The following is an 84,427-nucleotide window of genomic DNA, read 5'->3' on the forward strand; positions in this document are numbered from 1 at the left end:
CACCACGAAGACCAACGAGGACCACGGAAGATGGATACGGGCCGGTGGCAGCGGCGATCCACGAAAAGGAACATGTGCCAGCCCCAGATCGCTGGACCAGGACCTTCACCGACCCCCGGCTTTGCGCTGCCATCGTCGACCGCCTCACCTTCAACGGCACCATCATCGAGACCGGCAACCGAGTCCTACCGCCCCGCGCAGACCAAAGCCAGGCAGCAGGCGAGGAAATAGTCAGACGGCCGTGCGGCTGCGTCGGTAGTCTCCGCGGGTGTCGTTGACTCAGTACGTCTACTTTGCGATCTCCAGCGTGGGCACCACTGCCGACGAGATTACCCAGCTGCTTGGCGTGGAACCGGACGACGTCACGGTGCGCGGGAGTCTGACCACCTCACCTCACGCCGTCCCGTTTTTTCACTGCTGGAAGGTTGTCTGCTGCGAGCCCGGCCTACCGGTCGATGAGCAGATCAACCAGGTCCTCGGCAGGCTCCGGCCCCGCATGGAGGCGCTCAGCAATCTGACAACCCGTCTCGCAACCGAGGAGGGCCCCGGGGGCGCGATTCTGCAGGTCCACCGCTACTTCAACCGGCATGACAAGCAGCCCTCCGGCTCGCCGGACGCCACGAACCGCTTCGGCTGGCACCTTGACCGCGCGGTGGTGGACTTCCTCGCCGCAACCGGCGCAGATCTGGATGTCGGCGAATACGACATGACGCCCAGGAACGACTGACACCGCCCCCGTAACGCGGGGCCACTACAGACCGGAAGCGGGGCCACTCTGGGCCGGAACACACAAGGGCCCGTCGCAGCAAGCCGGGGCCAGTCCTCCCCGTACGTGCGGAGGTGGTCTGTTCCGTACCAGGTAGCAGTTGGGGTGGTCTGGGCCTGATGGGGGTCCCCCGTTCGGGGCTGTCCCGGCTATCGTGGCGGGTATGACGTACCGCGTGCAGTACACCGTCGAGGCGAAGACGACCATCGACGCCCTGCCTGCCGAGCGCCGTGATCTTCTGGAACGGGCGCTGGGAGTTCTCGCCCGCGACCCCTACCACAAGACCGCGACGGCACCGATCGGCCCGGACGAACACCTGCGGAAGGCCTACGCGGCGCCTGGCGTCGTGGTGGAGTTCATGGTCGCCGACCACGTCCTGGTCGTCGTCGTGCTCCAGGTCTTCGACGAGCTCCAGTACCTGATCGACGAAGCCGACGCACGCTGAACCGCTGCGAAGACCCGGCCCGTCGGGCACAGGAGGGTTCCAGCGTTCGGCCCGCACCGACGTGAACCGTCGGTGACAACCAGTACGGCATCGCGGGCCCGCCCGCTCTGTCCGCAGGCAGGAGCGCTCGGCCAACGCGAAGGTGACCCGGCTCCTCGACTCTACCGTCCGCCGCCGGCGTCGTCCGCTCCGCCCCGCGCGGGGGTCAGCCGATGGCCCGCGAGTAGTCGGGGGTCTGGAGCACGTCCTCCCCGCACCTACCGGGTCAGCCGTCCAGCACGCCGCCGACTTGTCGTTTAACTATCGGCGCGGCCTGCGGGGCCATCCTGCTGCTGTTGGCCGGCGGCTTCAGCTTGTGTCAGTGCCCAGCGCATTTGATCGGCATGTTCACGGGTCATGTCCCGGAGAGTGGGTGACTCGGCTGTTCGCTGGGCGGCGGCTTCGGCTGATTCGGTCCAGGCGCGGAGGAATTCGAGGGGGCGCTGGTGTCCGCATCCCAGTTCGGAGCCTGACTGGTCCGTGACCACGGCCTCATAGCCGATGTTCACATAGAGACTGACGCCTTGGTCGTGGAAGACGACTTCGAAGGGCGCTTCGTCGGAGTGCACGCCCTCGGGGGTCTCGGTGGTGATTGTGAACTGTTCCTTGGGGTTCATCCAGTAGTCCTCGCCCCATGGTTCGACCCAGATCCCGAGGATCTTCTCGTTGTCGTTATTCAACCTGATCTTCGGCATGGCCGCAGCGTAGCCATCTCGTGTGGCCTGCACTGCCGCTACCTGTAGTGGCTCAGCTGGTCGCCTAACTGTTCGTAGCGGCTCGTCATGGTTTGGTGCCTTTCTGGTGGTGGGCGGGCCGGGCGTACGCCTCGCCAGTGGCCAGGACTCTTCCCACCTCGTGGCGGGCGGCAGGCCGCTGATTCTTCGAGCCGGGCGGCTGGCCCGGGCCGGGGCGGGTGGGTTGTCCTCCCCGTGCGAGCGGGGGGCAGCCGTACTGCCGGTACTGCTCGCTCGCGAACCGCAGGTCCTCCCCGTGCGAGCGGGGGTCAGCCGAGGGCTCTACCGTCCGGACGATCGTCTCGCGGGTCTTCCCCGCACCTGCGGGGGTCAGCCGGACACCCGCCGCGAGGCCATCGAGGCCGCCATGTCCTCCCCGCACCTGCGGGGGTCAGCCGTCCAGGCAGGCTTCTGGACGTCGGAGCCGGACGTCCTCCCCGCACTCGCAGTGTTCGGCCGGAGCCGGAGGGGGTCGCGACCACCGGGTGTCTGCGACGGTCTCCAGCGGCCCCACCAGAACGGTGAGAAGTGGCTCCGCCAGGTGTTCGACCGCCGGGCCCGTAGATGGTCGGGGCACAAGCGCAGCCAGCGAGAAGGGGTCCGCGACGGCGAGCTGAGCCGTCGTCTGCCCGTTCGAGAGGTGGGGCCACTTTCCGCCGTTCGCCCGGGTCCAGCGGAAGCCATTCAAGACAACCGGGCGCCCGTAGCCGGTCCCCTCCCCCCTACGCTCACAGAACCAGCAGGCCCAGCGTCGGTGGCCTCTGTCACCATGGCAGTTGCTCCTTGACACCTCAACAGACCACCACGGCCCCGAACACCGACACCCAAGCTATGGGTTCCGCGCGCTGGTCAAGAAATCACAAAGGCGTTATTCCGTCGCAGGTCAGGAAGGGTCCTCCCCGTGCGAGCGGGGGTCAGCCGATTTTGGGCCCGTCGCCCCCCGTGCCACCGCAGTCCTCCCCGTGCGAGCGGGGGTCAGCCGGCGTACCGCAGGTTCATGCCGACGATCGGCACGTCCTCCCCGCCCTCGCAGTGTCCGGCCGGAGCCGGAGGGGGTCACGACCACCCGGCGCCCGTAGCCGATCCCCTCCCTCTGCGCTCACAGAACCAGCAGGCCCAGCGTCGGTGGCCTCTGCCACCATGGCAGCTGCTCCTTGACACCTCAACAGACCACCACGGCCCCGAGCGCCGACACCCGAGTTGTGGGTTCTGCGTGCTGGTCAAGAAACGGCAATGCCGTTCTTCCGTCGCAGGTCAGGAAGGGTCCTCCCCGTACCCGCGGGGGTCAGCCGACACTACGGGAAAGAACTCTCGGATACAAGTAGTCCTCCCCGTACCCGCGGGGGTCAGCCGGTCACGAGGCTGCACTCTTTCGGGTGGCGGCTGTCCTCCCCGCACCCGCGGGGGTCAGCCGCTCAGCCAGCTCAACCCCGCCAACATCGACATGTCCTCCCCGCGCGAGCGGGGGTCAGCCGGGTGCACACCAGAACGCGTCAGTGCGCACTTGGTCCTCCCCGTGCGAGCGGGGGTCAGCCGCACTGCCAGGACGGCCAGCGCCTGCACCGCCAGTCCTCCCCGTACCTGCGGGGGTCAGCCGGGGCAGAACTCCTCGAAGATGGTCCTGGGCGAGTCCTCCCCGTACGTGCGGAGGTGGTCTGTTCCGTACCAGGTAGCAGTTGGGGTGGTCTGGGCCTGATGGGGGTCCCCCGTTCGGGGCTGTCCCGGCTATCGTGGCGGGTATGACGTACCGCGTGCAGTACACCGTCGAGGCGAAGACGACCATCGACGCTCTGCCTGCCGAGCGCCCGACTACACCAACCTCGGCAACGTCCTGTTCGTGGACCGGTACGCGACCGTGCAGGTGCGTACGGCGGACGGGGCCTGGCGGACGCTGGACAAGGTGGCCGGAATCGCGCCCGACGACCCGGACGGCGTGTACCTCCAGGGGCGTGACTCCAGCCTCCGGTCGGGCGGCAAGGCCGTCGCCCGGGTGCGGGTGTCGTACGACGCGAAGACTCCGGCGGGCGCCACCACGCTCGGCCCGTGCGTGTTCGTCAACGAGGGCGAGCCGTTCCGGGGAACCACGAACTGCGGTACCCGCTCGACGATTCAGATCCTGCCCGCCGCCACGAAGGCGCCCGAGCCGAGCCCGTCCTCCTCCTCCTCGGCGCCGGAGGCCCCGGTGTCCTCGGCCCCGTCGGCCCCGGCCGGCGCCGCCGTGCCGGTCTCCGCGTCCTCCCCGAGCGCCCCGAGCGCCTCGGCTCCGGCGGACCCGTCCACCACCTCCACCGCGCCGTCCATCCAGCAGGCCCGCGTCGCCGACGTCGCGCAGCCTGCCGCGCCGTCGTCCGTCCAGCTCGCCTCCACCGGGGCCGACCACACCGCGGGCCTCGCCTTCGGCGGCCTCGCCCTGACGGCCGCCGGGGCCGGCGCCCTCTGGCTGCGCCGGGTGCTGCGCCGGGCCTGAGCGCGCACGGGGAAACCGAACGCGAAGGAGCCCGCCATCCTCCCCGGGGGGGCGGGCTCCAGCCGCGGGCGGCACGTCGGGCGCGCGGCGTCGGCGCCGGCCAGGCACGGTCCTCGTCCGCCCCACGCCTCGTCCGCCCGCGTCCTCGTCCGCCCCACACCCGCTACCCGCATCCCCGGAAATCCGGTGGGAGGTACCCGTCGTGGCAGGTCAGAATGGTCGCATGCCGCACGAAGTCGAACAGTTGCTCGCCGACCTCGACCTGCGCCCTCACCCGGAGCGTCAGCGGCTCGTCGCCCGCAGGGCCCGGGAGCTCGCCGTCGACGGCGAGCTCCCGGGCCTGCTGCTCGACCTGGAGCGCTCTGGTCTGTACGGTCGGCGGCTGGCCGCGCTCGCCGCGTCGGCCGGCTGCGCCACCGACTACCTCTCCGAGCGGCTGACCGACCCCGACCCGGTGGTCCGGGGGTACGCCCTGCGCGCCGCCCGCACCCAGGGCGTCCCGGACGAGGCGATCGAGGCGGCCTTCACCGGCGCCTCCTGCACCCTGCGCCGGCAGTTGGCCCGGGTCGTCCGGCACGGCCGCCGGCACCGGCTGGCCGAGCGACTGGTGGGCCGCCTGCGCGCCGAGTGGGGCGATGCCGAGGCCGCCCGGCTGCTCTCCGCCTGCAGCCCCGCCTTCGTCGAGCGGACCCTGCCCGACCTCGCGCACGCCGTACCGCTCGCCCCCCTCGCCGCGCGTTTCCCGGACGAGGTCCTGGCCCACCTGGAGCGGCTCCTCGCCGAGCACCCCGAGACGCTGAGGCTCGGGCAGTGGCCCGCCCTCGCCGACGCCCTCGGCGCCACCGTGCGAGCCCGCCCCGAACGGGTCCTCGACCTGCTGGAGCGGTTCGGGCCCGATATCCCGCTGCGCCGCGACCATCTGCCACCGCTGGCCGCCACGGACGCCGAACGCACCGTCCGGCTCCTCGCCGACCCGCGGCGCGGCGCGGTCGGGCCGTACACCACGCCGCCGACGAGCGGCACGCTGCGCCGGCTGGTGCGCGCCGACCCGCTCTCGCTCGCCGCCCTGGGCCGCCACTGGCTGGCCGCACCCCGCTGCTTCGCCGCCCTGTTGCGTGCTCTCCCTCCGGGCCGGCGCGGCGCGTTCCTCGACCTCGTGTACGCCGGAGCCCTCCCACGGGAGGCCGAACTCTCTCTCCTGCTGCCGCTGTTCCCGCACGCCCGCCGCCACGCCGAGGCGCGGCGGCAGGTCGCCGCGCGCCGCGCGGAGGGCCGCCCCTGGGCCCAGATCGCCCTCGTCTTGGCGTATCTGCCCACCGAGGAGGCCCAGCCGGAGCTGCGGGCCGCTCTCTCCCGCCCGGACGCCGACGACCGGTCCGCCGCCTGGACGGCCCTGTTCGCCAACGCCGCCGCTTCGGACGACGGGGCCGCCGTCCAGGACGCGCTCGGTCTGCTGCCGCGGCTGCGCAACGAGCAGGACCCGGTGCGCTGCGCGGCGCTGACCGCACTCGTCCAGGTGCCCGCCCGGCTGCTGACCCGGGCGGCGGTGCCCCTCCTCGACGCCGGCGTCCAGGACGCGGTCGACGCCCGTGACTGCTCGTACGCCACCCGCGCCGCCCTGCAGCGGCTGGTCGCCGAGGTCCTGCGCGAGCACGCCGTCGCCGACGGCGCCGAGCTGGTCGAGTGGGCGCTGCGGAGCCTGCGCAGGATCGCCGGGCAGACCGGCACGGTCGAACTCGGCCGACTGGAGCACCGGCTGCGGCGAGGCCAGGAGCACGCGGTGTTCGCGACCTTGCGGCCGTGGCTGGACACCATGGCCGACACCGCGGAGTACTGGCTGCTGTTCACCCTGGCCCGCTCGCTCGGCCGACGGGCCCACAACATCCCCGAGCTGCAGGAACTCCTCCTGCACGCCCTCCAGTTCGGGTCGGACGGCGCGTTCACCACGGCCGCCGCCCTGTGGCTGGACGACCCGCGCACCCGCGGCACCCGGGTCGCCGAGATCCTCGAACTCGAGCCCTCCGCCGCCGTCCTGCCACCGGTGCAGGGCGTGTTGGTCGAGCGGCGCACCGACCTGCTCGACCCGCTGCTCGCCCCCCTGCCGCCGTACGGGCGGTTCCTCAGGCGGTCGCAGCGGGCGACCCTGCCGCCCACCTGCTCGGCGAGCCGCTGGACACCGCGCCAGTGGCAGGCCGCCGCCCGCCTCGCCGCCACGGCGGCGAGCGACCCCACGGTGCCGCTGCACGGGCGGGCCGCGGCCGTCCACGCCGCTGCCGCGATCCCGCAGTACGGCGAGGCGGTCGTCCGCGCCCAGCTGGACTCCGCCGAGGTGGTGCTCGCCGAGGCGGCGCTCGCCGCGCTGGCCTGGACGGACCGGCCCGCCGACGCGCTGCGCGATCTGCTGGCCCACGCGGGCGGCGATCGCGCCCGGGTCGCGGTGTACGCGGCCACCCGGGCGGCCCGGTTCGTCCCGCCGGGCGAGCTCGCCGAGCGGCTCGGCGAGCTGCTGTCCCGGACGCGGGGCAGCAAGGTGACCAGCCGCAAGGAAGCCGTGCGGCTGGCCGCCGAGCACCTGCCGCCGTCGGCCGCCGCCGACCTGCTCGTCGCCGCGTACCGTGCCGAAGGCCAGCACCACGACGTGCGCGCCGCGGCGGTCGCCTTCGCGACCGGCCTGCTGGACGCCGAACCCGTCTGGGAACTGCTCGCCGACGCCGCCGGGCAGGCTCCGCCGTCCGTGCGCCGCGCCGTACTACGGGCCGACCCGGGGCATCTGCCCGAGACCCACCGGGCCCGCTACGCCAGGCTGGTGGCCTCCGTCGCCGCCGCGCCGGAGCCGGAAGTCGCCGCACCCGCCCTCGCCGCGCTGCCGCGGTGGGCGGCCTGGGCCCCGGAGACCGCGGACACGGCGCGGCGGGCCGTCACCGACCCGGCCAACCGGGGCGGCTGGCAGGAGGCGGCGGGCGCCGTCCGTGCGCTCGCCGCCTCCGGGCTGCCGCACCCGCTCGGCGGCGCCGCCCCTGGCAGCCTGCTGCACCGCACCCTCGCCGAACTCGCCGCCGCCGCACGGACGGACGACCTCGACGCCGGGGGCGACCGGGACCTTCCGGCCCGCCGGAGGCTGGCGCACCTCACCGATCTCCCCGCCGACGACCGCCACCGGCCGCTGCTGGCCGGCGCCGCCGACCTGCTCGCGGACGAACCCGACCTGGCGGGCATCAGGGCCGCCGCGCTGCGCCGACTGGTGGACCCCACGGCCGGGCCGCAGGCGCTGGCGGCCGCGCTCGGCGTGCTCGCCGACGCCCACCGAGGCCGGCCGGCGGCGGCCGCGCTCACCGCGCTGGCGCTGTTGCGGGAACACGCCTCGGGCCCGCTGCCGCCGCCCGGGACGATCGATGTGCTGGCCCGGACGGCCCGCCGGGACGGGGACACCGGCCCGGCTGCCGGACTGTTCGCCACGGCGCTGACGGAGGCCTTCGGGGACCGCCTCGGCTGGCCCCAGGAGTGGCGGGCCCTGTTGCGCGGGCTGCGCGGCCACCCCTCGGCGGACGTCCGCGAGCGCGCCCTCGCGGTCGTCACGCACCGGGAGTGACCTGCTGCACGCACCGGGAGTGACCTGCGGCCGGGCCGTCCGGCGCGCGGCGCCTCGACGAAGCGGGCGGCCCCTGGAAACCGCCATGCGAACGGGGCCGCCCGGGGAGCCGGTCGGCGTCAGTCGCAGTGCGGCAGGGACTCCTGGCTGCTGTCGTAGCTTCCGTTGGAGAAGTTCCACGTGACGGTCTGACCGTTGCAGTTGTGGCCGCCGGCGGTGAAGTTCCAGTTGCCGTGGTAGAGACGGGTGTTCGACACGCCGGTCACCGGAATGAATCCGGAGTCCCACCACCACGAGCCGACGTTCGGCTGGGGCGAGCCCGTGTTCGAGTTGTGGTTCGAGCTGGACTTCACGTCGATCAGGCCGCCGTGCCAGTTGCCGTTGACGTAGTTGGTGTTCCACAGGTTGATCTCGGTGTAGGCCTGCTTGCTGCAGGAGTTCCACGCGAGGTAGGCCCGACCGATCGACTGGCCCCCGGCCACGATGGTGCGGGCGGGTCCGAGCACCTGGCCGCAGTCGGCCGCGCCGGCGGTTCCCGCTCCGACCGTGGCGAACGTGAGGCTGCCCGCAATGACGGTGAGCACGGCCGAGGCGGCGCGCAATCGCGTGCTGATCCGCATGACTCTCCTTGGGAAGAGCTTCGAGGTGACTGTGGGTCACCCGTTGGCACCAATGCTTCCACCGGACGTGCACACGGTCCATAGGAAGGACGTCAAGGGTCCGCCGGGAGGGGTTCACCCGGACGCTGCGACGAGGATGGCGCCGGGCCGGGGCGCCGGGACGCAGAGTAGATAGTCCGATAATCATGGCGCGAAAGGGACGTGGCAGTGTGCGCGAGAGCCGGAGCGGGACTCAGGCTGGGATCCGTCCTGGGCGGCCTGATGCTGACGGCGTGTTCGACCCCCGCCCCGCAGGCCGTGGACGGCAGCGGCGGAGAGCCTCGCGGCAGCGCGGTGGTCATCGCGGCTGATCAGGCGCCCGGGCAGGCAGCCGTGCCGGGTGATGCGTCGGGTGATGCGGCCGACCCGGGGTCCGGGCAGGCCGGCGTTCGGGGCAGTGCGTTGATCGTCGCGGTCGATCAGGCGTCCCGGCAGGTTCTCGTCCTGGACGGCGAGACGGCGCGGGAGGCCGGACCCGAGGCCGGACCCGAGGCCGGACCCGAGGCCGACCAGTTACCGGTGGTGTGGTCGTGGACCGCTGACGGCGACGACCGGCTGGCCGACCTGGAGCCGGCCCGCAGCTGGGCCAGGCCCACCGAGGCCAGGGACGTGGTGCTCGACGGTGAAGGCTCCCTCCTGGTCACCGCCTCGGGTGGCCTGGCAGCCCTGGTCGACACGGCGACCGGCACGCCGATCTGGGCCACCGACCTCGGCACCTCCGCCAACCCCCACAGCGCGGAGCTCCTACCGGACGGCAACGTCGCCGTGGTCGCCAGCACCGGCGGCTGGGTGCGGCTGTACGCGGCCTCGGAGGGGCCCCGCAGCACCACCTACACCGAGCAGGAACTCGACGGGGCCCACGCCGTGCAGTGGGACGAGAGCGCGCAGCTGCTCTGGGTGCTCGGGGACGACACCCTGCTGGCCCTTCGGGTCGGTGGCACGCCCGACATCCCGTCCCTCACCCCCGAACGCAGCATCCCCCTTCCGGAAGTCGGGGGACACGACCTCGCACCCGTGCGCTCCGCGCCGGGGACGTTCTGGCTCAGCACCGGCGACCGCCTGTGGCGCTACGACTCACACCTCGACCGCTTCGAGGCCGTCGGGCTGGGCGCGGAGGACTCGGCCCGCGGGATCAAGAGCGTGGGCAGTGAGCCCGCCACCGGTCGCCTGCTCACCATCACGCCCGATCACGCGGGGACCTGCTCCTGGTGCACCTCCGCCGTCACCTTCCACCACCCCGACGGGACGCTCGCCCTGACCGGAACCGAGCTGTACAAGGCCCGCTGGTGGACCACACCGCTGCCAGGTCCGGGCCCGACGGACCGACCCCGGTAGCGCGGTCCTCCGGCAGCCGCGGGCCACGCTCGACGCCGGGGCGGGGCCTGCGGCATCCTCGCCGCCACTGCCGCCGCCGGCCACGCCGAGTGGCAGCGCATCAGCGACCACAACCGGCCCCGCCCCGGCCTGCCGCGCCTCGCCCGTGTCAGCGTGGGAGAAGGGACTGCACCAGGTCGTTCGCCGAAATGAGCCCCAGCCCCGGGACGGCGTCCCGCAGCACCTTCACGGCCCGGACCGGGTCCAGCGCGGGGTCGACGTCCGCCGCGGACAGGATCCGGCCTGCCCACCGGCTGACACGCTCCTCGTCCGCCACGATCACCTGGCGATCCACCACGCGCAGGGCCGCTTCCAACCCGGGCCGCTCCGCCGCGCCCGCCGTCCGTATTTCCGCCAGGAGCTCGGCACGGACGTCGTCCAGGTCGTGCAGGACCACGACGGGGTGTGTGGTGTTGGTGAACATACGAGTTCTCCGATCAGGGCACGAAGCAGAGCACGAAACAGGGCACGAAGCAGAGCACGAAGCAGGGCAGGAAGCGGGCGACCACGTGGTCGGCTCTCGTGTACGACCTGTCGCCGGCTCCCGCCGATTCCAACCTAGACCACCATGCGAACCTCCCGCTGCCGCGCCAGTGGCAGGCTCCCCCGCCACGGAAACGGCCGGATCATCCGCACCACCGCGACGCCGTTCCCGTCGAACTGATGGTCCCTCAGCCGACAAGTCCCCTATCCTCGCGTTCGGGGGGAGGCCAACGGACCGTCATGACCTCCTCCCACCTGCGCATACCGCCGCCGACACCTCCGTCGACCACGTGGCCGACGTCCTGGGCGAGTCCTTCACCAGCGATGAGCCCGCGCCCCGGATGCCGCCGCGCTGTCGCCCGGGCGCCTCGCCGAGCTGCTGCGACCACCATGGACTGGAGATTCCGATGCCCGCCCCCGGACCGACGACCAACGCCCCGCCGGTGAACGGGATACCGCCCGGGCGTCCGTTCTCGTGGCGATTCACCACCCCGTTGTTCGTCGGTTCGGCGCTCAACCCGATCAACAGCTCGCTGATCGCCACGGCTCTCGTACCGATCGCCCACGGACTCGGTGTGTCGATCGGGCAGACCGCCGCGCTGGTCACGGCCCTGTACCTGGCCAGCGCGATCGCCCTGCCCACCGCGGGCAAGGCCGCCGAGGTGTTCGGCCCACGACGGGTGTTCCTGGCCGGAATCGGACTCGTCATCGTCGGAGGACTCGTGGGCGGCGCCGCCGACAGCCTTCCGACCCTCCTGATCAGCCGAGTACTGATCGGGTCGGGCACCTCGTGCGCCTATCCGACGGCCATGCTGCTGATCCGCCGCCGCGCCGAGGACGCCGGTCTGGACAAGCCGCCGGGCGGAGTGCTGGGCGGCCTGCAGATCGCCGGCATCGCCACCGCCTCCCTCGGGCTGCCCCTGGGCGGTGTCCTGGTGGCCGCGCTGGGCTGGCGATCCGTGTTCCTCGTCAACGTTCCGGTCGCACTCGTCGCGCTGGTCACGACAGTGGCCTGGGTCCCACCCGACAGCCCACCACGCAGCCCATCCGACAGCCCGTCCGGCAGCCCACCGAACCGCAGCCGACGCGCCCGTGACGTCGCGGCCGCCCTCGATGTCGTCGGCATCGCCGGGTTCGCCGCCGCGATGATCGCGCTGCTGCTGTTCCTGTTCGCCCTGCCCGACGCCCACTGGTACCTGCTGGCGATCTCCACCGTGCTGTGGATCGCCCTGGTGCTGTGGGAGCTGCGAGCCGCCACCCCGTTCCTCGACCTGCGCCTGCTCGCCGGCAACCGGGCCCTGACCAGCACCTATCTTCGCTACGGCCTGGTCCTGGTCTGCGCGTACGTAGTGCTCTACGGCGTCACCCAGTGGGCCCAGAGCGTCCGGGGACTGTCCGAGACCGAAGCCGGACTGCTCCTGTTGCCCATGACGCTGATGTCCGGCCTGGTGATCTCGCTCATCTCCCGGCGCAACACGGTGCGCGGACCGGTCACAGCGGCGGCCCTGGCCTGCCTCGTCGGTTCCGCCGGCGTACTGCTGCTCAGCACCTCGGGCTGGATCGGATGGGTCGTGGTGGTCACGCTCGTCTTCGGCGTCGCCATGGGCACGTCCGGCGCGGGCAACCAGACCGCCCTCTACGAACACGCCCCCACCGAACAACTCGGCACCGCCTCCGGCCTGCTGCGCACCATCGGCTACCTCGGCTCGATCGCCGCTTCCGCGATCACCGGCATCGTCTTCCGCACCCACGTCTCCGACCGCGGCATGCACCTCGTCGCCTGGATCATGGTCGGCGTCGGCGTCGTCCTGCTCCTGACGACCCTCGCCGACCGCACCCTGCGTACCCGGCCCGCCTCCTGAGCAGGTATCTGCGGGGAGGGCGTCGTCGACCCGGTCACCTGCGAATGTGAACGGGGGAGTGGGGTCGACGCCTCTTTGCTGCGGGGGTGTTTCGTTCCCATGTACATATGCCCGGATCACTGGCGTCGCGCACCAGTCGTACACAGACTCGTATCTGCACGATCGTGCACTCGACTCCCACCCCCAGAAGGTCCCTACCGGCATGTGCACCTCCTCCAGACCCGACGTTCCCCAGGCGCTCCCGCCGCACCTGGTGGGGAGGTGCCGTCCGTGCTCCGGTACGTGACACGCAGGGCGGCGGGCTGGCTCCTGGTGATCGCCATGGCCACCAACGCCACGTACTTCCTCGCCAGTTGGTTCCTCGACCCGCGCTCGAACTTCAAGGAACTGCGTCCGGTCCGCACCGAGGAGCAGATATCCCGGGCCCTGGCCCCCTACAACCTCGACCCGCACGAGCCGCTGCTCCACCGCTGGTGGGACTGGCTGACCAGCGTGGTCCTGCACTTCGACTGGGGCCGCTCCCCGGTCGGGGTCCACGTGAACGGGGAGATCGGCTACCGCTCCCTCGTCAGCGCCGAGCTGGTGAGCGGCGCGACGGTCCTGTCGGTCGTCGTCGGTGTCGCCCTCGCGGTCCACACCGCCTCGCGCCAGTACGGCTGGAGGGACCGGGCCGCCCAGGCCGTCTCCATGGCGCTGTTCAACGTGCCGGTGTCCATCGCCGCCCTTGCCGTGGTGCTGCTGGCCATCTGGCTGAACGAGCAGGCCGGTTGGCACTTCCTGTACGTCGCGGGGGAGAACTCGCCCGGCGTGGAAGGGTTCTGGGCGACGGTCGGTGACCGGCTGCTGCACCTGATCCTGCCGACGCTGACGCTCACCCTGACGGGGTACGTGGGCTACCACCTCACCCAGCGCTCCCTGCTGCTGGACGTCATCGGCTCCGACTTCGTGCGCACCGCCCGGGCCACCGGGCTCACACGTGCCCAGGCGATCCGCCGGCACGCCCTGCGCACCGCCCTGATCCCCACCGCGCAGTCCGTGGCCTTCAGCATCCCGGCCGTCTTCACCGGCGCGGTCCTCACCGAGACGATCTTCGGCTGGAACGGCATGGGCCAGTACTTCATCCAGACCATCGGCAAGAACGACGTGCACGGCACCGTGGCGGTCGCCGCCTTCGCCGCCGCCCTGACCGCGATCGGCGCGATCCTCGCGGACATCGCCACCGTTCTCCTCGACCCGAGAGTGCGGGTGAGCTGAGATGGGCACCCCTGTGAGTCCCGACGGGAGCTCCGAAGGCGCACTCGCCATCGCACCCGCGCGAGCCGCCGATCCGCCGCCCACCGGGCAGGCCGGGCCCACCGTGCATGACGTGCCTGATGGGCACGACGGGCGCGACGGGCGCGACGGGCGCGACGGGCACTACCTGGGCCGGCGCCGTCTCTACCTGCGGCGCTTCCTGCGCAACCGGATCGCCGTCGCCGGCGTGGTGATCTTCCTGCTGCTCGTGCTGTTCAGCGCGCTCGGCGACCTGTTCACCCCGTACGGCTACGCGGACGCCGACTTCTCGGCACTGACCCAGGCCCCCGGCGCCGAGCACTGGTTCGGCACCAACCAGGGCGGCAACGACGTCTATGCCGCCGCCGTGCACGGCCTCCAGCGCTCGCTGGTGATCGCGGTGAGCGTGTCCGTGCTGACCGTCGCCATCGCCGCGGTCGTGGGCGCGGGCGCGGCCTACTTCGGGGGCCGGGTGGAGAAGGCCACCCTCGCCGTCATCCACTTCCTGCTGATCGTGCCCTCCTTCCTCATCCTCGCCCTGGTCTCGCACCGGCTGGCGGGCGACTGGCGGGTCCTCATCCTCGTGCTGACGGTGTTCGGCTGGATGTCCACCGCGCGCGTGGTCTGGTCGGTGTCCACGTCCCTGCGTGAGCGCGACTACGTGCGCGCCGCGGAGTACATGGGCGTGCGCCCCCTGCGCATCGTGATGCGCCACATCATCCCGAACCTGGGCTCCCTGCTCATCGTCAACCTCACCCTGGGCGTGGTCTCCACCGTGCTCAGCGAGACCGCCCTGTCCATCCTGGGCTTCGGCGTGCAGACCCCGGACGTGTCCCTGGGCACGATGCTCGCCGACGGCGTGGGCACCATCACCAGCGCCCCATGGCTCTTCGCCTTCCCCGCCGGGCTGACCGTCCTGCTCACCGTCTCGATGACCTTCGTCGGCGACGGCCTGCGCGACGCCCTCGACCCCACGTCCACCACCGGCGCGGCAGGAGGCCGACGATGACCCTCGCACCCGCCCGCCGCACCGGGCCCGTGGCCGGCTCCCCGGCCGGGACCACCGAGCCCGCACCCGTCCTGTCCGTACGCGACCTGAGTGTCTCCTTTCCCTCCGAGGCCGGACCGGTGGAGGCCGTGCGCGGCATCGGCTTCGACCTGCTGCCCGGGCGCACCCTGGGCATCGTCGGCGAGTCCGGCTCCGGCAAGTCCGCCACCGCCCTCGCCGTCATGGGCCTGCTGCCGCCCACCGCGCGCCTCGGCGGCCGGATCCTCCTGGGTGGCCGCGACCTGGCGGCGATGGACGACAAGGGCCTCTCCCAGGTGCGCGGCAAGGACATCGGCATGGTCTTCCAGGACCCGATGTCCGCGCTCACGCCCATCTTCAGCGTCGGCCGGCTGCTCTCCCAGGCCCTGCGCGTGCACCGGGAACTGTCGAAGAAGGACGCGTGGGAGCAGGCGGTGGAACTGCTCGACCTGGTCGGCATCCCCGATCCGCGCGAACGCGCCAAGTCGTTCCCGCACGAGTTCTCCGGCGGCATGCGCCAACGCGTCGTCATCGCCCTGGCCATCGCCAACAAGCCCTCGGTCCTCGTCGCCGACGAGCCCACCACGGCGCTCGACGTCACCGTCCAGGCGCAGATCCTCGACGTGCTGCGCCTGGCCCAGCGCGAGACCGGCGCCGGCCTCGTCCTGATCACCCACGACCTGGGCGTGGTGGCGGGCCACGCCGACGAGGTCGCCGTCATGTACGCCGGGCGGATCGTCGAGCACGCGAGCGTCGACGAGCTCTTCCGCCGCCCCACGATGCCCTACACCGCCCGGCTGCTGGCCAGCGTCCCCACCGTGGACAGCGGCGTCGAACGGCCCCTGATCCCGGTCGGCGGCGAGCCGCCCTCCCTGGTCGGCCTGCCCGGCGGCTGCCCCTTCGCGCCCCGCTGCGCGGTGGCCCTGGACGTGTGCCGGACCACCGAACCGGACCTGACCGCACCGGACTTGGCCGAGCGGGGCCTGACCGAACCGGACCTGACCGCACCGGACTTGGCCGAGCGGGGCCTGACCGAACCGGACCTGACCGCACCGGACCTGACCGAGCGGGACCTGACCGTACCGGACTTGACCGCACCGGGCGGGCAGCACGGCCGCGTCGCCTGCCACCGCGCGCAGGAGATCGCCGACGGAACCCTCGACCCGGCCGGGCGCGCCGATGCCGTGCCACCGTCCCGCGCCGGAGCCCGGACCGCCGGCGAGGTGGTCCTGCGCGTGGAGGACCTGGTCAAGACCTTCCCCGTCACCAAGGGGGCCCTCCTCAAGCGGCGGGTGGGAACCCTGCACGCGGTCAACCACGTCAGCTTCGAACTGCGCGCGGGCGAGACCCTGGGCCTGGTGGGGGAGTCCGGCAGCGGCAAGACCACCACGCTGCGCGAGGTGCTGCGGCTGCGCGCCCCCGAGGGCGGCCGCATCGAAGTGGCCGGCACCGACGTCGCCACGCTGCGGTCGGCGGCCCAGGTGCGCGAGCTGCGGCGCGACGTCCAGATCGTCCTCCAGGACCCGACGGACGCCCTGGACCCCCGCCTGACCGTCTTCGACCTGCTGGCCGAACCGCTCCAGGCCGCCGGTGTCGACCGGACGGCCATCCGGTCCAGGGTCACCCGTCTTCTGGACCTGGTGGGCCTGGACCGCGCCATGGGCGACCGCTTCCCCGCCGCCCTGTCCGGCGGCCAGCGCCAGCGGGTCGGCATCGCCCGCGCCCTGGCCCGCGAGCCGAAACTCCTGGTCCTGGACGAACCGCTGTCCGCGCTGGACGTCTCCGTGCAGGCCGAGATCATCAACCTGCTCGCCCGGCTGAAGCACGAACTGGGCCTGGCGTACCTGGTGGTGGCCCACGACCTGGCCGTGGTGCGCTACGTCTCCGACCGCATCGCGGTGATGTACCTCGGGCACATCGTCGAGTCCGGTGCCACCGAGGAGATCTTCGCCCGGCCCCGGCACCCGTACACCCAGGCCCTGCTGTCGGCGATTCCGGTGCCCGACCCGGAGCGCGAGCGCCACCGCGAGCGCATCGTCCTCGCGGGCGAGCAGCCCAGTGCCACCCGGCTGCCGGAAGGCTGCGTGTTCGTCGACCGCTGCCCGCTGTACCGGGAGGCCGACGAGAGCGTACGGACCCGCTGCCGCACCGAGCGGCCGGCGACCGTTGCCGCCCCGGACGGCTCCGACCACCAGTACGCCTGCCACGCGGCCTGACACCCGTCCCGTCCCACCCCCGTCCCACCCCCTTCTCGCCGATTCCCACCAAGGACATCCCATGCGTCGGAAGCTCGCCCCGCCCCTCGCGCTCGCCGCGGCCGTCCTGGTCGCCGCCACCGCGTGCTCCTCCTCGACCTCCTCATCGTCGTCCTCCGCCGGTGGGTCCTCCGGGCCGAACGCCGAGAACGCCGCCAAGGCCGCGTCCTCGGTCACCGACTACAACCCCCAGCCGTACGAGAACATCAAGGACGGCGGCACCTACACCACCGCGGGCACCTTCGACGAGCAGGGCAACCCCTTCAACGTCAACGGCACCCTGAACGCCTCGCGGATCTGGTCCTGGTACAACGCCCACGCCATCACCTACTCGCCCACCGGCGAGGTCCAGTACAACCCGGACTACTACAGCGATGTGAAGGTCTCGGTCGAGGGCGGCGACCAGAAGGTCGTCATCACCCTCAACCCCAAGGCCGTCTTCAACGACGGCACCCCCATCGACTGGCGGGCCATCGAGGCGACCTGGAAGGCCGACAACGGCTCGGACAAGGACTACGCGGCCGCCTCCACCGACGGCTACGACCGCATCACCTCCGTCACCCGGGGCGCCGACGACAAGCAGGCGGTCATCGCCTTCAAGGGCGTCAACGCCGCCTGGTCCGCGCTGTTCACCACCTTCCTGCACCCCCAGGCCGCCACCGTCGACAACTTCAACAAGGCGTACGTCAAGACGGCCCACCCCGAATGGGGCACCGGACCGTACACCGTGGGCACCTGGGACGAGCACTCCGGCAACATCACCTTCGTGCGCAACCCCAACTGGTGGGGCCGGCCTGGCAAGTTGGACAAGCGCGGCTACGTCAACCTGGAGAACACCGCCTCGGTCAACGCCTTCAAGAACGGCGAACTCGACTACGCCCCCGTTGGGACCGCGGAGAACCTCAAGCAGGTGAAGACGGTCAAGGACGCCGAGATCCGCAGCGGCGGCAGCCCCTTCGAGTACGCGCTGTACCTCAATGCCAAGTCCCCGTTCCTCGGTGACGTCCAGGTCCGCAAGGCGGTGCAGGAGAGCATCGACCGTCCGCAGATAGCGAAGATCCGGTTCCAGGGCCTCGACTACACGGAGCCGCTGCCCGGCTCGGCGGTGCTCTACAGCTTCCAGCAGGGCTACCAGGACAACGTCGCCGCTGTCCTGAAGTACGACCCGCAGGAGGCGCGGAAGACCCTGGACGCGGCCGGCTGGAAGCCCGGAGCCGACGGCATCCGCGCCAAGGACGGCAAGCAACTCGAGCTCGGCTACACCATGCTCGGCGACGAGCCCATCGAGAAGGCCATCGCCGGAGCGCTCACCGCGATGCTCAAGGGCGTCGGCGTGAAGGTGAACGTCAACAAGGTCTCCGAGAACGACTTCTCCAAGGTGCTCAGCGACCGCCGCTTCGACCTGTTCATCTCCGGCAACCGCTCGGCGGACCCCTTCGGCGCGCGGTACCTGTGCGACTTCTACTGCTCGGACCGTGACTCCAACATCACCGGAACCGGCACTCCCGAGCTGGACAAGGAGATCCGCGCCACCGGCGAGATCGCCGACCTCGGGCAGCAGATCGAGGCCGTCAACAAGGTCGAGCAGAAGGCCCTCCAGCAGTACGCCCTCCTGCCGCTCTACAGCGGTCCCTCCACCTACGGCATCAGGAAGGGCCTCGCCAACGTCGGTGCCGCCATCTTCTACAGCCCGCTGCCCGAGACCATCGGCTGGCAGAAGTAGCACCGGTGTTCCGGCGGCCTCGTCGGGGGCCCGCGCGTGAGCGGCACCACCTGACGAGCAGGGCCGAGGACGCCGCGGCCCAGCAGCTCGGCGCCGCCGTCGGCCCCGCGTGTGGAGGGAGCGCTCCGCCGGCCGGCGTGAGGTGTGGGCCGGCCGGCGGAGGAGGGTGATCAGGCCTGCGAGCGGCGGCGGGAGGCGACGACCGCGCCGGCGCCCAGCACGACGGCCGCGCCGGCGGCGGCGCCGAGCTGCCCGAGCGGGGCGGTCGTGCCGGTGGCGGCCAGCGAGCCGCCGGCGGCGCTCCGGCCGTCCGTGGTGGCGGTGGTCGTCGTCGCGGTGGTCGTCGTGCCGCCGGCGGCCGAGGCGGGGGCGACCGTGGCGTCGGAGGCCACGGTGGTGACCGCCTGGGTGGTGCCGGAGCCGCCCCGCGAGGTGTCCTTGGCGGTCTCGGCAGTGGTCTTCGCGGCGGCCTCGTCCTTGGCCCGGGCGGTGAACTGGCCCTCCTTCAGGAAGGCCCGGACGTCCGCGATGCCGCCGTCGAGCGCGGCGAGGCCGGCCTTGCGGACCTCGGGCCCCCCGGCCTCGACGAGCTGCGAGACGTGGATCCGGTCATCGCTCGCCCGCAGCGGCTCCAGCTGCGTCTTCAGGAAGTTCTCGACGTCCGCCGCGCTGCCGGCGAGCGCCTTCTCGGCCGCCTCCCGGACGTGGCGGCCGGTGCCCGCGTCGGCGAGGACGTCCTGGACCTTGGCGCGGTTCTCGTCCTCCGCCCGGGCGACGTACTGGCCGGTCTTCAGGAAGGCGCGGACGTCCTGGATGGTGCCGGACATCGCGGCGTTGGCGGCCTTCTTCACCGCGGGGCCGCCGCGGGACATGATCTGGCTGAGCAGGACCCGGTCGTCGTGCTCGGCGGCCGTCTTCAGCCCCGTGTCGAGGAAGCGCTCGACCTCCGCGGCGGTTCCCGCCAGTGCCGCCTGGGCGCCCTCGCGCACACCCGGTCCGGTGTTCGGGTCGTCGAGGAGCTGCTGCAGCTTGGCGCGGTTCTCGTCCTCGGCCCGGGCCGTGTACTGGCCGATGTTCAGGTAGGCGCGGAACACGTCGAGGTCGTTCGAGCCGAACGCGGTGTTGGCGGCCTTCTTGACGGCCGGGCCGGCGGCGTTCATGGTCCGCAGGATCGCGATCCGCGCGTCGTCCCGGCGGATCCTGTCCGCCTCCACCGCGAGGAAGCGCGCCCGGTCCGCGGGGGTGCCGGCGAGGGCCTGGCCCGCGTGCTCGCGCAGGTAGTCGCTCGGAGCCGTGAGCAGGTAGTCGTTCGGGTAGACGAGCAGCCTCTCGATCGCTGCCCGGTTCTCCTCGTCCGCCTTGGTCTCGGCCGGGTCGGTCTGCTCCTGCCCCGTCGGGACGGTGTCGGCGAACGCCGGGGCGGCGCCCACGGCGACGGGCGCGGCGGCCGCGGCGAGGAGGACGGCAGCGAGCGAATGACGGATCTTCAACGGTACCCCGGGATCTGAAACACGGATGAGCTCGTCGCGGCTTCGCGACGGTCGGCCGGGTGATCGTATAGCAACGGTACCCCCCGCTGGCGAACACATTTCCGTCACGTCCCACGCTTCGGCTTCGTCGCGTATTGCCTGGTCACACCAGCCGGGAGAACTGTCCGATCGGCACGGTCGGTGCGGCCGGGGCCGGCGGGTTCTCAGTGCAGTCGGCCGAACCAGCGCACGATGGCGGCGGTGCCGGCGACGTTGGAGCCGAGGTGTCTGGAACCCGCGAAGTCGGGGGTGCCGAGGTCGACGACCGCCGCGTTCACGCCGTGCGATCGCAGCGTGGCCTCGCAGTGGTCGGTGTTGGCATTGGCCGCCTGCTCGTCCGCGTCGGCCGTGTACAGGCGGACCGGGACGCGTGGTGCCCAGTCGCAGGTGCTGTCGGCCACCCGAAGTGCCCTGGCCAGTCGGCCGGTTGGGTGGCGCAGCAGCTCGAAGCCGGGTGGGGTGAGCAGTGCGTCGATGGTGTCGGGTGTGCCGGCGAAGAGTTGCGGGCCGGTGTGTGAACCGTCGAACAGCGCCTCGACCGTGCTGTCGTACGGGGCCTGGAAGACCTCGTCGGGGGAGTCGTAGAGATGGTGCAGCCGGTTCCAGGCGACGAGGAGGTATGCCGAGTACAGCACACCTGATTTCCGGTCGAGAGAGCCGTCGAGCAGCGCCGGCAGCTCGGCACGCCGGAAGTCGTAGGCGCCGCTGACCGGCGCGACGGCTTGGAGCCGGAACCACCGGTCGTCGCCGGCCTGGAGCGCCCGTGCGAGCCCCATCGCCGCCGAGGCGCCCTGGGAGAACCCGGTGACCAGCACGTCGTGTCCCAGTACCCGGCCCGCACGCGGGACGAAGGCGCGGGCTGCCCGGAGCATGTCCAGCGAGGCGGTGGCCTCCGACGGCACGTCCATCCAGGGGTGGAGCCCGGGGCCGGAGCCCAGACCGATGTAGTCCGGGGCGACGGCGGCGAACCCGGCGGACGCGTACGTGATGGCGGGTGAGGACGCGAACCCGGTCTTGGTCGTGGAGGACGGGGCGTCGTACCGGTAACTGGTCGTGCCGTGGGTGAACGACACCGCCCGCAACTCGTGTTCGCCGCCACGGGGCAGCACCAGCAGCCCGCTGGCGCTGATCGGCCGGCCGCCGGGGTCCACGGTGCGGTACACCAGCCGGTAGGCGTCCACTCCGAACCGGACTGTACCCACGTCGTACCCGGCGGCCGCCAGCGCCGCGGCGACGTCCTCCTTCGCGGCCAGGGTGGTCGTCCGCTGAACGGAAACCAGCCGCCCGCGATCGCTTCGCTGCCCCGTGTCCGCCGAGGCGGCTCCCGTCGACACGGTCGCGGCAGCCAGGACGGCCAGGACCGTCCCGACGCTCAGCCGGCGAAGCCCGGTCCGTAACATGCCCGCGACGTAGGTGGATTTCATGCCGCCGACGCTACGCACGCTCACCCCCGTGCCACAGCCCGGCCAGCAGGCGTATCCGTCCTGTGGCTAGCCCCACCGCGACACCGAAGAGCTCGACCGCGAGGCCCGCGCCCTCTTCGACCGCCCCTGCGACGAACTCGTCGGACCGAACGGTGCCGGACCGGACGGTGCCGGACCGGACGGAATTCCCCGGACACCGCTCGACGGGCCGACGGCGAAGCGGGGGCGCCGGCAGCGGGTGGAAGCCGATCCTCCCGCCCGCTGACTCCGCTCACCCGGAAGGGGGAGGCGCCGTCAACCTCGCTTGCCAGGATCGGCGGCGAGGCGGCCGAGCATCGCCATCACGGTGATCCGCGCGTCCTTGTCGTTCGTCACCGTGCAGTGGGCGTCGACGCCTCGCGCGTCCGGTGCTTCATCCGGGTCGGTCAGGCCGATCCGGATCAGGTCGACAGCGTACTCGCGGCACTGGGAGTAGTCCTCTGCGGCGCGGACCGCCTCGACGTGGTCGATGTGGCCGGGGTCCGCGGCGCGCAGCAGGGCCGGGGTGGGCAGCGGGCCCAGTGCCTCTCCGATCCATTCCGAGACGGTCTCCCGAGGGCAGTCCCGTTCCAACCGCGACGCGCTCGCCGCAGTGAGCGCCAGGTGAATGAGGAGCGTCCCGAACCAGTTGGCGGCCTCGGCCGGAGAAGTGTCCGTGCCCGTCGGCGGCATCACGGCGCGGTACAGCGCAGCGGGGTCATCGGCATGTGCGGCGGCGGCGACCGCCTTCACGGCGCTGCCGAGGGCAGCCTGGTCGATGGTCACGTCGGTGCTTCTTTCCCTAGTCGGCAGCCGTCAACTTACCGCTCCGGCACGGTCGAAGGACCCGTTAACGGACATTCTGTGGGATCAGCTCCGTCGAGCCCTGGTCGTCATCCGGTGGCTGTCGCGATCCGCCGTGTGGCTGCTGCTCCTGCAGCGGCCTTCGGCCCGGGCCCTGGCCGAAGGCCGCCGAGTGCTGATGGGCGTTACCGGGGCAGGTGCGGCCGGTCGCCGGGCTCCTGGGTGGGGAACCGTTGGCCCGCGCCCGGAAGGGCGGGCGCCGGATAGTTCGACACCTCGTACTTGGCCAGTTCGAGCTGCTCGGCGGTCGGGGGCAGCGCCGGGGCCCTGCTCACGCCGCCGTTGAACTGGAAGGCCGAGGTCAGGTCCCCGAAGGTGTTGCGCCGCCAGTCGGTGACGGTGGCCGACCGGACTCCGGTGAACCGTTCCAGGAACTGCAGCACCGAGGTGTGGTCGAAGGCCTCGCCGGCGGCCCAGCCGCCCGTCGTCCAGGGCGAGATGATGATGCACGGCACTCGGAAGCCGCCGCCGATCGGCAGGCCGCCGACGAACTCGCCCGGCGTGCCGGCCGGGGGCACCGGTGGCGGCACGTGGTCGAACAGCCCGTCGTTCTCGTCGTAGTTGAGGATGAACACCGTCTTCGCCCAGACCTCGGGGTTCGACGCGACGGCCTCGATCTTGGAGGCGACGTAGTCGGCACCGGCGGCGGGCAGGTAGTCCGGGTGCTCGGACTGGTAGCTGGTCGGCAGGATCCAGGAGACGGCGGGCAGCCGGTTGTTGCGCGCGTCGTCCTCGAAGGTGCCGGCCGGCCGGGCCGTCATGCCCTTGCGGTGCAGTGCGCTGCCGGGCGCGGCCTGCTGGAAGTTCTTGAAGAGCGAGAGCATGTTGGTGCCGTAGTTGTCGGCTTCCTGGTAGACCTGCCAGCTGACGCCGGCCGCCTCCAGCTGTTCGGGGTAGGTCTTCCAGGTCAGCGGCGCGGGCGCCGAGTTCTTGATGATCGGGCCGCCCTGGCCACCGTCGGCTCCGATCGAACCCGTCATCCAGTACAGCCGGTTGGGCCAGGTCGGTCCCTGGACCGAGCAGAAGTAGTTGTCGCAGATGGTGAACGACTCGGCCAGGGCGAACTGGAAGGGGATGTCCTCCCGGGTGTAGTACCCCATCACGTACGGGCCGTTGACGCCGTCGGCGGACCGGTGCGCGGGCAGCCACCGGTCCATCTTCCCGCCGTTCCAGGCCCGGTGCTGCACCGACCAGGAGTGGCTGGTGGACGGGATCGCCTGCGCGCTCGTGGTGCGGGTGTCCAGGTGGAACGGCAGCAGGTAGCCGTCCGGGTTGACGCTGTCGGGCTGGTAGAACACCGAGCGCCCGTTGTCCAGCCGCAACGCGTTCGGGTCCGCGAAGCCGCGGACACCGGCCAGCGTGCCGAAGTAGTGGTCGAAGGACCGGTTCTCCTGCATCAGCAGGACCACGTGCTCGACGTCCCGCAGCGAACCGGCCTTCGGCACGCCCGTCGCTACCGCTCGCTGGACACTCGGTGGCAGCAGGCTCATCGCCGCTGCCGCTCCCATCGCGCCGGCCGCCGATCCCAGCAGCCTCCGTCGGGTTGTTCCGGACATCAGCCCTACCCTCTCCGTCGCGCCGGTGCGCGTGCGGGATGTCACCGCACCGGACCACCTGAGGCCTTCCCTGAAGAGCTTCGGGGCAGTGGAGATGACGGATGAACAGTCAGGGAATGTCAGGTACCCGCCAGACGATGCAGCCGCGTGACGCTGCAGCTCGGGCAACCGGTCAACGGGGGTGGGGGACCGCCGCTCCTCCGACCTTCGTCCAGAGGCCGGCACAGTCGGGTGGTGGCCGCAGATTCCTGATCGTTCTCACGTTGTTCGGGAACGACGTGCACCACCGCTCACCTGGGTGCAGAGGCCCTGGTGCGCGGGGTGGCGGCCGGGCAGGCTAGTTTGTCCGGGTGAGTCTCCTCGATGATGTGGCCAAGCGCGACGGCTGGCGATGCTGGGTGTGCGACGAACCGGTCGACCCCGACAAGTCGGTGAACGATCCCAGGGGGCCCAGCGTCGACAGCCGGACCGCCGACCGGAAGGCCAAGGTCGCCGAGCGGCTCGCGCACCGCGGGTGCAACAGCCGCAAGGGCGCGGTCAAGGTGGTCATCGCCTGGCCGGACCGCCTGTACGTGGCCGAACCCGCGCCGCTGATCACCGTTGCCGCGAGGCTGGAGCGCAAGGGCGGCCGCGAGATGGTGGGCCGTTGTCCGACCAGGCAGGACGCCCGGGAAGCGGCGGACTGGCTGGTGGACCGGTTCTCCCGACTGGCGCCGGGGCTGCCGGTGACCGCCGACATCGAGGCGGGCGGCGGCCAGTTTCTCGTCATCCTGGCCACCGGCCGCCGCTGACCGGGGACCACCAGCGCACACTCGCGTCGAGCTGGACCGCCGGACCACATCGACCCGCCCTGACGAAGGCTGACCCACGGGCGCGTGACGGGCTGCGACTCTCCGACCTGGCGCATCCTCACCGAACTCAGTACGAGCCCCGCCCGCGCCACCAGCCTGCTCCGCGCCCTGCCCGTCCTGGCGAACCTCGAACTCGACCGCTGACAGGCGATCAAGACCGAAGACGGCCGCCCACGACCAGCACGACCAGCACGAGCACCCGCGAACCCCGCCGCACCGGCGGAGATCAGGATGGTGGATCTTCAGCGAGGATCCGACCGGACCTCGGTCAGTCGATGCCTTCGACGATGCGGAAGTCGCGCTCGACGCCGTCGGAGCCGGCGCGGGCTGCGGAAGTTCTGCTCGGCCGAGTGCCGGACCGCGTCCCGCCGTAGCGAGGCCCAGATGGAGACGCGGACCTGCCATCCCGCCCCGTCTGCGGAGAGCTCGCACCAGTGCCGCGTCATCAGGGCCCGCCACCAGAGCAGTTCCACCCCTCGCCCGCCGATCGCTACTGTCGGACCTGCCCCCGCGAGCAGCTGGTGCGACCGTGTCAGGCCGCCGCGCGGGCGGCCTTGGAACGGGCGGCGTCGAAGACGGCGGCCGGGTTCCCGTAGTAGATCCATGGGCCGGCGATCTCCCGGCCCATCCCGCGGAAGAGGTTCAGGGCCTGCGCCGGGCGGCCGTTCTCGATCAGGCCGTGGGCGATCCAGCCACGGGCCGGGACGATGCCGGGGTGGGCAGGATCGGCGGCCGCCAGGTCGGCCAGGGCCGCGTCCAGGGCGGCCGTGTACTCGGCGCAACGGTAGAGCGAGGCCGCGGACTTGTCGCGCAGGACCTGCTCCCAGTACGCCCGCAGCTTCAGCACCGTCAGCAGGCTGCCCGCCGGCGCTCCGGCGATCGCCTTGTCCGCGAACTCGTGCATCAACTCGTTGCTGCCGCGCCACTTCTCGCACCAGTACTGCAGCGCGGCGACGTGCGCGCCGTGGTGGTGGGGCTCGCGGGCCACGATCTCCGACCACAGCGCGCGGTAGCGCTCGTGCGACCAGCCCTGGCCCATCGCGATGGACTGCTGCACCACCCAGGCGTTCGGGTTCCCGGCCGGGGCGAGTCGGATCGCCTCGTACGACACCTCCGCTGCCTCCTGGAGCACCTGGTGAAAGCCCATGGCCTGCTCGCGGGTCACCTCGGAGGCGTACTTCCCGGTGCGGATCTCCCACGCCCGCTTGACCAGGGCGTCGGTATGCACCTGGGCGGCCTCGGGGCTGTCCGGCTGCTCCTTGCGCCACTGCCAGAGCCAGGTGTCGTCGGTGGCCGCGAGGTCGCCGAACGGGTTCATCCGGGCGTTGCGGGTGCTCCAGTCGCCGTCGCCGTCGGAGAGGTAGGCCGCCGCGGGTCGCCAGTCCCCCGCCTTGGCCGCACCCAGCGCGGCCCGTGCCGCCGGGTCGGCGGGTTCGCTGCCCACTTCGACCAGTTCGGCGCGCGGCACCAAGCCCGTTGCGGGCGCATCGTGGCCCGCGGTGGCCTTGCGGTGCTTGTTCAGCCAGAGGCCCAACCTGATGAGGAGGACGAGGATGGTGACGATGACGAACGGGTGAGGCATGGACCTGCTTCTCTACGGAACTTCGTCGCACAAGTGTGCGTGCGGTGAAGATCGTATCGTCCGGGCTGCGGGGCCCTCCGCGGCCATACTCACAGGGCTGGAAGCTCGACGACCCTGCATCACATCGCGTCCCACCGACAAGGCGAGCTGGAATGACTTCACCCGAACCGCTTTCGACGGCAACGCAGCTTGGGATTTCGTAAGCCCTCGCACTCGCCGCGTCTTGCCCATCCCCGTCAGCGAGGTGCCCGGGGGGAGGTGAAATGGGACGGAACATGTGGTTCTACCAGCCGTCCATCGCCCGTGTCCCGCCATGACCGAGCCTGGACCCGCCGCCCCCCGGCCCCAATCAGGACCGAGCGGCTCGTGCTGCGCGAGTCTGAGGCCCGGGACCGGTCGGCGTTCATCGAGTTGTTCGCTTCGCCAGAGGTGGGCACCTACCTCGGTGGCTCCCGATCGCGTGATGAGCTCGAACGCGCGGTGCCTGAGGCGCCCGGGCGGCGCCCTGGCCTTTTCGTGATCGATCTCGACGGAGCGATGATCGCCATGGTCACGCTCGATCGGCGCGACGCAGAGCGTCCAGTGCGCGGCGGCACTCGACTGGTTCGCTGGCGCGCTTCCTGGCGCGCCGATGGTGCTCTGCACCCAGATCGCCAACGATCGCTCGATGTGCCTTGCGGCGGAGCCGGGGTTCACCGAGGCGGAGCGGTTCGAGGAGTACGGCGCCGAGCACACACCAGCCTGGCGAGGAACCTGCTAGGAGATAAAGGGCAATTAGCCCACACTGAACGCCCTCTCAGATGAGTTCCAGCCATAGATGCCACCGGTGTGGCTGCGCTGGCTCACCGTGCCGCGTGGCCATCACGACATTTTGCTCGCGAACTCGTAGCCGGTTCGCTGCGGGGGCCGTGCGCCCACAAGGGCGGGAAGTCCTTCGACAGCGGTCGGGTCGGTCCCGTTGGGAGCCGGGGAGTGTCGGGGCGGCGTGGTGAGTGACGTGTAGTGCTCGGTTCCGAGGATCCGGTACCTGATGTCCTCGGGCAGGCGGGCCAGGATTCCGGGGAGTGGGCGCTCTCCGTCGACCTGGCTGTGGTGGGCCGTGATCGCGGCCCACTTCTGGTCCAGCCACTGGCGTACGTCGCATGTCACGTCGGCCAGGGTGTCCGGGACGCTCAGTACGGATTTGCCGACCCGGCTCAGGAGTGGCCCGAGGTCGGCGATCGCCGAGTGGGGGTGGGTGGCCATGTGGACGGCGGCGGGCCGCCAGGGTTCCCCGGCGTCCGGGTAGAGGTGTTCGAGTCCGGAGGCGGCGATGGCCAGCAGGGTCGCCCGGTGGGTCTGCCGGTGGTCCGGGTGGCCGGTCAGTTGCCCGTAGGCGTCGTGGGTTAGCACGATGTCGGGCCTGATCGCGCGGATGTGCCGCACGATGTCCTCGACCACGCGGTCGACGGGCGCGTCGCACAGCCGCGGCCGGCCGGGGGCGGATTGCGGGACGCGGGCGTCGGCGTAGCCGAGCATCCTCGGTTCGCCGGCGCCCAGGATGTCCAGGGCGTCGGCGAGTTCGGCGGCGCGGTGGCTGTCCTCGGCCCAGGTGGCGGTGACGACGGCCGTCCGGGCCCCGGACGCGGCGTGCCGGGCGAGGGTGCCGCCGACGAGGAGCGATTCGTCGTCCGGGTGCGCGAGCACGGCGAGCAGGGACGGCAGGGGTGGCATGGCAGGTCCTCCTTGTCCGGCGGGCGCGGGGTGAGCGGCTGGTGACGGCTGCGCGGGTCGGAGGCGGGCGGCGAGTGCGGCCATGTCGGTGGTGAAGCGGCCTGCGAGGTCGACGCCGGTCTCCTGGGCGATGATCATGAGCGAGAACAGGCAGTCGGACAGTTCGTGGCCGATGGCCCCGGTGCTCGCGGTCACGTCGGCGCGGTGGCCCTGGTGGGCCATGACCAGTTTCGCGAGGTCGCCGACGTCGCCGGTGAAACCGAGGACGAAGTCGGACAGGTCCCAGGTGCGGCCCAGCTTCCGCCGGTTGATCTCGTCGTAGAGGTCGCGTACTTCGCCTGCGGCGGCGGACATCTCGTCCCAGGTGGTCATCGGCTGCTCCGTTTCGGGTGCGTGGTCGGGCGGGATCGGCGGCGGACGCGGTTGTGTTCCGCTGGTCGGGGATCTCGGTGGCGTACTGGCGGGCCTGGAGGAGGTAGGAGGAGCGGTTGACCGCTGTTCGGGCCGGCCATCGGCTGCGCGTGGGTGCCCTGTTCGGCGGGGCGGCCTTCGTGCAGGACGTGGATGAGATCGGCGCCCGCGGTGGCGGCGAGGGTGTCCCAGCCGTTGTCCTGGGCGTCGATGATCGGGTGCAGGTCGGCGTAGTCGGCCGCGCGCTTGGGCAGGGCCGGGTCGTCGCTGCGTTCGGGTCGGCCGATCAGGACGTCGGCCCGCAGGGCGAGCGGCCACTGCTGGAAGCTCTGTTCGAGGACGGTGGAGGGGGCGAACAACTGGTCCCGGTCGGCGGTCGCGGCATCGACCCCGTCCCACAACATCCGGCGGGTATCGGGCAGGTGGAGGCCGGTGAGGATCCGGCGGGTGGCTGTGAAGAAGCTGATTCCGAGCATGGTCTGCTCGTGGGAGGTGAACCCCCGGTCGGGGGGCGGCCGGCCGCCGGACGGGAACTGCTCACTGTCGGAGACGTGGTCGGATGGCAGGGGGCGGACGCCGCAGGTTCGGACGGGCGGGGCTTCAAGCGGCCTCCTCCACGGTGTGGTTGGGGCGGGGCGCGGGGTGTCATCCGGGTTCGCCCGGCCGGCGGGGCTGTGAGACGAGGTACTGGGCGACGCCGGTGCGGCGGGCGGTGAGCGAGGCGCGGAGTGTGCGTAGTCGGCGCGGGGTGACGACACGCTCCCATTCCTGGACGGTGCGGACGGCGTGAGCGCTGTGTTCGGCGGGGTCGGGGGTGATGCGTTCGAGTTCCTTGTCGGTGAGGCGGCCGCCGTCGAAGGTGACGCCGATCTTCCAGGGCCATGGTGGTTCCGGCGGGGTGAAGGAGAGCATCAGGAGGCGGGGGGCGTCGTCGAGGGCGGCGGGGACGAAGCCGATCTCCTCGGCGGTCTCGCGCAGTGCGCATGTCCACGGGTCCTCGTCGTCGTCGAGGAGGCCGCCGGGGTACTGGTATTCGCCGGGGTGGTGGACGGAGGTGAGTAGGAGCGGCCGGTCGTGGCGGTCGGTGAGGAAGACACCGGCGTAGGAGATGCCGTGCGGCAGGGTGGGGACGAACCGCTCGGGCGGGACGAAGACCATGGTCAGGCTCCTCGCTGGTCGTGACGGCAGGGGTGGCCGAGCCGGGTGCGCAGGTCGGCGGCGAGGCGTTCGGTCCGGTCGGGGTCGTCGGGCAGGAGGCCCGCGCCTTCGGCCATCAGCGCGTGGAACTGCTGCTGCTCGTAGGGGGTGCCGGGCGGTAGGGCGGCGATGTGTCAGTGGACGTGGGCGTTGCCCTGCATGCTGCCCAGACTCAGCAGGTAGAGGCGTTCGGTGGGGACGGTCGAGGCGAGCGCGGTCGCCACCCGGTGCACGACCAGTTGCAGGGCGAGGTACTGGTCCTCGGTGAAGCCGCCGACGGTGTCCTCGACGTGGGCGCGCGGGGCGACGAGGAGTTTGCCGGGCAGGGTGGGGTAGCGGTCGAGGAAGGCGACGTGCACGCCGTCGTCGAGGACGATGCGGTGTTCATGCCCGGGCTCACCGGCGAGCATGGAGCAGATGAAGCAGGGGCCGTTGCGGGCCCGCTCGTTGTAGGCGTCGAGGTCGAAGGCGGTCACCGCGTCCAGCTTTCCGAGCCGGGGCGCAGCGTCATGTAGCCGTCGACGGGGTCGAATCCGAGGGCGCGGTAGAGCGGGGCTCCGGTCTCGCTGGCGCGCAGCTCGATCGATCCGCATCCGCAGTGCCGCAGTGCCTGGACCAGGGTGGTGGTGACGGCGCGGGCGTGCCCGCGGCGTCGGTGGGCGGGGTCGGTGGCGACGGTGTGGATCCGGGCCCACCGGCCGGTGGGGTGGGTGGGGCCCCGGTAGCCGCGGTAGACGATGCCGATGGCGCAGGAGGCCAGTGTGCCGTCGTCGGCGGGGACGACGTAGGCGAGCAGGTTCGGGTCGGTGCCGAGCCGTTCGCGCATGTCGTCGCGGAAGGTGGTGCGCCAGTCGTGGGTGAGTTGGGCGCCGTCGAGTACCGCGACGCGCAGGCGCAGCAGTTCGTCGGCGTCCTGGGGGCCGGCGGGGCGTACGGGGGATCCGGTCATGCGGGACTGCCTCCGGGGTTCGGTGGGTCATGCGGGTGGTTGTCGGGGGAGGTCGGGGCGGAGGCGGTGTGCCGGTCGGTGCCGCCGTCGGGTCGGTGCGTGGTGCGGTAGACGTACGGGGTCCGGGTGGCGGGGAAGGTGGCGGTGCCTTCCTCCACGATGGGCTGCTGGTCGGCGATGGCCCGCGGCCGGGAGCCGGTGTCGGGCGGCAGCCGCGGCTCGGGCGGGCGTCGGTGGCGGCCGGCCATCCTCGGGCCCCAGCCCTCAGCCCCAGTCCTCAGTCCTGGACCAGGTCGCGGGGGTCGGCGCCCTCGGCCCAGCCGTGGGTGGAGAACCCGCGGCCACCGGACAGGTAGGCGGACAGGGCGGCGTGGGCGCTCGGGAACATCGGCAGCGGCAGCCCGCCCTCTGGCGACCACACCACGGCGAGGTGCTTTCCGGGCTCGGTGTTCGTCAACTCGCCCCGCCAGGCGGTGGCGAGGAACACCGACAGCAGGAAGGGGCCCTTGCCGTCCCAGCCCTGGCGGACCTGGACCGTGTGGACCAGCCGCAGGTCGCGCGGGTCGACGACCAGCCCCGTCTCCTCCGCCAGTTCACGGGCGGCGGCCTCGTCCAGACGCTCGCCGGCCTCGACCTTGCCACCGGGGATCGTCCACACCGGCGTCGTGTTCCAGCTGTTCGTCGCGTAGTTGACCGTCGCGACCCGGCCGCCACTTCGGTCGTGGACGATGACGGCCACCGCCTGTCGCAGGCTCTCCACAGCACTACCTCCAAGGACGCTTGGTCAAAGGGGACTTGGGGACTCCACGGTGTCCGGCGCCGGTCCGCGCGGCGGTTCCAGGACGGTGCGGGCGCAGCCGAGGAGATCGTCACCGCGGTGGTCCGGGGCCCGGCGTAGCGCCGCGGGGCAGTCGATCGCGGCCCACGCCCGGCACGCCGCCCACCAGGGCGCCGCGCTCGCCGCGCACCAGCCGATTGCGTGGCCGGAAGTCGTCGTGGCAGCAGGCCGGGGTGACGTGTGGCGGCTCGGCGCGGGTGGCCTGGGCCGGCACCCGACGTCGGCTTCGGATGGTCCGGCCTCGCGGGCGCGGGCCGGCGCCCGTGCGCGCTCCCGCACCCACGCCAACCGCTGCCCGGCGGGGGCGCCGACGACCAGCGTCACCGGGTCCGCCCCGGCAGCGCGGGGCGCCGGGCTGGCTGGGCGGCGGGCGGGGTCGGGCCGGGGCACGAGGCCTCCCCGGCGGGCTGGCCGGCCGCCGCGGCGAGCAGCGGCAGGTAGTGGTGCATGTAGGGCGGGACTTTCAGATCGAGCACCTCGCTGAGGGGGACCATGCGTACGGCCAGGCCCTCGTCACCGAGCCGCAGGTCGCTCTCGGGGCCGTCCCAGGGGGCGTGCAGGACGCGGGTGAGGGGGAGGCCGAGGTCGTGGTGCGGGTCGGGGAGGGTCCGCAGCCCGGTGATCTCGATGCCGGCCTCCTCGAGGACCTCGCGCACCGCGCTCTCCTCGGCGTTCTCGTCCCCCTCGCGCCAGCCGCCGATCGGGGTCCAGTAGCCGGGCCAGGCCATGCCCGGCCCGCATTCGCGCAGGTGCATCAGCAGTCGACCCGCGCGGTCGGTGACGAAGACCAGGACGCCCTCGAAGTCGTCGCCGTCCGGGGCCGGGCACTCCAGGTAGAGCGGGACGCCGCAGCGGTGGGCGCGCAGCACCTGCCGGAGCCGCTGGTAGTGGGCGGGGGCCATCCGGGAGCGCCAGTCGTGGGCCGTCTCGAACCGGAACTCGGTGTGCTCGGCCGGATCGAGCCGGATCCGGGCCTGCTGCTCGGCGGTCAGCGTGCCGCCGTCGAACACGTAGCCGGCGGCGGGGACCGGGTAGTCGGCGTTGGCCCGCGTGTGGATCACGGCGACCAGGCGCCGCCGGAGCACCCGCGGGTTCTCCGCGGCCAGGTCCAGGCCCAGCTCATCCCGGGCCTCGCGCAGCGCGGTGTCGAAGGGGCTCTCGCCGTGCTCGACGTTGCCGCCGGGCATGTTCCACACGTCCGGGTCGATGGTCGAGCGCATCCCGAGGACGCGGCCGGCGGGGTCGGTGACGAGAAGGCAGCCGTAGGCGTTGGGACGGGCGATGGCGGTCAGGTGGCCGTCGACCAGGTGCTGGCCCCGGATCGCCAGGCGGCCGGCAAGCCACTCGATCACCGCGCGCTGAGCGTCGCTGGTCGTGGGCAGCCGGTGCGCCGGAGCCCACTGGTGGGAGTCGTGGTCGGCGGAGAGGACGACCGGGGTGCCCTCGGGAACGACGGTGGAGAAGACGAACTGCCGCACTCGCAGGCCGCGCTGGTCGGCGAAGTCCTGGTGCCGCACGTACTCCAGCGCCAGGTCGGTCAGGCCGGTCTCCTGCGCCAACTCCCGCGCCGCGCCCGCCGCCACGGGCTCGCCGGCCTCGTGGCCGCTGCCCGGGTACTCCCACAGGCCGGGCAGGACGTCGTGCGCGGATCGGCGGATCATCAGGATCCGGCCGCGGGTGTCGCGGACCACCACGCCGACGCCGATCCGTTCGGCGCCCTCGCGGAAGGCGAGGGCGGTCAGCATGTCGAAGTCGATCACAGGGTTGACTCCTTGATCTCTCGGGCGGACGCAGCCCGCCGGCCGGCGTCGGTCCTCGCCGCGGTTCCTCCGGACACGGTCGGCGCGCGGGCGCGCGAGTGTGCTGGAAGAAGGCGATCCGGCATCCAAGTTTCTTTCTGTGGAACCGAGTTGAGGAACCCCCTAGAGGTTGGCGGCCTCCGATGATGGTGCTGTTCGAGTGCGGTGTTCAAGTGGATTACCTCCGGGCGAGCCCGGGTCGAACAGGGAGGTTTCGAGCACCTTCCGGGCGCGGTCGAGGGCGTCCCCCAGCCAGCCGCGGACGGGCTCGGGCAGGCTGACGGAGCCCAGTACGCAGGCGGCGGGAGCCTGTTCGAGCTCGGCCGTTGGGCCGGGTTCGAGGTAGTCGCGGACGCCCGGACGCCCGGGTGGCCGAGGAGGTCGCGCAGCGTGTGGCGGTCGCCCATTTCACCCGATCGGATGATTTCCGAGCGCCGGCCGTCCGCCTCCACACCGCGGCGCAGGGCCAGGGCAAGCACGGAAGGCAGGGCAAGCATGGCGAGCGGCCCGGCGGCGCGGTGGGCTTCCCCGTCGAATTCTTCTGTTCGTTCGTCAGGAGAGCGGACCGACGGATGCGGAGCGTTCGGTCCTGCCGTCCCGCAGTGCCGGTTCGTCGTCTGCCTGTCGGGCCCGGGTCGGTCTCACGGACCGTGGATGGCAGACTGCGTCCCCGTGATCGATGAATTCGCCAAGGAGTACTTGCACAGCGATCTGCGTGATGTCCGGGAGGTGCTGGTCTGGAAGCTCGACGGGCTGTCCGAATACGACGTCCGCCGCCCTCTGACCGGCTCGGGCACGAGCCTCCTCGGGCTGGTCAAGCACCTCACGAACATCGAGTACCGGTACTTCGGCAACGTCTTCGACCGCCCCTGCCCGGAGCCGCTGGGCCGGTGGGACGACGAGCGGCTCTGGGCCGAGGCGATGTGGGCGAGCGAGCACGAGACCCGTGAGGAGATCATCGGCCGCTACCGCCGGGTCGCGGAGCACTCCGACGCGACGATCGACGCCCTCACCGTCGAGGCGCCGGGCTACGTGCCCTGGTGGCCCCGTCCGGACGTCACGTTGTTCAACGTCCTGGTGCACGTGCTCACCGAGACCAGCCGGCACGCCGGACACGCCGACATCCTGCGCGAGCATCTCGACGGCGCCACCGGGACCGAGTCGGGCCACGCGAATGCGCAGCCCGGTGCCGCGTTGCGGCAGTTCCGGTTCGCCGAGGTCGAACGGGCCGCCAGGGCGGCGGTGGACACGCCCTGACCAGGGTGCGAGCTGCTGGTCGATCAGGTGGTCTTCGCCACCCGCTGCGGGGGCGGACCTGGGCGCGCTACCGCACCGGGCAGGAGCCGGTCCCTCGGGACGGCCATCTGGTAGGCGTCCCAGGGAGTCGACTGGTTCCCGCCGGTGTTCAATGGCTTCGTCATCGCATCGGTCTGGAAGGACACTCGTCACGTGGGACGCAGGAAGCCGGGCAAGCCGCGCCGCGGGCGAGAAGCGGTCGGGTACACGTTGCGGCAGCTCCAACCGCCCGGCTACGACGAGTGGATGGCCCCGGCCGTCGGGCACGGGCCGGAACTGGCCGGCGCCGATTCCGGCCTCTCGCCGCAGGCCGTCGACCTGATGCGCCGTCTGACCCGCCTCCAGCCCGCCTACGGGTCGAAGATCCCGCTGCAGGCCGTCTGGCTCGACCTCGCCATCGACGACGGCGTCCTGCGGCTGCGCGGGAAGGACGGCACGGTCGACCACCTGCCGGCCGCCGACCTCGCTCGCGCGTTCGGCCACGCGGCCGGCCCGGACGGGTTGCGGGCCCTGCTGCACGAACTGCACGCCGCCGGTGCGCTGCTGGTCGAGTCGGACGGCGGCGACGACACCGTGCTGCGCGTGGTCGTCGGCAGGCCCGCGAAGCCCGGCGACCCATGGCTGTTCGGCGGTGACGCCGCCGGCGATCTGGTGGCCCGGACCTGCGTCCCCGGTGACCCGCGGGTCCTCGGCGCGGAGAAGTTCGGCGCACTGGGGTACCTGCGGTCCCATCTCGCGGTGGGCACGGTCGGCAGTGCGGAGGAGTACGCGGCGTTCGAGGGTGTTGGATCGGTGGAGCGTGCCCGGGAGCTTTTCGACGCGGTCGCGGACCTGGTCGGCATCCGTGGCTGCCCGGCCTGCCCGGCCGCGCACCTGTGTACTCGCGATCCGGACGCCGATCAGGTGGCGTGAGGACTCGGCGGGCCCGGCCCGGCCGGTGTCCGGCGGGGGAGACGGCCGCGCCGCGCGATGGCCGACACCACCCGCCCTGGCCTGGGACCTCGCCGCCCCGCGCCCGAGTGGTGGGGCTGGGCCTGTACAGCAGCCGTCCCGCACCCGCCGACCGTGACCTGGGCTTGTCCGGTCCTCGACTCCCCGCTGGTGCGCGGCTTGATGGGGCTGCGTTGGTCCGGCCACGGTGGCATCCGCACCCGCCACCACGACGGCATCCGCACTCTCCACCACGGCGGCGGCCTCGCCCGAGGCAGGGTGGGGAAGGACGTCGACGGGCCTCGCCGGCTGGGCCGGCCTGGTCGACGGCCGACTCGTCGTCACCCGGAGCCCGTCCTGCGCGTCGAGTCGTGGCCGGCCAGCCGGACGCTGCATGCAGCCCTTCCCAGCACCCCGCCCACCCTGACGACGGCCGGAGCGAGGACGATGACGAGCCCGACGGCCGGGAGCACGGTCTGCTCGGCGACATCCGTACCAGGGTCCGCTGTCGGGCGGCCGGGCTCACCCTGGAGGCCATCGACCGGGCGCCCTGCCCGCCGCCCAGGACGACCTGCGGATCGCCGGCCGGCACGCCGACGCCTGCGCCGGGCGGCGGCGAGTGCGGGTGGCCGGGGCCGAAACCGCTGTCCGCGGTCGGCAGGTTCGGGGGCCGTACGCGGTGATGCGCAAGTGCTCCTCGGCCGGGCGTGGGAGTGTGCGGGTCCGGCGGCAGGTCGGGCCAGCCCCGGCCGGTCCCGTGCGGGCCGTGGTGTCAGTCGAGGGCGAGGCGTTTGTTGAGGGCCTCGCCTGAGGGCAGGGGGTCGATGAAGTTGTGCAGGAACGTGAGCATCGCGTCGGTGTCCAGCCCCTGGCAGGCGGCGTCCATCGCGGCGTAGAGGGACTCCTCGATCCCGGCGACGGCGGTGGCCAGGCGTTCGCCCTCGGGGGTGAGGCTGAGCTGGAGGTAGCGGCGGTCCGCGGCGTCGGTGCGGCGCTCGACCAGTCCGGCCGCGACGACGCGTTCGACAAGCCGGCTGGGGTTGGTGCCGCTCTCGCACACCAGGAGCTGCCCGAGCCCGTTGAGACTCAAGGTGCCGTGCTGCTGGAGCAGGCGCAGCACCTCGGCCTGCGACGGGGTGATGCCGTGCGGCTTGAGGGCCTGGATCAGCAGCCGGTTGCCTTCGCGCTGGGCGGCCAGGATCGCGAACCGCAGGTGTTCGGCCTTACGCATCGGCGTTTCGCCGGGTGGTCGGCACGGTGGCGAGGAAGTCGTTGACCGCGGCGGCGTAGGTGGCGGGGTGGGAGAAGCGGAACATGTGGCCGGTGCGCGCCAGCACGACCTCCCGGGCGTCGGGGATGCCCGCGAGCATGACCTTGGAGGCGTTCTCGCCGATCAGCACGTCGTGGGAGGGGGTCAGGATCAGGGTCGGGACCTGGACCCGGCCCAGCGCGTCGACGTAGTCGGCGGTGAGGACGGCCCGCAGGCGGGCGCCGAAGGAGGCGGCGGGGGTGTTGGCGAGGAACAGTTCGCGGCTGCGCGCCTGGCTCCAGGGCACCTGGCCCTCGCCGTCGTACGGGGAGGTGAGGCGGCGGGCGTGGGCGCGCAGCGTCAGCTGCCGGTAGAGCGGCCCGCGGGCGCTGCCGATCGCCTGCATCAGGGCCTTCCACGGCTTCGAGTCGACCGGGTTGGCCGCGAAGCCGCCGGACATGACGAGGGCGCGTAGGCCCGGCGGGCGGCGGGTCGCCAGTGCGAGGGCGATGTTCGCGCCGAAGGAGTCGCCGACCAGCACGTAGTCGTCCAGGTCCGCGATCGCGCTCTCGACGTGGTCGGCGTAGCGCTCGATGTCGTCGACGCCCTCGGGCAGGCGCAGCGTCCGTTTGAGTGCCTCGCCGTAGGGGGCCAGTTGCTCGGCGCTCCATGGGGCGCCGGAGAAGCAGGGGATGAAGACGAGGGTCGGATTCTTCTCTGAAGTGTTCATAGCGGACACATTACACGACATACGTGTCGCGACACATGTGATCCAGATCACACTCCTGGCCTGTTTTCCCTGGACTCGCCCGGTCTCGGGCGGCGGTGCGGGCCGCCCCGGCACGCAGGCGGCGGTCAGCCGGCTGCGGGAGGCCGGGCCGCATGGCGATCAGCCCGGCCACCGACAGGCTCCCGAGCGGCGGCCGCTGGCGGTCACGACCGGTGTGCGGCCTCGCCGGCCCCAGGTGCGTCCTCTGGGCGGTCTGCGGGTGAAGCCCGCCTCGTCCTCGAAGCAGATGTAGGCCCCGCAAGCCGCCCGGGCGCTTTTACCTCCGCCCGCGTCACCTCCTTCCACACGGTGACGGCCTCCTCGTTCCGCTCGGCGACCCGCCGCGCGGGGACCTGCGGGCTGAAGCCGAGCCGGTGCATCAGCCTCGTGGCACCCGAGACGCTGTAGGACGAGACGCTGTAGGAGACGTGGAACTTCCGGCGGCTTGATCCTTTGCTCGAACAACTCGGCCGTCTGCATCCGCACCGACTCCCGGCGTAGCCGTCCCTCAGGGGCCAGCCCGCCCCCATCCGCATATCTCACGCACCACCGAATACAGCCACCACACCAAGCCCATCAGGGACTTCGGGAAACCGGCGCCGTCCGACGGCTGACCGCCTCTTACCCCTCCTCTTCCTCCACGTCGCCGATGGCGACGCAGAGGCCCTACATGCTCTGCTGGACCTCGATCACGGACACCTTTCACATCCCCGGCCTGGAGGCGGCCGATCTCACTGGACTTCGACCGGCCAGCCGATGGGACGTATGTCAGCGCGCGGTGACCGAATACGCGGCGAGCGCGCGGTTGTCGCGCGGCTTGGCGATGGCCCGGAGAACGTCGACCTGGCTCAGGACGAGCTGTCGTACCGCCTCGGGCAGTGTGGCCAGACGCTCCTCTGTTCCGGCCAGGTCGAGGCAAGCAGCGATTTCCCAGTCACCGTCCTGAAGCTCTTCGGTATCGACCGACCCGCCGCCGTCGGCCGTCCAGCCGACCTCGGACAGGAGACGCAGTATCCCCTCACGGGAGAAAGGCGTGCGGACGTTGCCCTGACCATGCGACCCTGCGGCTTCGATCTGCCCCTGGATCAGCACGGCGAGGAGGTGCGCCAACTGGTCACCGGACGCGGGCGTCAAGTCCCACTCGGTGAACCACAGCCGCCGCGCCCACGGCCGTACCCGGGCCAGTGTGTCTCGAAGTTGTCCAAGCGATGCGAAATACCAGGAACAATGTGCGAGCACCACATGGTCGAAGGCACCCTCGGGGAAGTCCACTGACGGGTCAAGGACGTCGGTGCCGAAGCGGAAGTCGATGCGCGGCCCGAGGGGGCCCGCCGCGAGCCGGGCTGCCGATTCCCCGAGCGTCACCGGCGCCCCGTAGGAGGGCTCGGCCACGTCGACGGCAACCACGCGCCCCTTGGGCCCAACCGCCTCTGCCAGGACGGCGGTCATGTCGCCCTGGCCGCAGCCCAGTTCGAGGACGGTTGAACCTGGCGCGATGTGCCAGCCCGCCACGAGCGCGGCGCGGTGACGAGTCTGGGACAGCTGGCTGTCCGGGCTGTGATCGGCGGCAGCCATACCGGCCGCGAGCGAGGGGGCCTTGGCGCGAAGATCGGGGAGATTCACAAAGTCCTTGGTGATACTCGACGGGTCGGTGGTGGCCGATGGTATGAGACGCGGGGGCAGCACACCCCATATTTGCCTCGTCTGCTCCACCTGTGGGTCGGTGCGGAGCGCCTGACGCAGCACACGCCGTTCCCTGTGCAGATCTTGAGGTGTTGGGGCCCGAGATCGATCGCGCAGGGAGAACGGCGTGCGGTTCACCAGGCTATTGAAGTCGCTGGTCGGATGCGAGCAGGAGGTGCCGGAGGATGCCTGGTTCGATGAGGGAACGCGGGTCATGGTGGTGGCGGTGCGTCCGAGGTCCCGGGCGCGTCGCCGCTGCGGGATCCGTCGCAGCCGCTGTCCGCGGTTCGATGCCGGGGCGGGACGCCGGCGGTGGCGGCACCTGGACGCGGCCGGGCTGCAGCTGTTCCTGGAGGCCGATGCCCCGCGTGTGTCGTGCGAACGGCACGGGGTGGTGGTCGCGGCGGTGCCCTGGGCCCGGCTGTTTTCACCGGGGTGAAGTAGAGCCAGGGATTCGGCCTGTTGGGGAGCCAACGGTTCTTCGGTGAGTTCGGGAGCCAGTAGGTGTGATGGTCTGGAACATGCCGCTTTCGGAGTAATCGCAGTGGCTTGGGCTGTTTGGCCGTCACGCTGTGCCTGTTGATCACGGTCCAGGTCAGGGAGACCGCTGGTGCACAGGTCACGTGAGTGGCTGTTCGAGAGGATCCGCCGGGCCAGGCGTGAGCACGGGCTGTCGGGGCGGGAGCTTGCGGTGCGGTTCAAGGTGTCGCGGAACACGGTGAAGAAGGCCTTGGAGTCGCCGGTGCCGCCGAAACGCAAGTCGCCGCCACCGCGCAAGAGCGTGCTGGAGCCGGTGAAGGGTTTCATCGACGCGATGCTGCGCGAGGACCTGGACGCGCCGTCGAAGCAGAAGCACACGGTTCCGCGGATCATCGAGCGCCTGGCCGCGGAGCACGACTTCGAGCTGGGCCGCCCGACCACGGTCTGGGACTACGTGTCCAAGAGGCGCCCGCAGATCCGGAGGGAGGCCTTGGAGGGGCGCCGGCACCTGGACGGGATGGTGCCGCAGGCGAAGAGACCGGGCGAGGAGGCGGAGGTCGACTTCGCGGACTTCTGGCTGGACCTGGCCGGGCAGCGGCGCAAGTGCGTGCTGTTCACGCTGCGGCTGTCCTACTCGGGCAAGGCGGTGCACCGACCCGTTGACCGCACTATCGGCGTGTCCTACGTGTTGGCTCGGTGAGGGCGAGGAGTCTCCGTTCGGGATGTTCCCGACGAGACGGAGACGTGATGGATCACGCTGCGGTGACGGCGGAACGCGAGGTGACTGGGCTGGTGCTGGCCCGGGTCGGCAGAGTGGAGGCGACCGGTGCCGCCACGCTGCCCTGGGTGGTTCTCGACGGGGCGGGCCGGCCGATCACGTCGGCAAACGAGTTCCTGCGGGAGTTGCTGGCCTGCGGCAACACTCCAGCTTCCTGCCGTTCCTATGCCTTTGACCTGCTGCGTTCCGCTTCCTTGCGGCAGTGGATGTGGAATGGAGCCGTGCGAAACGAGTGGACGTACGCGACTTCGTCCTTTGGCTGCGGACGTGCCACAACCCGGCGCGGGACCGGAACCGACCGGATGCACCCGCGCCGGGATCGCTGAACGCGCGCACTGGCAAGCCATACCTGAGGTCGGGCTACGCCCCGGCAACCATCAACCACGCGGTGTCGGTGCTGGCGGCGTTCTACGACCACCATCTGCAAACCGGGCAGGGTCCCGTCGTCTCCCCGGTGCCGCCGCAGTCCCGTGACGGACGCCGGCTGGACGCGCATCACAACCCGTTGGAGCCGTTTCGGCTGCACCGTCGTGGCGCCTACCGGCAGAAGCAGGCCCACCGCGAGCCCCGTGCTGTCCCCGACGATGTCGTCGAAGACCTGTTCACCTCACTGGGCTGTCACCGCGACCGGGCACTGTTCTCCATGTTCTTGTCCAGCGGCGCACGGGCCGCCGAGATGCTGGGCATGACGATCGGCGACATCCACCCGGGCGAGGGCCGGATCTACGTGCAGACCAAGGGCTTGGGCGGGGCGAAGGAAGCATGCCCAGCCTCCCCGGAAGCCTTCGCCTGGCTGGCCCTCTACCTCGGTGACCTGGCCCAGGACGGCCACCGGCCCGCCCCGGACGAGCCGGTGTGGTGGACCCTGCGCGGACAGACGCGCCCGCTGACCTACACCGCCCTGCGAGCGGTGCTCAATCGGATCAACTCCCGGATCGGGGCGAACGTAACGCTGCACGACCTGCGGCACACCCTGTGTCTGCGCTTGATCGAAGACCCGGCCATCACCCTGGTCGACGCTCAGCAGGTGATGCGCCACCGGCGCATCACCACGACCAGCACCTACCTGCGGCCCAGGATCGATGAGGTCATCACCAAGGTCCACGAGCACTACACGCGCCCCAAGCCGCCACCGCGGCCGCTGACCGGCTGGACGTATGACCCGGACGACCTCGCCGACGTCTTCGGGAGCCGCTGATGGCCCGGCACGGCCGCGTCGCCCGCACGCCGGTCAGCTCACGCGACCCCGCCCTCCTCACCACCGTGCTGCCCGAACCAAGGAGCACGACCCGGGGCAGCGGCCGGGAAGCGGCGCATCGCGATGAACTCGCCCGCCTGGCCGAGAGGCTGCTGAGAGAGCCGACCGCTCGCAACCTATGGCGTCAGCAGCTCTCACTGACCCGCATCTTCGACTGGCTGGAGGGATTCCCGGCCGACACCTGGCAAGACCGATGGCTGCTGAGCGGTTCCGACGGACTGGGCTCCGGCTGGGGACCGCAGGGGCTCAGCGCGGGCACCCGGTCGCGGTTCACCGCTGGTCTCGGCACCTTGATCGTCCTCCGGGCGATCCGGCCCTCCTACGCGTGGGTCTTCGGCAGCCGCCTCCTGGGCGTCTACGACGCCTACCGTCGCCACAACCAACCGGCGCTGTTCGCCGAACTCACAGAGCGCGCCGGCGGACAGCGCTGCGACGAGCACGCGACCGAAGCCCTGAACGTGCTCACCCGCATGAGTATCGTCACCGGCAAGGACCTGCTGGCCTTCGACCTGGAGGACCTCACCGACTACGCCCGGGCCCGTCGGGACAACGGCCGGACGGTGACGGCCCTGCCCTTCGCCTACGACATCCTTCACGCCGTCGGCGGTCTCAAGGACTCGCCACCGACCCTGCGCGAGGCCCAGGCCCGCGGCCAGCTCACCCCCGCAGAGCTGATCGACCGCCACCCGATCGCCAATCGCGCGGTCCGCGACGTGCTCGTCCACTACATTGCCGAGCGATCCGCAGTCCTGGACTACGGCTCCCTGGTCAATCACGCCCAGATGCTGGCCGACCTGTTCTGGGGCGACCTGCAACGCCACCACCCAGCGATCTCCTCGTTCAACCTGCCCGACGAGGTGGCCCAGGCATGGAAGCAGCGCGTCCGGGTCCTGCCCGACGGGCGACCGCGCCGCACCGCCCACGCCGTGTTCCTGGCCGTCCGCTCCTTCTACCTAGACCTCTCGCAGTGGGCGATGGAAGACCCGGCCCGCTGGGCGACCTGGGCCGCACCCTGCCCGATCAGCGAAGCCGACATCCGCGGCTACATCAAGGAGACCCGTCACCGACAGGCACGGATGCAGCAGCGCACCCGCACCCTGGTCCCTGTCCTGCCGCAACTCGTCCGCGCTGCCGAGGCTCGGCTGCAGCATGCCACGCTCCTGCTACAGGCAGTCCGCTCCACGAAGCCGGGTGAGGAGTTCACCGTTGAGGGCTCGCGCTATCGACGTACCGGCCGCAACGGCAGCCACTGGCGCCCCACCGCACTGTTCCTCGCCCCCGTCGACGAGCCCGGTCCCCGCTTCGATGCCGAATGCGAGGAGAACAACGCGTTCTGGACCTGGGCGAGCATCGAGGTCCTGCGACGCACCGGGGCCAGGATCGAGGAACTCCTGGAGCTCACCCACCTGAGTCTGCGTCAGTACTAAGCTCCCACCGGCGAGACGGTGCCTCTGCTGCAGGTCAGCCCATCCAAGATCGACCGAGAGCGCGTCATCCCCGCCGACCCGGACCTCGTCGCAGTCCTCGCCCGGATCATTCGCCGTATCAAAGGCACCGGGGGGCGGGTGCCGCTGCTGACCCGGTACGACGGCTACGAGCGGGTCTTCGGCCCACCGATGCCCCACCTGTTCCAGTGCCCCTCCCAGCACCGGCTCCAGGTCATCTCCCCCAACCGGATCCGCGAGCTCCTCACCGACCATGCGCTACGGGCTGGCATCGTCGACGTCGACGGGACACCGCTGAGGTTCACGTCGCACGACTTCCGCAGAATCCTCTCGACCGAAACGGTCAACGGCGGCTTGCCGATCCATATCGCCGCAAAGGTCCTTGGCCACCTCGATCTCAACACCACTCAGGCCTACGTCGCGGTCTATCCCGAGGAAGTCGTCCGCCACTACCGGCAGTTCATCGACCAGCGCCGGAGCCACCGTCCCGGCGAGGAGTACCGCGAGCCCAGCGGAGCCGAGTGGCAGGACTTCCGTGACCACTTCAGCCTCCGGAAGGTTGCCCTCGGCACCTGCGACCGGCCCTACGGGACCCCGTGCCAGCATGAAAGCGCCTGCGTCAGGTGCCCCATGCTCCGCCTGGACCTGGCCCAGGAGCCCCGGCTGCTGGAGATCGAGGCCAACACGCGCGAGCGCCTCGGGGAGGCCCAGCGGATGCAATGGCTCGGTGAGGTCGCCGGGCTGCAGGAAAGCCTGCGGCACATCGCCGTCAAGAAGCAGCAGGCCGAACGCCTACGGGCACAAGCGGGGCGGGGAGAGAGCGGACCCGGCTCCCTCAGCTGAACAATCACATTGACCAGCGTGGGCGAGATAGAGATCGTGAGCCCATGACGGACAGCACATGGCTCAACCGCGATCACCAGCTCATCCCCGGCAAGGAGGTCTTTCGCAGCGAGCGCAGGTTCCACCTCTTGGCCTACACCGCGAGCCACGGCCAGCTCCTGTGCGGAGCATCGGCCGGCCCGACGAGCCCGGCGAGCCCGAGACAACGATTGACGTGCTCTTCAAGCCCGCCGCCGTGGTGAAGATCCGTGACGACTACCGCGGCTTGGCGATCAGATGCGCGACCGCGGCCGAGAGCGAGCAGGTCAAGACCGACCACGCCAGCGTGTCCTTCAGCCGGGACGATCGCGTCTTCGTTCTGGAGAGCCAGGGTGAGTCCGACTACGTGGTCGCCATGGCCGCTGGTTGGAGGGAAGGGGTGCTCGGCCGCACGCAACAGAGCTTCTTCAACGACTTCTACCCCGACAGGCCGATCTGGCCCAGCCAGCCGCTCTCCGGGGTCGACGCTGGCCTCAACATCGCCTCGTCCCAGGAGCTCATCGACGCACTGCTGGCTGAGGACAACGCCGCGGTCCGCCGCGAGCGTCACCGCCGCGTCTACGTCGTTATGACGCGGGTGATCCGCTCCGACGGGCCCGACGTCACCGGAGCGGGCGTCTTTCTGACCAGAGCCGACGCCGAGGACGCCCTGGCCGTGATCACCGCGAAGTCAGTCCACTGCTGGATTGAAGAGCTCCCGATCGTGATCTGACCAGGATCCGCTCAGGCGCTGTCGGCGTACGAGTTGAAGTGCAGAGGCAAGTACGAGTGAACGTGCAGAGCTGTCTGCAGAACGCGGTCCTATGCTTCCTGGCCGTAAGGCATGATCGCGGGTATGGCAGAAGCAAATCTGGATCAGCTGGCACAGTTGTGGGATGAGTTCAGGGCCATGCCCTTTCCCCGGGGCTTCTACCTGCGAGAGCCCGAGGGTGAGTGCATGGTGATGATGGACTCGACGCTCGCTGGCTGTATCTCGTCGGCCTTGGACGGCCCTCTGGATGACCGGAACCGAGACATCCTGCAGGGACGCATAACAGTCCTTGGAACGATCCTTCCGTCCATCGCCGATGACGAGTACGCCACCGAGTACTTCACGCACCTGCATGGGACTGCCGTGCTGGCCGCTGAGGTCGATGGGGATCGAAGCAAGTAGTGCTGGTCAGACCGGTCAGGCGACCCCACCTATCGGCTCAAGAACCGCCTCACCGCCATCGAAGGCGGGGCAGGCATCGCCTGACCACGCTCCCGTTGGTCTCGCTCCTGGCGATCAGCGGGGTGTTGTCTCAACTGACACCCGAACTGAACGGTGTCGGAGCCGGGCGGCTATGAGTTCCATTTCGACCAGCGTCCCCACCAGCCCGGTTGTCGCCAACTCATCTGCCAGGGTCCTTGCCTGCACGAGTGTCAGGTCATGCACCTCTCGAAAAGCACGCAGGACGGCCACCGGACTTGCCTCGGGCTCTGTCAGCCGGAGCCGAGCAGGTCCGTGTTCGGCCAAGAGCGCCTGACGGATCTCCTCTGGGGTCTCACGGCCGCTGTCCTGCTCGCACCACCCGACGGGGCATGTCCGGCAGGCCCCTTCAGTTCCCCACCACAGGCGCCCACGGTCGACGAACTGGCCGATGTTTCGAATCAGCACACCGCCGCAGGCCTCACACGGCGCTGCGATATTCACGCCCTGGCTGATCACCTTGCTCCTCGTTGTCGGCCCCGACCCTGGATGATCAAGCAGATTCTCTCAGGCAATCAGCCTGATGCACTCTGCACGTTCATCCGTACCTGGCTCTGCACGTTCGCAAGTACGCCGACAGGCGCCCTCGATAGTGCAGAGAAGGGTCTACGCGACGGCCTCGCAGGAGGCGTTCCTGGAAGGGCACCTGGAGGCGTTCACGGTGCTGGGCGGGGTGCCGTTGGTGCACATCCGCTATGACAACTTAAAGCCGGCGGTCAAGCAGGTGATGTTCGGCCGCTCCCGGTTGGAGTCGGCGAGGTGGGCGTCGTTCAAGTCCTGGTATGTCCATGTTCCCGTGGGTTCGTTGATCCGATCCAGCCCTCTGGTGGCCTCGGCAGTCGCCTGATCTGCAGGTCTATCAAGGTTGTGCCCACGCTGGTGAATTCCGTCCATCCCTCAGGATTCCTGAAGTCTCATCAGCTGTTATGGTGAGGCCGCCTGAAAGCTGAAGGGGAGGACGGATGGCGCTGGCCGTCGTGCGCGACCTGCGGCCCGATCTGCGACTGGAGTCCGCCGAAGAGGTCGCCGCGTTCGAGCAGGACCTGTTGGCGGAGTTCGTGCTCGCCCGGGCTTCCGCAGGGGTGCTGGACGACACGATCCGTGCAGACGTTGGCGGGGTGCTTGGGCTGCGGGAGTGGTTCGGTCGACCGTTGTGGGAGATGCAGCCGCAGGACCTTGACCGGTACTTCGGCCGGCACCGCCGCGGCTCGGCACCGGGCACCAAGGTCCGCCAGGCCGCCGCGTTCGCCGTCTACTTCGAGTTCCTGGAGCTGAGGCACAAGGCGACGATCCACGCGGCCACCGGTGCGGTCGTCGAGTCGCCTCTGGACGAGGTCAACCGGCCTCGCGGCGGCACCGCTTCGCGGTTGCGGATCCCGCCCTCGGCGGACGAGGCGGCGAGGCTGTTCTCCGGGTGGCGGGCGGACATGGAGGCCGCACGCAAGTACGCGCCGGCCGCGCGGAACTACACCGCCGCCCGTCTGACCAGCCTGATCGGCCCACGCATCTCGGAGTTGTGTCTGCTGCGGATCAGCGACGTCCGGTGGGACCTTGGCCGGTTCGGCAAGATCCTCTTCAAGGGCAAGGGCAGCGTCGGCCGGGGAAAGAAGGAACGGCTCGTCCCGCTGATCAACGGGTCGCGTGACCTGCTGGAGTGGTGGGTCACCGGCCCTCGCTGGGAGTTCGACGACAGAGCCGAGGACCCCATGGCCCCGCTGTTTCTCTCCGAGCGCCGGTACGGCGACGGCTCCAGCCGGGCGGTGACCGACGACGCGCCGCGGTCCGGCCTCGCCGAGGCCGTCGCGCGCCATCTCCCGTACCAGATAGGCCAGTTGACGCCTCACGTCCTGCGGCAATTCGCGGCCTCGGACCTCTACCGCAACGGCATGGACGTCGTGGCCATCCAGGAAATCCTCGGCCACGAGTGGCTCAACACCACCATGATCTACGTTCACGTCGAGCAATCCCACGTCGAGGACGCGTGGGTCCGGGCCGGCCAGCGAGCCGCCGCACGCTTCGGGAGGACACGGTGAAGTGGAACCTGCGGATGGTCGCCGCCCAGCGCGACGTCTGGAAGGCATCCGAGCTGCAGCGCATGCTCGCGGAAGCCGGGCTGGTCATCTCGGCGGGCAAGATGTCGCACCTGTGGTCGGGCCGCCCGCTGACCGTCCGCCTCGATGACCTGGACGTGATCTGCTCGGTGCTGCAGTGTACGCCGGCCGACCTCCTGGTTCCCGAGCCGATCGACCACCGGCAGCCGGACAACGTGGATGAGCAGGCCGAGCGGAAGGTGGTGGGTGGCAGCTCGGTCGCGCTTCGTTGCCGTCTGGGCCGGTCCGGGCCGCCGTTGTGAGCGCGCCGATACGTCGCGCCGTCCCTGGGCGACCCGCAGCTGCCGGGACTGCCTGGGCTGGGGATGGCTCGACCGCCCCCGCTGCAAGGCATGTTGGGGCTTCGTCGCCAAGGCCACCGGCGATCACTGCGAGGTCTGCGACCGCAAGGTGGCCGTCCAGGACGGTGTCTGCCGGCTCTGCCGCCGGCAGGCCAGCCTGATCGCCGGACCGGACAACAAGACGCGCGTTGACCTGACGGCTGCCGCGCGCACCGGCCACCAGCTGTTCATCATCGGCACCCTGCGTCCTCGCGGCGGCCTGCCGCCCCGCCCGCAGAACACCGCGGACGGGCCACCGGACCGGCGGCTGCACTCCGTACGGTCGCGTTAGAAGCAGCTGCCGCTGTTCGAGACGGCCCGTGACCTGCGCGGAGTCAGCAGCCTGGCACCACTCTTGGACCCGGAACTGTCCGCCGTTCTGGAAGCGCGCGCCGCACGGATCGCGGAGCTGAGAGGCTGGCCTCCGCGCACGCTCGGCTCCGTCCGCAGGGGCATCCGCATCCTCTGCGCGGTTCACGAGATCGGTGAGCCGATACGAGCGTCCACGATCGCCCAGCTCACCCACAATGCGATCCCCTCCAACCACGTCCTGGAGGTCTTCGAGGACCTGGACCTGCTGCTGGACGACCGGCCCGACACCGTGCAGACCTGGTGCGACGCGCGCCTGGACTTCCTTCCTGCCGGGATACGGACGGAGGTCGACGCCTGGGTCGCGGTCTCGCGCAACGGCACCCGACGCCGGCTCCCTCGCTCCCGGCCCACGGTCGTTACCCAGCTCAGGCTGGTCCAGCCGTTCCTGCACGAGCGGACGTCGACCTACACGACACTGCGTCAGGTCACCCGTGGCGACGTCACCAATTGGCTGGCCGACCGCCCCAACCGGGTGCACGAGGCCAGTGCCCTGCGGAGCCTGTTCAACGTGCTGAAGAAGGAACGACTCGTCTTCGCCAACCCGATGCGAGGGGTGACAACCGGCAAGAACCACGCCTCGGTTCCGGTTCCTCTCACCGACCAGGAAGTCGACACCGTCGCCCTCGCTGCCCGGCAGGATCCCGCCCTGCGCGTGGTCGTCGCCCTCGCGGGCGTCCACGCACTGCCCGCCCGGCGCATCCGCACGCTCCAACTGGACGAGGTCGACCTGGCAGGCCGCCGCCTCTATCCGGCCGGATTCGACCGGCCGCTGGACGACTACACCGCCGAGGCGATCGCCGACTACCTGGCCTACCGTCGCCGCCGCTGGCCCAACAGCACCAATTCCCACCTGCTGATCAGCCGCAACACGGCCACCACCGCAACAGCAGTCGGCACCTTCTGGCTCGACCGCCTCGTCAAACGGCTGCCCGTCGGCCTGGACCGGCTGCGGCAGGACCGCATCCTCGAAGAGTCCGCCGCCACCGGAGCCGACCCCCTGCACCTCGCCCACGTCTTCGCGCTCAGCGCCAGGGCCAGCCTCCGTTACGCCAATGCAGCCTCCGAGTCTGCCGCAGAACAGACCGGAAAGAAGCCCTGAGCAGCCACTTCGACGCCCCGCTGGCAACACGGTCGGGCCGGCACGACATCATGGCACCGCAGCGACATCAGCCAGGGAGAGCATGTGATCGAGTTCATCGTCCACGACGATCCTGTCGGGCGCGCTCACAGCAACTACATCGCTCACGCCGACCTGGCCCCCTTCGGGATGGACGGGCAAAAGGAGCAGTTGTGGCTGAAGCCGCTCAACGACGGGACCTTCTCGATCGCCTGCATCCCGTTTCGCACCTACGGGCTGGCTCTCGGTGATCGGGTCGCCCTGTCGGACGACGACGAGGTCACCGAGGTGGTCGGCCTGTCCTGGCACCGTGTTCTGCGGTTGCTCTTCGTCCCCGGTCTGGCCCCGGCGCAACTGGCCCAGGCAGTCGATCGCATCAAGAGCGGGATCAGTACAGCGGAACTGCTGAGCGAATGGAGCGGTGACCGTCACGTCGCTGTCGACATCCCACCCGATACGGACGCATCTCAGCTGTTCGAAATCATGGAACGCGAGGTGACGGAAGGCCGAGCGTTCTGGGAATGGGCCGACGCCATGCCGTTCTCCGCACCCCGCTGAGCCGACCCGCCAGTCTCGCCTTCTTCTGGACCGAACTCCGCCCCGATCTATGTCGCAATGCCGCCCGAGCTTCCTTGGGTTCGCCCGGCCGACACTTCAGAATCTCTGAACCCACGGAAGATCCAGTTCTCGGCGTTCTACTGCGCGCCGGGCGAGGACGGCGCCCACGAGAAGGGCGGGGCGGAGCACGAGGGCGGCCGGTTCCGCCGCAAGCACCTGGTCCCGCCGCCGCAGGTGGAGTCGCTGGCGGAGCTGAACGAGCGCCTGGCCGCGATCGACGTCGCGGAGGACGCCCGGCACATCCACGGCCGGCCGACCTCGATCGGGTTCGACTTCGAGGCCGAGCGCGAGCGGCTGCGTCCGCTGCCGGCGGACGACTACGACTGCGGGATCGACCTGACGCCGACGGTCGCGCGCAACTCCCGGATCACAGTGTGGCAGTGCTACTACTCGGTGCCAGCGAAGTTCATCGGCGCGAAGGTGCGGGTCAAGCTGCGGGCGAACGAGTTGTGGGTGTTCGACGGGCGTAAGGTCGTCGCCCGCCACCTGCGGTTGACCCGCCGTTACACCTACCACGACCTGCTGGACCACTACCTGGAGATCCTGCTGGTCAAGCCGGGCGCGTTCGCCGGGGCCTCCGCGCTCGCGCAGGCCCGCGCGGAGGGCGGCTTCACCAAGGTCCACGAGGCGTTCTGGGCGGCGGCGAAGGCCAAGGCCGGTGACCGCGAGGGCACCCGGATGCTGATCGAGGTGCTGCTGCTGCACCGCCAGCTGCCGTCGGAGGCGCTGGTGGAGGCGATGGAGACCTGCTTGCGGATCGGGTCGGTCTCCACCGATCTGGTCGCCATCGAGGCCCGCAAGGCGATGGAGGGCACCGACGCGGACGACGCCGAACTGCTGGCCGACGTCGACGAGGCGGCCCAGGACGGTCCGGCGGCTGCGGACGGCGGGGCCCGGGTGATCTCCCTGCACGCGCGCCGCCTGCCGCCCGACCCGCGCCAGTCGATGCCCGACATGAGCAAGTACGACCGGCTGCTGAGCCCGGTCGCCGACCGCGACAGCCAGACCCAGAAAGGCCACGGCGCATGAGCCCGACCATCACCGTCACCGACCAGGACGACGAGCAGGACACCGGCAAGGTCCCCGCTCGCAGGATGTCGCTGCCCGGTGATCCGGAGGACATGCTCATCGACGAGGCATGCCGGGAGCTTCGCCTGCCGGCGTTCCGCGAGCGGTTCATCGACCTGGCCGCCGGCGCCCGTCGCGAGCAGGCCACCTACAAGCAGTTCCTGCTGGACATGCTGCAGGCCGAGCTGACCGACCGGGACCTCCACCGCCAGCAGCGGCTGCTCAGGTTGGCCCGCTTCCCGCGGCCCAAGCGGCTGGAGGACTTTGACTTTGCGAAGAACCCGAACGTCACCCCCGAGGTCGTCGCAGACCTGAAGTCCCCGACCTGGGTCCGTGAGGGCCGGCCGCTGGTACTGATCGGGGACTCCGGAACCGGCAAGTCGCACCTGCTGATCGGCATCGGCACCGCGATCGCCGAGACCGGCCTGTCGGTCCGATACACCACCACCAGCGCGCTGGTGAACGAGCTCGCCGAGGCCGATGCGAACCGCCGCCTGTCCTCCGTGATCGCCCGCTACAGCAAGATCGACCTGCTCTGCCTGGACCTATGCCGACACCGCGACTATGCCGAGCAGGGTGTCAGCGCTGCTGGCTGCAGTCGGTGATGGGATTGCTCGTTCGGCATAGTCGCGGCGTCCTGCTGCTGAATGACTGCTCGGCCTCTGACACACTGGTGCCATGACAGTGCAGCGAAAGGACCATGCCGCGTAGGCGTCCTTCGGACCTGCGCTCGGACCGCCAGAGGTTCGCGGTTGAGTGTGGGCGATATTCGAAGATCGGTCAGGTATCCGGCTCGGCGCAGGCTGAGATCATCCGTTTGGAGCGAACTCGCTTCGAGCCAGGTGACCTGGGCAAAGCCCTGGCTGCCTGGACTGAGCTGGCGCGTACTCCGCGACGGCGTGCGCCTGACGTTCGCACGGGCTGCGGTGAACCGTCCTGCTGTCCACCGGAGCCGGACGAATGGCGGGAGCTCTTGGAGGTCGCCATGCATGCCCTGCCTTCGAAGTCCGCGCGCGAGCTCGCCCGCATCGTCGGGCGCTTGGACAGCAGAATTCTGGATCACCCGGCCTTGAGACACACCGTTTCACCGTGCGGTCGTTGGTGGCACTTCAGCCGGTGGCCGTGGGAGGACTGACTGCGATGGCGTCGAGCGGGTTCACCTCGCAGCCAGTCCGATCGACGTCACAGGCGGTCGAGGAAGGCGAGGACCTTGTCGGTGGGCTGGTAGCGGCCCGGGCGGGCGGTGACCGGTGCGGTGAGGGCGAGTGCCTTCTCCTTGATGGTCATGTCGGCGTGGACGTAGGCGTCGGTGGAGCGGACGCCAGCGTGGCCGAGCCAGAGCGCGATGACCGTGGTGTCGACACCGGCCTGCAGAAGCGACATGGCGCAACTGTGCCGCAGGACGTGCGGGTGGATGCTCTTGTCGATCAGGGACGGGCAGGTTTGCACTGCGGTGCGCGCGTGGGTGCTCAGGCGCTGGGCGACGGCGTCGCGGCTGAGCCGACGCCCAGTGCGCGTGCAGAAGAGAGGGTCGCCGCCGTGGCCGGCGCGTGCGTTCAGCCACGCGCTCAGCAGCTTCTGGATGGGGCGGTCGAGCGGGACGGTGCGCTGTTTGCGTCCCTTGCCCTCGCAGCGGACGGCGGCGCCGTCGCCCAGAGTGATGTCGTCGCGGTTCAGGCTGGTGAGTTCGGAGACGCGCAGGCCGGTCTGGACGGCCAGGGCCAGCATGGCCTTGTCCCGTCGTCCTTCCCAGCGTTTCGGATCCGGCGCGGCCAGCAGCGCGTCGACTTCCTGGCCGGTCAGGAAGGTGACAGTCCTCTTGTCGAACCGCTTGGGTGGGATGTCCAGGACCCGCTGGATGAGGAGGGCGTGTTCGGGGTGCTGGAGGGCGGCGTAGGAGAACAGGGAGCGGATCGCGGTCAGGCGGACGGACGTTGCGGGTTCGGGTGCTGTTGCCGCGCTCCTCCTCCAGGTGGTTGAGGAACGCGGAGATCACGTCCGAGTTCAGGTCGTTCCAGTCCAGCTTTGCCGGGGCGGTGCCGGTCCGCTGCTGGACGAAGCCGAGCAGGAGGCGGAGCGCGTCGCGGTAGGCGGCGATGGTTCGGGGGCTGGCCTGGCGCTGGCGGGCGAGCCGGTCGGTGAAGAACGCCTGCAGGGTGGGTGCGATCAGGGTCATGAGCGGGCCGCCTTTCGGACGCCGTCGCGGCGGGCTGCGGCCAGGGCGAGCAGTTCCGGGGCCGCTGACAAGTACCAGTAGGTGCAGGCGGGTTCGCGGTGTCCCATGTAGGTCGACAGCGACGGGATCCTGGCCTGGACGTTGTCCTCAGTGCGATACCAGTGCAGCAGGGTCCGAACCGCGAACGTGTGCCTCAGCTCGTGCAGGCGAGGTCTGTGCGGAGCGTCGAGGCCGACACCGGCGGTGCAGACCAGGGCCTTGAAGACCGGGTGCACGCAGGCGTTGATCAACCGCTTGCCGGTGAGGGAGACGAAGAACGCGGGATCCTTGGGCCTGGGCATCAACCGTTCGCGCAGCCTGTCGTACTCGCGCAGCGCGTTCGTAGTGCTGTCCTGCAGCGGGACCAGCCGGGACTTGCCGAACTTGGACTCGCGGATGTGCAGCACACCCTGGGTCCAGTCGATGTCGTCGCGGTCCAGCTTGATGGCCTCGCCGATGCGAAGGCCGGGGGAGGCCAGCAGGCCGATCAGCGTGCGATAGGTCGCCGCCCGCAGCGGCTGCGCGATCGTCTCCTTGGCCGCAGCCATGATCGCTGCGATGTCGGCGTCGGAGTAGAGGAAGACCTGGCCCCGGCGCCGGTTGTAGGGCACCAGCCCCAGCGGCGGCACCTCGGTCGCGGGTTCACCCGCTCAGGAAGCGGGTGAACCCGCGAACAGCGGTGATCCGTCGCGGACTCACCGTCGTGATCACCTCGGGCTCGCGGCTTCTCATCCACTCCAGTGCGCTGGCGATGGTCACAGTCTGTTCGCCGCGGAGGTCCATGAAAGTCACGAAGTCCGGCAGCAGGTAAGCGGCTTCGGCCATCTGGTGCCCCAGCGAACGGCGGAGCCGCAGGTAGTCGTCGAGTGCTTGGCGAAGATCGGTCACGCCGCCTCCGTCCCGGGCCAGGGCTGGGCGACCGCGCGCAGTGCGACGAAGTCGACCTTCGCGTAGAGCGCGGTCGTGGCCAGGTCCTGGTGCCGGAGCACCTGCCCGATCGCGGTGAGCCCGGCGCCGTGCCGCAGCATGTCGGCGGCCAGGGCATGACGCAGCCGGTGCGGCCCGACCTTGGGCGAGCCGGCCCGCAGACACGCCCTTTCCACCACGTCGCCGACCAGGTCCGCCCGGATCGGCCCGCGCGGATCCCTGCAGGTCAGGAACACGTGACGGTCCTTCAGATGCGGCCTGAGACCGTACAAGTAGGCGACCAAAGCCTCGCCGACGTCCGCGGGCAGCGGGAGCCGGTCCTCACGGCGTCCCTTGCCCCGGACCACGATCTCGCCGCAGCGCCAGTCCACATCGTCCAGCAGCAGCCGGGCCACCTCGATCGAGCGCAGGCCGAGCCTGGCCACCAGCATCAGGATCGCGTAGTCGCGGACGCCGACCGTCCCTTCGCGCGGCCTGTGGTCCAGCAGCCGCTGAACACCGCCGACCGCCATCGTCGGTGGCACGGAAGCGAAGCGCCAGCCACCCACCGGAGGCACCGCGCCGCCGAGCTTCATCGGCATGACGCCGTGCAGGTGCAGGAACCTCATCAGCGACCGGAGCTCGGCCACCCGCCCCTTCACCGATCCCGCCGAGACCCTGGTGCACTCCCGCAGCAGGAACGCGTTCAGATCCGCCCCCGTCAGGCCCTCCGGTGCGAAGTTCCCATCCTGTGTTGCCTGCTCGGCCAGGAAGCGTCGGGCGGTGTTCCCGTAACGCAGCATCGTTGACGCCGACAGGCCACGCTCGGACTCCATCCAGCACCAGTACCGCTCCAGCAGAACCTCCGCCGGCGAGGGTGTCACCTGTGGCGCGGGCACCACCCCGGCCTCACGCAGGAACATCAGTAGCGGGACCATGCCGCGCGGCCCGACCACCCGGCGGCGCCCCGCCTGCTGCAGATCGGAAAGGTGCTGGTCCACCCGCTTCTCGTCCAGATCAGCGGCATCGAGAACCTGGCTGGAAAGCCACAGGCCGACCTGCCCCAGATCCTTGAGCATGTTCCTGGCGGTCAGCGTCGTGTACCCACGCTCCGCCAGCCATACCCGGTAGCCCTCGACCTGTGCGGTCAGGACACCCGCCTTCCGACGTGCACTTCCGAACGGCATCGCCACCCCCTCGCGGGAGCCCCCTGCCCCCTCGCCCCCGAGGCTGCCCGGAACAGAAACTATGCAGAGCCATGAACAGCCGAAACCCCACGAAGGAGCGGACCTACTCACACAGCTTCGGCATAGTCTCGGTCTCGGCATAGGTCGATCTATGCGGATATCAGCATAGATTGACGAGTTCGGCTACTTCAACCTGGACCGCAAGGGTGCCAAGCTGCTGTTCCAGATCTTCACCGAACGTGAGGAGCGCAAGGCCACCGCCGTCGCGACGAACTCACCCTTCACCGAGTGGGACAAGACCTTCGGCGACGCCCGCCTCTGCGCGGCCATCGCCGACCGGATCACCTTCCGCTGCACGCTGATCCAGACCGGCACCGAGTCCTACCGCTACCAGGCCACCCAGGAGTCCCTTTTCGCTTCCACGAACTGACACACCATGGCCAGCTTTGTTCACAAGGCCCGACGTGACACCCCGCGCAACGCCAACCCAACGACGGTATAGCCTCCGCCTGTGACCGACAGCCCCGGCCGGACCGACAAGCCCCACCCCCACGTGCTGCCTGACCCTCAAGCGCTCCTGGACGACATTGATTGGGCGTCACTTGCCACCGCATGCGGGACAGGCGAATCCCTGCCGGCAGCGCTGGCGCTCATCATCGATCCCGACCCGGCTGTCCGAGCAGCCGCAACCCATGACGCGCTCAGGGAAGTGACCCACCAGAACAGCATCTACGAGGCCACCGCACCCGTAGCACGCTACGTCGCAGCCATCCTCAACCATCCGGCCATCGCGGCAGACGACTCCGACACGCCACCGCGCCGCCCGACCCTCGTGAGACTGCTCAAGTGGCTCAGCGACACCGCCTACGACGCCGACGACGAAATCGTTGCCATCGGCGAACACCAGGTTCCGGGATTCCTTGACGACTACTGGGAGATGCGCGCGTTCCGAGACCTGCGCCCGACGATCTTCTCCGCCGTCCATCCCCTCCTCGGCCACGACAACGAGGACGTGCGCGACGCGGCCCTGATCGCTGCGATCCCCCTCGCAGAACACCCCGCCCTCACCGAGCACCGAACCGAGCTGGTCGGCCACGCCCACCGCCTGCTGGCGACCAGCACCGACCGTCACAATCGAGACCGGGTCCTGGACGCCATGAAGGCATGGGGCTACGCCACCAGAGCCCTGGAGAACGCCACCGACATCGCGGCCCGCGAGCGTTACGCCCGTCTCAAAGCGGAACGCGACTCCTGGTGGGCCCCCGACGGGACAGGCGGCTACTCAGAAGAGCCGCCGTTCTGACTCAGGATGCGGAAAACGCCCCACATCCGTCGATCACTCAGCGTGGTCGCGCTACAGAGGTCGAGCCAGAACCCATCTCACGTGTATGCACTGCCGGTTCGCGAACAAAGCCACCATGGCAGCACGAAGCGCGGGCCTTGGCCGCGACTTGTCAGGGAGGCGACCCGGGCCCGCGACTACAAGGTACCGACGCCCCGTCCCTGGCCCCTACGGACACCCCGCCCACGCCTGCCGGCTCACCCGATCAGTGGCTCCCGAACTCGCCGGAGAACACCCACCGCGGTCAAGTACACCACCGCCACGAATGGACCAGCCCCGGCTCCCGTTCACGCCGAAGCAGCGGCTCTCATATGACCCGACAAAATCAGGACGGCACGACGCCGGGCACACGCGCGACTTCGGCCAGCAAGTCGCCTGGCTGGCCACCGAGTGCTCCACGTCGGCCACCGCGCAGTTGATGCGGGTCGCCTGGCGCACCGTCGGCGCGATCCTGGCCCGCCACCAGCGTGATGCGGACGCCGGGCTCGACCGCCTCGCCGGGCTGCGGCGGATCGGGATCGACGAGAGGTCGCCACATTCCGCACGAGCACATCGTCGTGTGCCTTGCCGCAGTCTCGCGGGCCGTGATCACCGCCACGGCTCCGGTCGGTTGCTCGTGCGGTACCACCCGCCGGACGGGGTCTCGGGTGTCCGGCGCCGGGGCCACCGTGCCTGACCCGCCGGCCGTATCGTCCGGTCGGTGACCGGGGGACGCTGGGACACGGTCGCGGCGCGGGCGGCGGTCTTCTTTCGGTGGGGTCGGCGGAATTGAATGTCGGTCAGTTCCGCAGGGGTGCGCGATCGGGGGCAGGGGGTGGCCGGGAACGCTGTCGGAGGCGTTGGGCGCGGCCTGTTCGTCCTCCTCCTCGGCCTGGCCTCCTGGGCGACGGGGTCGGTCACCGCCTCGGTGAACTCGCACGACGGCAGCGGCGAGGTCGCCAGCCCCGTCCGCGTCCTTGCGCCCTCGTCCGGGGTCCTGTCGACTGGGTGCCGCGGGGCCCGCCCGCCGCCGGTTGCGCCGGGCGGCGGCTGCCTGTGGGGGGCCGGTCACAGGGGTACGGCTTCCTGTGACCGGCCGGTGGGTTCAGTTGATGTGGAGCGTGGTGATGGTGCCGTAGTTCTTGGTGATGGCCTGGTTCTTGCCGAAGGTGTGGCGGTAGAGGGAGCCGTCGCCCGGCTCGTACTCGAAGTACCCGGCGTTGTTGCCGCTGCTGAAACTCGTGACCGACCTCTGGTCGATCCAGATGTCGCCGGCGTTTGCGAAGCACCTCCTGAAACCGGTGCCGTTGTCGTTGGTGATGCCGATGGCGAAGTAGTCGCTGGCGAACAGGCATTCGGCGAAGTTGACTTCGTTGGTCGCGTGGGCGGGCACGGTGCCGACGGCCAGAGCCATCATGGCGACTCCTGCGGCCACGGCGATTCGTCGCTTCAGCATGACGCAAACTCCCTGGTGTGTGAGGTGGGGCATGCGAGTCGAACTGAAGGGACACTAACAAGAGGCGTTCAGGTCGCAACCTGGTGTAACGATTTTCGGACATCATTCTGTTTCCCGGGGCTTTTGCGGGACTTTGCTGAGCTGAATTCCACACCCGCCATACCTGCCACACCCATCACAACAATCACACCTGTCACACGGACCCGCGCGGCCGTCCGCGCCGGGCCGACCCCTTGCGGGCGGGTCGAAGGGGAGACTCATGCGCAGCGGCCGTTCTCCCGTGCTTCGTGACGCGACATCTCGAAGTGTGGAGAACGGCCGCCTGCGCTGTCCCGGGAGGAAGCATGGATCAGCAGGTCGGGTGACCTGCGAGGTTGAACGGAAAGCTCAGAACGGAAAGCTCAGAATTGTCCACTGTTCGGGGCAGAGCCCGCTCGGCTGGGAGATCCCAGCCGAGCGGCTGTCCGAACTGCTCGCGGCCTGAACAGCCGGCCACGTGTTGCAACGGTCCCTGGAATCCGCTTTCGATGGCCGTGCCTTCGTCGTCTTTCGAATACCGTGCCGTGCCGTGCCGTGCCGTGCCGGCCCGGTGCACGGGCCCTCTCTGCGGGCGCCCACTGTGGGTCCGTTCAGCGGCGCCGGCCGGGTTCCCCGGCGCGCCGGTGGTTCTCGGGGAGGTGCGGTTCAGCCGCACAGGGCCGCGTCGACGGCGTCCTCGGCCGGCTGCAGGTCCGCGGGGCCGGTCGGGTCGGCGGTCATCGTGACGCTGGCGGCGCGTCCGTCGCTGGTGGCGGCGCTCCAGGTTCCGTAGCCGGGGATGCTGCCGTTGTGCCACCAGAGGGTCTTGTGGCACGACAGTTGTGTCCTCATGATCCCCAGTCCGTAGTCGTAGCCGGGCGCGCCCGTGGGGACGGTGGTGCGCATCTGCGCGAGCTCGGGGCCGTTGAGGAGGTGGCCTTCCTTCATGAGTTCGGAGAAGAAGCGGGTGAGGTCGGAGCTGGTGGAGATCATCGCGCCTGCCGCCCAGGCCGCGGAGGGGTCGATCTCGGTGACATCGCGCAGTGGTCCGTTCGGGCTGTTCTTGTGGTAGCCGTGGGGGTGGGGTCCTCGGAGGGTGGTCTCGGCGGGGGCGGGGAGGTAGGTGTGGCGCAGTCCGGTCTTCTTGATGATGCGTTTGTCGACCTCGCCGGCGAGGGGCCGTCCGGTGACCTTTTCCACGATCATCCCGGCCACCAGGTAGTTCGTGTTGCTGTACCCCCAACTCGTTCCGGGGGCGAAGACGGCTTCGTGTCGTAGTGCGATGTCCAGGGTGTCGCGGGGAGAGAGGTAGCGGCGCTGGAGGATGTCGTCGGTGACGTCGTTCTCGTAGTCGGGGAGTCCGCTGGTGTGCTGCAGGAGCTGACGCACCGCGATGTGGTGCCCGTCGATCCCTTGTCCGCGCAGGAGGTTGGGCAGGTAGGTCTCGACCGGGTCGTCGAGGCGGATCTTGCCCTCGCCGACCAGTTGCAGGACGACTGTCGCGGTGAACGTCTTGGTGACGCTGCCGATGCGCACCTCGCCGTCCCGGGGCGCCTTCGCGCCGGTGGCCAGGTCCCCGATGCCCGCGGCATAGGTACGGGTGTGGCCGGCCTGGTCACGGACGGAAGCCAGAGCGCCGGGCATGTGATCGGGGCTCACCATGGCGTTCAGACGCTGTTGGATGGTGTCTGGCCTGGCGGCCCCCGAGGCGGCGCCGGCGGAAGGGACGAGGGCGCCGAGGGCGAGGGCCCCGGTGGCCACGGCGACGGCGGCGTGAGTCGTCCTGCGGCGCAGGGCGTGGGACCGGAGCGGCGTGTGTGAGTTCATGGGATGTCGTCTCTGATGGTGTGTGCGGTTCTGGTGTTCGCCGGGGTTTCCGGCGCGGTCAGTGTCCGGAGAGGTTGCGGCGGACGCACTGGACGTACTGGTGGAGGCCGTCGGGGCGGTAGCACTCCTGGGTGTGGTTCGCGTACCAGGCGAGGAAGGCGGCGGCCAGGACGGACACCGCGATCGCGGCGAGCGAGAGCAGCAGGCCGGCGAGCGCGCGGCCCCGGCCGGTGCCGGTGTGTCCGGACGCTCGCAGGGCGATGGTGCCCGTGACCAGGCCGGCGGCGCCGACCAGGGCGCCGACGACCGCGAACGAGGTGAACAGGCCGAGCGTGCCCAGCGCCACGGCTGCCGTCGCCGGGGTGTTGCGTGTTGCTGCGGGCCGGGCGGCCGTCGTTCCAGGGGTGTGCATCCGCTGTCCTTCCGTGATCGGCCCGGTCGCTCCGGGCCTGACCGATCCTGGAACACGGCGCCTTGTGCGCGCCTCCCGGGCGGGAGGGAAACGGCGCTCCCCCGATCGGGGGAGGAGGGCGGGGGTGCGGGACGTCATACTCGGCGTCGATGACCTGAGGAATCCGGCCGTTGCTACGCGGCTCCACCTGCACGGGCGTGCTGTTCGCGTTCCTCGGCGCGGTGGCGGGGCACGGTGCTGCTGCCGTTCGCCGTGCTGCCCGCGCTGCTGTGGGAGTTTGGCCCGTACGGGGTGCGGGCTGGTGCTGGTGGTGTGGGCGGGGCTGGTTCGCCGCGGCCGGGCCGGCGCGCACCACCGGGCGGGTGCTGATCGCGCGGGGCCGTTGCCTGCTGGACGCGCCGGTGCCGGAGTCGGCCGGGCCGCGAGCCGTTGCCCGGCGGGTGGACGTGTGGGTCCGCTCGCCGGGCTCGGCCGCCCCCTGGTTCTGCGCGGGTGCGGGTGTCGTGGTCGCCCGGGCCCGGGCCCGTTTGTGGGCCGGGGGGTGTGGGCTCAGCCGGCCGCGCGGTAGGCGGTACCCACCCGGTTGGGGGTCGCCCGGTTGTAGAGACCGGTGCCGCCACGGTCCGCGGAGAGGGTGAACCAGGCGTAGCGTTCGACGAAGGGGAGTCCCTGGAGCATGGCGGTCGACTTCGTGACGAACGCGGCCTGTTGTTCGGGTGTCGGGTACTTCGGGGTGCCGCTGGAGAAGTCGATCAGGGCGTATTCGGTGAGCCAGATCGGTTTCTTGTAGCGGTTGTACACGGCCTGGAGGTAGCCGCGCAGTTGACCGGTCGCGGCGTCGGCGCGGAAGTCCGAGCCGTACCAGTGCAGGGGGATGAAGTCGACCTTGTCGTGGCGGGCGGCGGCGCCCTTCATGAACTGGTCGAGCCAGCCGCCCGCGGCGTCGCCGCCGCCCGCGACCGCGGGTGCGCCCAGGCGCATCCCGGTCGACTGGAGCCTGGGCCACAGGTCGAGGGCCCTGGTCACGCTCATGTTGGCCTGTGCCGGCAGGTCGGGTTCGTTGAATCCGAGCAGGGTCGTGCCTTCCTGCCTGGCCGTTCGCAGTTGTGCGTCGGTCACGGAGCCCGCGCCCCAGATCATGGGGACGAACTCGACGCCGGCGGGTGGTTTGATCTGCTGGCGGTCCGGGGCCCAGGTGTAGAACCAGCCGGCCCTGGAGTCGGCCAGCGCCTTGGTGACGTCGGTGAAGTTCCAGGCGCTCACGCCCTTCTTCTTCGCCGGGGCGGCGGTCGCGTCGGCCGGGCTGCCGACGGTGAGGCAGGTGAGTACGGCGAGCGCGGCGGTGAACAGGCGCATTCGGCGTGGCACGGTGTTCCTCTCTTCGGTCGGGCGGTCGTGACGGGGGTTGCGGCGGCCCTGGAGTGCGGGGGCCGGGGTCCGGGGCGGGTGGCTCACGCGATGGGGCCGAAGGTGACGGTGAAGCCGCTGCAGCGGCTGCACTGCTGCATGACCTTGTTGCCCGGTGTCTGGTCCTGCTTGGACCACGTGTAGGCCTTGGGGCACTTCGCGCTGAGCGCGCGGCTGTAGCTGCTGGGGGTGTCGCGGCTGGGGTTGGTGCACAGCATCGGCTTGCCGTCCGGTCCGCGTGTCAGGTCGGCGGGCGGGCAGTAGGGCAGCAGGTTCGCCGTGCAGCCCCGTGTGTCGCAGCCCCCGCCGGCGGGGATCGTGGCGTTCACCGGAGTGATCGTGATCGGCAGCGAGAACGCGTTCACGTAGCTCACGTCGTACCAGGGGGCGGCGCCGTCCTTGGCGTCGAAGTTGAACTCCGCGAGGCTGGCGGGTTGTTCGCCGGTCGTGCAGTGGTCGGCGGCCGGGCCGCAGTCGGCGACCCGGCAGTGGAAGGTGCTGCCGGGGGTCCCGCCGCATCCCTGGCGTGCGAAGAACTTCCCACGCCAGTGGAAGGGGGCGGCGGTCTCGGGGATCGTCACCGTCGCCGACTGGCCGGGAGCCAGGACCGGGAGGCGGGTGAACTGCTTCGACCCGTCGGCGTTGACGCCGCTTCCGATCCACAGCTTCTGCGACGAGTGGTTCACGAACGTCACCGTGTGGTTGACCGCGGCGGCCGCGACCGGCGCGGTGCGGGCCGTCGCCGCCGCGCCCGTGACGGTCGCACCCGTCACGGTCGTGCCCGTCGTGGTCGCGCCTGTCGCCGCGCCCGCGCTCGGCAGTACCACGGTCAGTGCGGCGGCGGCCGCCGCGACGAACAGCCTGGTCAGGAATCCGCGCATGATTTCTCCGTTCCGCTCAGCAGGTCAGGTTGGTGCCGGGGGAGGTGCCGAGGACGTGTGCGAACCGCTGGTACGGGTTGACCCTGTCCTGGGTTTCGGCGGTGTTCCTGGCGTCGCATTCCACGGCGCCGTTGATGCTGCGGATCGTGTGGCCGAATCCGGCCCCGGTGACGATCGCGTGGTGGGCCGTCGTGGAGCCGGGGCCGCACTGGGTGTTCCGGTACCAGAGCGCGCTCTTCCCTGCGATCCGGGGGTTGGTCCGGAGCAGGTCGACGTGGTGGAGCAGGTCGATGTGCAGGGCGTCCCCGGCCGCTTTGTCGTTGGGGTTCCAGCTGAGTTGGAGCGGTCCTCGTCCGTGGTAGGCCGCGCGTCCGGCCGGACACCCGTAGGGGCAGGTGGTGTCGCGGTACGTCGGGTAGTTGTCGGTGTTCTGCTCCACGACGTGGCGCAGGCCGCCGGTCTCGTGGCTGGCGTTCGCCAGGAGGGCCGCGGTCTCCCGCCGCTTGAGCGCGTCGTACCCGGTGTGCGCGAAGCCGGGGTAGGCGCTCAGCGTGCCGACCAGTGCGTCGTGAGTGTGGAACCGGTTCCTGTTCGGGATCATCCGGTCGAACTGGGCCTTGTCCATGACGAAGCCGGCCCGGGCCGCTGCCGCCGTCGCGGGTGCGGGTACCGCTGTCGGCAGGCCGGTGGCGCGGGCGCAGGTGGGCAGGGCGGGAGCCGATACCGCCGCCGCCGCGGCGGCGATCCTCGGGGCTGTGCGTTGAAGGGACACGCGGGGCCTTCCTCCCGTTGCGCGATGCGGGACATCGGGTCCGCCGGTCTTCTGCTTCCACCGGCGGGTGCGGTCGGGTCGTTCGGGCCGGCCCGGCCGTTCGGGTCGTTGGGGTCGGCCTGGTCGGCGCCGCGGTGGTGGTTCAGCCGCAGGTCTTGTCCGGGTGGTCGTGGGTGATGGCGCAGATCATCGCCTGTGCCCGGCCGTTGCCGGGGTACCTGCGCTGGAGTTCGTCCTTGAACTCCTTCCACTGGCGGGCGATGTCCTTGACGGCGAGGTCGTAGGCGCGGTCGAAGTTGTGGCCGACGGCCGAGCGGGGGCTGTCCTTGGTGTCCTTGTTCAGGACCCCGTCGTGGGTGACGCGGGTCGCGCAGTTGGAGACCGTCCCGGTGTGGTCGCGGTCCGGGTAGCAGCCCGTCGCCAGGTCGTGGGGGATGTGGCCGGTGGCGTCCTTGACCCAGTCCGCCCTGCTCATGGAGCTGTAGCGGGCGATGAGAAGAACGCGGGCAGGTCGGTCCTTCCCAGTCCTGGGGGGCTCTTGACGCCGATGGCTCCGGGGGCGGCCTGGTCGGCCCAGTTGCTGTGGGCGTAGAAGTCCTCGATCTGGTGCCAGCCGCGGCCCAGGTCCTCCAGCACCTCGCACTTCGCCCGTCCCGGTTGGTCGTTCCACGAGCAGGCCGGGGAGATGGAGGTCTGGGCGGCGATGACGTGCCCGTTCGCGTCGACCAGCCGGTCCGCGGCGGCGAGGGCCCTCCTGACGTGGTCGACGGAGCTCTCGACGCAGTCGATGATCTCGGCGTCGGCCTGCGCGCGGGTGCGGGGGTAGCGGCTGTCGTAGCGGGGGTCGAGGTAGTCGGCGTTGTCGCAGTGGAGCTTGCCGATGCCGAAGTACTGGTCGTGGTCGTTGGCGACGATCGCGCCCGAGTTCCCGTCCGCCATCGCCGTCAGCGAGTTCGGGTGCCAGCCCCCGGCTCCCAGGGCGGCCCGGGTGATCTTCTCGTGGTTGCCCCCGCTGAAGGCGTGCGCCGGTGTCGCGGCACCGAGGGCGGCGGCACACGCCATCGCGGCGCCCGCGGCGCCGCAAGCGCGCAGGCGCCGCCGGCGGGAGACGGAGAGGGGATTCATGAGGCCTCCAGTCGCACGAGGGACGTCTTCGGCAGGTGTGTGTGCGTCCGGGCACGGAGTCCCGTCCGTACGGCGCAGGCCATGGCGGACCCATGGCGGCACTTGGTGACGAACCGTCACCAAGCCTGCACCCGTACGTTAGTCGCCGCGCTCACGAACCGACAGACCGTCAGATCATCTACACCCTAAGGGCCTTAGGCCACGCACTGCGGCGTCCCCGTACCAATACCGGCTGGATCATCGGCCGCATCGAGGTGAAGAACGACGCCGACGTGGCCAATGTCCAGGACTTGCAGAAGCAGCTCGGCCTCGTCCCCCTCAGTGCCTGGGGCAGCGGCACGTACACCCCGCCCGACGGCACCGTCGACCCCTCCGTCGACATGGTCACCGCGCCCCCGCAGCAGGTCGCCGAGCTCAGCGGGCGCGACTTCCTCAACCGGCTGTGCTCCCTGCTCGTCGACAACCCGACGACGCCCGACGACGCCCCCGCGATGGCCGAGTTCGCCACCATAGGCATCGTCCCGGGAGGAAACGTCGACACGCTGTCCGACGCGGACCTGGACGCCGCCGTCACCACGGCCCAGAGCCGCATCCAGAACCACCCCGGCCCCGCCCCCGTCAACGGCTGGCAGTTCGCCCCTACGGACATCGGCACCTACGGCACCGACTACGAGCAGCGCGCCCACATCGCCATGACCGGCCTGGGCGCCGTCTCGACCGGGCAGGGTTCCCGCTGCTGTCACTCGTTCGTGTGACGTGTGATTCAGACATTCTGATGCCGGGTGATGTGGTGTGCTGTGTTCGCCGCGGGCCTGGTGATCTCGGCGGCCGATTGTTCGGATAGTGCGATTGATCTGAGGGGGTGGCCGGAATTGGATCTTGTTGCGTGGTGGGGGTGTGCGCAGGATGACGCGCCGGGGCACCGCCCGGCAGGGCCCGGGCGGTGCCCCCTTGATGTGTCGTCGAATGAAGAGGGGCGCCCCCTGATGGCCGATGCCAGGATCGACCTGCCGCTGAGTTTCGAGGTCCCGGAGGCCTTCACCGACATCGACTTCTCCATATCGGCGGAGGAGAACACCAACAAGCTGATCGAGCGGCTGAACATGGTCGACCCGAAGCCCTCGCAGGAGGACATCGGCTACGCGGTCATCACCCAGCAGTCGATGTACGAGCTGCTGTCGGCCGCGGGCGCCGTCTACGCGGGCACGCTGCTCTACGGCCCGTCGAAGGAGAACCCCAAGGCGAAGCTGGCGTCCGCGATCCTGACGGTCACCGCCCGCCCCAGCGAACTCGCCAACGAACAGACCGTGCACCGTCTCGCCCGCACCATGGGCGCCATCTACCCGAACGCCGAGGTCGGCGTCGTGCGCCTCGAAGCCGGCCCCGCGGTACTGCTCACCGAGGAGCGCAAGGTCGAGCGCCCGGTCAACCTCCTCGGCGACGGCGGTGGCCCGACCATCGTGCGCCAGCTGCACACCTTCGTGCCGATCCCCGGCCGCCTCGCGATGGCCGACTTCGCCATCGCCACCGAGAACCTCGCCGAGTGGGACTCCTGCGTGGAGATCCTCGCCGAGGTCTGCCGCACCATCACCTTCGACACCGCCGCCGCGGCCTGACCGGGAGAGGGGACACCCCATGAAGATCGAGTACGGCCTCAGCGCCGGACTGCCCACCCTGGGCTTCGATGCCGGCAACGACAAGATCGTGTGCAACGTCCAGTACGAACTCCACTACTACACCACCAACTCCAAGGACGCGATGAAGATCTGGGGGTGGGACCCGGCCGCGCTGCGCCCCGAAGACCACTACCGGATCGACCAGCTCCTGCGCATGTACGTCTTCCAGCGCGACCAGGTGATCAACGCGCTCTACCGCCTGGAACAGAAGACCAGGGCCTACGAGTACTCCAGCGAGGAGAACCGGCAGACGCTGGCCGACTTCAAGCAGCTCCTGCGGAAGAAGGTCACCGAGAGCGCCAAGGACCCCGACCCGTCGGCGATGACCGCCGAGGAGCTCAAGGAGTTCGAAGCCGACCCCATGACCTTCCTGAACGGGCGGCGCGCCGCCGGGACGTACACCGGCTTTCCCTCGTACCAGGGCGTGATCGCCTTCCAACACCCCTCCGTCGCCCGCTACCTCGGCCCGGTGCCGTCCCTGGCCATGGGCGGGTACTCGGGCGAGGGCGTGTACTTCCGCCTCACCGACCGCGGTTACCCCAGGGACTGGATCAAGGACGACCGCCTCTACGACCTGGTCGACATGGCGCTGGCCCTGCAGGCCGAGCTCCAGCTGCAGTGCCTGCTCACCGACCGCGAGTTCACACGCGTCATCGAGACCCGCGGCCGAGAGTTCGAGTACCTGAAGGCCGAGGCCGCCCGCAAGGCAGCGGAGGCGCAGGGCAGCAGCTTCTGGTCCCTCTTCGGGGACATCCTCGGCATCGTGTCCGCCGTCGCCGGCGTCCTCGCGCTGATCCCGGTCCTTACGCCGATCGCCGGCCCGGTCGCGGCAGTCACCGCGATCGGCGCGCTCGGCGCCCACACCGTGGACGCCGCGATCAAGGGAGACTGGGACGCCGCCACGTTCGTCGGGCTCGGTGCCGACGCGCTCGCCGCCCTGCCCGGCGTCGGCGCGGTCGCCAAGAGCCTCAAGGCGGGCCGGGCCGTCACCAAGACGATCGGTGCCGGCGCCAAGGCCAGCTACAAGGCCAGCGTCGGCGTCCGCAGGGCCGGCCTCACCTTCCTCGCCGAGACCGGCGGCTCCGGGGCCTCGGACGCGACCAAGGTCTTCAGCTACCTCGGCACCAAGGGCGCCAAAGCTGTCGGCGCCTCGGAGAAGGCGGGCAAGCTCACCGGCAAGGTCCTCCAGGGCTCCGTCAACCTCTCCACCCAGATCCCGCTGGTCGTCGAGATGTCCACCGGCGCGGACATGAGCCAGGAGAAGAACGTGGCCGGCGGCGCCGCGCTGACCGCCAACTACGGCCAGACCATCGGCAGCTGGGGCATCGTCGGGGACGCCGCACAGAAGGCCGGCACCGTCTCCCTCGCGACATTCGCCAAGATCATAGGCCGCCGCTGACCAACCCACGCGCGCGGTGGCACGCCGACCGCGCACACCCCGCCGCCCGAACACCCGGGCGGCGGGCCAGGCCCCCCGAACCACCGCAGCACCAGGAGACAGCCACCGTGGAACCCGGAGACCGCCGCCCCGCCCGCACCGCACTCCTCAAGGCCGCCGCCGCCAGCCTGGGCGCGGCATTCTTCATCCTCGCCATCGCCCGGCCCGCCCCCTGGGCCTACGCCATCGGCGCGCTGCTCCTCGCCGGCTCCGTCGTCGTGGGCCGACGGCCGCGCCCCTGACACCGAGCAACGGCTGCGGCGTCCGGGCCGACGCGAGCCCGCTGACGCTCCTGCCCGACGCAGACCTCACCTGTGGTGAGCTTGTCCCGGCGGGTTTTCTGGCTGTTCAGCCAGGACCCGAGGGAGACCCCGCTCTCCTCGCGCTCAACCTGACAAAGCCGCCCCGGCAGAGAACCCATCTCACCGGGGGGCTTGTTCGCTGCTCCGGTCTGCCATCGGTGACCGCGCTGGCTGCCGTGGGCCGGCCCGGTAGGGACGCAGGACAGTCGTGCGCGGGTGGATCACCTCACGATCACCCGCCCCCCCAGGCCGCCGGTACCAACGGCCTTCAAGCCCCGCCCGGCACCACCGGACCGGAAATTCTTCGGCGCACTCCCGCTCGGGTAACCCCCCGAAGCCATCCACGACAGGAAGATCTCCCGTTTCCCGCGCCGCGCCATCGGGACCGCCCTGCGCCGCGTGGCCTGCCCGGCTGCGCCCCACCCGACCGGGCCTCGCCCCCACAGCCCTCCCACCGTCCCCGGCCGCGCCCCGTCGTTGTGGCAGGCGTCGGCCGTCCCGTTCTGCTGCGCCCCGGGGATGACGCCGTTGCGAGCGCTGCTCTCTTCGGCGCCGCCGCCCGTGGCCTGTTGTCGGGGTTGTCTTGTCGGTCGTCGTCACCGCCCTGGCTTCGCCGCCTGTCGTCGGGGTCGCGTCCTCGCCGCCTCCTTTCCTCGCGGGCCGGGTTGACGGTCCATTACCGGGTGGCGGGTTGCCGGTCCGTCTGGCGGCGGGGCGGGTTGTTGGCGTGGTCAGGGGCTTGGGGAAGCGGGGTCCCGCCGGGGTGGAAGGCTGGGACGGCCTCGGGGCGCGGTGTCGGCGAGGTGGCGGTGGGCGGCGTGGAGGTGTTCGGCGGCCTGGCGCAGGTGGTGGCAGGCCATGGAGGGAGAGACCGCGTTGTAGGGGCGGAGCCATCGTTCGGCGGCCTGGACGAGGGCGAGGGCGGCGGTCAGGGCCTGGTGGGCCGGCCGCATCGACGGGATCTCGGCGACTTCGTCCACGGTCCGGGAGAGCAGGACGGCGAGGTCCTCGGTGTCGGGCCACGCGCCGTCGGTGAAGTCGTGGCCCCACCAGGCCAGTCGGGCCGCGCATATCCCGACCCAGGCCTCCAGCCGGTCTTCCCAGGACGGCGGCCTGGCGGGCGGGGGCGGGGGCGGGTTCGCAATGATCGGCACCCGAACATGATCCGCCCACGGGCCACGGTCGCGTGGCCGTTTCACCGGAACCTGTTGACGACCTGTTGCACAACCCGGGCCCGGCGGCCGCCCACCCAGGCCGTGAGACGGTCGGAGACTGCTTCCCGGGTGCAGGGTGCAGGGTGCAGGGACGGCCAGGGAGCGCTTCCCGGCAGCCGCCCGCGCGGGCCGCACAACGGCCAGCGTCAAGTGTTCTGTCCCATGAGGCCACGGATACGGCCGACGGGCGGCACAAGCACCTCCGCACAGGCACACCCGTCCTGGATTCGTACGGGAGTTCTCCGGCCCTCGGGGTGAACTGACCTGACAGGCAAGGGCATCCGATGCATAAGATCTCCTGTCGACCCGACCGTCCCTGTGGACGCACCGCACCGAACTGCGCCTCGCCTTGCCGATAGCCGCGCCGCACCCGCACCGCACCGCACCGCGCCGCACCGCACCGCGCCGCACCGCACCGCGCCACACCGCACCCGCGCCGCACCGATCAGCGGAGAACGGGCCCGACAACGAGGCCTGGACCAGACCGCAACGGAGACGCCGGATGGAGACACCGTGACTTCCGCAAGCCCACAACAACACCGCCTGACGCAGGTACCCGAGTCCCTTCGGGCCTTCGGCCGCTGGCAACACGAGGGCGAAGCGGGCCACCGGTGGCTGACGGCCCTGCCGGACACCGTCGCCCAATGGTGCGACCACTGGAACCTGAAGCCCGACGGGCCACCCATGCACGGCTACAACAGCCTCGTCGTGCCGGTCCGCCGGGACAGCGAGCCACTGGCACTGAAAGTCACGTGGCCCGACCAGCAGATGCAGGAACAGGCACTCGCCCTGCGCCTGTGGAACGGCCACGGCGCGGTCCGCCTGCTCGACACCGACACCACGGCGGGCGTCATGCTGCTGCAACGCCTCGACCACACCCGTCCACTGCGCGACGTGCCACTGACCCAGGCCGTCCCCGTGATCGGGACACTGCTACGGCAACTGGCCATCGAGCCACCCCACAGCCTGCGCACGACCGCAGACATCGCCGCAGTCCACCGACGGGAACTCCCCGCCCAGTGGGAGGAACTCGGCCGCCCGATACCCCGACACACCCTCCACCACGCACTGGACCTGGCCGAGGAACTGTCCCGCGACGACTACACCGTCCTGGTCAACAACGACCTCCACTACGACCAGGTCCTGCGCACCCCCGACGGACACTGGTCCGTCGTCGACCCGCTGATCGTACGCGGCGTCCTCGAATACCAGGTCGCACCCCTGCTGTGGAGCCGGTTCGACGAACTCGGCCCCTCCCGCGTCCAATGGGCCATCGACGCCCTGACCGACGCCGCGGACCTCGACCCCGACCGCGCCCGCACATGGGCACTACTGCGAGCCGTCGAGTACTGGATATGGGGCCTACGCGCCGGCTTCACCGAGGACCCGGCGCGCTGCGCCCAGATCGTGGAAGCACTCACCTGACCCCCGCCCCGCCCCGCGGAACGGCCGGCGCCGACCCAGACCGGCCACCGTCGACCCCGAAGACCTACCGGACGGACCCACCGGACGGACCCACCGGAATCCGGGCGCAGCGGGTTTACACAGACGGATCGGAGTGAGAAGCGGACCAGTGGTCGAAAGCGCGGTCCGGACGGCGGACATCCCCTCTTCACCGTCCGGACCCGTGCCACCGCAGCCATCCGCCGGGCCACCGGCCCGCCCCGCGACCATGACCAGTCGCACCACTCTCCCCCGTATCACCGCGCCACGAGACCGCACCCTGCGACACCGCCCCACATGCGCCACCAGCCGCATCCGTTTGTTGCTGAAGATATCCACGACTTCGCCTCCGCAGGACCGGACCGACTGCCGCTCAGCCGCACGGATGATCCGGTGGACACGCCACCCGCCCTGTACCGACCGAACGCCGACGCCTGTGCGGTGTCTGGACGGCGGAGGCCGCCACCGCGGTGTCCCCGGTGGCGGTCCCCGGTGGCGGTCCCCGGTGTTGGGCTGGGGTCAGCGGAGCCGGAAGGACAAACGCGGCACGTCCACGTGCACGTCGACCCGGCGCAGCGGCTCCGCACCTGCGACGACATGGTGGACGTCGCCGCCGGTCATCGGACGATGACCCCGCTGATCTCGTTCACCGTCGGCCAGTTGACGCCGGGCACCGGCCACCCGCTGACCATGACCAGCCTGTCGGCCCGCCCCTACCCGGTCGATTCAGGCAGTGGCACGATGGCTCCGTTCTGCACCGCCGACACCGCCGGCAAGGTCACCCGCGCCTGACGGTTTCGAGCGGCACGGCACCGGACAGCGCGTCGGTGTAGATGCCGGTCATCGCCGTCACTGCCCGCCGGCGGTCCAGGTCCGGGTCCAGGCGGTGCTGGATATTGATGCCGAGGGTGCCGCCGAGCAGGGCCGCCGCGACGGCCTCCGGGTCGGCGACGCGCGCGCCGCTCGCGCGCAGGTGGTCGGCGTACAGGCCGCGGATCCTGGCGTACTGCTCGGCGTACGTCGCGCGCAGGGCCGATTCGCGGCTCACCGCCTCGATCAGGAGCGTCGAGAAGATGTGCGCCTCGGGCCGGGACATCAGCGCGAAGTTCGCCTCGATCAGCACCTCGATCCCGGCGTCCGGCCCGGCCGCGGCGAGGCGTTCGCGGATGAAGTCCGCGCCCCACCGGAACGCTTCCTCGACCACCGCTTTCAGCAGCCCGTCCTTCGAGCCGAAGTGCCAGGCGACGGAGCCCCGGCTGATGCCCGAGCGCTCCGCCACGGCCTGGACGGAGGCCGCGGCGGCCCCGCCCTCGGCGGCGAGTTCCCATGCGGCGGCCACCAGCCGGCGCTGGGTCTCGGCGGAGATCTCCTGCTTGCGGGTCGCGCCCACGCGGTGTCCTTCCCGATGTCGCGGCCGCCTGGCGCGGCCGATCCTGTCCCGCCGACCGGCCGGAGCCGGGCGGCGGTCCCTTGCCTATGCTAACAGTCCGATTCTATGCTGAGCGTCCAATAACCAGGGAGGGCAACCATGGAACTGATCGACCTGACCAGGACGCTGGACCCCGTCGACCGCGAACTGCTCCCCGAACAGCTGCGCCCGCTCGCACCGGTGATCGCTCCCTCCGTGACGTACGCCCACCCGACCGGCGAGGGCCGCGAGCAGTTCGCCGCCGCCATGCACTGCGGCGTCGAGGACCTGCCGGACGGTGAGGGCTGGGGTTCGGAGCTGCTCACCGACTTCAACTCCCACCTCGGCACCCACGTCGACGCCCCGCTGCACTACGGCTCGACCTGCGAAGGCAGGCCGGCCCGCACGATCACCGACATCGCCCTGGACGAGCTGTGGTGCGAGGCCCTCGTCCTGGACCTGCGCGAGCACTGCGAGCCCGACGCCCCGATCACCGTCGAGGCCCTGGAGTCCGCCCTCGCCGCCAACGGCACCCCGGTCCCGGCCGGCGGCGCGGTCCTCCTGCGCACCGGACAGGAGCGGTACGGGCTGTCCGACCCGGAGTTCTTCCGCTACCCGGGGATGAGCCGCGAGTCGACGCTGTTCCTGGCCGACCTCGGGGCCAAGGTCCTCGGCACCGACGCCGCGGGCTGGGACCTGAGCTTCCCCGTCATGGCCGGCAGGTTCCGTGCCGGCGGCGACAACTCCGTGCTGTGGGACGGCCGCCGGGCCGGCCGCGAGCGGGAGGTCTTCATCGTCCAGCAGCTGACGAACCTCGCCGCGCTGCCCCCGTCGGGAATCCGGGTGGCGTTCTTCCCGATCAAGATCGCCCGCGCGAGCGCCGCCCCGGCCCGCGTCGTGGCGTTCGTCTGACCCCGCCCGCCGATGACCCCGCCCGCCGACCGACCCTCCCGAGAAGCCGACCGACCCCTCCGCGAGAAGAGGAACCGACCGTGAAACTCGCAACCGTGGAGCACGAGGGTGCCGAGCGCACCGCACTCGTCCTCGACCGGCAGGGCGAGCACCTGCTGCTGCTCGACCGCGCCCACCACCTGACCGACGGCGGGCACGCCCCCGCGCTGGCCACCATGCAGGCCGTCATCGACGGCGGCGAACCCGTGCGGCAGACCCTGGAGCGGCTCGCCGCACTGGCGCCGTCCGAAGCGGTCGTCGCCGCGGCTGAGGTGCGCTGGCTGTCCCCGCTGCCCAGGCCTGTGCAGATCCGGGACTTCGGCAGCTTCATGGGCCACTTCCGCAACGCCCGTTCCCGGATCCAGGGCATCCCGGCCGACCGGGTCGAGCTGCCCGCCGTCATGTTCGAACGGCCGCTCTACTACCTGGCCAACCGGCTCGTCGTGACCGGCCACGACAGCGACATCCACTGGCCCCGTACTCCTCCGTGCGGGACTACGAGCTGGAGTTCGCCTGCGTCCTGGGCCGCGGCGGCACCGACATCCCCGCGGCCGACGCCCAGGCGCACATCTTCGGCTACACGGTCTTCAACGACTTCAGCGCCCGCGACACCCAGCTGGAGGAGATCACCACCGGGCTGGGCCTGAGCAAGAGCAAGGACTTCACCGGCTCGAACGTCCTCGGCCCGTGGATCGTCACCGCCGACGAGGTCGGCGACCCGTACCGGCTCACCATGACCGCCCGCATCAACGGCGAGGAGGTCAGCCGGGGCACCTCTGCCGACATGCACCACAGCTTCGCCGACATGATCGCCTTCACCTCCCGGTCGACCCGGCTGCACCCGGGAGAGGTCCTGTGCTCGGGCACCGTGGCGACCGGCTGCGGACTGGAGCACGGCCGTTTCCTGGAACTCGGTGACACCGTCGAACTCGAGGTCCCCGGGCTGGGCGTGCTGCGCAACCGGGTGGTGTCATGAACCGCGAAGCACTCGTCCTCGGCGTCGGCTCCACCCGCTTCGGCCGCCTCGACCACAGCGCCGGCGACCTCGCCGGCCTCGCCGCGCACGAGGCGCTGCGCGACGCCGGGCTGACTCCGGCCGATGTCGGCGCCGTGTTCCACGCCACGGTCAGCCAGAAGGCGATCGACGGCCAGCACATGATCCCTGGCCAGGTCGCCCTGCGCCCTCATGGGTTCGCCGGCGTGCCCGTGGTGAACGTGGAGAACGCCTGCGCGGGCGGCGCGACCGCCCTGTGGCTGGCGATCGCCCACGTCCGGGCGGGCCTGTCCGACGTCGCCCTCGCCGTCGGCGTGGACAAGCTCGTCTGCGCCGACCCCGCCCAGGGGCTGGCGGTGTTCGACGGCGCCATGGACGTCGCCCACCGTGAGGAGACCCTCGCCGCGCTCGCCGCCCTGGCCGACCCGCTGCCGCCCGAACTCTCCGTGGACGGCGACCGGTCGGTGTTCATGGAGATCTACGCCTCCCTGGCCCGCGCCCACATGCGGCGCTTCGGCACCACCGAAGCCCACCTGGCCGCGGTCTCCGCGAAGAACCACGCCCACTCCGTCCACAACCCCCGGGCCCATTTCCGCCGGCCGTTCACCGCGGACGAGGTCCTGGCGGCCCGGCGGGTGGCGTGGCCGCTGACGGTGCCGATGTGCTCACCGGTCAGCGACGGGGCCGCCGCCGCCGTCGTGACGAGAGCCGACTTTCCCCACGACGAATCGGCCGTGGCGGTCCTGAGCAGTGCCCTGCTGTCGGGCACCGACCGGGCGGCGGACGACGCCGAACACCACATCGGCCGCCGCGCCGCGCTCGCCGCCTACGAGAAGGCCGGCCTCGGTCCCCAGGACGTCGACGTGGCGGAGGTCCACGACGCGACCGCCTTCGGCGAGATCCAGCAGGCGGAGAACCTGGGCTTCTGCCCGATCGGCGACGGCGGCCCGTGGTCGGCCTCGGGTGCGAGCGCACTCGGGGGCACCCTTCCGGTGAACCCGTCGGGAGGACTCGAATCGCGCGGCCACCCGGTGTCCGCCACCGGACTGGCCCAGGTCTTCGAACTGGTCACGCAGTTGCGCGGCCGGGCAGGCGGACGACAGGTCCCCGACGCGCGCATCGCCATCGCCGAGAACGGCGGCGGCCTCTACGGAATCGAGGAGGCGGTGGCCGCTGTGACCATCCTGGGGAGGACCCGATGAGACCCCGCTACGCGGACCTGATCCTCACCGCGCTGCGCAGACGGCCCGAGCGCACCGCCTTCCGCTTCACCGGCGACGACGGGACGAAGCGCACCTGGACCTACCGTGAGACCGCGGACCGGATCGAAGGCACCGCGGACGCGTTCGGACGACTGGGCCTGGCACCCGGTGACGGGATCGCCCTGCTGTGCGGCCCCGACCCGCGGGCGTTCACCGTCATGGCCGCCGCCTGCCTGGCCGGACTGCGTTACACCGCCCTGCACCCGCTGGCCACCGCCGACACCGACCGGACCGTCCTGCGCGACAGCGCCTCCGACCACCTCGTCGTGGACGACACCCGCTTCGCCTCCCGCGCCCGCCCCGACGGCACCCAGGCGACCACCCTCGCCGAACTCGACCGCCTCGCCGCCGACACGCCCCCCGACCCCGACGACCCGCGCGGCCCCGCCCTCTACCTCTTCTACACCGGCGGTACCACCGGCGAACCCAAGGGCGTGATGCCGCGCGACCGTTCCCTGCTCGCCAACGCCTGGGCCTGCTCCACCTGGGCCTGGCCCCCGGATACCCGTTTCCTGATCACCACCCCCATGTCGCACGCCGCCGGCCTCCTCGTCGCACCCGGCCTGCTGCACGGCGCCTGCTTCGAACTGCACCCCTCCTTCGACCCGGACCGCGTCATCGACGCGGTCGAACACGACGGCGTGAGCGCCACGTTCGTCGTCCCCACCATGCTCTACGCCCTGCTCGACCACCCCCGGCTCCCCACAGCGGACCTGTCGGGTCTGAACTGGGTCCTGTACGGCGCCGCACCGGCCGACCCCGCCCGGCTCGCCCAGGCCCGCCGGCTCCTCGGCCCCGTACTCAGCCAGCACTACGGCCAGGCCGAGGCCCCCAACGCACTGACCGTCCTGGAGCCGGCAGAGCACCGCGACGACCCGGCCTCTTGGGCAGCTGCGGCCGACCGATGCCCGGTGTGGAGATCACCCTGCGCGATCCGCACGGCCGGGAGGTGCCGGCCGGTGAGCCGGGCGAACTGTGCGCCCGGGGACCGGGCCTCCGGGGAGGACCGGAGCGGCCGGTAGCAGGACCAACCGGCCCGCACCCGCCGTACGCGAGGCTCACGGACGGCCGGTGGGCCGTGAGCGGGCGCGCCCGGACGGTCGCGGACTCCCGCCGGTACGGCGAAATCCGGAGCGGCCCGGGGCTCAGGCGTCGATGCCCTTTCGTGCGAGATCGGCTGCGATGCCGTCCAGAACGCCGGCCAGGCCCGAGGCGAACAGGGCGTCGAGGTCCCACGGGTCGGCGCCTGCGCGCATCGCACGGGCGAGCCGGGGGTACGCCCCGGGTTCGTACAGCGGGTCCTGCGCGCGGTCCGAGTCCTTTGCTCGCCGCGTCGCGCCGGTCCTCGACTGCCGCTCCGTCTCCAGATCGCTGACCAGGGTCACCGCTACGCCCTGCACGTAGGAGGCGAACATGAACATGTACCGGAAGGCGTCGGCGGGTTCGAGGTCGAGCCCGTCGAACGAGGAGAAGGCGCTTTCGCTGTCCGCGGCGAGGGCCGGGCTGAAGTAGGCGCGGGTCGTCACCATGACCCTCGGCAGGATCCACGGGTGACGGTGGTACAGCTCCCAGTCGCGGTCCGCGGCGCGTTCGAGGCCGTGCCGCCAGTTCCGCGGTGGCGATTCGGGCAGCGGCAGGTCGGCCATCGCGGCTTCCACCATCAGGGTTACCAGGTCGTCCTTGGACGCCACGTGCCGGTACAGGGACATCGTGCCGGTGCCCAGCTCCGCGGCGACACGGCGCATCGACAGCGCGTCGAGCCCCTCGGTGTCCGCGACGACGATCCCGGCCCGGACGATGCGCTCGACGGTGAGGTGCGGCGCGCCGTCGTCGGCCACCGGGACGTCGGCCGGGTCCTCCGCCCTGCGGGCCCGGTAGGCCCGCGCCTGGCACGCGCGGGAACAGTAGAGCCGGGGCCGCCCCCGGTCCGCGGGCTCCAGCCCCTTTCCGCAGGACGCGCACGCCGACTGCACGGACATCAACGGACTCCTTTTCGTCACACGCCAAGGTTGTGACGAAATCTTACCCCTGCAGTGCGGATGCGTGCGCATTTCAGGATGAATCTGCAGGTCAAATGTTGTTGTGTCATTTCAGCATGTGTGCGTACCCTGCACGTGTCGATGCGTACAAAGTACGCTCCCGGAGATGGTTACGTCCGCCCGGATCCCCACACACCGCTCAGGAGAGGGCATGACTGGAGAAGAGAAACGCGCCGGATCCAGGGAGTGGGCCGGCCTCGCCGTCCTGGTACTGCCCTGCGTCCTGGCATCCATGGACATGGCCGTCATGTTCATCACGCTCCCGTCCCTGGCGGCCGACCTCCGCCCAAGCGGTTCCGAGCAGCTCTGGATCATGGACGCCTACGGCTTCCTCCTCGCCGGCCTGCTCATCACGATGGGCACGCTCGGTGACCGCTTCGGGCGCCGACGGGTGCTGCTCACGGGCGCCACGGCCTTCGGCGCCGCCTCGGTCCTCGCGGCCTACTCGACCAGCCCCGGGACGCTCATCGCGGCCCGCGCCCTCCTGGGCATCGCCGGAGCCACGCTGGCACCGTCCACCCTCTCCCTGATCCGGAGCATGTTCCACGACGCCGCGCAGCGGGCTGCCGCGGTCGGCGTCTGGACGGCCGGCTTCGCGGGCGGCGCCGTCCTCGGTCCGATCATCGGCGGCCTGCTCCTGGAACACTTCTGGTGGGGATCGGTCTTCCTGATCAACGTGCCGGTGATGGTCCTGCTGCTGGTCCTCGGCCCGCTGCTGCTCACCGAAGACCGCGACCCCGAGCCGGGCCGCTTCGACCTGCTCGGCGCCGCCATGTCCCTCGTGGCCGTCCTCGGCGTCATCTACGGCGTCAAGGCCGTGGCGGAGCACGGGTTCGGGTGGATTCCCCTGACCTGCTGCGCCGTCGGCTTCGCTGTGGGAGCGGCGTTCCTCCGCCGCCAGAACCGGTCCGCGAACCCGATGATCGACATGGCTCTGTTCCGCAGCCGCCGGTTCAACGTGCCCCTGCTGATCGACGCGCTGGCGACGTTCGGGCTGGTCGGTTTCAGCCTGTTCAACTGGCAGTTCATGCAACTCGTCCTGGGAATGGGCCCGTTGGAGTCGGCCCTGTGGTCCTTGCCCACCTTCCTCGTGATGCCCGTGGGCATCGCGCTGGCCACCGCGCTCGCTCCGCGCATCGGCAAGCACAACGTGATCGCCGCCGGGCTGCTGGTGGCCACCGCCGGCTACGTCATGCTGGCCCTGCTCCAAGCCGGTTCGGGAGTCGTCCACCTCGTCAGCGGCATGACCGTCGTCTCGATCGGCATCGGCGCCGTCTCCGCGGTCGTCACCGAGGTGATCCTGTCCGCCGCACCACCGGAGCGGGCCGGAGCGGCCTCGGCCACGGCCGAGACCTCCGCCGAATTCGGCGGTGCGCTGGGCATCGCGCTCCTGGGCAGCATCGGCACCGCCGTCTACCGTTCGGAACTGGCGGCCAACGCCCCTGACGCCCTCACTCCCGGCCAACTGGAAGCGGCGCGGAGCACCCTGGGCGGCGCCGTCGAGACCGCCGCCACACTCCCGAGCGGCACCGCCGAGTCCCTGCGGCACGTGGCCTTCGACGCCTTCGCCCGGGAGGCCCGGATCGCCTCGGTGGTCAGCGCCGTCCTGATGGCGGGCGCGGCGGTCCTCATCGTCGCCGTGTTCCGAAGCTCCGACTCCGGGCTCGGGCCCGGAGCCTCCCGATCGGCGGCGGAGCCCCGACGAGGGGACCGTGCAGGGGACATGCGCAACCGAGCAACCTCGCCCTGATCGACGTGCCCATGCGCCGCACCGGCGCCCGCGGAGCCGTTCGCGGACCAAACCGCTCGGCACCGCCTCGCCGCATCCGGGTCTGAATCCATGAAATCCGAACCACTGGAGGTCTGTAGTGTCCCGCCGTGCTCCCATGCCGCCCGCCCTGCTCGAAGCATTCGATGCCGAGATGGCCGCGGCCCGGACCCCAGGACCCACGGCGCAGCGATGGAGGGCCGTGGAGCGTGCCCACATCCTGTCCCAGCCCTGGCCGTGGTCCCACACCCTCACCCACGGCGTGATGTTCCGCCTCGCCCTCCGCGACCGCGACGTGTGGGAGATGCTCGGCCAGCTGGGGCGCCTGGTCGTCGCCGCACCCGGTTCCGCGGCCGGGAACTACCCGGACGGCAACACCGGCCGCACCCGGGTCGGGCTGACCACCCACATGCCGATCCCGGACGATCTCGCGGCCCTGCTCCGCGACGCCGGCGCGCTGCGTGTGTAGGCCCGGCCGTCCGAGAACCTCCTCCCCCGTACCGCGTCGTGCCGGCGAGCTCCTCGAACCACCGTCCCAGCCCGGTGGGCCCGTTCCATCAGAACACCAGTCGACAGCGGAACCGGAGCCGCCGGCGACGCCGGCTGCCCCTCACACGTCCGTGAGGGGCAGCCGGCATCCTCGGCGGTCGGGTGAGTACGCGGGGCGGGGCGGGGCGGGTTCAGAGGTTCTGCCGACGCCAGTGCGGAACGCCGGAGTTCGGCGGCCGACTCGCGGGCGGGAGGTGCTTCGAGCCTGCCGTCAGCAACACGCGTGCGCTCCCACGGCCTGCGAGCGTGGTCCGTCCGCCTAGATGAGTGATGCGAAGGGTTAGTGGTCGTAGGCGGTCAGTGAGCGCATGACGGGCTGGCCGGTGTGGTCGTTGTGCCAGATCGCGCAGGTCAGCGCGAGGATGCGTTGCAGGACGCGAACCATCACGCCGCCCGGAGTGCGGCCCTGGTGGCGTTCGAGGCGGCCACGAGCACCGCGATCAGCAGACCGAGCACATCGGTGGCGATGCCGCGTTTGCGGCTGGGGCTTCTCTTGCCCGGGTCCAGACCGGTCGTGTCCCTGGGCGCCTTGACCGAGGCGCGCACGGTCTGGGTGTCGAGCAAGACCGGGCTGGGGCCCTCGTGCCGGCCCCGGCTCTCGCGGACCTGCCAGCGCAGCAGGTCGTGGATGGTCTGGTCGGTGCCGTCGTCGCGCCACTTGCCAAAGTAGTAGTAGACCGCGCTGGGCGGCGGGAGATCGTGTGGCAGGTACCGCCACTGGCAGCCGGTACGGGCCTGGTACAGGATGGCGTTCACGATCTCCCGCATGTCGTAGCGGCCCCGGTGCCCGCTGACCGACTGGTGCCGCCCCTTCCACGCTGTGATCACCGGCCGGATCAGCTCCCATGCCTCATTCGACTGGTCGCTCGGATAGGCTCTGCGCTCGCCCGTACCTACAGCAGAGCGCATCCCCGCCTAACGTCAACCACCCCTTCCGTGAAGGAACTTCAACACAATCGGACGAACCACCCACTCCCTCGCAGAACTCCCTCTCATGGCACGCAGAAAACGCAAGACGCTTATTGTCTGCGAAGAGTGCCACCAGGACATCCACGCGGGTCGAGCCACCTCCTCCACCCGGAGACGGTCTCCGGAGAGCGATGTGCGGTGAAAGCCGCATGCGTTGTTCAGCAAGGGGCCGTCGGAAAAGGACCCGCGCCACGGGCACCTCGCCGGCGGCCTACTTCACGCTGGTGCCACGCCAACGCGGCCGGGACAGCACGACCTCGTAAGGGACCAGCGTGATCGACACCGGCGATGTGGACGTCTTCCTCGGCTTGGACGTCGGCAAGGGAGAGCACCACGGAACCGCGGTGACTCGGCCGGCGAGCGGGTCTTCGGCATGCGGCTGCCGAACAGCGAACCCAAGATGCGGGCCGTGCTCGACAAGCTCACCGTCAAGCACGGCACCGCCCTGGTCGTTGTCGAGCAGCCCGCCTCCATCGGCGCCCTGCCGCTGGCTGCCGCGTCGCGTTGCCCGCTTGGCCTGACAATGCGCCGGATCGCCGGTTCGACGACGGCCTCGCCAGCGAAGCGACCCGCGTCGCCAACCGCCTACGCGGACTGCTCACCCAGATCCACCTGCACCTGGAGCACGTGCTGGGCCCCAGGGGCGACCACCCAGCGGTCCTGGCCCTTCTGGAACGGTTCGGCTCACCTGCCGCCCTGCACAAGGCCGGACGCCGCCGCCTTCTCGGCGTCGCCCGGCCCTTGACCCCGCGCACATTCGAACGCCTCTGCGAGGACATCCTCACCGCGCTCGACGAACAGACCGTGGTCGTCCCGGGCACCGAGGCGGCCGCGCTGATCGCGCCGAGCCCAGCCAGCTCCCTGCGGGCTGTCCTTGACCAGGGCCAGCTCCTGGAGAAGCGGATCCAGGAACTGCTGGACGAGCACCCGCTGTCGCAGATGCTGGCTTCCATGCCCGGCATCGGAACGCGGGCCGGTGCCTGCGTCCTGATCGACCCCGGGGGTTCTCCGCGATAAGGCGCTCCGCCTCTCAGCCGGGGCAGATGTGCAACACGCCCCCTCTCCCGGCGTCATTCACCCCGAGGCCTTCGCCGAGGCCTGCCGCCGAGCCGGTGCCGTCCAGTCGATGAGCGCGGGTCGGCTCCAGCGCGGACAATGCCGCCGCGAAGAGCTTCAACGCGACGATGAAACGCGAGACGCTCCAGGGCCGCAGAGGCTGGACCAGCGAATGCGAAGCCCGCCTCGAACTCTTCCGCTGGCTGTACCGCTACAACACCGTCTGCCGCCACTCCCGCCTCGGACACCGCAGCCCCATCGCCTACGAGACCGCACTCCACACAACATCAACTACACTCGCCCAAGCCGCATAACCCGTGTCCAACATCCGGGGTCAAGGCCCGCGGCCTTCTGGACCTCGTCCTGTTCCCAGCAGTCGTCGGGGTCCGGTGCCGTGTGCTGCTGCAACTGGTACAGCAGCCCCAGCCCGCTCAGCGCCCGCAGGAAGATGCCGAGGCCGCTGTCCGGCGATGCCCACTGTCCGAACTCCGCGCAGCGCGAGTTCGGCGGCGGCGGTCCGGTGCCACGTGGTGGTGATAGTGCAGGATCCGGTCCCTCCAACAGGTGGCGCAGCCTCGGGAAGCAGATGACACCAGCTACCCGGAGCAAGGCATGAGAACGGCGAGGCCGCCCCAGCCAGGGCGGCCTCGCCGATTCAGCCCGCGGTACGAAGGCGATCCCGCCGTCCGGTGACGAGGGCGCGCCACCGCTCCCAGACGGCCTGGTCGCCGCCGTACCAGTGGGCGCCGGAGGGAAGTGGAGTTCGCGCCGATGGGATCATCAAATATTTGGACCCGAAATTCTGTAGATCGGAAGCGGAGGATAGGGGTCAACCTTGCGAGTTCGTTGCACCAATTCTTCTGGCGGGCCGTCCCCACCTTGAATTGCAGAAACGTATGCTTTTGCTTCGGAAATGCTGAAAGAAGGTACACTCTTTCGCGCTAGGCGAATTGCTGCGAGCTGACCGTTCGCCTGGAGGGCGGCGCGAATCGAGTCAAGGATGGGGTCGGGAGGCTGCTCCCCCTTGAACTGCTGCCGATACATTGCTTGCCAGTCTGCAGTTCGAAAAGTTTCTCCCGGAATTTCATAGATGCTTCCATCTTTGCCGTCAACGAGATACGGTCCGCCGCCGACGAGAATGTTGTCAGAAATTGGATTCAATTTGTATTGCTCGGACTGCCAGGCCACTACCCATCCGACGGCGGTCTGATTGACGCCAATGATGGCAAGCTTTGGCAGCCCTGCTTTGCTCTGCCGCCTGACTAGCAGATCTTCAATCAACTTGACGGCTTGCTCCTTGCTTACATTCACTTTCGGCTCCGAATTTTCGCGAAGGGTTGCGGGCGTGCCGGGCGCAGCCTTTCTGGCAATCGCGATTCTACCGCGCAAGGCAATCGCCGGGCTAGATATGCAGCAACTGAAAAACCTTCGGAGCTCGGCGTGATAGCTCTGGATGGCCTCCCTGGCAAGGTTGGGGAGGCCATCCAGAAGGTGGTGGAGCTAGTGGGTCCGCATTATGAAGTAGTAGCGATAGCCCTCAGGTGCGGCGCGGCCGGTTTGTGCGTCAAGGAACACGACTGCACCGTTATCGTTGATTACATTGAAGTAGTGAGCATCGACACCCTTTGCCATATCCGCTGCCGAGGGCTGGCCCATGACGATCGCGCGAGAGCCATTTCCCCAGCCCTGCATGTCGCTCACGATTCCAGACAGGCCGCCCTTCTGGACAAAGGGTTGACTGGAGCCGGCCAGTGCCTGGAGCTCCGGGCGGAACAGTGGATTGTCTGCAGCAGGTACCGGCGAAGGATTCCTCCCTGCCAGCAACTGGTCAGTGGCTACAGAAACGGGTCCGCAGTTCCTCGTGCCACAACCGGGGAGAGTGCGGGTCCTCTCGCCGTTTCGATGTCCGCGGGGGTCAGCCGATGGTGGCGGTGTCGATGACGAAGCGGTAGCGGACGTCGGAGGCCAGGACGCGCTCGTAGGCGTCGTTGACCCGGTCCGCGGAGATCACCTCGACATCGGCGCCGATGCCGTGCTCGGCGCAGAAGTCGAGCATCTCCTGGGTCAGGGCGATGCCGCCGATCATTGATCCGGTCAGGACACGCCGGGCCCCGGTGAGGAGGAAGCCGTTGACGGACAACGGCGAGGGTGCGACGCCGACGTTGGCCAGGACGCCGTCGACGGTGAGCAGGCCGAGGTAGTCGTTGACGTCGAGGTCGGCGCTGACGGTGTTGACGATCAGGTTGAAGCGCCCGGCGAGCTCGGTGAAGGTGCCGGCGTCCGAGGTCGCGTGGTAGTGGTCGGCGCCGAGCCGGAAGCCGTCCTCCTGCTTCTTCAGCGACTGGGAGAGCACCGTGACCTCGGCGTCCATGGCGTGGGCGAGCTTGACGGCCATGTGGCCGAGGCCGCCGAGGCCAACGACCGCGACCTTCTTGCCGGGACCGGCTCCCCAGCGGCGCAGTGGGGCGTAGGTGGTGATGCCCGCGCACAGCAGCGGGGCCGCCGCGGCCGCGTCGAGGCTGTCGGGGACGGACAGCACGAAGCCGGCGTCGACGACGACGTGGGTGGAGTAGCCGCCCTGGGTGATGGTGCCGTCGCGGTCGGCGGAGGCGTAGGTGAAGACCGGTCCTTGCGTGCAGTACTGCTCGTCGCCGCCGAGGCAGTGGGCGCAGCGGCCGCAGGAGTTGACCATGCAGCCGACGCCGACGCCGACGCCGACGCCGACGCCGACGCCGACGCCGACGCCGACGCCGACGCCGACGCCGACGCCGACGCCGACGCCGACGCCGACGCCGACG

81 protein-coding genes and 9 pseudogenes are annotated in these 84,427 nt (G+C 70.7%); 48 read left to right on the forward strand and 42 right to left on the reverse strand.

Annotated elements, in window-relative coordinates:
- Positions 1-92 precede the first annotated feature (92 nt).
- The 3 genes and pseudogenes from ACIQVZ_RS28755 to ACIQVZ_RS28765 all read left to right on the forward strand — a co-directional run.
- Positions 93-231 (forward strand): annotated as a pseudogene (locus tag ACIQVZ_RS28755) (ATP-binding protein); the annotation flags it as partial.
- Positions 232-268: 37 nt separating this feature from the next.
- On the forward strand, positions 269-727 hold the full coding sequence (locus tag ACIQVZ_RS28760) for a DUF4279 domain-containing protein (protein ID WP_402453832.1): 459 nt from the start codon (positions 269-271) through the stop codon (positions 725-727).
- 202 nt (positions 728-929) lie between these two features.
- The gene (locus ACIQVZ_RS28765; protein ID WP_402453834.1) at positions 930-1,211 is read left to right on the forward strand and encodes a hypothetical protein; all 282 of its coding nucleotides are present in this window, start codon (positions 930-932) and stop codon (positions 1,209-1,211) included.
- 296 nt (positions 1,212-1,507) lie between these two features.
- Here the strand turns inward: ACIQVZ_RS28765 and ACIQVZ_RS28770 are convergent, their stop codons facing one another.
- Positions 1,508-1,945, reverse strand: coding sequence for a hypothetical protein (locus tag ACIQVZ_RS28770; RefSeq protein ID WP_402453836.1), 438 nt, complete (start codon positions 1,943-1,945; stop codon positions 1,508-1,510).
- Positions 1,946-3,821: 1,876 nt separating this feature from the next.
- On the opposite strand from ACIQVZ_RS28770, the gene ACIQVZ_RS28775 reads away from it, so the two are divergent.
- Both ACIQVZ_RS28775 and ACIQVZ_RS28780 read left to right on the forward strand, forming a co-directional pair.
- Complete coding sequence (locus tag ACIQVZ_RS28775; protein ID WP_402453838.1) at positions 3,822-4,451, forward strand: LPXTG cell wall anchor domain-containing protein; 630 nt, start codon at positions 3,822-3,824, stop codon at positions 4,449-4,451.
- Positions 4,452-4,674: 223 nt separating this feature from the next.
- On the forward strand, positions 4,675-8,040 hold the full coding sequence (locus ACIQVZ_RS28780) for a hypothetical protein (protein WP_402453840.1): 3,366 nt from the start codon (positions 4,675-4,677) through the stop codon (positions 8,038-8,040).
- A gap of 119 nt (positions 8,041-8,159) precedes the next feature.
- Here the strand turns inward: ACIQVZ_RS28780 and ACIQVZ_RS28785 are convergent, their stop codons facing one another.
- Complete coding sequence (locus ACIQVZ_RS28785; RefSeq protein WP_350878620.1) at positions 8,160-8,660, reverse strand: hypothetical protein; 501 nt, start codon at positions 8,658-8,660, stop codon at positions 8,160-8,162.
- A 441-nt stretch (positions 8,661-9,101) separates the two neighbouring features.
- Between ACIQVZ_RS28785 and ACIQVZ_RS28790 the strand changes: the two genes are divergently transcribed.
- The gene (locus tag ACIQVZ_RS28790; RefSeq protein WP_402453843.1) at positions 9,102-10,034 is read left to right on the forward strand and encodes a DUF6528 family protein; all 933 of its coding nucleotides are present in this window, start codon (positions 9,102-9,104) and stop codon (positions 10,032-10,034) included.
- A gap of 148 nt (positions 10,035-10,182) precedes the next feature.
- On the opposite strand, the gene ACIQVZ_RS28795 is transcribed toward ACIQVZ_RS28790, so the two are convergent.
- A complete protein-coding gene (locus tag ACIQVZ_RS28795) occupies positions 10,183-10,497 on the reverse strand; it encodes a hypothetical protein (RefSeq protein WP_402453845.1) in 315 nt (104 codons plus the stop codon).
- Between the two features lie 466 nt (positions 10,498-10,963).
- On the opposite strand from ACIQVZ_RS28795, the gene ACIQVZ_RS28800 reads away from it, so the two are divergent.
- The 5 genes from ACIQVZ_RS28800 (at position 10,964) to ACIQVZ_RS28820 (ending at position 18,695) form a co-directional block, all read left to right on the forward strand.
- On the forward strand, positions 10,964-12,418 hold the full coding sequence (locus ACIQVZ_RS28800) for an MFS transporter (RefSeq protein WP_402453847.1): 1,455 nt from the start codon (positions 10,964-10,966) through the stop codon (positions 12,416-12,418).
- A gap of 270 nt (positions 12,419-12,688) precedes the next feature.
- Entirely contained in the window at positions 12,689-13,672 is a 984-nt protein-coding gene (locus ACIQVZ_RS28805; protein WP_350878616.1) for an ABC transporter permease, read from the forward strand.
- Between the two features lie 112 nt (positions 13,673-13,784).
- On the forward strand, positions 13,785-14,699 hold the full coding sequence (locus tag ACIQVZ_RS28810) for an ABC transporter permease (protein ID WP_402453850.1): 915 nt from the start codon (positions 13,785-13,787) through the stop codon (positions 14,697-14,699).
- The gene (locus tag ACIQVZ_RS28815) at positions 14,696-16,933 is read left to right on the forward strand and encodes a dipeptide ABC transporter ATP-binding protein (RefSeq protein ID WP_402453851.1); all 2,238 of its coding nucleotides are present in this window, start codon (positions 14,696-14,698) and stop codon (positions 16,931-16,933) included. Before ACIQVZ_RS28810 ends, ACIQVZ_RS28815 begins: the two co-directional genes overlap by 4 nt.
- 61 nt (positions 16,934-16,994) lie before the next feature.
- Positions 16,995-18,695 (forward strand): ABC transporter family substrate-binding protein, encoded by a 1,701-nt coding sequence (locus ACIQVZ_RS28820; RefSeq protein WP_402453853.1) that lies wholly within the window; start codon positions 16,995-16,997, stop codon positions 18,693-18,695.
- 170 nt (positions 18,696-18,865) lie between these two features.
- Here the strand turns inward: ACIQVZ_RS28820 and ACIQVZ_RS28825 are convergent, their stop codons facing one another.
- The 4 genes from ACIQVZ_RS28825 to ACIQVZ_RS28840 form a co-directional block, all read right to left on the reverse strand.
- Positions 18,866-20,185 carry an ALF repeat-containing protein gene (locus ACIQVZ_RS28825; RefSeq protein WP_402453855.1) on the reverse strand — a complete coding sequence of 440 codons (1,320 nt, stop codon included), beginning with the start codon at positions 20,183-20,185 and terminating at the stop codon, positions 18,866-18,868.
- A 203-nt stretch (positions 20,186-20,388) separates the two neighbouring features.
- Positions 20,389-21,648, reverse strand: coding sequence for a lipase (locus tag ACIQVZ_RS28830; RefSeq protein WP_402453857.1), 1,260 nt, complete (start codon positions 21,646-21,648; stop codon positions 20,389-20,391).
- A 294-nt stretch (positions 21,649-21,942) separates the two neighbouring features.
- Positions 21,943-22,452, reverse strand: coding sequence for a hypothetical protein (locus tag ACIQVZ_RS28835; protein ID WP_350878597.1), 510 nt, complete (start codon positions 22,450-22,452; stop codon positions 21,943-21,945).
- A 203-nt stretch (positions 22,453-22,655) separates the two neighbouring features.
- Positions 22,656-24,086, reverse strand: coding sequence for an alkaline phosphatase family protein (locus ACIQVZ_RS28840; protein ID WP_402453860.1), 1,431 nt, complete (start codon positions 24,084-24,086; stop codon positions 22,656-22,658).
- A gap of 350 nt (positions 24,087-24,436) precedes the next feature.
- On the opposite strand from ACIQVZ_RS28840, the gene ACIQVZ_RS28845 reads away from it, so the two are divergent.
- Positions 24,437-24,877 (forward strand): hypothetical protein, encoded by a 441-nt coding sequence (locus tag ACIQVZ_RS28845; RefSeq protein ID WP_350878593.1) that lies wholly within the window; start codon positions 24,437-24,439, stop codon positions 24,875-24,877.
- Positions 24,878-25,469: 592 nt separating this feature from the next.
- On the opposite strand, the gene ACIQVZ_RS28850 is transcribed toward ACIQVZ_RS28845, so the two are convergent.
- Positions 25,470-26,519 carry a hypothetical protein gene (locus ACIQVZ_RS28850; protein ID WP_402453861.1) on the reverse strand — a complete coding sequence of 350 codons (1,050 nt, stop codon included), beginning with the start codon at positions 26,517-26,519 and terminating at the stop codon, positions 25,470-25,472.
- A gap of 303 nt (positions 26,520-26,822) precedes the next feature.
- Between ACIQVZ_RS28850 and ACIQVZ_RS28855 the strand changes: the two are divergent.
- Positions 26,823-27,279: pseudogene (locus tag ACIQVZ_RS28855) on the forward strand (GNAT family N-acetyltransferase).
- Positions 27,280-27,380: 101 nt separating this feature from the next.
- On the opposite strand, the gene ACIQVZ_RS28860 reads toward ACIQVZ_RS28855, so the two are convergent.
- The 8 genes from ACIQVZ_RS28860 to ACIQVZ_RS28895 form a co-directional block, all read right to left on the reverse strand.
- Positions 27,381-28,232 carry a PIG-L deacetylase family protein gene (locus ACIQVZ_RS28860; protein ID WP_402454015.1) on the reverse strand — a complete coding sequence of 284 codons (852 nt, stop codon included), beginning with the start codon at positions 28,230-28,232 and terminating at the stop codon, positions 27,381-27,383.
- A 368-nt stretch (positions 28,233-28,600) separates the two neighbouring features.
- On the reverse strand, positions 28,601-29,119 hold the full coding sequence (locus ACIQVZ_RS28865) for a hypothetical protein (protein ID WP_402453864.1): 519 nt from the start codon (positions 29,117-29,119) through the stop codon (positions 28,601-28,603).
- A 169-nt stretch (positions 29,120-29,288) separates the two neighbouring features.
- On the reverse strand, positions 29,289-29,801 hold the full coding sequence (locus ACIQVZ_RS28870; RefSeq protein ID WP_350878586.1) for an NUDIX domain-containing protein: 513 nt from the start codon (positions 29,799-29,801) through the stop codon (positions 29,289-29,291).
- 173 nt (positions 29,802-29,974) lie between these two features.
- Positions 29,975-30,316: an HIT family protein gene (locus tag ACIQVZ_RS28875; protein ID WP_402453866.1), complete on the reverse strand. Its 342-nt coding sequence runs from the start codon at positions 30,314-30,316 to the stop codon at positions 29,975-29,977.
- On the reverse strand, positions 30,313-30,789 hold the full coding sequence (locus tag ACIQVZ_RS28880; RefSeq protein ID WP_402453867.1) for a GNAT family N-acetyltransferase: 477 nt from the start codon (positions 30,787-30,789) through the stop codon (positions 30,313-30,315). Before ACIQVZ_RS28880 ends, ACIQVZ_RS28875 begins: the two co-directional genes overlap by 4 nt.
- Positions 30,786-31,037 carry a hypothetical protein gene (locus ACIQVZ_RS28885; RefSeq protein WP_402453869.1) on the reverse strand — a complete coding sequence of 84 codons (252 nt, stop codon included), beginning with the start codon at positions 31,035-31,037 and terminating at the stop codon, positions 30,786-30,788. Before ACIQVZ_RS28885 ends, ACIQVZ_RS28880 begins: the two co-directional genes overlap by 4 nt.
- A gap of 29 nt (positions 31,038-31,066) precedes the next feature.
- A complete protein-coding gene (locus ACIQVZ_RS28890; RefSeq protein ID WP_402453871.1) occupies positions 31,067-31,549 on the reverse strand; it encodes an NUDIX domain-containing protein in 483 nt (160 codons plus the stop codon).
- A gap of 398 nt (positions 31,550-31,947) precedes the next feature.
- The gene (locus ACIQVZ_RS28895) at positions 31,948-33,387 is read right to left on the reverse strand and encodes an NUDIX domain-containing protein (protein WP_402453872.1); all 1,440 of its coding nucleotides are present in this window, start codon (positions 33,385-33,387) and stop codon (positions 31,948-31,950) included.
- 711 nt (positions 33,388-34,098) lie between these two features.
- Between ACIQVZ_RS28895 and ACIQVZ_RS28900 the strand changes: the two genes are divergently transcribed.
- Positions 34,099-34,683: a DinB family protein gene (locus ACIQVZ_RS28900; RefSeq protein WP_402453874.1), complete on the forward strand. Its 585-nt coding sequence runs from the start codon at positions 34,099-34,101 to the stop codon at positions 34,681-34,683.
- 23 nt (positions 34,684-34,706) lie between these two features.
- On the opposite strand, the gene ACIQVZ_RS28905 is transcribed toward ACIQVZ_RS28900, so the two are convergent.
- Positions 34,707-34,847, reverse strand: coding sequence for a hypothetical protein (locus tag ACIQVZ_RS28905; protein WP_402453876.1), 141 nt, complete (start codon positions 34,845-34,847; stop codon positions 34,707-34,709).
- Between the two features lie 28 nt (positions 34,848-34,875).
- Between ACIQVZ_RS28905 and ACIQVZ_RS28910 the strand changes: the two genes are divergently transcribed.
- Entirely contained in the window at positions 34,876-35,634 is a 759-nt protein-coding gene (locus tag ACIQVZ_RS28910) for a hypothetical protein (RefSeq protein WP_402453878.1), read from the forward strand.
- Between the two features lie 790 nt (positions 35,635-36,424).
- Here ACIQVZ_RS28910 and ACIQVZ_RS28915 read toward each other — a convergent pair.
- The 4 genes from ACIQVZ_RS28915 to ACIQVZ_RS28930 all read right to left on the reverse strand — a co-directional run bounded on the left by ACIQVZ_RS28915 (position 36,425) and on the right by ACIQVZ_RS28930 (position 39,293).
- On the reverse strand, positions 36,425-36,883 hold the full coding sequence (locus ACIQVZ_RS28915; protein WP_350878579.1) for a winged helix DNA-binding protein: 459 nt from the start codon (positions 36,881-36,883) through the stop codon (positions 36,425-36,427).
- Entirely contained in the window at positions 36,876-37,631 is a 756-nt protein-coding gene (locus ACIQVZ_RS28920) for an alpha/beta fold hydrolase (RefSeq protein ID WP_402453879.1), read from the reverse strand. Before ACIQVZ_RS28920 ends, ACIQVZ_RS28915 begins: the two co-directional genes overlap by 8 nt.
- Positions 37,632-37,834: 203 nt before the next feature.
- Positions 37,835-38,206, reverse strand: coding sequence for a winged helix-turn-helix domain-containing protein (locus ACIQVZ_RS28925; protein ID WP_402453881.1), 372 nt, complete (start codon positions 38,204-38,206; stop codon positions 37,835-37,837).
- A 232-nt stretch (positions 38,207-38,438) separates the two neighbouring features.
- Positions 38,439-39,293, reverse strand: a complete 855-nt coding sequence (locus ACIQVZ_RS28930; protein WP_402454018.1) for a class I SAM-dependent methyltransferase — start codon at positions 39,291-39,293, stop codon at positions 38,439-38,441.
- Between the two features lie 187 nt (positions 39,294-39,480).
- Between ACIQVZ_RS28930 and ACIQVZ_RS28935 the strand changes: the two genes are divergently transcribed.
- The 15 genes from ACIQVZ_RS28935 to ACIQVZ_RS29005 all read left to right on the forward strand — a co-directional run bounded on the left by ACIQVZ_RS28935 (position 39,481) and on the right by ACIQVZ_RS29005 (position 51,638).
- Positions 39,481-39,792, forward strand: a complete 312-nt coding sequence (locus ACIQVZ_RS28935; RefSeq protein ID WP_402453884.1) for a transposase family protein — start codon at positions 39,481-39,483, stop codon at positions 39,790-39,792.
- 171 nt (positions 39,793-39,963) lie between these two features.
- Positions 39,964-40,533, forward strand: coding sequence for a hypothetical protein (locus tag ACIQVZ_RS28940; protein ID WP_402453886.1), 570 nt, complete (start codon positions 39,964-39,966; stop codon positions 40,531-40,533).
- Between the two features lie 310 nt (positions 40,534-40,843).
- Entirely contained in the window at positions 40,844-41,809 is a 966-nt protein-coding gene (locus tag ACIQVZ_RS28945) for a tyrosine-type recombinase/integrase (protein ID WP_402453887.1), read from the forward strand.
- The gene (locus tag ACIQVZ_RS28950; RefSeq protein WP_402453890.1) at positions 41,809-43,296 is read left to right on the forward strand and encodes a hypothetical protein; all 1,488 of its coding nucleotides are present in this window, start codon (positions 41,809-41,811) and stop codon (positions 43,294-43,296) included. Before ACIQVZ_RS28945 ends, ACIQVZ_RS28950 begins: the two co-directional genes overlap by 1 nt.
- A gap of 18 nt (positions 43,297-43,314) precedes the next feature.
- Positions 43,315-44,157 (forward strand): tyrosine-type recombinase/integrase, encoded by an 843-nt coding sequence (locus ACIQVZ_RS28955; protein WP_402453893.1) that lies wholly within the window; start codon positions 43,315-43,317, stop codon positions 44,155-44,157.
- Positions 44,158-44,371: 214 nt separating this feature from the next.
- Positions 44,372-44,908 (forward strand): hypothetical protein, encoded by a 537-nt coding sequence (locus ACIQVZ_RS28960; RefSeq protein WP_402453894.1) that lies wholly within the window; start codon positions 44,372-44,374, stop codon positions 44,906-44,908.
- A 123-nt stretch (positions 44,909-45,031) separates the two neighbouring features.
- Positions 45,032-45,349, forward strand: coding sequence for a hypothetical protein (locus ACIQVZ_RS28965; RefSeq protein WP_402453897.1), 318 nt, complete (start codon positions 45,032-45,034; stop codon positions 45,347-45,349).
- Between the two features lie 670 nt (positions 45,350-46,019).
- Positions 46,020-46,274 (forward strand): hypothetical protein, encoded by a 255-nt coding sequence (locus ACIQVZ_RS28970; RefSeq protein ID WP_402453899.1) that lies wholly within the window; start codon positions 46,020-46,022, stop codon positions 46,272-46,274.
- Positions 46,275-46,389: 115 nt separating this feature from the next.
- On the forward strand, positions 46,390-47,460 hold the full coding sequence (locus ACIQVZ_RS28975) for a tyrosine-type recombinase/integrase (protein WP_402453900.1): 1,071 nt from the start codon (positions 46,390-46,392) through the stop codon (positions 47,458-47,460).
- On the forward strand, positions 47,457-47,780 hold the full coding sequence (locus ACIQVZ_RS28980) for a helix-turn-helix domain-containing protein (protein WP_402453903.1): 324 nt from the start codon (positions 47,457-47,459) through the stop codon (positions 47,778-47,780). Before ACIQVZ_RS28975 ends, ACIQVZ_RS28980 begins: the two co-directional genes overlap by 4 nt.
- 148 nt (positions 47,781-47,928) lie before the next feature.
- Entirely contained in the window at positions 47,929-48,150 is a 222-nt protein-coding gene (locus ACIQVZ_RS28985; RefSeq protein WP_402453905.1) for a hypothetical protein, read from the forward strand.
- Positions 48,151-48,213: 63 nt separating this feature from the next.
- Positions 48,214-49,329: a hypothetical protein gene (locus ACIQVZ_RS28990; protein ID WP_402453907.1), complete on the forward strand. Its 1,116-nt coding sequence runs from the start codon at positions 48,214-48,216 to the stop codon at positions 49,327-49,329.
- 84 nt (positions 49,330-49,413) lie between these two features.
- Positions 49,414-49,905: a DUF4265 domain-containing protein gene (locus ACIQVZ_RS28995; protein WP_402453909.1), complete on the forward strand. Its 492-nt coding sequence runs from the start codon at positions 49,414-49,416 to the stop codon at positions 49,903-49,905.
- Positions 49,906-49,962: 57 nt separating this feature from the next.
- On the forward strand, positions 49,963-50,994 hold the full coding sequence (locus ACIQVZ_RS29000; RefSeq protein WP_402453912.1) for a Mu transposase domain-containing protein: 1,032 nt from the start codon (positions 49,963-49,965) through the stop codon (positions 50,992-50,994).
- A complete protein-coding gene (locus ACIQVZ_RS29005; RefSeq protein ID WP_402453914.1) occupies positions 50,991-51,638 on the forward strand; it encodes an ATP-binding protein in 648 nt (215 codons plus the stop codon). The genes ACIQVZ_RS29000 and ACIQVZ_RS29005 overlap by 4 nt, the downstream gene beginning before the upstream one ends.
- A gap of 577 nt (positions 51,639-52,215) precedes the next feature.
- On the opposite strand, the gene ACIQVZ_RS29010 is transcribed toward ACIQVZ_RS29005, so the two are convergent.
- From ACIQVZ_RS29010 to ACIQVZ_RS29030, 5 genes and pseudogenes are all read right to left on the reverse strand, one after another.
- Complete coding sequence (locus tag ACIQVZ_RS29010; protein WP_402454019.1) at positions 52,216-52,956, reverse strand: tyrosine-type recombinase/integrase; 741 nt, start codon at positions 52,954-52,956, stop codon at positions 52,216-52,218.
- 70 nt (positions 52,957-53,026) lie between these two features.
- Positions 53,027-53,209 (reverse strand): annotated as a pseudogene (locus ACIQVZ_RS29015) (site-specific integrase); the annotation flags it as partial.
- Positions 53,206-53,859 carry a tyrosine-type recombinase/integrase gene (locus ACIQVZ_RS29020; protein WP_402453916.1) on the reverse strand — a complete coding sequence of 218 codons (654 nt, stop codon included), beginning with the start codon at positions 53,857-53,859 and terminating at the stop codon, positions 53,206-53,208. The pseudogene ACIQVZ_RS29015 and the gene ACIQVZ_RS29020, both read right to left, overlap by 4 nt.
- A 31-nt stretch (positions 53,860-53,890) precedes the next feature.
- Positions 53,891-54,136, reverse strand: coding sequence for a hypothetical protein (locus tag ACIQVZ_RS29025; RefSeq protein ID WP_402453918.1), 246 nt, complete (start codon positions 54,134-54,136; stop codon positions 53,891-53,893).
- Positions 54,133-55,341 (reverse strand): tyrosine-type recombinase/integrase, encoded by a 1,209-nt coding sequence (locus ACIQVZ_RS29030; protein WP_402454021.1) that lies wholly within the window; start codon positions 55,339-55,341, stop codon positions 54,133-54,135. Before ACIQVZ_RS29030 ends, ACIQVZ_RS29025 begins: the two co-directional genes overlap by 4 nt.
- Before the next feature lie 169 nt (positions 55,342-55,510).
- Between ACIQVZ_RS29030 and ACIQVZ_RS29035 the strand changes: the two genes are divergently transcribed.
- From ACIQVZ_RS29035 to ACIQVZ_RS29045, 3 genes and pseudogenes are all read left to right on the forward strand, one after another.
- Complete coding sequence (locus ACIQVZ_RS29035; RefSeq protein ID WP_402454023.1) at positions 55,511-55,771, forward strand: ATP-binding protein; 261 nt, start codon at positions 55,511-55,513, stop codon at positions 55,769-55,771.
- A gap of 81 nt (positions 55,772-55,852) precedes the next feature.
- Positions 55,853-56,644 carry a hypothetical protein gene (locus tag ACIQVZ_RS29040; protein WP_402453921.1) on the forward strand — a complete coding sequence of 264 codons (792 nt, stop codon included), beginning with the start codon at positions 55,853-55,855 and terminating at the stop codon, positions 56,642-56,644.
- A 370-nt stretch (positions 56,645-57,014) separates the two neighbouring features.
- Positions 57,015-57,215, forward strand: a pseudogene (locus ACIQVZ_RS29045) (transposase family protein); the annotation flags it as partial.
- A 552-nt stretch (positions 57,216-57,767) separates the two neighbouring features.
- On the opposite strand, the gene ACIQVZ_RS29050 reads toward ACIQVZ_RS29045, so the two are convergent.
- From ACIQVZ_RS29050 to ACIQVZ_RS29085, 8 genes are all read right to left on the reverse strand, one after another.
- Positions 57,768-58,118: a beta/gamma crystallin domain-containing protein gene (locus ACIQVZ_RS29050; RefSeq protein ID WP_331742835.1), complete on the reverse strand. Its 351-nt coding sequence runs from the start codon at positions 58,116-58,118 to the stop codon at positions 57,768-57,770.
- 684 nt (positions 58,119-58,802) lie between these two features.
- A complete protein-coding gene (locus ACIQVZ_RS29055) occupies positions 58,803-59,963 on the reverse strand; it encodes a serine hydrolase domain-containing protein (RefSeq protein ID WP_402453923.1) in 1,161 nt (386 codons plus the stop codon).
- Between the two features lie 58 nt (positions 59,964-60,021).
- On the reverse strand, positions 60,022-60,375 hold the full coding sequence (locus ACIQVZ_RS29060; RefSeq protein WP_402453925.1) for a DUF4190 domain-containing protein: 354 nt from the start codon (positions 60,373-60,375) through the stop codon (positions 60,022-60,024).
- 549 nt (positions 60,376-60,924) lie between these two features.
- On the reverse strand, positions 60,925-61,743 hold the full coding sequence (locus ACIQVZ_RS29065) for a glycosyl hydrolase (RefSeq protein WP_402453927.1): 819 nt from the start codon (positions 61,741-61,743) through the stop codon (positions 60,925-60,927).
- Positions 61,744-61,826: 83 nt separating this feature from the next.
- Positions 61,827-62,663 carry a thaumatin family protein gene (locus ACIQVZ_RS29070; protein ID WP_402453930.1) on the reverse strand — a complete coding sequence of 279 codons (837 nt, stop codon included), beginning with the start codon at positions 62,661-62,663 and terminating at the stop codon, positions 61,827-61,829.
- Between the two features lie 16 nt (positions 62,664-62,679).
- Positions 62,680-63,435 (reverse strand): chitinase, encoded by a 756-nt coding sequence (locus ACIQVZ_RS29075; RefSeq protein ID WP_402453933.1) that lies wholly within the window; start codon positions 63,433-63,435, stop codon positions 62,680-62,682.
- Between the two features lie 142 nt (positions 63,436-63,577).
- Positions 63,578-63,910 (reverse strand): hypothetical protein, encoded by a 333-nt coding sequence (locus tag ACIQVZ_RS29080; RefSeq protein ID WP_402453935.1) that lies wholly within the window; start codon positions 63,908-63,910, stop codon positions 63,578-63,580.
- Positions 63,907-64,560, reverse strand: coding sequence for a hypothetical protein (locus ACIQVZ_RS29085; RefSeq protein WP_402453937.1), 654 nt, complete (start codon positions 64,558-64,560; stop codon positions 63,907-63,909). Before ACIQVZ_RS29085 ends, ACIQVZ_RS29080 begins: the two co-directional genes overlap by 4 nt.
- A 92-nt stretch (positions 64,561-64,652) precedes the next feature.
- On the opposite strand from ACIQVZ_RS29085, the gene ACIQVZ_RS29090 reads away from it, so the two are divergent.
- The 4 genes from ACIQVZ_RS29090 (at position 64,653) to ACIQVZ_RS29105 (ending at position 67,916) form a co-directional block, all read left to right on the forward strand.
- Positions 64,653-65,315 (forward strand): DUF1254 domain-containing protein, encoded by a 663-nt coding sequence (locus ACIQVZ_RS29090; protein ID WP_402453940.1) that lies wholly within the window; start codon positions 64,653-64,655, stop codon positions 65,313-65,315.
- A gap of 231 nt (positions 65,316-65,546) precedes the next feature.
- The gene (locus tag ACIQVZ_RS29095) at positions 65,547-66,176 is read left to right on the forward strand and encodes a hypothetical protein (protein ID WP_402453942.1); all 630 of its coding nucleotides are present in this window, start codon (positions 65,547-65,549) and stop codon (positions 66,174-66,176) included.
- A 19-nt stretch (positions 66,177-66,195) separates the two neighbouring features.
- Positions 66,196-67,635, forward strand: coding sequence for a hypothetical protein (locus tag ACIQVZ_RS29100; protein WP_402453945.1), 1,440 nt, complete (start codon positions 66,196-66,198; stop codon positions 67,633-67,635).
- Between the two features lie 107 nt (positions 67,636-67,742).
- A complete protein-coding gene (locus ACIQVZ_RS29105; protein ID WP_402453946.1) occupies positions 67,743-67,916 on the forward strand; it encodes a hypothetical protein in 174 nt (57 codons plus the stop codon).
- Between the two features lie 791 nt (positions 67,917-68,707).
- Here the strand turns inward: ACIQVZ_RS29105 and ACIQVZ_RS29110 are convergent.
- Positions 68,708-69,130 carry a hypothetical protein gene (locus tag ACIQVZ_RS29110; protein ID WP_402453948.1) on the reverse strand — a complete coding sequence of 141 codons (423 nt, stop codon included), beginning with the start codon at positions 69,128-69,130 and terminating at the stop codon, positions 68,708-68,710.
- Positions 69,131-69,703: 573 nt separating this feature from the next.
- Here ACIQVZ_RS29110 and ACIQVZ_RS29115 point away from each other — a divergent pair.
- Together ACIQVZ_RS29115 and ACIQVZ_RS29120 are read left to right on the forward strand one after the other, a co-directional pair.
- Positions 69,704-70,615 carry an aminoglycoside phosphotransferase family protein gene (locus tag ACIQVZ_RS29115; protein ID WP_402453950.1) on the forward strand — a complete coding sequence of 304 codons (912 nt, stop codon included), beginning with the start codon at positions 69,704-69,706 and terminating at the stop codon, positions 70,613-70,615.
- A gap of 573 nt (positions 70,616-71,188) precedes the next feature.
- On the forward strand, positions 71,189-71,425 hold the full coding sequence (locus tag ACIQVZ_RS29120; protein WP_402453952.1) for a hypothetical protein: 237 nt from the start codon (positions 71,189-71,191) through the stop codon (positions 71,423-71,425).
- On the opposite strand, the gene ACIQVZ_RS29125 is transcribed toward ACIQVZ_RS29120, so the two are convergent.
- Positions 71,412-72,023: a TetR/AcrR family transcriptional regulator gene (locus ACIQVZ_RS29125; protein WP_402453954.1), complete on the reverse strand. Its 612-nt coding sequence runs from the start codon at positions 72,021-72,023 to the stop codon at positions 71,412-71,414. The two genes, ACIQVZ_RS29120 and ACIQVZ_RS29125, sit on opposite strands and share 14 nt — an antisense overlap.
- A 138-nt stretch (positions 72,024-72,161) precedes the next feature.
- Here ACIQVZ_RS29125 and ACIQVZ_RS29130 point away from each other — a divergent pair, with 138 nt between their 5' ends.
- From ACIQVZ_RS29130 to ACIQVZ_RS29145, 4 genes and pseudogenes are all read left to right on the forward strand, one after another.
- Entirely contained in the window at positions 72,162-72,953 is a 792-nt protein-coding gene (locus tag ACIQVZ_RS29130) for a cyclase family protein (protein WP_402453956.1), read from the forward strand.
- 526 nt (positions 72,954-73,479) lie between these two features.
- Positions 73,480-73,968 carry a fumarylacetoacetate hydrolase family protein gene (locus ACIQVZ_RS29135; protein ID WP_402453959.1) on the forward strand — a complete coding sequence of 163 codons (489 nt, stop codon included), beginning with the start codon at positions 73,480-73,482 and terminating at the stop codon, positions 73,966-73,968.
- Complete coding sequence (locus tag ACIQVZ_RS29140; protein ID WP_402453961.1) at positions 73,965-75,188, forward strand: thiolase family protein; 1,224 nt, start codon at positions 73,965-73,967, stop codon at positions 75,186-75,188. The genes ACIQVZ_RS29135 and ACIQVZ_RS29140 overlap by 4 nt, the downstream gene beginning before the upstream one ends.
- Positions 75,185-76,093, forward strand: a pseudogene (locus ACIQVZ_RS29145) (AMP-binding protein); the annotation flags it as partial. The gene ACIQVZ_RS29140 and the pseudogene ACIQVZ_RS29145, both read left to right, overlap by 4 nt.
- A gap of 300 nt (positions 76,094-76,393) precedes the next feature.
- On the opposite strand, the gene ACIQVZ_RS29150 reads toward ACIQVZ_RS29145, so the two are convergent.
- Complete coding sequence (locus ACIQVZ_RS29150; protein WP_350878552.1) at positions 76,394-77,227, reverse strand: TetR/AcrR family transcriptional regulator; 834 nt, start codon at positions 77,225-77,227, stop codon at positions 76,394-76,396.
- Between the two features lie 211 nt (positions 77,228-77,438).
- Here ACIQVZ_RS29150 and ACIQVZ_RS29155 point away from each other — a divergent pair, with 211 nt between their 5' ends.
- Together ACIQVZ_RS29155 and ACIQVZ_RS29160 are read left to right on the forward strand one after the other, a co-directional pair.
- Positions 77,439-79,037: an MFS transporter gene (locus ACIQVZ_RS29155; RefSeq protein WP_402453965.1), complete on the forward strand. Its 1,599-nt coding sequence runs from the start codon at positions 77,439-77,441 to the stop codon at positions 79,035-79,037.
- Positions 79,038-79,173: 136 nt separating this feature from the next.
- The gene (locus tag ACIQVZ_RS29160) at positions 79,174-79,524 is read left to right on the forward strand and encodes a DUF3703 domain-containing protein (RefSeq protein ID WP_350878766.1); all 351 of its coding nucleotides are present in this window, start codon (positions 79,174-79,176) and stop codon (positions 79,522-79,524) included.
- A 360-nt stretch (positions 79,525-79,884) separates the two neighbouring features.
- Here the strand turns inward: ACIQVZ_RS29160 and ACIQVZ_RS29165 are convergent.
- A pseudogene (locus tag ACIQVZ_RS29165) lies at positions 79,885-80,025 on the reverse strand (IS982 family transposase); the annotation flags it as partial.
- A pseudogene (locus ACIQVZ_RS29170) lies at positions 80,019-80,513 on the reverse strand (transposase); the annotation flags it as partial. The pseudogenes ACIQVZ_RS29165 and ACIQVZ_RS29170, both read right to left, overlap by 7 nt.
- 46 nt (positions 80,514-80,559) lie before the next feature.
- On the opposite strand from ACIQVZ_RS29170, the gene ACIQVZ_RS29175 reads away from it, so the two are divergent.
- The 3 genes and pseudogenes from ACIQVZ_RS29175 to ACIQVZ_RS29185 all read left to right on the forward strand — a co-directional run bounded on the left by ACIQVZ_RS29175 (position 80,560) and on the right by ACIQVZ_RS29185 (position 81,943).
- Positions 80,560-80,715, forward strand: a complete 156-nt coding sequence (locus ACIQVZ_RS29175) for a hypothetical protein (RefSeq protein WP_402454024.1) — start codon at positions 80,560-80,562, stop codon at positions 80,713-80,715.
- A gap of 130 nt (positions 80,716-80,845) precedes the next feature.
- Positions 80,846-81,575 (forward strand): annotated as a pseudogene (locus tag ACIQVZ_RS29180) (transposase); the annotation flags it as partial.
- A gap of 182 nt (positions 81,576-81,757) precedes the next feature.
- The gene (locus ACIQVZ_RS29185; RefSeq protein WP_402453967.1) at positions 81,758-81,943 is read left to right on the forward strand and encodes a hypothetical protein; all 186 of its coding nucleotides are present in this window, start codon (positions 81,758-81,760) and stop codon (positions 81,941-81,943) included.
- A gap of 466 nt (positions 81,944-82,409) precedes the next feature.
- Here ACIQVZ_RS29185 and ACIQVZ_RS29190 read toward each other — a convergent pair whose 3' ends face one another.
- The 3 genes and pseudogenes from ACIQVZ_RS29190 to ACIQVZ_RS29200 form a co-directional block, all read right to left on the reverse strand.
- Positions 82,410-82,940, reverse strand: coding sequence for a hypothetical protein (locus ACIQVZ_RS29190; protein WP_402453969.1), 531 nt, complete (start codon positions 82,938-82,940; stop codon positions 82,410-82,412).
- 189 nt (positions 82,941-83,129) lie between these two features.
- Positions 83,130-83,474: pseudogene (locus ACIQVZ_RS29195) on the reverse strand (toxin glutamine deamidase domain-containing protein); the annotation flags it as partial.
- 70 nt (positions 83,475-83,544) lie between these two features.
- Positions 83,545-84,427 (reverse strand): NAD(P)-dependent alcohol dehydrogenase (locus ACIQVZ_RS29200; RefSeq protein ID WP_402453971.1); only part of this gene is annotated, 883 nt, incomplete at its 5' end.

It is taken from the genome of Kitasatospora sp. NPDC098663, assembly GCF_044760075.1.
Classification (GTDB): domain Bacteria; phylum Actinomycetota; class Actinomycetes; order Streptomycetales; family Streptomycetaceae; genus Kitasatospora.

Coding starts and splice junctions, on each gene's coding strand:
- ACIQVZ_RS28765 (WP_402453834.1), top strand. CDS start 930: ATGACGTACCGCGTGCAGTACACCGTCGAGGCGAAGACGACCATCGAC.
- ACIQVZ_RS29185 (WP_402453967.1), top strand. CDS start 81,758: ATGAAACGCGAGACGCTCCAGGGCCGCAGAGGCTGGACCAGCGAATGC.
- ACIQVZ_RS28820 (WP_402453853.1), top strand. CDS start 16,995: ATGCGTCGGAAGCTCGCCCCGCCCCTCGCGCTCGCCGCGGCCGTCCTG.
- ACIQVZ_RS29090 (WP_402453940.1), top strand. CDS start 64,653: ATGGCGGCACTTGGTGACGAACCGTCACCAAGCCTGCACCCGTACGTT.
- ACIQVZ_RS29060 (WP_402453925.1), bottom strand. CDS start 60,375: ATGCACACCCCTGGAACGACGGCCGCCCGGCCCGCAGCAACACGCAAC.
- ACIQVZ_RS29070 (WP_402453930.1), bottom strand. CDS start 62,663: ATGCGCGGATTCCTGACCAGGCTGTTCGTCGCGGCGGCCGCCGCCGCA.
- ACIQVZ_RS29050 (WP_331742835.1), bottom strand. CDS start 58,118: ATGCTGAAGCGACGAATCGCCGTGGCCGCAGGAGTCGCCATGATGGCT.
- ACIQVZ_RS28840 (WP_402453860.1), bottom strand. CDS start 24,086: ATGTCCGGAACAACCCGACGGAGGCTGCTGGGATCGGCGGCCGGCGCG.
- ACIQVZ_RS28780 (WP_402453840.1), top strand. CDS start 4,675: ATGCCGCACGAAGTCGAACAGTTGCTCGCCGACCTCGACCTGCGCCCT.
- ACIQVZ_RS29005 (WP_402453914.1), top strand. CDS start 50,991: ATGAGCCCGACCATCACCGTCACCGACCAGGACGACGAGCAGGACACC.
- ACIQVZ_RS29130 (WP_402453956.1), top strand. CDS start 72,162: ATGGAACTGATCGACCTGACCAGGACGCTGGACCCCGTCGACCGCGAA.
- ACIQVZ_RS28975 (WP_402453900.1), top strand. CDS start 46,390: ATGGCGCTGGCCGTCGTGCGCGACCTGCGGCCCGATCTGCGACTGGAG.
- ACIQVZ_RS28870 (WP_350878586.1), bottom strand. CDS start 29,801: ATGGTCTTCGTCCCGCCCGAGCGGTTCGTCCCCACCCTGCCGCACGGC.
- ACIQVZ_RS28950 (WP_402453890.1), top strand. CDS start 41,809: ATGGCCCGGCACGGCCGCGTCGCCCGCACGCCGGTCAGCTCACGCGAC.
- ACIQVZ_RS29030 (WP_402454021.1), bottom strand. CDS start 55,341: ATGCCGTTCGGAAGTGCACGTCGGAAGGCGGGTGTCCTGACCGCACAG.
- ACIQVZ_RS29000 (WP_402453912.1), top strand. CDS start 49,963: ATGCCGCCCGAGCTTCCTTGGGTTCGCCCGGCCGACACTTCAGAATCT.
- ACIQVZ_RS28830 (WP_402453857.1), bottom strand. CDS start 21,648: ATGAAATCCACCTACGTCGCGGGCATGTTACGGACCGGGCTTCGCCGG.
- ACIQVZ_RS28815 (WP_402453851.1), top strand. CDS start 14,696: ATGACCCTCGCACCCGCCCGCCGCACCGGGCCCGTGGCCGGCTCCCCG.
- ACIQVZ_RS29055 (WP_402453923.1), bottom strand. CDS start 59,963: ATGAACTCACACACGCCGCTCCGGTCCCACGCCCTGCGCCGCAGGACG.
- ACIQVZ_RS28865 (WP_402453864.1), bottom strand. CDS start 29,119: ATGCTCGGAATCAGCTTCTTCACAGCCACCCGCCGGATCCTCACCGGC.
- ACIQVZ_RS28965 (WP_402453897.1), top strand. CDS start 45,032: ATGGCAGAAGCAAATCTGGATCAGCTGGCACAGTTGTGGGATGAGTTC.
- ACIQVZ_RS29080 (WP_402453935.1), bottom strand. CDS start 63,910: ATGAGCAGGGCGGACTGGGTCAAGGACGCCACCGGCCACATCCCCCAC.
- ACIQVZ_RS28785 (WP_350878620.1), bottom strand. CDS start 8,660: ATGCGGATCAGCACGCGATTGCGCGCCGCCTCGGCCGTGCTCACCGTC.
- ACIQVZ_RS28860 (WP_402454015.1), bottom strand. CDS start 28,232: ATGCCACCCCTGCCGTCCCTGCTCGCCGTGCTCGCGCACCCGGACGAC.
- ACIQVZ_RS29140 (WP_402453961.1), top strand. CDS start 73,965: ATGAACCGCGAAGCACTCGTCCTCGGCGTCGGCTCCACCCGCTTCGGC.
- ACIQVZ_RS29085 (WP_402453937.1), bottom strand. CDS start 64,560: ATGAATCCCCTCTCCGTCTCCCGCCGGCGGCGCCTGCGCGCTTGCGGC.
- ACIQVZ_RS29160 (WP_350878766.1), top strand. CDS start 79,174: ATGCCGCCCGCCCTGCTCGAAGCATTCGATGCCGAGATGGCCGCGGCC.
- ACIQVZ_RS28770 (WP_402453836.1), bottom strand. CDS start 1,945: ATGCCGAAGATCAGGTTGAATAACGACAACGAGAAGATCCTCGGGATC.
- ACIQVZ_RS28905 (WP_402453876.1), bottom strand. CDS start 34,847: ATGACGAAGCCATTGAACACCGGCGGGAACCAGTCGACTCCCTGGGAC.
- ACIQVZ_RS28800 (WP_402453847.1), top strand. CDS start 10,964: ATGCCCGCCCCCGGACCGACGACCAACGCCCCGCCGGTGAACGGGATA.
- ACIQVZ_RS29100 (WP_402453945.1), top strand. CDS start 66,196: ATGAAGATCGAGTACGGCCTCAGCGCCGGACTGCCCACCCTGGGCTTC.
- ACIQVZ_RS29095 (WP_402453942.1), top strand. CDS start 65,547: ATGGCCGATGCCAGGATCGACCTGCCGCTGAGTTTCGAGGTCCCGGAG.
- ACIQVZ_RS28880 (WP_402453867.1), bottom strand. CDS start 30,789: ATGACCGGATCCCCCGTACGCCCCGCCGGCCCCCAGGACGCCGACGAA.
- ACIQVZ_RS28795 (WP_402453845.1), bottom strand. CDS start 10,497: ATGTTCACCAACACCACACACCCCGTCGTGGTCCTGCACGACCTGGAC.
- ACIQVZ_RS28850 (WP_402453861.1), bottom strand. CDS start 26,519: ATGCCTCACCCGTTCGTCATCGTCACCATCCTCGTCCTCCTCATCAGG.
- ACIQVZ_RS28925 (WP_402453881.1), bottom strand. CDS start 38,206: ATGCGGATGGGGGCGGGCTGGCCCCTGAGGGACGGCTACGCCGGGAGT.
- ACIQVZ_RS28915 (WP_350878579.1), bottom strand. CDS start 36,883: ATGCGTAAGGCCGAACACCTGCGGTTCGCGATCCTGGCCGCCCAGCGC.
- ACIQVZ_RS28885 (WP_402453869.1), bottom strand. CDS start 31,037: ATGGCCGGCCGCCACCGACGCCCGCCCGAGCCGCGGCTGCCGCCCGAC.
- ACIQVZ_RS29155 (WP_402453965.1), top strand. CDS start 77,439: ATGACTGGAGAAGAGAAACGCGCCGGATCCAGGGAGTGGGCCGGCCTC.
- ACIQVZ_RS29150 (WP_350878552.1), bottom strand. CDS start 77,227: ATGTCCGTGCAGTCGGCGTGCGCGTCCTGCGGAAAGGGGCTGGAGCCC.
- ACIQVZ_RS28920 (WP_402453879.1), bottom strand. CDS start 37,631: ATGAACACTTCAGAGAAGAATCCGACCCTCGTCTTCATCCCCTGCTTC.